Source organism: Albibacillus kandeliae (genome assembly GCF_003116585.1).
Taxonomy (GTDB): Bacteria; Pseudomonadota; Alphaproteobacteria; order Rhodobacterales; family Rhodobacteraceae; genus Albibacillus; species Albibacillus kandeliae.
Window position 1 is genome coordinate 169413 of record NZ_QEHM01000001.1, and the last position, 113688, is coordinate 283100.

The 113688-nt window shown below is 65.5% G+C and carries 99 protein-coding genes and 2 tRNA genes (2 of these 101 running past the window's edge); 43 read left to right on the plus strand and 58 right to left on the minus strand.

Annotated elements, in window-relative coordinates; translation table 11 throughout:
- Positions 1 to 607, plus strand: the 3' portion of a protein-coding gene (locus DDT93_RS00790; RefSeq protein WP_198654749.1) for a GntR family transcriptional regulator. The gene continues 146 nt to the left of window position 1, outside the view; the window shows 607 of its 753 coding nt (coding positions 147–753); the start codon falls outside the window, past its left edge; it ends in the stop codon at positions 605 to 607.
- 406 nt (positions 608 to 1013) lie between these two features.
- Positions 1014 to 1316: a GNAT family N-acetyltransferase gene (locus DDT93_RS00795; RefSeq protein ID WP_109463890.1), complete on the plus strand. Its 303-nt coding sequence runs from the start codon at positions 1014 to 1016 to the stop codon at positions 1314 to 1316.
- 55 nt (positions 1317 to 1371) lie between these two features.
- Here DDT93_RS00795 and DDT93_RS00800 read toward each other — a convergent pair whose 3' ends face one another.
- Together DDT93_RS00800 and DDT93_RS00805 are read right to left on the minus strand one after the other, a co-directional pair.
- Entirely contained in the window at positions 1372 to 2334 is a 963-nt protein-coding gene (locus tag DDT93_RS00800) for an alpha/beta fold hydrolase (protein ID WP_232825339.1), read from the minus strand.
- Positions 2335 to 2339: 5 nt separating this feature from the next.
- Positions 2340 to 3029 carry a hydrolase gene (locus DDT93_RS00805; protein ID WP_109463891.1) on the minus strand — a complete coding sequence of 230 codons (690 nt, stop codon included), beginning with the start codon at positions 3027 to 3029 and terminating at the stop codon, positions 2340 to 2342.
- Positions 3030 to 3350: 321 nt separating this feature from the next.
- On the opposite strand from DDT93_RS00805, the gene DDT93_RS00810 reads away from it, so the two are divergent.
- The 3 genes from DDT93_RS00810 (at position 3351) to DDT93_RS00820 (ending at position 6344) form a co-directional block, all read left to right on the plus strand.
- A complete protein-coding gene (locus tag DDT93_RS00810) occupies positions 3351 to 3596 on the plus strand; it encodes a XapX domain-containing protein (protein WP_109463892.1) in 246 nt (81 codons plus the stop codon).
- Positions 3596 to 5461, plus strand: a complete 1866-nt coding sequence (locus tag DDT93_RS00815) for an amidohydrolase (RefSeq protein WP_109463893.1) — start codon at positions 3596 to 3598, stop codon at positions 5459 to 5461. Before DDT93_RS00810 ends, DDT93_RS00815 begins: the two co-directional genes overlap by 1 nt.
- Positions 5462 to 5657: 196 nt before the next feature.
- Entirely contained in the window at positions 5658 to 6344 is a 687-nt protein-coding gene (locus tag DDT93_RS00820) for a helix-turn-helix transcriptional regulator (protein ID WP_157960055.1), read from the plus strand.
- A 2-nt stretch (positions 6345 to 6346) separates the two neighbouring features.
- On the opposite strand, the gene DDT93_RS00825 is transcribed toward DDT93_RS00820, so the two are convergent.
- Positions 6347 to 7294 carry a pirin family protein gene (locus DDT93_RS00825; protein ID WP_109463895.1) on the minus strand — a complete coding sequence of 316 codons (948 nt, stop codon included), beginning with the start codon at positions 7292 to 7294 and terminating at the stop codon, positions 6347 to 6349.
- A gap of 4 nt (positions 7295 to 7298) precedes the next feature.
- On the minus strand, positions 7299 to 8885 hold the full coding sequence (locus DDT93_RS00830) for an MFS transporter (RefSeq protein ID WP_109463896.1): 1587 nt from the start codon (positions 8883 to 8885) through the stop codon (positions 7299 to 7301).
- Between the two features lie 239 nt (positions 8886 to 9124).
- Between DDT93_RS00830 and DDT93_RS00835 the strand changes: the two genes are divergently transcribed.
- A complete protein-coding gene (locus tag DDT93_RS00835) occupies positions 9125 to 10042 on the plus strand; it encodes a LysR family transcriptional regulator (protein ID WP_109463897.1) in 918 nt (305 codons plus the stop codon).
- 41 nt (positions 10043 to 10083) lie between these two features.
- Here DDT93_RS00835 and DDT93_RS00840 read toward each other — a convergent pair whose 3' ends face one another.
- From DDT93_RS00840 to DDT93_RS00875, 8 genes are all read right to left on the minus strand, one after another.
- Positions 10084 to 11841: an AMP-binding protein gene (locus DDT93_RS00840; protein WP_109463898.1), complete on the minus strand. Its 1758-nt coding sequence runs from the start codon at positions 11839 to 11841 to the stop codon at positions 10084 to 10086.
- Positions 11842 to 11862: 21 nt separating this feature from the next.
- Positions 11863 to 14283, minus strand: a complete 2421-nt coding sequence (locus DDT93_RS00845; protein WP_109463899.1) for an amidase — start codon at positions 14281 to 14283, stop codon at positions 11863 to 11865.
- Position 14284: 1 nt separating this feature from the next.
- Positions 14285 to 15001 (minus strand): ABC transporter ATP-binding protein, encoded by a 717-nt coding sequence (locus DDT93_RS00850; RefSeq protein WP_109463900.1) that lies wholly within the window; start codon positions 14999 to 15001, stop codon positions 14285 to 14287.
- Complete coding sequence (locus tag DDT93_RS00855) at positions 14994 to 16031, minus strand: branched-chain amino acid ABC transporter permease (RefSeq protein ID WP_109463901.1); 1038 nt, start codon at positions 16029 to 16031, stop codon at positions 14994 to 14996. Before DDT93_RS00855 ends, DDT93_RS00850 begins: the two co-directional genes overlap by 8 nt.
- Positions 16031 to 16897 carry an ABC transporter permease subunit gene (locus DDT93_RS00860; RefSeq protein WP_109463902.1) on the minus strand — a complete coding sequence of 289 codons (867 nt, stop codon included), beginning with the start codon at positions 16895 to 16897 and terminating at the stop codon, positions 16031 to 16033. The genes DDT93_RS00855 and DDT93_RS00860 overlap by 1 nt, the downstream gene beginning before the upstream one ends.
- A 105-nt stretch (positions 16898 to 17002) precedes the next feature.
- Positions 17003 to 18226, minus strand: coding sequence for an urea ABC transporter substrate-binding protein (locus tag DDT93_RS00865; RefSeq protein ID WP_109463903.1), 1224 nt, complete (start codon positions 18224 to 18226; stop codon positions 17003 to 17005).
- 65 nt (positions 18227 to 18291) lie between these two features.
- Complete coding sequence (locus DDT93_RS00870; protein WP_232825374.1) at positions 18292 to 19920, minus strand: flotillin family protein; 1629 nt, start codon at positions 19918 to 19920, stop codon at positions 18292 to 18294.
- 144 nt (positions 19921 to 20064) lie between these two features.
- Complete coding sequence (locus tag DDT93_RS00875; RefSeq protein WP_109463905.1) at positions 20065 to 21186, minus strand: substrate-binding domain-containing protein; 1122 nt, start codon at positions 21184 to 21186, stop codon at positions 20065 to 20067.
- 123 nt (positions 21187 to 21309) lie between these two features.
- Here DDT93_RS00875 and DDT93_RS00880 point away from each other — a divergent pair, with 123 nt between their 5' ends.
- On the plus strand, positions 21310 to 21711 hold the full coding sequence (locus DDT93_RS00880; RefSeq protein ID WP_232825340.1) for a MarR family winged helix-turn-helix transcriptional regulator: 402 nt from the start codon (positions 21310 to 21312) through the stop codon (positions 21709 to 21711).
- Positions 21712 to 21823: 112 nt separating this feature from the next.
- Here DDT93_RS00880 and dctP read toward each other — a convergent pair whose 3' ends face one another.
- Positions 21824 to 22855, minus strand: a complete 1032-nt coding sequence (dctP, locus tag DDT93_RS00885) for a TRAP transporter substrate-binding protein DctP (protein WP_109463907.1) — start codon at positions 22853 to 22855, stop codon at positions 21824 to 21826.
- A 265-nt stretch (positions 22856 to 23120) separates the two neighbouring features.
- On the opposite strand from dctP, the gene DDT93_RS00890 reads away from it, so the two are divergent.
- The 5 genes from DDT93_RS00890 (at position 23121) to DDT93_RS00910 (ending at position 28084) form a co-directional block, all read left to right on the plus strand.
- Complete coding sequence (locus DDT93_RS00890; protein WP_109463908.1) at positions 23121 to 23837, plus strand: response regulator; 717 nt, start codon at positions 23121 to 23123, stop codon at positions 23835 to 23837.
- Positions 23834 to 25243: a sensor histidine kinase gene (locus DDT93_RS00895; RefSeq protein WP_109463909.1), complete on the plus strand. Its 1410-nt coding sequence runs from the start codon at positions 23834 to 23836 to the stop codon at positions 25241 to 25243. Before DDT93_RS00890 ends, DDT93_RS00895 begins: the two co-directional genes overlap by 4 nt.
- A gap of 356 nt (positions 25244 to 25599) precedes the next feature.
- Positions 25600 to 26475, plus strand: a complete 876-nt coding sequence (locus tag DDT93_RS00900) for a fumarylacetoacetate hydrolase family protein (protein WP_109463910.1) — start codon at positions 25600 to 25602, stop codon at positions 26473 to 26475.
- Between the two features lie 24 nt (positions 26476 to 26499).
- Positions 26500 to 27459 (plus strand): VOC family protein, encoded by a 960-nt coding sequence (locus DDT93_RS00905; RefSeq protein WP_109463911.1) that lies wholly within the window; start codon positions 26500 to 26502, stop codon positions 27457 to 27459.
- Positions 27460 to 27646: 187 nt separating this feature from the next.
- Complete coding sequence (locus DDT93_RS00910; RefSeq protein WP_109463912.1) at positions 27647 to 28084, plus strand: VOC family protein; 438 nt, start codon at positions 27647 to 27649, stop codon at positions 28082 to 28084.
- A 41-nt stretch (positions 28085 to 28125) separates the two neighbouring features.
- On the opposite strand, the gene DDT93_RS00915 is transcribed toward DDT93_RS00910, so the two are convergent.
- On the minus strand, positions 28126 to 29823 hold the full coding sequence (locus DDT93_RS00915; RefSeq protein ID WP_109464724.1) for an FAD-dependent oxidoreductase: 1698 nt from the start codon (positions 29821 to 29823) through the stop codon (positions 28126 to 28128).
- A 90-nt stretch (positions 29824 to 29913) separates the two neighbouring features.
- A complete protein-coding gene (locus DDT93_RS00920) occupies positions 29914 to 30816 on the minus strand; it encodes a LysR substrate-binding domain-containing protein (protein WP_109463913.1) in 903 nt (300 codons plus the stop codon).
- 258 nt (positions 30817 to 31074) lie between these two features.
- Between DDT93_RS00920 and DDT93_RS00925 the strand changes: the two genes are divergently transcribed.
- The 4 genes from DDT93_RS00925 to DDT93_RS00940 all read left to right on the plus strand — a co-directional run bounded on the left by DDT93_RS00925 (position 31075) and on the right by DDT93_RS00940 (position 35192).
- Positions 31075 to 32091 carry a TRAP transporter substrate-binding protein gene (locus DDT93_RS00925; RefSeq protein ID WP_157960056.1) on the plus strand — a complete coding sequence of 339 codons (1017 nt, stop codon included), beginning with the start codon at positions 31075 to 31077 and terminating at the stop codon, positions 32089 to 32091.
- Between the two features lie 47 nt (positions 32092 to 32138).
- On the plus strand, positions 32139 to 32663 hold the full coding sequence (locus DDT93_RS00930; RefSeq protein WP_109463915.1) for a TRAP transporter small permease: 525 nt from the start codon (positions 32139 to 32141) through the stop codon (positions 32661 to 32663).
- Complete coding sequence (locus tag DDT93_RS00935) at positions 32660 to 33940, plus strand: TRAP transporter large permease (RefSeq protein ID WP_109463916.1); 1281 nt, start codon at positions 32660 to 32662, stop codon at positions 33938 to 33940. Before DDT93_RS00930 ends, DDT93_RS00935 begins: the two co-directional genes overlap by 4 nt.
- A gap of 61 nt (positions 33941 to 34001) precedes the next feature.
- Entirely contained in the window at positions 34002 to 35192 is a 1191-nt protein-coding gene (locus DDT93_RS00940; RefSeq protein WP_109463917.1) for a cytochrome P450, read from the plus strand.
- 8 nt (positions 35193 to 35200) lie between these two features.
- Here DDT93_RS00940 and purU read toward each other — a convergent pair whose 3' ends face one another.
- The 12 genes from purU to DDT93_RS01005 form a co-directional block, all read right to left on the minus strand.
- Positions 35201 to 36049: a formyltetrahydrofolate deformylase gene (purU, locus tag DDT93_RS00945; protein ID WP_109463918.1), complete on the minus strand. Its 849-nt coding sequence runs from the start codon at positions 36047 to 36049 to the stop codon at positions 35201 to 35203.
- A gap of 2 nt (positions 36050 to 36051) precedes the next feature.
- A complete protein-coding gene (locus tag DDT93_RS00950; RefSeq protein WP_232825341.1) occupies positions 36052 to 36960 on the minus strand; it encodes a methylenetetrahydrofolate reductase in 909 nt (302 codons plus the stop codon).
- Between the two features lie 32 nt (positions 36961 to 36992).
- The gene (locus DDT93_RS00955) at positions 36993 to 37988 is read right to left on the minus strand and encodes an amidohydrolase family protein (protein ID WP_109463919.1); all 996 of its coding nucleotides are present in this window, start codon (positions 37986 to 37988) and stop codon (positions 36993 to 36995) included.
- A complete protein-coding gene (locus DDT93_RS00960) occupies positions 37985 to 39940 on the minus strand; it encodes a TRAP transporter permease (protein ID WP_109463920.1) in 1956 nt (651 codons plus the stop codon). The genes DDT93_RS00955 and DDT93_RS00960 overlap by 4 nt, the downstream gene beginning before the upstream one ends.
- A 106-nt stretch (positions 39941 to 40046) precedes the next feature.
- Positions 40047 to 41009 carry a TAXI family TRAP transporter solute-binding subunit gene (locus tag DDT93_RS00965; protein ID WP_109463921.1) on the minus strand — a complete coding sequence of 321 codons (963 nt, stop codon included), beginning with the start codon at positions 41007 to 41009 and terminating at the stop codon, positions 40047 to 40049.
- 81 nt (positions 41010 to 41090) lie between these two features.
- Entirely contained in the window at positions 41091 to 42503 is a 1413-nt protein-coding gene (locus tag DDT93_RS00970; protein ID WP_198654750.1) for an aminomethyltransferase family protein, read from the minus strand.
- 156 nt (positions 42504 to 42659) lie between these two features.
- A complete protein-coding gene (locus DDT93_RS00975) occupies positions 42660 to 43571 on the minus strand; it encodes a LysR substrate-binding domain-containing protein (RefSeq protein ID WP_109463923.1) in 912 nt (303 codons plus the stop codon).
- A 637-nt stretch (positions 43572 to 44208) separates the two neighbouring features.
- Positions 44209 to 44748 carry a cytochrome b gene (locus tag DDT93_RS00985; protein ID WP_109463925.1) on the minus strand — a complete coding sequence of 180 codons (540 nt, stop codon included), beginning with the start codon at positions 44746 to 44748 and terminating at the stop codon, positions 44209 to 44211.
- A gap of 3 nt (positions 44749 to 44751) precedes the next feature.
- Positions 44752 to 45351, minus strand: coding sequence for a YceI family protein (locus tag DDT93_RS00990; protein ID WP_109463926.1), 600 nt, complete (start codon positions 45349 to 45351; stop codon positions 44752 to 44754).
- An 80-nt stretch (positions 45352 to 45431) separates the two neighbouring features.
- Complete coding sequence (locus DDT93_RS00995; protein WP_109463927.1) at positions 45432 to 46199, minus strand: anti-sigma factor family protein; 768 nt, start codon at positions 46197 to 46199, stop codon at positions 45432 to 45434.
- The gene (locus DDT93_RS01000) at positions 46196 to 46708 is read right to left on the minus strand and encodes a sigma-70 family RNA polymerase sigma factor (RefSeq protein ID WP_109463928.1); all 513 of its coding nucleotides are present in this window, start codon (positions 46706 to 46708) and stop codon (positions 46196 to 46198) included. Before DDT93_RS01000 ends, DDT93_RS00995 begins: the two co-directional genes overlap by 4 nt.
- Before the next feature lie 12 nt (positions 46709 to 46720).
- Positions 46721 to 47113: a COG4315 family predicted lipoprotein gene (locus tag DDT93_RS01005; protein ID WP_109463929.1), complete on the minus strand. Its 393-nt coding sequence runs from the start codon at positions 47111 to 47113 to the stop codon at positions 46721 to 46723.
- 280 nt (positions 47114 to 47393) lie between these two features.
- Between DDT93_RS01005 and DDT93_RS01010 the strand changes: the two genes are divergently transcribed.
- Positions 47394 to 49679: an arginine/lysine/ornithine decarboxylase gene (locus DDT93_RS01010; RefSeq protein WP_109463930.1), complete on the plus strand. Its 2286-nt coding sequence runs from the start codon at positions 47394 to 47396 to the stop codon at positions 49677 to 49679.
- 143 nt (positions 49680 to 49822) lie between these two features.
- Here DDT93_RS01010 and DDT93_RS01015 read toward each other — a convergent pair whose 3' ends face one another.
- From DDT93_RS01015 to DDT93_RS26345, 3 genes are all read right to left on the minus strand, one after another.
- The gene (locus tag DDT93_RS01015; RefSeq protein WP_157960057.1) at positions 49823 to 50572 is read right to left on the minus strand and encodes a hypothetical protein; all 750 of its coding nucleotides are present in this window, start codon (positions 50570 to 50572) and stop codon (positions 49823 to 49825) included.
- 2 nt (positions 50573 to 50574) lie between these two features.
- Positions 50575 to 52251 (minus strand): hypothetical protein, encoded by a 1677-nt coding sequence (locus DDT93_RS01020; protein ID WP_109463932.1) that lies wholly within the window; start codon positions 52249 to 52251, stop codon positions 50575 to 50577.
- Positions 52252 to 53050: 799 nt separating this feature from the next.
- Positions 53051 to 53647 carry a hypothetical protein gene (locus DDT93_RS26345; RefSeq protein WP_157960058.1) on the minus strand — a complete coding sequence of 199 codons (597 nt, stop codon included), beginning with the start codon at positions 53645 to 53647 and terminating at the stop codon, positions 53051 to 53053.
- A gap of 158 nt (positions 53648 to 53805) precedes the next feature.
- On the opposite strand from DDT93_RS26345, the gene DDT93_RS26850 reads away from it, so the two are divergent.
- Positions 53806 to 54243, plus strand: coding sequence for a tyrosine-type recombinase/integrase (locus DDT93_RS26850; protein WP_269800941.1), 438 nt, complete (start codon positions 53806 to 53808; stop codon positions 54241 to 54243).
- A gap of 76 nt (positions 54244 to 54319) precedes the next feature.
- Here the strand turns inward: DDT93_RS26850 and DDT93_RS01030 are convergent.
- Positions 54320 to 54393, minus strand: a tRNA-Cys gene (locus DDT93_RS01030).
- 140 nt (positions 54394 to 54533) lie between these two features.
- Between DDT93_RS01030 and DDT93_RS01035 the strand changes: the two genes are divergently transcribed.
- The 3 genes from DDT93_RS01035 (at position 54534) to DDT93_RS01045 (ending at position 57951) form a co-directional block, all read left to right on the plus strand.
- On the plus strand, positions 54534 to 55187 hold the full coding sequence (locus DDT93_RS01035; RefSeq protein ID WP_109463934.1) for a protein-L-isoaspartate O-methyltransferase family protein: 654 nt from the start codon (positions 54534 to 54536) through the stop codon (positions 55185 to 55187).
- 112 nt (positions 55188 to 55299) lie between these two features.
- On the plus strand, positions 55300 to 56700 hold the full coding sequence (locus DDT93_RS01040; RefSeq protein ID WP_232825343.1) for a TolC family outer membrane protein: 1401 nt from the start codon (positions 55300 to 55302) through the stop codon (positions 56698 to 56700).
- Positions 56701 to 56772: 72 nt separating this feature from the next.
- Positions 56773 to 57951: a hypothetical protein gene (locus DDT93_RS01045; protein ID WP_109463936.1), complete on the plus strand. Its 1179-nt coding sequence runs from the start codon at positions 56773 to 56775 to the stop codon at positions 57949 to 57951.
- A 32-nt stretch (positions 57952 to 57983) separates the two neighbouring features.
- Here the strand turns inward: DDT93_RS01045 and DDT93_RS01050 are convergent, their stop codons facing one another.
- Both DDT93_RS01050 and DDT93_RS01055 read right to left on the minus strand, forming a co-directional pair.
- Positions 57984 to 59444 carry a cobyric acid synthase gene (locus DDT93_RS01050; protein ID WP_109463937.1) on the minus strand — a complete coding sequence of 487 codons (1461 nt, stop codon included), beginning with the start codon at positions 59442 to 59444 and terminating at the stop codon, positions 57984 to 57986.
- A gap of 183 nt (positions 59445 to 59627) precedes the next feature.
- Complete coding sequence (locus DDT93_RS01055; protein WP_109463938.1) at positions 59628 to 59948, minus strand: DUF6280 family protein; 321 nt, start codon at positions 59946 to 59948, stop codon at positions 59628 to 59630.
- 219 nt (positions 59949 to 60167) lie between these two features.
- Here DDT93_RS01055 and efp point away from each other — a divergent pair, with 219 nt between their 5' ends.
- Complete coding sequence (efp, locus tag DDT93_RS01060) at positions 60168 to 60731, plus strand: elongation factor P (RefSeq protein ID WP_109463939.1); 564 nt, start codon at positions 60168 to 60170, stop codon at positions 60729 to 60731.
- Between the two features lie 76 nt (positions 60732 to 60807).
- Here efp and DDT93_RS01065 read toward each other — a convergent pair whose 3' ends face one another.
- The gene (locus DDT93_RS01065; RefSeq protein WP_232825344.1) at positions 60808 to 61395 is read right to left on the minus strand and encodes a hypothetical protein; all 588 of its coding nucleotides are present in this window, start codon (positions 61393 to 61395) and stop codon (positions 60808 to 60810) included.
- A gap of 245 nt (positions 61396 to 61640) precedes the next feature.
- Between DDT93_RS01065 and DDT93_RS01070 the strand changes: the two genes are divergently transcribed.
- Complete coding sequence (locus DDT93_RS01070; protein ID WP_109463940.1) at positions 61641 to 62003, plus strand: hypothetical protein; 363 nt, start codon at positions 61641 to 61643, stop codon at positions 62001 to 62003.
- Positions 62004 to 62009: 6 nt separating this feature from the next.
- On the opposite strand, the gene ygfZ is transcribed toward DDT93_RS01070, so the two are convergent.
- Positions 62010 to 62744 carry a CAF17-like 4Fe-4S cluster assembly/insertion protein YgfZ gene (gene ygfZ, locus DDT93_RS01075; RefSeq protein ID WP_109463941.1) on the minus strand — a complete coding sequence of 245 codons (735 nt, stop codon included), beginning with the start codon at positions 62742 to 62744 and terminating at the stop codon, positions 62010 to 62012.
- A 69-nt stretch (positions 62745 to 62813) separates the two neighbouring features.
- Here ygfZ and DDT93_RS01080 point away from each other — a divergent pair, with 69 nt between their 5' ends.
- A complete protein-coding gene (locus DDT93_RS01080; protein WP_109463942.1) occupies positions 62814 to 63494 on the plus strand; it encodes a TIGR04283 family arsenosugar biosynthesis glycosyltransferase in 681 nt (226 codons plus the stop codon).
- 6 nt (positions 63495 to 63500) lie between these two features.
- Here the strand turns inward: DDT93_RS01080 and DDT93_RS01085 are convergent, their stop codons facing one another.
- Positions 63501 to 65390: an ABC transporter ATP-binding protein gene (locus DDT93_RS01085; protein WP_109463943.1), complete on the minus strand. Its 1890-nt coding sequence runs from the start codon at positions 65388 to 65390 to the stop codon at positions 63501 to 63503.
- Positions 65391 to 65553: 163 nt separating this feature from the next.
- Between DDT93_RS01085 and DDT93_RS01090 the strand changes: the two genes are divergently transcribed.
- Positions 65554 to 66762: a pyridoxal-phosphate-dependent aminotransferase family protein gene (locus DDT93_RS01090; RefSeq protein ID WP_109463944.1), complete on the plus strand. Its 1209-nt coding sequence runs from the start codon at positions 65554 to 65556 to the stop codon at positions 66760 to 66762.
- 6 nt (positions 66763 to 66768) lie between these two features.
- Here DDT93_RS01090 and DDT93_RS01095 read toward each other — a convergent pair whose 3' ends face one another.
- The 3 genes from DDT93_RS01095 to DDT93_RS01105 form a co-directional block, all read right to left on the minus strand.
- Positions 66769 to 66951 (minus strand): histidinol phosphate aminotransferase, encoded by a 183-nt coding sequence (locus DDT93_RS01095; protein ID WP_109463945.1) that lies wholly within the window; start codon positions 66949 to 66951, stop codon positions 66769 to 66771.
- Positions 66952 to 67020: 69 nt separating this feature from the next.
- Complete coding sequence (locus tag DDT93_RS01100) at positions 67021 to 68127, minus strand: pyridoxal phosphate-dependent aminotransferase (RefSeq protein WP_109463946.1); 1107 nt, start codon at positions 68125 to 68127, stop codon at positions 67021 to 67023.
- 64 nt (positions 68128 to 68191) lie between these two features.
- Positions 68192 to 68590 carry a YbaN family protein gene (locus DDT93_RS01105; RefSeq protein ID WP_109463947.1) on the minus strand — a complete coding sequence of 133 codons (399 nt, stop codon included), beginning with the start codon at positions 68588 to 68590 and terminating at the stop codon, positions 68192 to 68194.
- A gap of 131 nt (positions 68591 to 68721) precedes the next feature.
- Between DDT93_RS01105 and DDT93_RS01110 the strand changes: the two genes are divergently transcribed.
- The gene (locus DDT93_RS01110) at positions 68722 to 69504 is read left to right on the plus strand and encodes a crotonase/enoyl-CoA hydratase family protein (protein ID WP_109463948.1); all 783 of its coding nucleotides are present in this window, start codon (positions 68722 to 68724) and stop codon (positions 69502 to 69504) included.
- Positions 69505 to 69594: 90 nt separating this feature from the next.
- Positions 69595 to 70671 carry an NAD(P)H-dependent flavin oxidoreductase gene (locus DDT93_RS01115; protein ID WP_109463949.1) on the plus strand — a complete coding sequence of 359 codons (1077 nt, stop codon included), beginning with the start codon at positions 69595 to 69597 and terminating at the stop codon, positions 70669 to 70671.
- Positions 70672 to 70800: 129 nt separating this feature from the next.
- On the opposite strand, the gene DDT93_RS01120 is transcribed toward DDT93_RS01115, so the two are convergent.
- Together DDT93_RS01120 and DDT93_RS01125 are read right to left on the minus strand one after the other, a co-directional pair.
- Positions 70801 to 71133: a DnaJ family domain-containing protein gene (locus tag DDT93_RS01120; RefSeq protein ID WP_109463950.1), complete on the minus strand. Its 333-nt coding sequence runs from the start codon at positions 71131 to 71133 to the stop codon at positions 70801 to 70803.
- Between the two features lie 138 nt (positions 71134 to 71271).
- Positions 71272 to 74457 (minus strand): valine--tRNA ligase, encoded by a 3186-nt coding sequence (locus tag DDT93_RS01125; RefSeq protein ID WP_109463951.1) that lies wholly within the window; start codon positions 74455 to 74457, stop codon positions 71272 to 71274.
- 137 nt (positions 74458 to 74594) lie between these two features.
- Between DDT93_RS01125 and DDT93_RS01130 the strand changes: the two genes are divergently transcribed.
- Entirely contained in the window at positions 74595 to 75563 is a 969-nt protein-coding gene (locus DDT93_RS01130; protein WP_109463952.1) for a zinc transporter ZntB, read from the plus strand.
- Between the two features lie 174 nt (positions 75564 to 75737).
- Here the strand turns inward: DDT93_RS01130 and DDT93_RS01135 are convergent, their stop codons facing one another.
- Positions 75738 to 76358, minus strand: coding sequence for an HD domain-containing protein (locus tag DDT93_RS01135; protein ID WP_109463953.1), 621 nt, complete (start codon positions 76356 to 76358; stop codon positions 75738 to 75740).
- Positions 76359 to 76521: 163 nt separating this feature from the next.
- Between DDT93_RS01135 and DDT93_RS01140 the strand changes: the two genes are divergently transcribed.
- From DDT93_RS01140 to DDT93_RS01150, 3 genes are all read left to right on the plus strand, one after another.
- Positions 76522 to 78819 (plus strand): xanthine dehydrogenase family protein molybdopterin-binding subunit, encoded by a 2298-nt coding sequence (locus tag DDT93_RS01140; RefSeq protein WP_109463954.1) that lies wholly within the window; start codon positions 76522 to 76524, stop codon positions 78817 to 78819.
- Positions 78797 to 79879: a DUF2235 domain-containing protein gene (locus DDT93_RS01145; RefSeq protein ID WP_109463955.1), complete on the plus strand. Its 1083-nt coding sequence runs from the start codon at positions 78797 to 78799 to the stop codon at positions 79877 to 79879. Before DDT93_RS01140 ends, DDT93_RS01145 begins: the two co-directional genes overlap by 23 nt.
- Positions 79880 to 79969: 90 nt before the next feature.
- The gene (locus DDT93_RS01150) at positions 79970 to 80707 is read left to right on the plus strand and encodes an SDR family oxidoreductase (protein ID WP_109463956.1); all 738 of its coding nucleotides are present in this window, start codon (positions 79970 to 79972) and stop codon (positions 80705 to 80707) included.
- A gap of 2 nt (positions 80708 to 80709) precedes the next feature.
- Here the strand turns inward: DDT93_RS01150 and DDT93_RS01155 are convergent, their stop codons facing one another.
- Together DDT93_RS01155 and metF are read right to left on the minus strand one after the other, a co-directional pair.
- The gene (locus DDT93_RS01155) at positions 80710 to 81189 is read right to left on the minus strand and encodes a PaaI family thioesterase (protein ID WP_109463957.1); all 480 of its coding nucleotides are present in this window, start codon (positions 81187 to 81189) and stop codon (positions 80710 to 80712) included.
- 57 nt (positions 81190 to 81246) lie between these two features.
- Positions 81247 to 82113, minus strand: coding sequence for a methylenetetrahydrofolate reductase [NAD(P)H] (gene metF / locus DDT93_RS01160; RefSeq protein ID WP_109463958.1), 867 nt, complete (start codon positions 82111 to 82113; stop codon positions 81247 to 81249).
- A 93-nt stretch (positions 82114 to 82206) separates the two neighbouring features.
- On the opposite strand from metF, the gene DDT93_RS01165 reads away from it, so the two are divergent.
- Positions 82207 to 83112, plus strand: a complete 906-nt coding sequence (locus DDT93_RS01165) for a LysR family transcriptional regulator (RefSeq protein ID WP_109464727.1) — start codon at positions 82207 to 82209, stop codon at positions 83110 to 83112.
- A 13-nt stretch (positions 83113 to 83125) separates the two neighbouring features.
- Entirely contained in the window at positions 83126 to 84094 is a 969-nt protein-coding gene (locus DDT93_RS01170; protein ID WP_109463959.1) for a ketopantoate reductase family protein, read from the plus strand.
- A gap of 18 nt (positions 84095 to 84112) precedes the next feature.
- Here the strand turns inward: DDT93_RS01170 and DDT93_RS01175 are convergent, their stop codons facing one another.
- Positions 84113 to 85153: an NADP-dependent oxidoreductase gene (locus tag DDT93_RS01175; RefSeq protein WP_109463960.1), complete on the minus strand. Its 1041-nt coding sequence runs from the start codon at positions 85151 to 85153 to the stop codon at positions 84113 to 84115.
- A 148-nt stretch (positions 85154 to 85301) separates the two neighbouring features.
- Between DDT93_RS01175 and DDT93_RS01180 the strand changes: the two genes are divergently transcribed.
- Positions 85302 to 86087: an inositol monophosphatase family protein gene (locus DDT93_RS01180; protein ID WP_109463961.1), complete on the plus strand. Its 786-nt coding sequence runs from the start codon at positions 85302 to 85304 to the stop codon at positions 86085 to 86087.
- Here the strand turns inward: DDT93_RS01180 and DDT93_RS01185 are convergent, their stop codons facing one another.
- The 3 genes from DDT93_RS01185 to putA all read right to left on the minus strand — a co-directional run bounded on the left by DDT93_RS01185 (position 86088) and on the right by putA (position 90769).
- Positions 86088 to 86468, minus strand: coding sequence for a GFA family protein (locus tag DDT93_RS01185; RefSeq protein WP_109463962.1), 381 nt, complete (start codon positions 86466 to 86468; stop codon positions 86088 to 86090).
- The gene (locus DDT93_RS01190; protein WP_109464728.1) at positions 86465 to 87208 is read right to left on the minus strand and encodes a rhomboid family intramembrane serine protease; all 744 of its coding nucleotides are present in this window, start codon (positions 87206 to 87208) and stop codon (positions 86465 to 86467) included. The genes DDT93_RS01185 and DDT93_RS01190 overlap by 4 nt, the downstream gene beginning before the upstream one ends.
- A gap of 153 nt (positions 87209 to 87361) precedes the next feature.
- Entirely contained in the window at positions 87362 to 90769 is a 3408-nt protein-coding gene (putA, locus tag DDT93_RS01195) for a bifunctional proline dehydrogenase/L-glutamate gamma-semialdehyde dehydrogenase PutA (RefSeq protein ID WP_109463963.1), read from the minus strand.
- A gap of 109 nt (positions 90770 to 90878) precedes the next feature.
- Here putA and DDT93_RS01200 point away from each other — a divergent pair, with 109 nt between their 5' ends.
- The 6 genes from DDT93_RS01200 to DDT93_RS01225 all read left to right on the plus strand — a co-directional run bounded on the left by DDT93_RS01200 (position 90879) and on the right by DDT93_RS01225 (position 95639).
- Complete coding sequence (locus DDT93_RS01200; protein WP_109463964.1) at positions 90879 to 91367, plus strand: Lrp/AsnC family transcriptional regulator; 489 nt, start codon at positions 90879 to 90881, stop codon at positions 91365 to 91367.
- 131 nt (positions 91368 to 91498) lie between these two features.
- Entirely contained in the window at positions 91499 to 91957 is a 459-nt protein-coding gene (locus tag DDT93_RS01205; protein ID WP_332872676.1) for a tetratricopeptide repeat protein, read from the plus strand.
- Positions 91958 to 92026: 69 nt separating this feature from the next.
- A tRNA-Leu gene (locus DDT93_RS01210) sits at positions 92027 to 92112 on the plus strand.
- 342 nt (positions 92113 to 92454) lie between these two features.
- The gene (locus DDT93_RS01215; RefSeq protein WP_157960059.1) at positions 92455 to 93543 is read left to right on the plus strand and encodes a catalase; all 1089 of its coding nucleotides are present in this window, start codon (positions 92455 to 92457) and stop codon (positions 93541 to 93543) included.
- Positions 93544 to 93546: 3 nt separating this feature from the next.
- Positions 93547 to 94263: a hypothetical protein gene (locus DDT93_RS01220; RefSeq protein ID WP_109463966.1), complete on the plus strand. Its 717-nt coding sequence runs from the start codon at positions 93547 to 93549 to the stop codon at positions 94261 to 94263.
- Complete coding sequence (locus DDT93_RS01225; protein ID WP_109463967.1) at positions 94263 to 95639, plus strand: Dyp-type peroxidase; 1377 nt, start codon at positions 94263 to 94265, stop codon at positions 95637 to 95639. The genes DDT93_RS01220 and DDT93_RS01225 overlap by 1 nt, the downstream gene beginning before the upstream one ends.
- Here DDT93_RS01225 and DDT93_RS01230 read toward each other — a convergent pair.
- From DDT93_RS01230 to DDT93_RS01270, 9 genes are all read right to left on the minus strand, one after another.
- On the minus strand, positions 95636 to 98827 hold the full coding sequence (locus DDT93_RS01230; protein WP_109463968.1) for an ATP-binding protein: 3192 nt from the start codon (positions 98825 to 98827) through the stop codon (positions 95636 to 95638). The genes DDT93_RS01225 and DDT93_RS01230 overlap by 4 nt on opposite strands.
- 117 nt (positions 98828 to 98944) lie before the next feature.
- Positions 98945 to 99919 (minus strand): SMP-30/gluconolactonase/LRE family protein, encoded by a 975-nt coding sequence (locus DDT93_RS01235; RefSeq protein ID WP_109463969.1) that lies wholly within the window; start codon positions 99917 to 99919, stop codon positions 98945 to 98947.
- Between the two features lie 656 nt (positions 99920 to 100575).
- Positions 100576 to 101712, minus strand: coding sequence for a M20/M25/M40 family metallo-hydrolase (locus DDT93_RS01240; protein WP_109463970.1), 1137 nt, complete (start codon positions 101710 to 101712; stop codon positions 100576 to 100578).
- The gene (locus DDT93_RS01245; RefSeq protein ID WP_109463971.1) at positions 101709 to 102869 is read right to left on the minus strand and encodes a M20 aminoacylase family protein; all 1161 of its coding nucleotides are present in this window, start codon (positions 102867 to 102869) and stop codon (positions 101709 to 101711) included. The genes DDT93_RS01240 and DDT93_RS01245 overlap by 4 nt, the downstream gene beginning before the upstream one ends.
- Positions 102856 to 104403, minus strand: coding sequence for a M81 family metallopeptidase (locus tag DDT93_RS01250; protein WP_109463972.1), 1548 nt, complete (start codon positions 104401 to 104403; stop codon positions 102856 to 102858). Before DDT93_RS01250 ends, DDT93_RS01245 begins: the two co-directional genes overlap by 14 nt.
- A 78-nt stretch (positions 104404 to 104481) precedes the next feature.
- On the minus strand, positions 104482 to 106104 hold the full coding sequence (locus tag DDT93_RS01255) for an ABC transporter ATP-binding protein (RefSeq protein ID WP_109463973.1): 1623 nt from the start codon (positions 106102 to 106104) through the stop codon (positions 104482 to 104484).
- 2 nt (positions 106105 to 106106) lie between these two features.
- Positions 106107 to 106976 carry an ABC transporter permease gene (locus DDT93_RS01260; RefSeq protein WP_109463974.1) on the minus strand — a complete coding sequence of 290 codons (870 nt, stop codon included), beginning with the start codon at positions 106974 to 106976 and terminating at the stop codon, positions 106107 to 106109.
- Positions 106976 to 107917 carry an ABC transporter permease gene (locus DDT93_RS01265; RefSeq protein WP_109463975.1) on the minus strand — a complete coding sequence of 314 codons (942 nt, stop codon included), beginning with the start codon at positions 107915 to 107917 and terminating at the stop codon, positions 106976 to 106978. The genes DDT93_RS01260 and DDT93_RS01265 overlap by 1 nt, the downstream gene beginning before the upstream one ends.
- Before the next feature lie 103 nt (positions 107918 to 108020).
- Positions 108021 to 109607: an ABC transporter substrate-binding protein gene (locus DDT93_RS01270; RefSeq protein ID WP_109463976.1), complete on the minus strand. Its 1587-nt coding sequence runs from the start codon at positions 109605 to 109607 to the stop codon at positions 108021 to 108023.
- Between the two features lie 350 nt (positions 109608 to 109957).
- Here DDT93_RS01270 and DDT93_RS01275 point away from each other — a divergent pair, with 350 nt between their 5' ends.
- Positions 109958 to 111265 (plus strand): ArgE/DapE family deacylase, encoded by a 1308-nt coding sequence (locus DDT93_RS01275; protein WP_109463977.1) that lies wholly within the window; start codon positions 109958 to 109960, stop codon positions 111263 to 111265.
- Here DDT93_RS01275 and DDT93_RS01280 read toward each other — a convergent pair.
- Positions 111262 to 112086: an IclR family transcriptional regulator gene (locus tag DDT93_RS01280; protein ID WP_109463978.1), complete on the minus strand. Its 825-nt coding sequence runs from the start codon at positions 112084 to 112086 to the stop codon at positions 111262 to 111264. The genes DDT93_RS01275 and DDT93_RS01280 overlap by 4 nt on opposite strands.
- A gap of 381 nt (positions 112087 to 112467) precedes the next feature.
- Between DDT93_RS01280 and DDT93_RS01285 the strand changes: the two genes are divergently transcribed.
- Together DDT93_RS01285 and pxpB are read left to right on the plus strand one after the other, a co-directional pair.
- Complete coding sequence (locus DDT93_RS01285) at positions 112468 to 113391, plus strand: NAD(P)-dependent oxidoreductase (protein ID WP_157960060.1); 924 nt, start codon at positions 112468 to 112470, stop codon at positions 113389 to 113391.
- Positions 113388 to 113688, plus strand: partial view of a 5-oxoprolinase subunit PxpB gene (gene pxpB / locus DDT93_RS01290; RefSeq protein ID WP_109463980.1) — the beginning only. Its footprint extends 419 nt past the window's final position; only the first 301 of its 720 coding nucleotides appear in the window; its start codon is at positions 113388 to 113390; the stop codon falls past the right edge of the window. The genes DDT93_RS01285 and pxpB overlap by 4 nt, the downstream gene beginning before the upstream one ends.

The window sequence follows — 113688 nt, forward strand, 5'->3', positions numbered from 1 at the left end:
CGATGTCAGCAGGGGGCCGATCCGGGACGCGCTGCGTATCCTGACGGCGCGCGGTCTGGCCGAGTTGTTTCCGCGGCGCGGGGCCGTTGTCGCTGCCTTCGACAAGAACGTGCTTGCCGATTGCTTCAACATCCACGCGACGCTCTCCGGGCTCAACGCCCGCTATGCCGCGCTGATGTGGACGCCACCCGATCTGGCCGAGTTCCGCCGCCGGGTCGAGGTCTTGAAGGTGCTGACGCGCGACGAGACCTGCAAGCCCCTCCGCTTTGCGCTTGAATCGGGGCGGATCGGGACCGCGCTCAACCGGTGTTCGAACAGCCCCATCCTGCAGCGCACGATGAAGCAGAGTGCCAATGACATCGTCTGGTCGCTGCTCTGGCGCGAATTCCACGTCGATTTTCACACCGACCTCCGGCGCCGGGAGAACACCGAGATCTGGGAGGTCGTCCTCTCGCATGTCGAGCAGCGCGATGCGCACAAGGCGGACCTCGCGATGCAGGAACTCATCTGCCAGTGCCGCGATGCCGCGCTGGAGACCATGAACCTTGCCGATGAGGGCGAAATCGACCCGCGCCGCCTGTGGCATCCGCCGGTGGAGCTCTACTGACCCACGGCAATTGCCCGGCCCGGCGATGCTCTCCGGGCGCGAGGGGAGCTATGGCTCCACAATCCGCAGTCGGGGGCCTGGTTTTGCTGGCGTTTCTCCAACGGCGGGCGGAACCGACAGCCGGACGCCAGAGAGGCTGGCTCGGACGCAATGCCCCCCCTGCTGGGTCGAACGTTCAAGACCTGCCGGGGCGTGAACCCCAGATTGAACATTGCGGAGACCCCGGGGCACCCGGGGACAGGGAGGACGTTTCGCGACGCTGACGGAGCATTGGAGCCGGGCATCCGGCCCGACGACCCTTGCGGGTCGTCATCCTTCAGCGGGCGCAGCCGTCCGGCAATATTGGCCGGTGACCGGCGCGGGCCACCGCGCCTGTTCCATCGGTCCTGCGTTTGAAAGGCGAGACATGACCGAAGGCACACTGACCATCTCCTATCAGGACAGCGAAACGAAGGGGCGCTACGTCGCCCTGATTCCGGGAGTGGAAGGGGAAGGGGAATTGACCGTGTCAAAGGTCTCGGATGTGCTGATCATCGCGGATCACACCCATGTCCCTGCATCAATGCGCGGAAGGGGCGTGGCCATTGCGCTTGCCGAACGTCTGGTTGCCGATGCGCGCGAGCAGGGGCAGAGGATCGTGCCGCTGTGCCCCTTTGTCCGGTCGCAGGCCCTGCGCCACCCGGACTGGGCTGACGTGATCCAGACCTGACTCCCGAGCGGGCGGAACAGGCGGCGCGCCCGTGGACGCGCCGCCGAGGGAGCTATCAGCTTTCGACGAAGGCCAGCAGGTCGGCGTTCAGTACGTCGGCATTGACCGTGAGCATCCCATGCGAGAAGCCGGGGTAGGTCTTGAGCGTGCCGTTCTTTAGGAGCTTGATCGACTTGTGCGCCGAGTCCGCGATCGGAACGATCTGGTCGTCCTCGCCATGCAGCACGAGGGTCGGGACACTGATCGCCTTCAGGTCGTCCGTCTGATCGGTCTCGGAGAAGGCCTTGATGCCGTCGTAATGCGCCTTGGCGCTGCCCATCATGCCCTGACGCCACCAGTTCTGTATGACGCCCTCGTGGACCGTAGCGCCTTCGCGGTTGAAGCCATAGAAGGACCCGGCGGGCACGTCGCGGAAGAACTGGGCACGGTTGGCGGCAAGCGCGGCGCGGAAGCCGTCGAACACTTCCAGGGGCAGGCCCTCGGGGTTGGCCACGGTCTGAACCATCAGAGGCGGCACAGCCGAGACCAGCACGGCCTTGGCCACGCGGCCTGCCGGTTCGCCGTGCTTGGCGACGTAGCGGGCAACTTCGCCGCCGCCGGTCGAGTGACCGATGTGAACGGCGTTCTTCAGGTCGAGCGCTTCGGCGACGGCAAAGGCGTCGGCGGCGTAGTGGTCCATGTCGTGCCCCTCGGACACCTGAGCCGAGCGGCCGTGGCCACGCCGGTCATGGGCGATGACACGGTAGCCCTTGGAGAGGAAGAACAGCATCTGCGCATCCCAGTCGTCGGAGCTGAGCGGCCAACCGTGGTGGAAGACGATGGGCTGGGCATCCTTCGGGCCCCAGTCCTTGTAGAAGATGTCGACGCCGTCGGAGGTGGTGACGTAACCCATGGTGATGTCCTTCGTGAGGTCTGTGGCCTGTGCGTAGGCCGGGGAGGTGAGGGAAGAGAGGATGGCGAGGCTCGCCGCGCCGATCATGAGGTCGCGGCGGGTGGGGCCAGTGGATCGGGCGGCCATCACGATCAGGCCGGGACGGGGGCGAGGGTCTCGCCGCTGTGCGCGCTGCGCGAGTCGGCCTTGTGGACCATGGTGTAGGCGTAATCGACGCCCATGCCGTAGGCGCCCGAGTGCTCGCGCACGATCTCCATGACCGCGTCGTAGGTGTCGCGCTTGGCCCAGTCGCGCTGCCATTCGAGCATGACCTGTTGCCAGGTCACCGGCACCACGCCGACCTGCACCATGCGCATCATGGCCATGTCGTGCGCTTCCTTGCTGGTGCCGCCCGAGGCATCGGCGACCATGTAGATTTCATAGTCGGTGTCCGCCAATGCGGAGAGGGCGAAGGAGAGGTTGCAGACCTCGGTCCAGAGACCCGAGACGACGATTTTCTTGCGACCTTCCGAGGCGGCCGCGGCGAGGGCGTCGCGCACCTTCTGGTCGTCCCACGAATTCATCGAGGTGCGTTCCAGCAGCGGGTGGTTCGGGAACACGTCGAGCAGTTCGGGGTAGGTCTTGCCCGAGAAGCTCTCGGTCTCGACGGTGGTGATCGTGGTCGGAATACCGAAGACCTTTGCCGCCTTGGCGAGGGCGACGGTGTTGTTCTTCAGCACCTGGCGATCAATCGACTGTACGCCAAAGGCCATCTGGGGCTGGTGGTCGATAAAGATCATCTGGCTGTTCGTCGGGGTGAGAAGGTCGAGTTTGCCGGTCATGTCCGTGGTCCTCTGTCGGGGAATTGTTGGTGTCTGTAGGGGGACTATGCGGGTGTTTCAGTGCTTCGATAATTGGAATAATGTCGATTTCACCATTCCTGGAATCGCAATGGTTGGGGCGGTGTGCGCCTTGGCGTACGCGGTCATGATGAGTTGAGGCGCAATCACAGTATTGAAGGATCGACCGGTTTCAGGCTTTGCTGCAAACGACCGAAGGTGAGGTTTTGCCTGCCCAACCGGGACGAATGTTCAATAACGCTCGCGCCGCCGCAGGCATGAAGAGTGTGACGTTTCCCGTTCGCCGATTCCTGGAGATATCTCATGAAGATTTACCTCGTATCGCTCGGCGCAGGCCTTCTGGTTGGCGTGATCTACAGCCTGATGCACGTGCGCTCTCCCGCGCCGCCGGTGGTGGCACTGGTCGGGTTGCTGGGCATCCTGATCGGTGAGCAGGCGGTGCCGATCTACCGCTGGCTGACCGGCCGTCACATGATCAGCCAGTCCGCGCTTCACCTCTTCGGAGAAATGCCGAGCGCCCACGGCACCAAGGACAAGGAACCCTCCTGATGCATCCCGACCTGATCCTGCACAACGCCGCCATCACGACGCTCGACCCGATGGCACCTCTTGTGCAGGCGGTCGCGATACAGGACGGTCGCATCGCCGCGACGGGCTCGGATGACGAGGTTCTGGCGCTGGCGGGGCCGGGAACGCGGCTGGTCGGGCTCGGCAAGCGCAGCGTGCTGCCCGGGCTGATCGACAACCATACGCATGTCGTGCGGGGCGGCTTGAACTACAACATGGAACTGCGCTGGGACGGCGTGCGCTCGCTCTCGGACGCGATGAACATGCTGCGCCGGCAGGTCGAGATCACTCCGCCGCCGCAGTGGGTCCGCGTGGTTGGCGGCTTTACGGAGGCACAGTTCGATGAGAAGCGGCTGCCGACGCTGGACGAGATCAACACCATTGCGCCCGATACGCCGGTTTTCCTGCTGCATCTCTACGACCGTGCCTTGCTGAATGGCGCCGCGCTGAGGGCCGTCGGGTATGACAAGAACACGCCGAATCCGCCGGGCGGCGAGATCCAGAGGGACGCCAAGGGCAATCCCACGGGGCTGCTGCTGGCCAAGCCCAACGCCGGGATTCTGTATGCGACGCTGGCCAAGGGGCCGAAGCTGCCGTTCGATTACCAGCTGAATTCGACCCGCCATTTCATGCGCGAGCTGAACCGCCTGGGCGTGACAGGCGTGATCGACGCGGGCGGCGGGATGCAGAACTATCCCGAGGACTACGAGATCATCCAGAAGCTGGCCGACGACGATCTTCTGACCGTCCGGCTGGCCTACAACCTCTTCACGCAGAAGCCGAAGGAAGAGAAGGAGGATTTCCTCAAGTGGACCAAGTCGGTGACCTACCGGCAGGGCACCGACTACTTCCGGCACAACGGTGCGGGCGAGATGCTGGTGTTCTCCGCCGCCGACTTCGAGGATTTCCGCGAGCCGCGCCCCGACCCTGACCCCGGCATGGAGGGCGAACTGGAGGATGTGGTGCGCATCCTCGCCGAGAACCGCTGGCCGTGGCGGATGCACGCCACCTATGACGAGACAATCTCCCGCGCGCTCGACGTGTTCGAGAAGGTGAACAGGGACATTCCGCTGGAAGGGATCAACTGGTTCTTCGACCATGCGGAAACCATCTCGGAACGGTCAATCGACCGGGTCGCCGCTCTCGGTGGCGGCGTCGCGGTTCAGCACCGCATGGCCTACCAAGGCGAGTTCTTTGTCGAGCGCTACGGATCGCGGGCGGCCGAGGCGACGCCACCGGTCGCGCGGATGCTGGAGATGGGGGTGAAGACCTCGGCAGGGACCGACGCCACGCGGGTCGCCTCCTACAACCCCTGGGTCGGGCTCTCGTGGCTGGTCTCGGGCCGGACGGTCGGCGGACTGCGCGTCACGCCGGAGCGCAACTGCCTCGACCGCGAGACGGCGCTCCGCATGTGGACCGAAAAGGTCGCCTGGTTCTCGGGCGACGAGGGCCATCGCGGCAGGGTGGCCCCGGGCTACTTTGCGGATCTGGTCATGCCGGATCGGGATTACTTCGGTTGCCCGGAGGCCGAGATTCCCGACATCACCAGCGACATGACCATGGTCGGCGGCCGGGTGGTCTTTGCCAAGGGCGACTACGCCGACCTTGACGAGACCAATGTTCCGCCGGCGATGCCGGATTGGTCACCGGTGCGGCAGTTTGGCGGTTATGCGGGCTGGGGCGCGGAAAACATGGCCGTATCGCGCCATGTCGCCCAAAGCTGCGGTTGCGCCAATTCCTGCGGTGTTCATGGTCACGATCACGCAGGGGCCTGGGGCGCAAGTCTCCCGGTCAGCGACCTGAAGAGTTTCTGGGGCGCGCTAGGGTGCGCCTGCTGGGCCGTTTGAGAAAGGCGCGCCAATGTCCGACCAGGCGATTGCAGATATCCAGAGTGAATTGAAGCGATCGCGGGACAACCTCGGTTGCTCTCTGAACGCGCTGAGGAACAATCACAGCGCCCGGGCCGGTGATCTGACGCTCCTGCGGAAGACGGCGGAGGGCCGGGTCTTCTCCCAGATTTCCACCCCGGCGCAGGAGCGGGGGATGATCCTTGGCATGTCGTTGCAGGCGGGCCACCGGCGGCAGAGCCGCGAAGGCAGCCGCCGGCACGACCGTATCTTTGACCGACATTCCATCTACATCCGCGAGTTCGACGTCGACTATGCCGCGACCGCCGAGGGGGCCTTCGATTTCCTGCTGATCGAACTTCCGCTCAGGACCAGCCTGCGCCTTTCCCCGACGCGCGACGCGACGGATGCCGCGCTCGGGCAGATGGTGGAGGGCATGCTTGGCTGGCTGGCGCAGCCAGAGCTGTTCGACCCGCTGGAGGCGGACGAGTTCGGGGCGCGCCTGATGCTGCACCTCGGCACCACCCACGGAGTGACCCGGCGGTCGCGCAAGCCGACACGCCTGTCTCCCGCACAGGTCGCAAAGGCCAAGGAGATGCTGATGTCGGTGGAGTTTGAAAGCCTCCGCCTCGATGACGTGGCGCAGGCACTGGATCTGCCGCGCAACAGCTTCTTCCGCAATTTCCGGGAAACGACGGGCATGTCGCCCTACCAGTGGTTGCTGGCCGAACGTATCGAGCAGGGGCGGTTGCTGCTGCGGCTCACCGAGCTGCCGCTGGTCGATATCGCGCTGGCCTGCGGTTTCGCGGACCAGAGCCATTTCACGCGCATGTTCAAGCGCGCCCAGGGCCTGAGCCCCGGGCGCTGGCGCCGGGCCGCCTGAGGTCAGATGTTGTCGGGCAGCGGGATGAACTCGTCGGTGTCACCCGGCGGCAGGTGGAACCGGCCGTGGGTGAAGTCGCCCTGGCGCCAGGCATCCTTGGCCGCCTGAATCCGCTCGGGCGACGAGGCCACGAAGTTCCACGAGATGTAGCGCGGGCCGTTCATCGTCTCACCGCCCAACACCATCAGCCGTGCGCCCTGCGCGCCTGCGGTCACGCTGATGTGGTCGCCGGGCCGGAAGACCATCATGCGACCCTCGGGAAAGGTCTCGCCCGCGACCGTGATTTCGCCGCTGGTCACGTAGATGCCGCGGTCTTCCTGATTTTCGGGCAGGGGCAGCTTGGCGCCGGGGGCGAGCACCACATCGGCATAAAAGGTCTCGGTAAAGGTCTTGACCGGCGAGCTCTCGCCCCAGGCCGAGCCGAGGATCAGGCGGACCTGCTTGCCGCCTTCGTCGAGGAAGGGCAGCGCCTCCTTGCCGTGGTGTTCGAACGAGGCGCCGCGGTCCTCGGCGTCCTCGGGCAGGGCCACCCAGGTCTGGATGCCGAACAGGGCGCCGGGCTTGGTGCGCATCTCGTCGCTGGTGCGCTCGGAATGGGTGACGCCGCCCCCGGCAATCATCCAGTTCACCTCGCCCGGGTAGACCATTTGGTCGGCGCCGGTACTGTCGCGGTGGTGGAATTCGCCCTTGTAGAGGTAGGTCACGGTGGCGAGGCCGATGTGCGGGTGCGGGCGGACGTCGATGCCGCCCCCGGTCAGGAACTCGGCGGGGCCCATCTGGTCGAAGAAGATGAAGGGGCCGACCATCTGCCGCTTGGGCGCGGGAAGGGCACGGCGGACTTCGAAACCACCAAGGTCGCGGGCGCGCGGGATGATCAGCGTCTCGATGGCGTCGAGGCTGTCGGGCAGCGCGTCGGGGCAGTCGGGGGATTGGGTGGGGTTCCAGCTCATGGTGTCAGCCTTTCCTTGGGGTGATCAGGTGATGGATTTCGGGGGAAGATGTCAGCAGCGCGCGGATGCGGGCCTGCATCTCGGCTTCGGCACGGCTGACCCGGTCGTGGTGGCGCAGGTGATTGAGCCAGGACGCCTCGTGCCAGCTTTCGATCAGCCGGCCCGGCACCGAGGCGTCCTCGCGCAGGACCCAGCCATAGCCGCCGTGGGCGCGACGGCTGCGGCGCTGCTCTTTCATCAGCCCGAGGAACTCGGCGCGGGCGGGGGCGGGCACGTCGTAGGCGATCCAGATGGTCGTGGGGCCGTCGTTGTCGTCAGGCAGGGGGATGTCGGCCTCGGGCCAGTGGTGCGCGGGGCTCTGGTCGGCTCCGAGGCCGGAGAGCCGGGCGCGGGCGGTCAGCGGGATGGCGAGGACGAGGCCGATCGCGGCGACGAGCTGCGAGGTGCCGATCGAGCTGTGGGCCGCGACGGTGCCCCAGGCAAGGCTGCCAAGAGCCATCGCGCCGGAGAACACCGTCAGGAAGATGGCGAGGCCGCGGGCGCGCACCCAGTCGGGCAGGACGGACTGCGCGGCAACGTTCAGGCTCGACAGGACCGCGATCCATGCGGCGCCCGCCATCAACCCGGCGAGGAGGCCGGTGGCCGGGGTGGGCAGCAGGGCAAGCAGCCCGAGCGAGATGGCCATTCCGACAGTGCCCAGCCGGACGGTCCGGTCGGGCCCGAGCTTGCCCCGGAGGCCGGGCAGTACGAGGGCGCCGCCCACGGCACCGATCCCGACAGAGGCGAGCAGGGCACCGTACAGACCCGCGCCGCCCGAGAGGGTTTCGCGGGCGAAGAGCGGAAGCATCGACCAGAAGGCGCTGGCGAAGAGGAAGAAGCCGGTGGCGCGCAGGAGGACCAGCCGCAATCCCTTGGTGAAGACGGCGTAGCGCACACCTGCGATCATGGCGCCAAGAACGTGTTCGGCGGGAAGAGTTCGCTCGGGTTCGGCTGGCGGTTTCCACCAGATCAGGGCCGCGATGACCACGAGGGTCGAAAGCGCGTTGAGGGCAAAGGGCCAGACCAGCCCGAAGGCGGCGATCAGCATGCCCGCGACGGCAGGGCCCATGGCGCGGCTGATGTTGATCCCCATCGAATTGAGCGCCACGGCCGCCGTCAGATCCTCGCGCGGGACGAGCTTGGGGACGATGGCCTGCCAAGCGGGCGCGATGAAGGCCGCGCCGGAGCCGAGCAGGAAAGTGAAGATCAGCAGGAGAACCGGTGTCATGGCATCGACCTGCACGAGAACCGCGAGGATCATCGCGGTTATCGCGAGCAGCAGATTGACGATGAGCAGCAGCCTGCGCCTGTCGACGATGTCGGCCACGGCCCCTGCGAGCACCGCGAAGAGGAACACCGGCAGTGTCGTGGCTGCCTGGACCGCCGCAACGATCTGGGGCGAGGGGGCGAGGCTGGTCATCAGCCAGCCGGCGCCCACATCGTTCATCCATGTGCCGATGTTCGACACCACGGTCGCTCCCCAGAGGACAAGGTACGCCTTTTGCCGGAAAGGGCTCCAGGGGCTGCCGGAGTCGGTGGTCGTTGCGGTCATCGTCGTCGGTCCCTGGATGGTCGGTCGACAGGTCTCTTGGGGTCTGCAGCCGACGTTGACTTGGTAGCCGCGGTGCTTGGATGCGGCAGGGTGTTCGCCGTCAGAATGATCCCTTGAATTGTTTTGGTGAATATATGTAATTTATCATTCACCATTGCCTAAATCGTATGTAATCTTGCGAGATGATCTCTCGCCCCTTGCGGGCAGTATAGAACGTTCGGGACAGGAGAGCGGTCACGATGGGTGAAATCGAGGAGCTGCGGGTCTTCCTTGCCGTGGCACGCGAGCAGAGTTTCGTCGGCGCCGCCCGCGCACTGGGATTGCCTCCGCCCTCGGTGACCCGCTCCATCGCCGCGCTGGAGGATCGACTTGGGCTCCAGCTCTTCATCCGCACGACGCGCCGGGTCTCGCTCACCCCCGCAGGTGCCGATTATGCCGCCGAGATCGACCCGCTGCTGCAGGGCATCGGGCAGGCGACGGAGAACCTGCGTGACCGCCACGGTGACACCGCCGGTCTGATCCGCCTCAATGCCCCGATCGCCTTTGGCGCGGAGGCGCTGCCGGAGATCATCGCGCAGTTCCGGGCGCTGCATCCGCAGGTGACCTTCTCGGTCGTCCTGAACGACAGTTTCGTGGCCAGCGTCGATGACAGCTTCGATCTCGCCATCCGCATTTCGCAGGCGCCGCGCGAGGTGCTGAGCATCTGGCGCAAGATCTGCAGGGTCGACCGGGTCATCGCGGCATCACCGGCCTACCTCGAAGAACGTGGCGTGCCGGTACATCCCTCGGACCTGCAACACCACGTCTGCGTGGGACATGACGCGCAGGGGCGTGGAGAGGTGTGGGAGCTGCAGTCGGGCAAGGAGAGCCACCGCCTGCGGGTGGGGGAGGTTCTGTCGGTCAACAGTGCGGGGCTGATGGCGGGGCTGGCGCGCGCGGGTCAGGGGTTGGTGCTGCTGCCCCGCTTCATGATTGAGGCGGACCTGGCCAGCGGGGCGCTGGTGCAGGTGCTGCCCGGGTGGACGCCCCCACAGCTATGGCTGACGCTCTACTACCCGCCGCTGGACCGTCTGCCCGCGCGGCTGGATCTGTTCTCGGAGCACGTGGTGAAGAGCGTCACCGCGACGCGCGGTTTCTCGGTCTCGGAAGAGGGCTGAGGGGCGCGGGGCGGCAGGCGCAGGCTCCTCTGGCGGCGGCTTTAACCTATCAGGCCAAGTTCCTCGATCATCCGCTCGCGCATGACGAACTTCTGCACCTTGCCCGTGATCGTCATGGGCATGTCCTCGACGACACGGATATGGCGCGGGATCTTGTAGTGCGCGATCTGGCCCTCGCAACTAGCGCGCAGCTCCTCTGCGCTGAGCGCCTCGCCGGGGCGCGCGGTGGCCCAGGCGCAGACTTCTTCGCCGAACTTCTCGTCCGGGATGCCAAAGACCTGCACATCACTGACCTTCGGATGGCGGAGCAGGAACTCCTCTATCTCGCGCGGATAGATGTTTTCGCCGCCCCGGATGATCATGTCCTTCACCCGTCCGACGATGGCGCAGTAGCCTTCGGCGTCGAACATGGCGAGATCGCCGGTGTGCATCCATCCGTCGGTGCTGGCCTCGGCGGTCCGGGCAGGGTCGTCCCAATAGCCCTTCATCACCGAGTAGCCGCGCGTGCAGAGTTCGCCGCGTTCGCCCACCGGGACGATGCCGCCATCGGGGCCGACGAGCTTGATCTCGAGGTGAGGGTGTACCCGGCCCACGGTTTCACAGCGCTTGTCCGTCGGGTCGGCGACGAAGCTCTGGAAGGACACGGGCGAAGTTTCGGTCATGCCGTAGCAGATGGTGACCTCGGGCATGTTCATGTCGCGGTTCACGCGGCGCATGATCTCGACGGGGCAGGGTGCCCCCGCCATGATGCCGGTGCGCATGTTGCTCAGGTCGCGGGGCCGGGTTTCCAGCGCTTCGAGCATGGCGGTGAACATGGTCGGGACGCCATAGACCGCGGTGCAGCGCTCGCGTTCAAGCGCATCGAGCGTGGCGGCGGCGTCAAAGCCCTCGCCCGGAAAGACCATCGCGGCGCCCTTGCTGATCGCACCCAGCACGCCCATCACCATGCCGAAGCAATGATAGAGCGGTACGGGAATGGCCAGCTTGTCAGTCTCGGCCAGGTGAATCCGGTCGGTCACGAAGCGGGCGTTGTTGACGATGTTGTAGTGCGAAAGCGTCGCGCCCTTGGGGCTGCCCGTGGTGCCCGAGGTGAACTGTATGTTGATCGCGTCGTCGGGATTGAGCGTTGCGTCGATGGCCGGCAGGCGCAGGATCTGCGCGGGTCCGCCAAGCTGGCGGAGTTGCTCGAACGAGAACACGCCAGCCGCGGGCTCTTCGCCCATCACCACGACACTGCGCAGGTGCGGCAGCTTGGCGGCGTTCAACTGGCCGGGCTTGCACCGGTCCAGCTCGGGCGCGAGCTGGCGGATCATGCCGAGGTAGTCCGAGCTCTTGAAGGCACGCGCGCTGATCAGCGCCTTGCAGCCCACCTTGTTCAGGGCGTACTCCAGTTCGGCCAGACGATAGGCGGGGTTGATGTTGACCAGCACCGCGCCGATCCGCGCCGTGGCGAACTGGGTCAGCACCCATTCCAGCCGATTTGGCGACCAGATGCCGACGCGGTCCCCCTTGACCAGTCCCAGCGCCAGAAGGCCCGAAGCGAGTTCGTCGACCGCGCGGTCGAGATCGTAATAGCTCAGTCGCGCGTTCTGCTCGGGAAAGACCATCGCCTCGCGCGGGCCAAAGCGCGACACCGTCTCGCGCACCAGCTGCGGAATGGTGATATAGGCCAGCGCGGGGGCCGAGGGGCCGCGCACATAAGACATTCCGCCTTCGGGCGCGAGATTGACGGGAACAGCCTCCGTCGTCGCGTCCCAGCCGGAAATCCGGCTTGAAAGGCTCTCACTCAGGATCGACATCTTCGCCTCCCTTGGACTGGTTTACATGGCGCGCCAGTCGCCGCTCTGTTCGAACGCGTGCGCTGCCTGATAGATCTTCAACTCGCCGTAATGCGCCCCGACCAGCATCATCCCGATGGGAAGCCCTTCGCTCAGCCCGCAGGGCACGCTCATGGCCGGATGCCCCGCGCTGTTGAATGGCGCTGTATTGCCGATCATCTCGAAGGCGCGCTGGACATAGAGCGAGATCGAGCAGTCGGCAGGCGGGATTTCCTGCGATTTCATCGGCACGGTGGGCATCAGCAGCATGTCATACTGCTTCAGCGCTTCGCCGTATTTCGCCACGACCTTGCGCATGATGTTCTGGGCCTTGCCGTAGAACCGGCCGCGGTACTGGGTCTGGAAATACTCGCCGACGAACATCGAGACCTTGAGCGAATGCGACAGTTCGTCGGCGCGGCCGTGCCATTGCGCCATGTGGTCCATCATCGAGGGCAGGAACAGGCCGCGATAGTTCGACCCGGCGGAATGGCCCCACATCATGTGGTCCTGCAGTCCTTCCAGCGTGATCGCGGTCCAGCAGTCAATTGCCAGGTGATGCTCGGGGATCGAGACCTCCTCGACCCGCGCGCCGAGGTCGCGGAAACGCTCGGCCGCAGCCAGCACCTTCTGGTCCACGTCGGCCTCGCTCTCGGGGCGGTGGAAGCCCTCCTTGAGGATGCCGATGCGCAATCCCTGCGCGCCGCGCCCAAGCGCTTCGGTATAGCGGTAGACCCTTGGCTTGTACTGGCGCGGGTCCAGCCCGTCTTCGCCGGCCAGGACTTCCAGCAGCAGCGCGTTGTCGGCCACGGTGTTGGTGACAGGGCCCACGTGGTCGATGGTCTGCTCCACCGGCATCACGCCGGTATAGGGTACTAGGCCGTGGGTCGGCTTCATCCCGTAGACGCCGCAGTTGGACGAGGGGATGCGGATCGAGCCGCCCTGATCGCCTGCGATGGCCATGTCGGCGTCACCCGTGGCCACCAGAACGGCTGAGCCGCTGGAGGAGCCGCCGGCCATGTAGCCGTATTTCCACGGGTTGTGCACCGGCCCTTTGGCGCCGGTGTGAGAGCCGCCGGAGAGGCAGAAGTTCTCGCAATGCGATTTGCCCACGATGGTGGCGCCGGCGTCCAGCATCCGGGTGACGATGGTGGCGTCGATCTCGGGGGTGAACCCTTCCATGATCGAGGAGCCGTTCATCATCGGCACCCCGGCGAGGCAGACCGTATCCTTCAGCACGATGCGCTTGCCGCGCAGCGGACCGTCGGGCGCGCCGCGCACCTCGGCCTTCACGTACCAGGCGTTGAGCGGGTTCTCGGAATAGTCGGGAAAGTGCCCGGGCGAGCGGGGATAGCGCACCGAAGGCAGGTAGTCGGGCATCGCGTCGAGCCGGTCGTAGGACTGGAAGTTGGGCTCCATCAGCGACAGGAACTCGGCCAGGTCCTCGTCCGAGAGGTTCATCCCGAACCGCTGCGCCATTGTGCGCATCTGCGAAAGCGAGGGGCGTTTGATCGTCATGTTGTTCACCTGCGAAGTCGGGGCGTGGCTGAAGCCGGCGGCCGGTTCGGGGCGGGCCGCGAGATTGAAGTCTGAGGGGGCGGCCTGCGATGTGACCGGGCGCGCACCGGAAGGCCGTGCTGCTGCCGGGGCGGCGCCGGGGCGCGGGGCCGGAGTGGCGTTGCCACGGGTAGAGCGGGCAGCGCCAAAGCCAAGGAACTGGTCCACCTTGGACTGGTTGGAAAGGTCCTCGCGGCTCAGCGCGCCGGTGATCCGGCCCCGTTCCAGCACGAGGACACGGTCCGACAGATCGGAAATGAAATCGAAGTTCTGCTCGACCAGCAGCACCGACAGCCCGCGCGATTTGCGCAAAGCGAGGAGCGTTTCGGCCATTTCCTCGATGATCGAGGGCTGGATTCCCTCCGTCGGCTCGTCGAGCAACAGAAGCTCGGGGTCTCCCATCAGGCAACGCGCCAGCGCGAGCAACTGCTGCTCGCCGCCCGAGAGCGCCCCGCCATCGCGATCCAACAGCGGGCGCAGGCGGGGGAAGTCGACGAGGACGCTTTCCATCACGTCGTGTTCGGAGGCGCCGGAATAGTCGTGCCAAGCAAAGCGCAGGTTGTCGCGCACCGACAGCTGCGGGAAGATCCCGCGCCCCTGCGGCACGTGTCCCAGCCCAAGCCCGGCACGTTCGTAGGGGGCCATGCGCGTGATGTCCGCGGAGTGGAACCGCACGGTCCCCGCCGTGGCGGGCAGGAACCCCATCAGGGTCTTGAGCAGGGTGGTTTTGCCCATGCCGTTGTGGCCAAGGATGCCCACCACTTCGCCCTCGGAGACGGAGATATCTATTCCGTGCAGGATCGGCACCTTGCCGTACCCTCCCGAAAGCCCCTTCACCTCGAGCGTGATTGCCCTGTCTTCCACCATGTCAGGCCTTCTTTCCCAGATAGACGTTGCGGACCTGCGGATCGGCCATGACGCGATCCACGTGGTCTTCCATCAACACGGCGCCCTGGTGGAACACCGTCACCACCTCGGCGATGGAGCGGATGAACTGCATATCGTGTTCGACGATCACGATGGCGGCGGTCTTGTTCAGTTCGTGGATGATGCCGGTCATTCGCTCGACGTCTTCCGCGCTCATGCCCGCCGCCGGTTCATCGAGCAGCACCAGCCAGGGGTCGCCCACCGCGACGAGACCCAGTTCGACCCGCTGCCGCTCGCCGTGGGCCAGCTGGCCGAGGGCGTTGCGGGCAATCGGGCCAAGCGCCAGCCGCTCGATCATCTCGGCGGTCTTGCGGTTGGCCTCCTCGGGTGGGTGGAACCGCCGGGCGGCCAGCCAGATGTTTTCGTGGACAGTGAGGTTGTCCATCACCGAGGGGGTCTGCATCTTGATGCCGACCCCCAGCGAGGCGATCTGGTGCGGCATCCAGTGGGTGGTGTCGTGACCCCGCATGTACACCTGTCCCTCGGTCGGCGTCTGCAGGCCGGTGACACACTTGAAGAAGGTCGACTTGCCCGCGCCATTGGGGCCGATCAGGCAGCGCAGCTCGCGCGCGCGCAGCCTGAAGTTCACGTTGTCGGCAGCGGTCACGCCGCCGAACCGCATGGTCAGCGCGCGGGTTTCCAGAACGATCTCAGCCATGGAGGCGCTCCCGGTTGCGCGACCGCCGCGCCTGGTGGATGCGGCCGAGCGGGCGGCGTCCGAAACTGATGCGCCAGAGCGAGACAAGGGCAGGGACGATGCCGCGCGGCAGGAACAGGACGAAGAGCACGAGGATCAGGCCGAGGATCAGGGTATTGTCGATCAGGTGCTGCTGGCCGAGCAGGAACTTGACATAGGCCAGCCCTGCGGCGCCGAGGATCGGTCCGAGCCGGGTGCCGAGACCTCCGACGATGCACCAGATGATGATCTCGGCGGACTGGCCCAGCGAGAAGAGGTTGGGGGTGACGATTTCGCCCCAGTTGGCAAAGAGCGCGCCTGCAAGCCCCGCGATGGCCGCGCCGGTCGAGAAGAGCACGGTCTTGCGGGCGCGGACGTCGTAGCCCATCAGCGACATGCGGGTCTCGTTCTCGCGGATGCCGACGGCGATGCGCCCGAAGCTCGATCTGAGCAGCGCCGAGACCAGCAGGAAGACGATGGCCAGCGCCACGGCGCAGACATAGAAGTAGGCGTCGCCCCAGATATAGGCGCCGGGGTCGCCGGGCACGTTCAGCGTCTGAAAACCGGGGATGCCGTTGAACCCGCCCATCCGCGCGTTGCCGATCACGTACTGCGGTCCGGCGGTGGAGTTCATGAACTTGAAGAGGATCAGCGTGACCACCAGCGTGATGACGCCAAGGTACACGTCCGTGAGGCGCCCGTAGAACATCATTGCCCCGAGCAGCGCGGCAAAGATCGCGGGCACCAGCACGGCCAGGATCATCGGAAGGGTGCTTTCTCCGATGTTGATGGCGGCGATGGCATAGGTATAGGCCCCGAGCCCGAAGAAGGCGGCCTGCCCGAAGCAGAGAATGCCGCCGAACCCCCAGATCAGCCCGAGACTAAGCCCCAGCATGCCGTAGATTACCAGCACGGTGAGGGTGTAGGTGCCGATCAGCAGCGGCATGATCCAAAGGAGGATGGCGGTGACGATGACGGTTGCGATCACGTCGCGCGAGAGGCTGCCCTGCATCACAGCTTACCCTTGAAGAAGCGCCCGGTGATGCCCTGCGGCAGCAGACGCAGCAAGATCACGGCGGCGATCAGCAGGGCGACCTCTCCGATCACGGGCGAAATGGCGAAGGTGAAGACCTGGCTGACCACGCCGAAGACCCCGGCGCTGGAGAGCAGCCCGGCGACGAGCGAGGGGCCGCCGGCGATCACGGTGATGAAGGCCTTGGCGATATAGGCCCCGCCAGAGGTCGGCACGAGACCGACCAGCGGCGCGAGCACGGCGCCCGCGAGACCCGAGAGCGCGGAGCCGCAGAAGAAGGTCGCCATGTAGATGCGGTCAGGCGAGTACCCGAGCGTTGCGGCCATGTCGGCGCGCTGCATGGCGCCACGGGCGATCAGCCCGGCGCGTGTGGTCTTGAGCACGGCGAGGATGCCGATCAGCAGCAGGACGGCCACCACGATGATGAAGAAGTTGTAGCCGTTGATCTGGTAACCCCCGACGGCGAACCCGGGGATCGGTGTGGAGATGCCGGTGGTGGTGTTGCCGAAGATCATGGTCGTCAGGCCGATGAAGAACAGGCTCAGCCCCCAAGTGGCGAGCATCGTGTCGACCAGACGGCCATAGAGATGCCGGATCACCAGGCGCTCGACCACGAGACCGATCAGGCCGACGATCAGCGGGGCGATGATCAGCATGGCGACAAAGACGTTAACGCCAAGTCCGACGGCGGTAATCGTGGCATAGCCGCCCATCATCATGAATTCGCCATGCGCCAGGTTGATCACCTTCATCATGCCGAAAACCACCGCCAGGCCCGCTCCGATCAGGATCAGCGAGGCGACGGCGTAGAGCATCTCCACCAGTATGACGAATGAAAGGTCCATCTGTTCTTTCGATCTTCTCACGCGTGCAGGAGCCCGGCCCCCGGAGGCTCCGGGGGAGGGAAGGGTGGGGCGGCGCAGGGCCACCCCACAAAAGACGCGGTTGCGTCAGATCTGGATTTCGTACTGGGTGTTGTCGTCCGGGTTGGTTTCCAGATCACAGACCGCCTGCGTGTCGATCGGCGGGCGCTGCTGCAGCGTCTCGATCACATCCATCTTCTGATCCTTGAACTTCATCAGGTGGACGTCGACGGTTGAGTGATGGGTCTTGGGGTCGACAGTGTAGGTGCCGGCAGGGCCATCGACGGCGATCCCCGTCTCCAGCGCCTTGACCACCGCGTCGTGCTCCACCGACCCGGCCATTTCCACGCCCTTGGCCCAGGTATGCACTCCGTAATAGGTCGATACCGCCAGCTCGTGCAGCGCCGAGGGATCGCCATAGGCCGCGCTCCAGCGTTCCTTGAAGGCGTTGTTGGCAGGTGTGTCGAGATCCTGGCTGTAGGAGTAGGCGACCATGATGCCGTCTCCCTCTTCCGGGGTCAGGACCTTGTGTTCATTGCCGACGCCGAGCGTGGTCGAGGCCAGCGGGATCTTGTCCTTCATGCCCGAGGCGGCCCATTGCCGGAAGAAGCTCAGGTGTGCCCCGCCGACGAGTGGTGCGAGGATCAGGTCGGGTGCGGCGGTCTGGATCTTGGCGATGGTCGCGCCAAAGTCGGCCACGTCGAGCGGGAAGAAGTCGGTCTCGACCACTTCGCCACCGGCATCCTGCACGAACTTCTGGATCCAGCGCGCGGTGATCTGGCCGTAGTTGTAGTCGGCCGCCAGCGTGTAGACCTTCTTGCCACCCGCTTCCTTCATCGCCCAGGGCACCAGCACCTCGGCCTGCTGTGCCGGGGTCACCCCGTTGCAGAAGATGTTGCGGTCACAGACCCCGCCTTCATACTGGACGTTGTAGAAGTAGAGCGTATTGGTCTTGCGCATGGTCTGGCGGATCGCCTCGCGCGAGGCCGAGAGGATGCCGCCGTGCACCACGTCGACCTTGTCCTGCCGGGTGAGCTGCTGGGCATACTGCGAGTAGAGCGCCATGTCGGACTGGGTGTCATAGGCCTTGACCTCGAGCTGACGGCCAAGGACGCCGCCTGCACCGTTGATCTCGTTGACCGCGAGGCGCAGCGCCATGTCCATCGGTTTGCCGTAGGCATCGAAGATGCCCGAGGTGTCGAGGATCGACCCGACCTTGATGGTGTCGGCGGCGAGAACCGCCCTGGGCAGCATGGCCGTTCCTGCCATTGCCGCGGTGGTGCCAAGGAATTTCCGTCTGTTAAGTGTCATTGCACTTACCTCCGTGTTGTCAGTTTTTCATTGCATGCGCGGGTGTTGGTCCCCGCGTCACCGGGTCATCTGTCGTTGTCGCGGTCGAGGTCGCGCGGGGCAGGGCGCTCGCCCGAGGGCTTGCCCTTGATGCGGTTGGCGTAGTCCGCGGTGCGGCCCGCGAGGTTGGCGTCGAAGTCGAGACCGATTTCCTCGCCCATCTGCTTCATCGCGGGCAGGCGCACCGCCATGCCGAGGATCTGGTCCATCGCCGCGCCAAAGGCGCCGTCGACACCGCCCTCTCCGGATCCTCCGGCACCGCCGCCGATCCCGCCGATCTGGTTGATCCGGATCGAGTCGATCTTTTCGACCGGCTTCATCATCTGGGTCATGATCTCGGGCATCCGGTCGAGCTTGCGCTCTTCCAGCCGCATCCGGATCACCGCGTCGGAGAGCGTGTTCTCGGCCGAATTGAGCGCGGTGCGGCCTGCGGCCTCGGCTTCCATACGGGCACGCTCGGCTTCGGCCTGCTTGGCGGCGGCCGTCGCTTCGGCCTGGGCGCGGGCGAGCAGGGTGTCGACCTCGCGCTTGACGCGGGCGTCTTCGAGTTCGCTGTCTTTCTGCTGTTTCAGGCGCGCGATCTCGCGCTCGCGTTCGGCCTGGGCGCGTTCCTTCTGGGCCTGCACGTGCTCGGCGGCGAGCAGGACCTTGGCGCGCGCCTCTTCCTCGGCGGCCTTGGCCTCGGTCTCTTCGGCGCGCTTGCGGGCCAGCTGGATGCCGTTGGCGATCTTGGTTTCTTCGAGCGAGAGGATCGCGGCCATCTCGGTCTTGCGCAGCGCCTCGTCGTTCTCGACCTGGCTCGACTTCACCCGCGCGTCATTCTCGATGCGCGCGGTCTCCGCAGTCAGGCGGGCCTCGTCGCGGGCGAGTTCCTCGCGCGATTTCGCCTCGGCTTCCAACTTGACGAGGTATTCCTGCTGCGCGATGTCGGCCTCGCGCTCGGCGCGCTTGATCTCGAGGGCGCGCTGGTGCTGGGCCAGCTGGCTCTCGCGGACCGCGATATCGGCCTCGGTCTCGACCTTCACGCGGGCCTTGCGCTGGTCGGCAACAAGTTCTGCCAGCCGGCGCATCCCCTGCGCGTTGAAGGCGTTGTTCTCGTTCCACTGGCTCAGGTCGCTCTGGTCGACATGGATGAGCGAGGCGGAAACCAGCGTCAGGCCCAGCCGCTGCGCCTGCAGTTCGACGGCGGTGGCCACGTCGAAGGCAAACCCGGCACGGTCGAGGTGGATTTCTTCGAGCGACCTCGCGGCGGCGGCGTTCTGGATGGCGTTGACCAGCGTGCCAGACATCACGTCCTCGAGGCTGTCCGCGCCCTGTGCGATGCGGTAGCCGAGGGCCTGCGCGGCAGTGGCGATGCCCTGCTCGGTGGGGGCCACGCGCAGCTCGCAGTCAAAGCTCAGGTCGGCGCGCATCTGGTCGCGGGTCAGCACCGCGTTGCGCCCGGTGCGCGCGGTCTGGAAACTGAGCGCCCCCATCGACACGCGCTGGACCTTGTGAAGGATCGGCAGGGCGAGACATCCGCCGTCGATCACCACGCGGCGCCCGCCGAGGCCGGTGCGCACGAGGGCGCTGTCGAGTGTTGCCTTGGCGTAGTAACGCTGAAGGAACCAGATGCCGACAAGCAAGATGAGCGCGGCAAGCACCAGAAGGGCCATCCAGAGCACTGTGTCTCTCCCTGTTATGGAGTTATCCCGGCCTCTGAACGGGCACGGGTTATCATTGCCATGACGGTGGGAGATTTTATTTTCCGTTTCAAGTAAAAAGTTGAATTGGAAAATTTATACTATCAAGATATTGATTTAGAACGATGTTATGACTTCGAACTTTAACCCATCAGCGCGTGCTAGGTAGATGGGGGCGCGTCCGGGGCGCTGGATTCCGTTCCTTTTTCGCCCGCTGCGGTGAATCACCGGCAGGGCGTTCGTCAGGCTGCCGGTGCGCCAGGTCTCGGGGTAGCTGGCCAGCAGACCGGCGAGGAAATGGACGCCCTCGTAGGTGGACTGACCGAGGGCATTCAGCACCGGCGCCTGATCTCCGTGCAGCCCGTAGTAGGTTTCCTTGAAGGCGGCATTCGCCTCGGTTGGCAGGGTGCCGAAGTAGGCCGAGGCCACGAACAGCCGCTTGGCATTGCGGGCACCGCTGGCCAGCAGGGCGTTCTCGTCGATGGCGCAGGAGAGGCGCACCACGCGGGAGTGCAGCCCGGCGGCGCCGAAGGCCCGGTTGAAGGCCACCGCATCCTGCCCGACCAGTGAAATCAGGATCGCCTCGGCCCCCGAGTTTCCGATCTCCTCCACGTGGCGCGCCATGTTGCTCAACCCGAAGGGCAGGTACCTCTCGTAGGCCAGATCGACCGACATCGCCTTGAGCTTGGACTTTGCATAGAGGTGCGACATGCGCGGCCAGACGTAGTCGTTGCCGATCAGCGCCCAACTCTTCGGGCGGTACTCGCTCTGGATCAGTTCGATTGGCGGGCCGAGCTGCTCGTCGGGCGTCTCGCCGATGGCATAGAGGCCAGCGGTGGTTTCGCCCCCCTCATAGAGTGGGGTGTAGATGTAGGGGATGCGCTGGCGGACCACCTTGCTGAGCCGCTGCCGGATCGCGCTGATGTGCATCCCGACGATGGCGTCGATGGAGCCGGTCTCGATCAGGTCGTTCACCGTCTCCTCGATCGGCAGCGAGGATTCCTGCGCCGAGTCGATCATGATGAGCTGGACCTTGCGCCCGTTCACCCCGTTGGCCCGGTTCAGCTCTTCCACGGCCGCCTGGGCGCTGGAGATGCAGGAGGGCGCCCAGATGCCAGCGGCGCCGCAGAGCGGGATCAGTAGGGCGATGCGATAGGTGCTCCGCGCTGCGGCCAAGGGGCCGTCACGCAATTCGTCCAGTTCAGTCGGGACGAACGGCTCGGATGCAAACCTGTTCATGTCAGCCACGCCCTTTCCGCGGGGATCGGGAATTGACACATTGCATTTGAGTTTATTTTCCAAGTCAACTAAATTCTGAGCAGCCAAGGATCGACAGGCGCGATGGATCACTCGGAGAGCCCAATGAATAACCTTGTTTCCTATGCTCTTGCCGCGGCGCACCGGCGAGTCAGTGCCTCGCTCAATGCGCGCCTGCGCAAGCACGGCATCCAGATCGAGGCATGGCGCCTGCTGGAGGCGCTGGACTCAGGGCAGCGTTTCACCATGGGCGAGCTGGCGGATATCGTGCTGATGAACCCGCCGACCCTGACCAAGCTGGTCGACCGGATGGTGTCCGACGGTCTGGTTCACCGGCAGGTCGCCCAGAACGACCATCGCAAGATCAACGTGTTGCCGACCCCGCTGGGGCGGAAGCGGATGATGCAGATCCGTGAGGAGATCGAGGAAGAGGACGCAACCATCCTTCGCCAGCTTGGCGAGAGCGACTCGCAGAAGCTGATCAGCCTGTTGCAAGGGATCAGCTGAGCGGCCGGGGGCGCTTTTCGTTCAGGCGCAGTGGCATGGCATTGGGACTTGCTGTTCCGGGATCAGCGCGAGGGGTGCCCGCGCTGAACTTGTTTGATCTCCGGGATCCGTTCTATTGCGCGCTGTCGCGCATGATGACCCGCATCCGGTCGAGGACGGAGAGCATCGGAAGGCCGGTCTCGGCTTCCTGTTCCCGGGCCCAGTCGTTCTGCACCTCCTCGTACTTGGTCGCCGTGGCGAAGGCTTCGATCTCGGCGGGCTCAAGCGTGCGCACCGTCGCGCCCTGCGCCGTCAGCTCCTGCACTTCGGCCTCGAGGCTTCTGTCCATGACCTCGCCCAGCTGGCGATAGGAATACTCGGCTGCGCGCGCGATGGCCTGCTGATCTTCGTGGGGCAGTGCAGCCCATACCGACTTGTTCATCACGACGGGATAGAGGTGCCCCAGCCAGAGGTTTCGCGAGAGCAGGACGTTCGGTGCGTGGTCGTACACCTTCAGGTCGTTTCCGCTGTCCACGTTGACCATGAGGCCGTCAAGCGTGCCGTCGCGAAGCGCATCATAGACCTCCTGACCCCAATGCATCCTCACCGGGGTCGCGCCTGCGTTCTCGAGGAAATCGAGGTGCCAGAAGCTGGCGGAACGCCACGCGCCGCCAGCCACCCCGGGCAGCGAGCTCATCGGCTCGGTGCTGAAAAAGGCGACCGGATAACCGGTGCCAAGGAAGACCGGAACGAGGTTGTTCCGGTCGAGTTCTTCCGAAAACTCGGGAATTTCGCGGTAGACGCGCCGGAACAGTTCGACCTGTTCGTCCCCGGCGGGACCCACAAGGAAGCTCTTGAAGAGCTGATGCAACGGAAGCTCCTTGGCGGTGTACTCCGGCACTGTCGTCGCCAAGTCCGTTGCCGACCCGTCGGCCACCGCGCCCAACGCATCATAGGCGGCGGCAACCTCTCCGTTCCACTGTGCCTCGACCCTCAGCCGGCCCCGCGACTCCCGCTTGATGGCGGGAAAGAAGACCTCGGACAGGAACTTCGTGCGCATGCCGTCCAGCGGCTGGTGGTCCGAGTAGCGAAGAACGGTTTCCGCCGAGGCGGCGGGCGCGAGGAACAGGGCGGCTAGCAGGGCTGCGGTATATCTGAGGGTCATGGGTGGGGTACCTTCTCTTTGGTTTGCTTTCGCAAGGGCGCGCCAGGTCCGATTGCGGCAGAGGTGCCGCAAGGGGCGCGTCCCCGGATGCAGCAGGGTCTAGCCGCCAGATGTCGCAGGGGTTTGCCGCGAACTGGGGAAACTGTATCAAAGTGTAACACGGGGGCGGTGCAGGGGCGGCCCGGGCTTACCAATCATTACAATGTTGAGTGATGTCTCGCGGCGGCGGATGGTCTAGGTTGGGCCGAGCCAGCGAAAGTGCGTCATGCAAGACCAGTTCCACATTGCCGTCGTGGATGATCACGGGGAGATCCGCGACCTCGTCGGGGCCTATCTGTCCCGGCATGGCTATCGGACGAGCCTGGCCGGCGGGGCGGCCGAGCTGCGCGCCCTGATTGAGCGGGATGCGCCGGACCTGATCGTGCTCGACATCATGATGCCGGGCGAGAGCGGTCTGGACCTCTGCCGCGAGATCAGGGGCAATAGCGATCTGCCGATCATCTTCCTGACCGCGGTGGGAGACGAGACCGACCGCATCGTCGGGCTGGAACTGGGCGCGGACGACTACCTTGTCAAACCCTTCAATCCCCGCGAGCTGCTGGCCCGGATCCGGGCGGTTTTGCGTCGTACGGCGGGCGGGGCGGAGAGCAGCAGGCGCGCACCGGCCCGGCTGGCCTTTCACCGCTGGACACTGGATCTGGGCCGTCGCGAGCTGGAACGGGACGACGGGCTGAGCGTGGCGCTGAGCACGGCGGAATTTCGGCTTCTAAGGGTCTTTCTCGACCATCCCCGGCAGGTGCTGACGCGCGACCAGTTGCTGGACCTGACGGTAGGCCGGACGGCGGGGCCGTTCGACCGAAGCATCGACAACCAGGTGAGCCGTCTGCGGCGCAAGATCGAGGCGGAGCCGAAATCGCCCGAGATCATCCAGACCTACTGGGGCGGTGGATACTGCCTCGCGGCGGATGTCGGCTCCTCATGACCCGATGGTGGCGGAGGAGCATGGTCGGGCAGGTCGTGATCCTGCTGCTGACCGTCCTGATCGTCGGCCAGGGTGTCGGCTTTCTGTTGTCCTGGTCTGGTCGCAAGGAGGCGCTGCGCGTGGCGGCGCAAAGCGAGTTCATCAGCCGCACCGCCTCGCTGGTGCAGGTCGTTGACGGGATGGCCCCGGACCTGCGACGCGACGTGCTGCTGGCGAGCGCCACGTCGCATACGCGCTACTGGGTTACCCCGGACGATCCGCGCGGGCTGGGCCGGACCTGGTACGTGGACGCACGGGAATACCTGCTGGAGCCGCTCTCGGGGATCATCAATGCCGATCCGGCGACAGATGGGGCGCTCGACGAAGACGCGCAGCGCCGCATCGTGGAGAGCAAGACGTTCGTCGGCTGGTCCGATCTTGACTCGCCGCTTTGGACCAATCCCACCGGGGCCAGCGTTCTGCCCTTCGAGGGGCAGATCGGGCTGGGCCTCGCCGTTCCGCTGGCCGACGGGACATGGCTAAACGCCATTTTCTACAAGCGTTATCAAGCCGATATGGAGCTGCTGCGATCACTGCTGCCGACTCTTGTTACCGCTGTCCTGCTCTGTGTCGTCGGGGCGCTCTCGGCGCGTTGGATCGCCAACCCGCTCAGGCTCCTGACCGAGGCAGCCGGGGCGGTCGGGCGGGGGGAGCCGAAGGAGGTGCATCTGGAGCGCGGGCCGAGGGATATCCTCGAACTGCAGGACGCGTTCAACCGGATGCAAGAGCGGTTGCACCGTTTCGTTGAGGACCGCACGTTGATGCTGGCGGCGCTGGGGCATGACCTCCGAACGCCGATGACGGCGCTGCGGCTGCGGGCAGAGATGCTGGAGGACCCCGCGCTGCGCGAACCCATCATCGCGACGCTGGACGAGATGACCCGCATGGCCGAAACGACGCTGTCCTTCGCGAAGAACGAGGCCACGGCAGAACAGACACGCCTTGTGGACCTCGGCGCTCTAGTTGAGAGCCTTTGCGACGATCTGGCCATGCTCGGGCATGACGTTACCTGCAGCGATACGGGCACCATTACCCTGCGCTGTCGCCCGGACGCCCTGCGACGGGCGGTGCGGAACCTGTTGGAGAACGCCCTGCGCTACGCGGGTCACGCGCGCGTGACGGTGAGGGAAAGCGACCGGCAGGTGGAGATCGTGGTCGAGGACAGCGGGCCGGGTATCCCCGCCGACCAGCTCGCGCGCGTGTTCGAGCCATTTTACCGGGTGGAGCAGTCGCGGAGCGCGGCGACCGGCGGGGTCGGCCTTGGCCTTGCCATCGTGCGGGCGGTCGCGCGGCAGCATGGGGGCGAGGTCACCTTGCGCCCGAATGCGCCCGGCCTCAGCGCCTGCATCGTACTGCCCCGCGATTAGGCGACACCTCTCCGTTCCGTCAGTACGTCCGATCGCATGGCGGCCTGCGGCCCGCCCGTCGCCTTGCCCGAAGCCGTGTCGCGGAGGCGTTTGGCGACAGAACGCATAGATAGCAAATGCCTATCGCTCAGACACTTTTGCAATCTACTCCTATCGCTCTTTTCCAACCAAGGTGCCCTTCAGGGTGGCGCATTGCGCGGCGGTGGCCCCGGTCTGCCAGTCGCTCACGCGGGGCGGAGGAGCAGCAGGCGGCGCCTGCCGGGTAGGCCGCACCGGGCCGGGCATTGACCGGTGTTCGAGGCTGTTCCGCGCGGTACGAGAGCTGAGATCATGCATGAAAAAGAGAGGAGAACGCGATGAAATTTATGGCCTTTTCAAAGGATGGCAGCAAGGGGCTGGCGGTGGAGCAGGACGGCGTCTATCGCGGCCTGACCGAGGCTGACCCGTCCTATCCGGGTGATCTGCTGAGCCTGATCCAGTCCGATGGCCTTGCCGCTGCGGCCAAGACGCTCGCGAACGGCGCCCCCGTGGACATGGCGTCTGTCACCGTGCTGCCGCCGGTCGAAACCCCGGAAAAGATCGTCTGCGTCGGCCTCAACTACCACGATCACTCGGCCGAGAGCGGTTACGAGCAGCCGAGTTTTCCGACCCTGTTCAGCCGATTCAATTCGTCGCTGATCGGCCATGGTGCCCCGATGGTGCGGCCCGCCGTGTCAGCCGAACTCGACTACGAGGGCGAGCTGGTCGCGATCATCGGTCGCGAGGCACGCAACGTGTCCGAGGCGGACGCGCTGGACTATGTCGCTGGCTATTCGATCTTCAATGATGGCTCTATCCGCGACTACCAGTTCAAGGCGCCGCAGTGGACGCCCGGCAAGAATTTCGACGACAGCGGCGCCTTCGGTCCCGTGTTCGTGACCGCCGATGCGCTGCCGAAGGGCTGCGTCGGGCTGGAGCTGACCACCCGGCTGAACGGCAAGGTCGTCCAGAACGCGATGATCGACGACATGGTGTTCTCGGTCGCGCAGATCGTTTCGGTCTGTTCCAGCTTCATGACCCTCAAGGCGGGCGACGTGATCGTCACCGGCACCCCGGCGGGCGTCGGGGCAGGGCGCACGCCCAAGCTGTGGATGAAGGACGGCGACGTCTGCGAGGTGGAGATCTCGGGCATCGGCATCCTCTCGAACCCGATCCGCGACGAGGTCGTCTCGCGCGTGGCCGAAACGGCCTGACGCGCAACAAGGGGAGGAGGAAACATGACAGCCATTACCGGGAAACTGGGCGTGACCAAGCGTCCGGGAGAGCTGGGCATCCACTCGATGGATACCTTTCACATGGTGGTGCCCGATCTTGCGGTCGCACAGGACTTCTACACGGCCTTCGGGCTGGACGTGCGCGAGGAGGGCGACGGGCTGGGGCTCTATACCTACGGCTCGCCGCATCGCTGGGCGTCGCTTGGCGAGGGGGCGCGGAAGAAGCTAAGCAACCTCTCGTTCGGCGTGTTCGAAGAGGATTTCGAAGCCATTCGCAAGCGTATCGAGGCGGAGGGCGTCAAACTCCTGGACGCGCCACGCGGCTTTGACAGCAACGGCATCTGGTTCATGGACCCCTTCGGCGTCCTGATCGAGGTGAAGGTGGCGGAGAAATCCTCACCCGCCAGCAAGTGCGCCTTCGAGGTCAAGTCGTGCCCGGGGGGCCAGATGGGATCCATGCAGCGCTCGAAAGCGCCACAGGTGCGTCCCACGCGGCTGGCCCACGTGCTGATCTTCACGCCGGACGTGGTGGGCAGCATCCGCTTCTACAGCCGGGTCCTCGGGCTGCGCCTGTCGGACCAGTCGGGCGAGGGCATATGCTTCATGCACGGCATCCATGGCTCGGACCATCACCTGCTCGCCTTTGCCAAGTCCTCCGCGCCCGGCCTGCATCATTGCAGCTGGGACGTGGGCGGCATCAACGAGATCGGCATGGGGGCGGCGCAGATGGCCGGAAAGGGGTTCACCAAGGGCTGGGGCCTCGGGCGGCACGTGCTCGGGTCGAACTACTTCCACTACGTCAAGGACCCATGGGGCAGCTATTCGGAATACTCCGCGGACATCGACTATATCCCGGTCGATCATGACTGGGACGCGGGGGACTATCCGCCGGAGGACTCGATCTACCTCTGGGGGCCGGAGCTGCCCAAGGACTTCGTGGTGAACTACGAGGCTGCCGACTGAGATAGCCTGAACGTCCGGGGCGGGTTGGCCAGAACCCGAAACCGGACCAAAGGGTTGCACGCTGCCGCCATCGGTTCGCCCGGTGGCGGTGGTTTTTTGCCGTCATGGGGGTGGGCTTCATTGGGACTGTTGTCTTGTTCGACGGTAACGCGGCGCTAGGATGGCGGAAAACGCAGGCTGCCCATACATGAAACTTGCCCATATCAGCATTACGGCCCGCGACGCCGACAGGCTCTCGACCTTCTACCGGTGCGTCCTGGGGTGTGAGGTGAGGCGACCGCCAAGGGTCCTGTCCGGGCCAGCGGTATCGCGCGGCAACGGGTTGCCGGGCTGCGAGATCTATTCGATCTGGCTGACGCTGCCCGGCACGGACACGCCTTTTCTCGAACTGCTGCAATACAAAGGCGACCGAGGGCGAGACCTGCCGGAGGTGGACGCGCCGGGATATGGCCACCTGTCCTTCGTTACGGATAGCATCGAAGACACGATCCGGGCGGTGCTCGAGTACGGCGGCGCCATGGTCGGCGAGGTCACCAATTTCGGCAGCGCCGAGCGACCGTACCTGATTGTCTATGTGCGCGACTGCGAAGGCAACGTGCTGGAACTGGAACAGGCCCCGACCTGACAGTCCGGGCCTAATTTCATGTCTTTCGCCTGTAGGGGCCTTCAGGCAACCGCTTCGGCGGCAACCTCAAGAGCGGCACTGGCTCCTGTCACGCGGTCGAGCAGCCCTGAAGTCATCTCCGCCGTCAGCTCGTTGCCGCGCCAGGCGACTACCTGGTCCGGCCGGATCAGGGCATAGGACGCCTGGTAAAGGTCTGCCGCGACGGCGTTACCGGTCAGATCGAGGTGCGTCACGGGCAGTCCGCGACGTTCGGCCTCCTGCAACACCAGCTCCGCGCCGGTCGTCTCGGTGCCGAGGCTCAGCACCGTCCATTCGAAGCCGAAGGCGTCGAACAGGGACGTGCCATCCTCCAGCCAAAAATGCGGCGCGCGTCCTCCGGGCTTGGCGCTCGGGGCGTAGACCGAGGGCGCGTCGGGGGGCATGAGCGAACTCTCGTCGCAGATGACAGGCGAGCCGTCGTATCGCGCGCCGAGCGTGAAGCCCGGAATGGTGAACTCGTTGCGCGCGTGCTCGGCGAGATAGGCACCTGCGCGTTTGCGGGCCAATTCCCCGGCGGCGCTGTCGTCCTCGATGGCGGGCGAGGGCGCGTAAAGGCCCACGGAGTCGGCAAACCCAAGGGCGAAGCGAGTGTTGCGCAGGGCGACGGGCCGGCGCTCGGCCTCGTAGCTTTCCAGCAGTTCCGGCGCGGCTTGCCCCCGGAGCACGGCGGCCAGCTTCCAACCGGCGTTCACCGCGTCCTCGATGGCGGTATTATAGCCCATCCCGCCGGTAGGGGTGAACACGTGGACCGCGTCGCCGCCGATCAGGACGCGACCGGACTGGAAACTGTCGGCGACCAGCGCGCGGCCTGCGACCCACTGTGCCGTGCCGACCACGTGGCAGGGCATGTCCCTGCCAAGCGCCTCGCGGACCAGCCGGGCGGCGTCGTCATGGGTCATCTCGTCGCCATTCTCACCCGCGCGCAGCTGGGTGCCGAAGGCGAACCGCTGCTTGCCGTCGACGGCGGCGAGAATGCCGCGCCGGCGGCTGTTGAAACACCAGTACATCCACGCGCGGTCATGCGGGATCTCGTCATAGAAGGTCGGCAGGTCGACATAGACCGAGAGCATGCGGCCGCCCATGAAATCGCGGGTGGCGGCATCGCCGCCGTTGTAGCGGATGCCAAGCTGGCGGCGCACCATGCCCTGCGTTCCGTCTGCGCCGAACAGGTAGCGGGAGCGGATCAGCCGGGTCTCGCCGGTGGTCGTATGGGTCAGCGTTGTTTCGATGCCCTCGGGCGTCTCGGTAAAGGAAACGGCCAGGCAGTTGAATTCGACCGAGATCGAGTCGAGGTCCTGCGCCTTGCGCAGCAGCGTCTGCTCGATCAAGCTCTGGGGGATGCGATGGGGAAGTTCGGCGGCGTTCCAGATATGGGCGTTCTCGCGCACGAAGGTGTCGGCCTGTCCCGAGGGCGGCATCCGGTGCCGGCCAAGCTCGTACCCCGCGTAGGTTGTGAAATAAGCAACGTCGGTGGGATAATCCGACGGCAGCCCAAGCTGGCGAATTTCGTGGGCAAAGCCAAGGCGCCGGTAGTGTTCCATCGTCCGTGCCTGCGTCGCGTTGGCCTGCGGCGCGGTGGCGACGGTCGCCTCGCGGTCGGCCACGATGGCACGGATGCCGCGCTGGCCCAGTTCGTTCGCCAGCATGAGGCCGCAGGGCCCCGCACCGATCACAAGAACCTCGGTTTCAATCTGCTGCATCGTCATCCTCCCTGTCTTCAGCGGGAAGTATGAGGACGCGGCAGTGCCAACGTCAGATTGCAATATTGTTCCTGTGATATCGGAAAGCTATCACAGCGCCTGCATCTGCAGGCTGGAACGCTGCACGAGGTGAGCGAAGTATTCGCCGGCCGGAGTCAGGCCGAGTCCGGCCCGGTGCACCATCATGATGGGCGGGGCGCGGAAGTCCTCGTCGAGGTCGATTTCCTCGAGCCAAGGCTTGAGAAGGGGGGAATTGACCCATTGCACCGGCATCATGGCCAGCATGTCGGTGTTCAGCATCAGGGTCAGGATCGAGAGGGCGGACTGGGCTTGCCCGCCAAGTCTCGGGTTGGGCAGACCGCGCTTGCGAAAGACCGCGTGCAACTCGTCTTCGGCCTCGCGGGTGATGCTGGTGGTGAGCCAGAGCGCATCGCTGAGATCCGCCAGCGAGGTCGCCTTGACCAACGGGTGCCCCTTGCGCGCGACCACGACGCGCTTGTTCTCGAACAGGGGAGTGTACTGCAGGTCGCCGGACTGGGTGCCGTCGGGCACCGGTCCCACGAAGAGGTCGATCATGCCCTGCCGCAGGTCCTTGTCCAACGTGGGCAGGAAGCCTTCGATGATGCGCAGGCGTACGCGGGGATAGCGTTTGTTGAACGGGGGCAGCACCGATCCGGCGATGCCGAGATGCGCCACCACGGAGAGGCCGATGACAAGCGAGCCCTCGGCGTCCTGCTGTTGTTGCTGAACGGATTCCTGGGCGCGGCGGATTTCCTCGAGGATGGCGCGCGCGCGGGTCAGGAACTCTTCTCCGATGGGCGTGAGACGGACGCCCCGCGCCTCGCGCACGAAGAGCTGGGTTCCGAGCGAATGCTCCAGTTCCTGAATGCTGCGGGTAATGGCGGGCTGCGCCAGCGACAGGGTCCGGGCCGCGCCGCGCAGGCTGCCGACCTCGGCCACGGCGACGAAGTCGCGCAACTGGTTGAACTTCATGGGCGGGCCAGCGCGTGCCGCCGGGCAGGCAGGTCAATGGATGGCATGATGGGTCTCCTCCCGAACATCTCGCTCAGGATGGGTGAGGAACACGGTGATCGCAATATGCTATCGGACAGAATTTATTGGCATCTAACCCGAGGCAGTCGCGCGGGTAATGTCCCCGATCAGGGAGAAACACCCGCAGGTCCGGCGCTTGTTCGTGACAGCGGGGCGATGCCCGGGAGAGCCCGGGCACGCATTCAAAGGGAGGACACCATGAAACTCGGACTCGCGTTCGCAGCCAGCGCGCTCGTCGCCTCGACAGCCGCATTTGTTCCCGTCGCCGGATTTGCGGCGGACTACGTCATGAAGATTTCGTCACCGGCGCCGCTGACCGAGGTCGATCCGCTGTCGGCATGGATGACGGCCTTCGAGGCCGGGGTCGAGGAAGCTTCTGGCGGGCGCATCGACGTGCAGCTTTACCCGTCTTCTCAGTTGGGGCCGATCCCGGCGACGGTGGAAGGCGTGGTGATGGGCACCATCGAGATGGCCATGCCCGCCATCGGTTTCCTCACCGGGATCGACCCACGGTTCCAGGTGCTCGACGCGGTAGGGCTCTTCGATGACGAGCACCACGCGCTGAAGACCCTGACCGACCCGAAGGTGCGGACGCTCCTGTCCGAATTCGGGGCGGACGCCGGGGTCGAACCGCTGTTCGTGCTGACCAGCGGACAGGCCAATATCGTATCGCGCAAGAAGATCGCGACGCCGGCGGACCTGCAGGGCCTCAAGATGCGGACTGGCGGGGCGACCTCGCTGGTGAACGAGCCGCTCGAGGCCTTCGGGGTCTCGCCCGTGGCGCTGCCGCTGGGAGACGTGCTGCCCGGTATCCAGACCGGCACCATCGACGCGGCCACCATCAACATGCCGGTCTCGGTCGGGTTCAAGTTCGCCGACGTCGCCAGCGAGTCGGTCTACGTGCCCGGCAAGTTCGGGATCATCGGCGGCATCGTGTCCAAGCAGTTCCTCGCGACGGTCGGCCCCGAGCTCGAGGCGGTGATCCGCGAACAGGCAGTCAAGGCAAACGATGCCTACGAGGCCAAGCTCGACAGCGGCCCCAAGGCGCTGGAGGGCGCGTGGGTCAAGATGGGCGGCACCCTGAACGAGATGAGCGCGGCCGATACCGAGTCCTTCCGGGGCGGGATGGTCAAGGTGGTCGAGGAGGTCGTGGCGAAGGATGCCCAGATGCAGGCTGACTACGACGTCCTGAAGGCCGCAGCGGGCGAGCACTGAGAACGGAGCAGGCGGGCGCAGGCCCGCCGATAAGGGGAGGGGTGCAGATGTGTGGCAAGGTCGACCGTTTCGCACAGGGCGTGCTGGTGCTTCTGGGGCTGATGCTGCTGGCGATGGTGGCGCTGAGCGTCTGGAACGTGGTCTCGCGCTACGTGTTCAGCACGTCGCTGCTGTGGGCTGACGAAATCGCAGTGTTCGGCATGATTGTCATGGGATGGCTGGGGGCCATCGTGGTGGCGTGGCGCCGGATGGACATCCGGATGAGCGTGGTCTCCGACCTGCTGCCCGAGGGGGCGCAGCGCTGGGTGATGGTGGCGCAGCAACTGACCACCGTCATCCTCTGCGGCTGGGTCGCCTGGCTCTCTTGGGGCTATGTCGCGCGGCTTCTCAAGTTCGGCATGACGAGCGACGGGGCCCGCATCCCGATCTGGACGGTCCATATCTGCATCACGGTCAGCCTCGCCTTCATGAGCCTCATTGCGCTGGTACGTCTGGTGCAGACCCTGCGGGCCTTCCGGCTCTCCCCCCGTAGACACGGCGCGCGTGGCGCCAAACCGGAGGTCGTGAAATGATCTTTGCCCTCGGTGCCCTGCCGCTCGGCCTGCTGGTCTTCGGCTTTCCGATCTTCATCGTCCTTCTGCTGGCCTCGACCGTGGCGCTGGGCGGTTTCATGTCCATGCCGATGACGGCGATCCATCAGAACCTGTTCGGATCGCTCAACGTGAACGGCCTGCTGGCGGTGCCCTTCTTCATTCTTGCGGGCGAGCTGATGTCGCGCGGCACGGTGTCGTTCCGGCTGGTCCAGTTCGTCCGCTCGCTGGTGGGTGGCCTTCCCGGGGCGCTGGGCGTGACGACCGTTGGCACGGCCACGGTGTTTGGCGCCATCTCGGGCTCCAGCGCGGCAGCAGTTGCCTCGGTCGGCAAGGTGATGCACCCGGCGATGACGGAGGACCGCTATCCCGCCACCTTCTCGGCGGGCATGGTGACCTCGGTCAGCGCGATCGGCATCATCATCCCGCCCTCGATCCCGATGATCGTCTATGGCGCCTCGTCCGAAACCTCGATCCCGCGCCTTTATGCCGCTGGTGTTCTGCCCGGCCTGCTGCTGGCGCTCGCCCTTGCGGTCTACATCATGGCACGCGCAGGCATGGACGGGTTCGGCAGCCGCCAACGGCCCGACCTCGCCACCATCCTCAGCGCTACGGGGCGGGCCGTCTGGGCGCTCGGGGCGCCGGTGATCGTGCTGGGCGGCATCTATGGCGGGGTCTTTTCGCCCACCGAGGCGGCGGCGGTGGCCTGCGCCTATTCCATCCTCGTGACCCGCTTCGTCTTTGCCGAACTGAGCTGGGCCGACATTCTCGACTGCGCGGTGCAGACCGTGCTCTTTACCTCGCAGATCCTCGTGATCGTCGCGGCGGCAGGGCTCTTTGCCTGGCTGCTGACGGTGAACCAGGTGCCGCAGACCATCGTGGCCTGGATCTCGGGCATGGAGATCAGCGCCTGGCAGTTCCTGATCGTGATCAACCTGCTGCTGCTGGTCTGGGGCTGTTTCATGGACCCGCTCTCGGCGATCCTGCTGCTGACGCCGGTGCTGGTTCCGGTCGTGGATGCGCTGGACATCGACAAGGTGCACTTCGGGATCATCATGACGCTGAACCTTGCCATCGGCCTGTTCACGCCGCCCTTCGGCATCAACATCTTCGTGGCGCAGTCGGTGCTGGGGATGAAGACGACCGACATCTATCGCGGGGTCTTTCCCTTCTTCGCGGTGTTCCTGCTGGTGCTGGTCCTCGTGACCTTCGTGCCGGCGGTGGCGCTGACCAGCATGGACCTGTTCATGTTCGACTAGGCCGTGCCTCTGGGCGGAACGCAGGAAAGACCACGACAAACACCGGGGAGGAGGACCCGCAATGACAACCGACACGCTGCTGGCGACGCCGACATACGAGCAGGACTTCTGGTCTGACGAGGTGGTTCTGAACCCCTATCCGACCTACCGGACGCTACGCGACCTCGGCCCCGCTGTCTGGCTCTCGCGGCATGAGGCCTGGGCCATCACCCGCCACGCCGAGGTGCGGGCCGCGCTGGCCAACCCGGAGGTCTTCTCCTCCGCGCGCGGCTGCATGATGAACGATCCGATGAATACCGCCTTTGTCGGCAACATCCTCTGCACCGACGATCCCGAGCACCAGCAGATGCGCAAGACCTTTGCCCGGCCTTTGATGCCCGCTGCAGTCGGCGTGCTGAAGGCGCGCATGGAAGAGCTGGCGTCGGAGCAGGTTGACCGGCTGATGGAGCAGGAGAGCTTTGATGCGGTGGTGGACATCGGGCACCACCTGCCGATCAACGTGGTGAGCGAGCTCGTGGGCCTGCCGGAGGACGGGCGGCGCCACATGCTCGACTGGGCCGCCGGGTCCTTCGACGCCTTCGGCCCGCTCAGCAGCCCGCGCACCATCACCGGGCTGGAAGTTGCGCAGGAGGCGGCGCGCTATACCCGCGGGATCGACCCGGCGCGGCTGGCGCCCAAGAGCTGGGGCACCGCGCTGTTTCAGGCGGCAGAGCGGGGCGATATCGCCGAGGCGCAGGCGCGTTCGATGATGATGGGCTACGTCGCGCCTGCGCTCGATACCACCATCAACGCGACCTCCTCGGCGATCTGGCTCTTTGCCCGCAACCCCGACCAATGGGCCCGGCTGCGGGCGGATCGTGACCTGATGCCCGGCGCGATCAACGAGGTGATCCGGATGGAATCCCCGATCCGCGCCTTCTCGCGCTATGTGACGCGCGACCACGAGGTAGGGGGTGTGGTTCTGAGGCAGGGCGCCCGGGCGCTGATGCTCTATGCCTGCGCCAACCGGGACGAGCGGAACTATCCCGACCCCGACCGATTTGACATCACCCGGCGCGCGCGGGATCACATCGGGTTCGGCTATGGCACCCATACCTGCGCCGGGATGCACCTGGCCAAGCTGGAGATGACCGTGATCCTGAACGCCCTGGCCGACCGGGTGGCCGCCTTCGAGATCGTCGAGGAGGAGCGCCGCCCGCACAACACCCTGCGCGGGCTGCACCGCCTGATCGTGCGGGCGACGCCGGACTGACGCAGCGCTCAATGCCGGAACACCACGGTCCGGGAGCCGTTCATCAGCACCCGGTCCTCCAGGTGGTTCGAGACGGCGCGCGCCAGCACCCGACGCTCGATGTCGCGGCCCTTGCGGATCAGGTCCTCCGGCGTGTCGGCGTGGTGGATGCGCTCCACGTCCTGCGAGATGATCGGCCCCTCGTCGAGGTCGCCGGTCACATAGTGGGCGGTGGCACCGATCATCTTCACGCCACGCGCATGGGCCTGATGGTAGGGTTTCGCGCCCTTGAAGCCGGGCAGAAAGCTGTGGTGGATGTTGATGCAGCGCCCCGACAGGTAAGCCGAGAAGTCGTCCGACAGGATCTGCATGTAGCGCGCCAGCACGATCAGTTCGGCCCTGGTTTCCTCGATGAGCGACTTGATCCCGGCCTCCTGCACGGCCTTGGTGTCGCGGGTGACGGGCAGGTGGTGGAACGGGGCGCCCATGTCCTCCGGCAGACCGGCAGCCTCGCGGCTATGGTTCGAGGCGATGGCGACCACCTCCATGTTCAGCTCGCCGATGCGGGCGCGATAGAGCAGGTCGGCGAGACAGTGATCGAACTTCGAAACGAGGATCAGCACGCGCCGCCGCTCGCGCGCGGGGCGGAGGGTCCAGGTCATGCCGAAACGGGTGGCGGTCGCTGCGAGCTCCGGGCGGAGTGCTTCGACGTCGCCGTCACAGTCGAACTCGACCCGCATGAAGAACTTGCCCGAGGTTGCGTCGTCGAACTGCTGGGCGTCTGTGATGTTGCACGCCTGAGCGGCAAGCGTTCCGGCGACGGCGGCAACGATGCCGATCCCGCTGGGACAGGCGAGGGTCAGGACATGGCGGGTCATTTCTACAATCCTTTCAGGTGGGGGCGCTGGTGGTGGGCGAGCCAGTCGGCGCTGGCAGAGATGCCGCCAAGCGGAAACAGATGGGCCTGCGCGAGGTTGGGCAGGTCCGCTGCCGCCTCGGCGAGCGACTGGGCGAGCTCGGTGGGCGCGTAGGGCAGCAGCAGCTGGCCCACGTCCATCGCACGTTTGCGCAGGACCGAGAGCGAGGGGCCGACGCCGCAGGCAACCGCGTACTTGATCAGCGTCTGGAGGCGGGCAGGCCCGGCGAGGCCGACATGGATCGGCAGGGTGACACCTGCCGCAGAAAGTCGCCGCGCCCAGCCGATGACCGGCGCGGCGTCAAAGACGAACTGGGTGACGATGGCCATCTCCGCATCGCTGCGGTCGGCCAGAGCCTGCTTCCAAGCAAGCGCCTTCATCGCCTCGCGCTCGCCACCGTCGGTATCGATGTCCCGGTTGCCCTCCGGGTGCCCCGCCACGTGCAGGCGGCGGAACCCGAAGCGGTCGAACAGGCCGGTGCCGAGCAGGTCCATCGAACTCTCGAACGGCCCGAGCGGCGTGGTCAGACCACCGGCGAGCACCAGTGCCTGCGTGACGCCCGCCTCCTCGGCGTAGACGCGGACCCAACATTCGAAGGTCGCGCGGTCGGGGATCATCCGTGCCGGGATGTGGGGCATCGGTTCGTACCCCGCGTCCCGCAGACGGCGTGCGGTGGCGACCATCTCGCCGATGGCGGTGCCGTCGATATGGGCGATGTAAACGCGGGTGCCTCGCGGGAAGAGGTCGTCGACCTCCGGCAGCTTTGCGAGGGTCCGGGGCATCACCTCGGCCGAGCAGCCCTCGAGGAATGTCGAAAGGGTGCAGGAAGCCGCCCGGCGGGGCGCCGGTTTTCGTCTCATGAAGTTCAGCATGGGTCTGGTCCTGGCCTGTTCGGGCCGTCCGTTTAGGTGAAGGTCATGCCAAGCAGGCGCTCGGCGTTGCCCTGCATGACCGCGTGGCGCTGGCTGTCACTGAGGGGATAGCGTGCCAGTGCCTCGATCGAGGCGTCGATCGGGCCGAAGGGGGCGTCGGAGGCAAAGACGATCTGCTCGGCCCCGAAGAAGTCGAACCCGGAGGGAAAGCCGGAGGTGCCGCCGAACATGGCCGTGTCGGCATGCAGCATCCGGAAATACTCCAGATGAGGCCGCTTGAGCGTGGCGATCATGCCCGAATAGTCCTCGTCCGCCGTGCGCGAGCCGAGGTAGGCCATGCCGGGGCCGACGCGCCCGTCGAAGAAAGGGATCATGCCGCCAAGGTGGTGGGTGATCAGCTTGAGGCGGGGATGGCGGTCGAGCAGCCCCGAGAGGATCAGCCGCGATACCGCGACCGAGGTCTCGTAGGGCCAGCCGAAACACCACCACATCTCGAAGCGGGATTTCGCCTCGCCCGCGTAATCGGTCATTGCGGCGGTGCGGGCAGGGTGCAGCCAGATCGGCAGGTCATGCCGCGCCATGGCGGCAAAGACGGGCTCGAACTCGGGCAGGTCCAGCGGACGGCCCGCGACGTTGGTATAGATCTGGATGCCCCGCGCGCCGAGGTCATTCACGGCCCGGTCGATCTCGGCCACCGCGCTCTCGACGTCGTTGAGGGCAATGGTGGCGACGAAGGCCGGGAAACGGTCCGGATGGGCGCGGCAAATCTCGGCCATCTCGTCGTTGGCGAGCCGGGCGAGGCGGGCGGCGACCTCCGGTGTTGCCACCTCTTCCAGCACTGGGTGCGGCAGGGCGATGATCTGGCGATAGTCGCCGTGGCGGTCCATTTCTCGGAACCGGGCGTCGAGGTCGCTGACCTCCGGCACCTGGTTCATCCGGGCCGTCAGGCTTCCAAGGCCCGCCGAGGAGGCGACGAGATCCGCAAGGTACCGCTTGGGGAACAGGTGGGTGTAGATGTCGATGATCATGTGCGGAGTTCTTTCTGCGCAAGCGTTTCGGCCGTATGGACCCGCCGCTGCGTGAGGTCGAAGGCCAACAGTGCGCCGCCGACGGCGAGGCCGACGAGGTTGAGGAGGTGGCTGCCGCCGAAGAGGTTGACCGGGATCAGCAGGCAGGCCCCGGCGATCACGAAGCCGATGCGCTGGGCCGCCCCGATGCGCCGCACCGAGTAGCCGGTGAACCCGGCGGCGATCAGCCAGACTGCAGCGAGGGCGGTCGCGACGTCGATCACGGTTTCCACCGGCCCACCGCGTAGCAGCATCGAGTCCGAGAAGATGAAGAGAAAGGGGATCACGAAGGCCGACCAGCCGAAACGCACGGCGGCGAACCCTGTCTGCATCGCGCGCGACCCGCTGATCGAGGCGGCGGCAAAGGCGCCGATGGCGACCGGCGGGGTGATCATCGACAGCATCCCGTAGTAGAAGATGAAGAGATGCGCAGCGAGCGGGTCGATCCCGATCTGGATCAGCGCCGGGGCGACGAGGGTGGCCAGCAGGATGTAGACGCCAACGGTGGGCATCCCCATGCCGAGCACGATGCTGACCCCTCCGGTCAGCAGCAGCAGGCCGATGACGCTGCCCCCGGCCAGGGCGACCAGCGAGAGGGCGAGGGAGAAGCTGAGCCCGGTGATGTTGAGCACGCCGATCACGATCCCGGCCAGCGGGGCGATCATGAAGATGTCGAGCACGCCGAGCCCGGTGGTGCGGAAGACGTCGATCAGGCTGCGGCGGTTGAGGCGCTGGCCGCGATAGCCGAGGACCATGCCGCTGACGAGGACGGCGACAAGTGCGTAGAGGGCGGCGAGGTCCAGCGAGAAGTTCAGCCAGAAGATCCCGGCGATCAGGATGGCAAAGGGGATGGGGATGAACCAGCCCGCCTTCAGCACGTCGAGGGTGCGGGGAATGTCGCTCTCGGGCACCCGCTGGATGCCGTGGCGCGCGGCTTCGAGGTCAATCTGGATGAAGAGGGCGGCAAAGTAGATGACGGCGGGGATCAGCGCGGCGACGGCGATGGTGGCGTAGGGCACCTGCAGGAACTCGGCCATCAGGAAGGCCGCGACACCCATTACCGGCGGCATCAGTTGGCCCCCGGTCGAGGCGACGGCCTCGACAGCGGCGGCGACGTGGGGGCGATAACCCGCGCGTTTCATCATCGGGATGGTAACAACGCCGGTCGAGACCACGTTGGCGACGACGCTGCCCGAAATGGTGCCGAAGAGGGCCGAGGCGATGATCGCGATCTTGGCTTGCCCGCCACGGTAGCGGCCCATGAGCGCCATGGCGATATCGGTGAAGAAGCCCGAACCGCCCGAGAGGAACAGGCCCTGCCCGAAGAGGACGAAGGCGACCACCACCGTCACGACGATCATGGTGGGGGTGCCGAGGATCGCGCTGGTGTTCCAGGTCAGGTAGTAGGCGAGGCTGTTGACCGAGACCTTGCGGCCCATGAGGTCGCCCGGCAGCAGGTAGGCGGTGAGGCCCAGCAGCAGGAAGGCGGCGGCAACAAGCATGATCGGCAGCCCGGCCGTGCGCCGTGCGCCCTCCAGCAGCAGCGGCACCAGGATGAAACCCGCGACGAGGCTTGCGGGGGTCTTGAGGGCGGCGGTGGAGAACTCGGGGAAGCGCAGGGCGACGAAGAGGCAAGTGGCAAGCCCGAGGGCGGCGAAGACCATGTCGTACCACGGGATCGGCCCGTTGCGCTCGCGGCCTGCGCTTGCGGGGGTGTGAAGGAACACCAGCGCAGTGGCGAGGCCCAGCATCACCGCGCCGAACTGCTCGGGGTAGATGAGGACGCCCACGCGGCGCAGCAGGTCGAAGGCCCAGATGATGGTGCCGAGGGGCAGGGAGATGGCGAGGCAGGAGATCAGCGCGGAGAGAACCGCGGGCCTGCGATAGACGGGGGAGCTGTCGGGCGTTTCCATGGGTATGGGTCTCCGCGCACAAGTGTCGGGGGAACCGGCCGCCGCTATGGGGCGGTATGCGGTAGCTTGGTCTGGCCCGCGTGGCGCGGGCCAGTGCCGGTGGTCGTCAGCCCTGGGGCGCGGTCATGCCGAGGGACTGGTAGGCCGAGATCGCGCCCGGATGGTAGGACACGCCCGGGATCTCGGGGGCCATGTGGGCCGGATCGAACCGCGCCATCGCCTTGTAGGTCTCTGCCAGCATGTCCTTGTTGTCATGCACCGCCGTGGTGATCTTGGCGATGGTCTCGTCCGGGACGCTGTCGGCGCAGAACATGATGATGTCGAAGGTGATGACATTCGTGGGCGCGACGATCTGCGGTGCGCGCTCGCTCGGTTCGACCTGCGAGAAGTAGGCGCCCGGCAGGCTGTCGTTCAGAAGTGCGCGGTTGGCCTCGGTGTCCTCGGTCTGCAGTGCCTTCAGCCCGCCGACAGAGCTGTCGACTTCTAGCACCTTGGCGGTGCCAATGGAAAAGGCGAAGGTGTCGTTGCGCCCGGTCGAGAAGTCCTCTGCCGCCTGCACGATGCTTTGCGCCGGGATCGAGGTCACGTCGTCACGGGTGAGGCCGCCGAGTTTCAGGAAGGTCTCGTAGACCGCCCCGATGGCCAGTTGGGCATTCAGCTCGCTTGGTACGCGCTTGCCCCTGAGGTCTGCGACCGAGTTGATGTCGGAATCCTTGCGCACGTACATGGCCAGCTGCGAGGGCAGGACCGCTGCGACCATGCGCAGGCCGGGGTGGGCGCCATCCTTGGCGTAATAGGTCGAGCCGTTGACGTAGTAGGCAAGGTCATAGGCGATGTTGATGCCACACTCCGCCTCGCCACCCGCGACCGCCGGCATGGGCGAGCCACCAGCGGGCACCACGACCATGCGCAGGTCGGTGGTTTCGGTCACTGCCTTGGCGATGGCGGTGCCGACCGAATGCGCCAGCCCGCCGGGGTTGGTGGTCGACAAGGTCAGTACCTGGGCCTGTGCCGCGGTTGCGCCAAGCGCCAATGTGGCGGCCAAGGCGGCTTTGGTTATCCTTTTCATTTGGGTCTCCTCCCTGAGTCAAAATTAGGATGTCTGCGGGTATGACGCGACCGCTATTTCCGGCCGCGTCCACGGGGCAGATCAGGCCGCGGTGCGGCCGATCCCCGATTTCTTCATCTGCTGGACCGCGATGGCATAGGGCGCCGGGGCCACTGTCGCGCGGACCTCGATCTGGCGGTGCCGTTCCACCTGCGGCTTCGCGGTGCCGCCGTCAGGTTCGCCCCAGACGATGGTGACCTGTGTTCCCGGTTCCGCATGGCTCTCATCGACCACGGCGATGGAAAGTTGCTCGGCCTCGTTGCCGCTGTAGCCGCAGAAGCCGGACATGCCGATCCTGCGGCCCGCGCCGTCAAGGACCACGTCGGCCTGCGGGAAGCCATAGGAGGCCACTGGCATCTCGAGGTACTTGCAGGGGGTGCCGGGCTGGTAGAGCGAGGTCTGGATCGCGGCGACATCTGCCTTGTTCCAGACCAGCGTCACCTTGTGCCGCTTAGGCGCCTTCTCCATCGCTTCAAGAGCCGCACGCCCGACGAAGTCATGGTCAAAGCGGATCAGCCGCCCGAGGCCCATGTCGTAGGGGGTGAGGTAATAGTCCTCGATGGAGGTACCGACGTAACTGCCGCTCAGCTGGGCCTGTCCGGCCCAGGAGGTTGCGGGCAGCCATTCGCGGAACCCGCGGAGGTCCGGCGAGGTGTAGACCGCGGAGACCGGGTAGGCGAGCCAGCCGCCCTCGCTCGGGGTGCTGAAGTAGGCGAGCCTGCCCGCCTGTTTCAGACCGTGGGCGCGGCCCGCCTCCAGCAGCGCGGCGCGTACTTTGGCGCCATCGGCGTAGGGGCCGGAGAGTTCCACTCCCTTGTGACCTGCCATCCCGTGGCGCAGCGCCATGACTTCGCAGCCCGCGATGCGAACCTTTGCGGTGTTGAAGAACTTGATGTCCGGCGCGGTCCCCTCGACCACAGATTGAAAGATCGTCTCGGCGTTCGGCCCGTCCATGCCGAAGCGGAAGAAGGTGCGCCCCTCGGAATTGGCCGAGGTCTGGTAGTCGCGGGTGACCGTCACGTCGTATCCGCCGGTGACCGCGTTGTAGTGGACCCAGTCCTGGAGGTGCATTCCCGACACGAGTTCGAAGCTGTCTTCGGCGAGGTACTGCAGGACGGATTCGCCGATGACCTGGCCCTGCGGGTTGCAGGCGATGTACTGCTTGGCCTTGCCGGGACCGAAGTTCGAGAACCCGTTGATCCCGAGTTTCATCAGGAGCTTCAGCGCATCCGGCCCCTTGAGGAAGAGCTCCGGCATGTGGTGCGACTGGTCGAACAGAACCGCCGTCTCGCGCCATGCCCGCTGCTCGTCGCGCCAGTTGGTGAACTCGGCGGGCACCGGCGAGGGGCCGGGGCGGTTGCGGCTGTGCGGGGCCTGCGTCTCGTTGCGGAAATAGCTCACCAGATCCGGCTGCGCGTCGATCAGGTCCTGCAAGGATGCGGTACTGTCCAGCATCATCGGTCTCTCTCCCTTCTGTCGGCCCCGACGCTGATCTGTCGCGTGGCGGGCCGTTCTCCTCAGTCTGTGCCGATCCTGCAGGACGGGCGCTTGACCGAATAGATGGCATTAAGGAAAGGGTGATACGGTTTGGTTATCGTGCCGAGGGCGATCTCAGGTCTGGTCGGCGTCGAAGTTCAACGCCGCGCGCTTGATCATGTCGGCAAAGTACTCGGCAAGGGGCGTCAGCGGCATGTCCATGCGCCGGACAAGGCAGATCCGCGTGCCCTGCATGGTCTCCTCCAGGTCGAGCACGTCGAACAGCGAGCGGTCGATCGGAGCGCTGAGCATGGTGCGCGGCAGGATCGTCAGCAGGTCGCTGTTGGCGACCGCGACCAGCGTGGTGGTGGCCGAGGTCGTGTTCATCACCACGTTCGGTGTGATCAGGCCCTGCGACAGGAAGGGCTGCGCGATATAGGCCTCGTTCGAGCGTTCCGAGAGGGTGGGGCGGACCCACTCCGCGTCGGTCAGTTCCGAGAGCTTCCGGCACTTGGCCAGCGGGTGACCCCGCCGCGCGATCACCACCCAGCGGTGATCGAAGAGCTTTTCGACGAGGTAGCGGGATTCGTGCGCGACATCGCGAAACGGCCCGACGCAGAAGTCGATCTGGCCCGAGAGGATCTGGGCCTCGACCGCGTGAAAGAAGGCTTCGGTGATCTTGAGGTTCGCCTGCGGATACCGCGCGCGAAAGCTGCGCACGGCGCGCGGCATCAGGGCAAAGGAGGACACGCCGGACATGGCGACCGAGACCTCGCCGGTCATCTGGCCGTTCATCTGGTCGATTTCCTCGCGGGCGCGGCGCAGTTCCGACTGCACGGCGACCGCACGCCTGACAAAGGCGTCTCCCATCGCGGTCAGCCGTACCCCCTGCTGATGCCGTTCGAATAGGGGCACGCCGAGCTCGTGCTCGACCTCCCGGATGCTGCGCGTGATCGAGGGCTGGGCGATGCCGAGATGCCGGGCGGCGGCCCGGAGACTGCCGAACTCGGCGGCAGCGATGACGTCTCTCAGGTGTGTCAGCTTCATTGGGAGGGGGACGCTTCTATGGAGGGTTCGATACACGGGAGATCGGTCGGCTTTGTCACCTGGCCGGCGGCAAGCTGTCCGCTCCGCCAGTAGCGCGGCGCATTGTCCGCGCTGGTCCTGCCCGCGAAAAGTCTCATGCCTCGCTCCCTCAAGGTCGGGACAACTTGGAAGGAGCAGCGCCCAAGGTCAACGCCAGTCCCGTCGTCTCACGTGTGCCTGGCGGGGGGGAGTGAGCGCTCTTGGGTGGCATCGACCGCCAAGGACCAACAGAACTGGCCGACATTGGTGAGGCGCTCAGTCGAGTACGCCCGGTTCTGGTGCATCACCGAAATGTATACATCTGCCGTGCAGTAAACCCGGCTGGTCCGGCTGTCCCACGCCTTGAGCCTCCTCATCGAAACCGGTCTGCCGGTTGGTCTGATCGGAGCAAACTCCGGCTTTGCCTCGGCAGCCATGCTGTCGCGGACGCGTCATGTGCACCTCGGCATCCCCTTGATGGAAACGCGGCGCAGGTCGAAGAACTCCGTGGGGCACGTAAATGCTCAGGGTTCTGGAGGCTGTTGGCCCAAGCTCGGGTCGCGGACTGCTGGCGTGCTGCTGTCGGCCCGCGCGGCACATGCGCACGCGCAGGGTGCCCTTACCCTCGCCACATCCGGCGCAACGCGCTGCCCGGACCGGTGCCATGTCGCAGCGCCCCGACGATATGCAGGAGCAGGAGCAGCATCAGCATTTTGGTCAGCACGCCGTGTGCGGCAAAACCCAGGTCGGAAAGGCTCTCGGATGGCGGAGCGATGGGCGGCACGGTCCAGTGATCGAAGTAGAGCGTGTCGATGCCGGTCGCAGAACTTGCCGCCCAGCCGGTAAGGGGGATCGCCAGCAGCAGCAGGTAGAGCGACCAGTGCACCGTTCTGGCGAGGTACAGCTCCCACGGATGCTGCATCGCGCGCAAGACCGGAGGCGGCGAGTAGCGGTGCCAGGCGAGGCGGACAAGGACGAGGACGAGAATTGTCAGCCCGATGGATTTGTGCAGCCCGAAGAGCCAGAAGTTCGACAGGTCCGGCGTCATCCGGTCGATCCAGGTGCCGAGCCCGAGCATTCCGAGGATCGCCAGCGCGATCCCCCAGTGCAGGACGCGGCTGAGAAGCCCGTAGCCTTCGGCGGTGTTTGCGAAACGCATGTCCTAGTCCACCCGCACGATCCACGCGGTGATGTCGAGTTGCACCTCGTCACCGACCGCATCGGGCCACCCTGTCGCGCCGAAGGCACTGCGCTGGATTGCGCCGGTCAGACGGATGATCAGGTGGTCCAGATCGCCCGGATCGGATCCGACGGGGCGCGCGAAGACCGCGTAGAGCGAGACCGGCTGAGTCACGCCGCGCAGGGTCAGCGCGCCATCAATCACCGCGCCATTGCCACTGCGGCGAACCCGCGTGCTGCGAAAACCGATGGTGGGATGGCGGCGGGCGTCGAGCACTTTTGGTCCCTTCATCGCCTGTGCCGCGAAGGGAAAGCTCGCCACAGCGCTGCGCACGTCGAGCGTGACACTCACGTTGCTGCGCGCTACGTCGCGAAAATCAAGCTCCAGATCGGCCGCCGAAACCGGGAAGTTCCCGGTGATCTTGCTGTTGCCGAAATCGGTCGAGAATCCGACCTGCGAGCCCGAGCCGTCGAGCAGGTAGTGCGTCGCTGCGGACGCGGGCGCGACACTTAGGAGGGCCAGTACGAGTGCCAGCAGCGCGGCGCGCATCCTGCCATCTGGCGGGCGTCGGAGCGGTGTCATGTCGGTCCTCCTCGGACATCGCGGGAGGTTGCGCTCCCGTTCGGATAGATTGCTGGGCGTGAATGCCCCGCGGTGCTGGCTCAGGTGCCGGTGATCTGCGCGTAGGCGTCGCGTGAAATGTCGTGCAGCCGGTCTCGGGTCAGGTCCCCGATGACCGCGCAGCCAAGGTTGTCATCGTACCACCAGTAACCGCGCACTGCGTCTCGCTGGGCGAACTGGAAGGCGGATTCCTCGCGTCCGGGCCCCGGCGCGACGTAGAGCACGAGTCGCCGCTGGTCGGCGTCGCTGTACATCAGCAACACGGCGGGCCCACTCGCGTCTGGCAATACCCGTCCGCCCATCAGGCTGAAGCCGTGCCTGCTGAGATCAGGCAGGACGATCCGTTCGCCAAGCCGGTTCGACAGCCAGTTGGTCAGGTGTGGTTCCTCGGAGGCGGCAACCTCGACAGGGTGCCTGCGCTCGACGGTATAGGTCGCGTAGGCGCGAAAGGCGGCACTGGCCAGCGCCTGATCGGGATCTGCGCCGCCGGTCAGCCGGCTCCCCACCGCGCCACCTGTTGCACCGATCGCCAGCAGCGCCACCACCGCCGCGATCCGGGCCCAGATCGTCGAGGTGCGCTCGCCACGGCGTTCGGCCCGCGCGATAACTTCGCGATGTCTTTCCGGCACCCGCTCGCGCGCCACTGGTTCGTAAAGGGCGCGCAGGGCCGCATCCTGTCGATCCCACTCGGCGAGGCTCTCGCGCAGCGCCGGATCCTCGGCTGTCATCGTGACCAGCCGCGCCCGGTCCGCTTCGTCGCCGTGGCGGAGGCGCAGGATACCTTCGTCTGAGCGGTCGGAAGTTGTCACGTCTGCGATCCTTCGGTTCGGGGCGACCGGTGCTCGGGCCGGCCGGTCATTCCACGCAGCGCCGCCCTGGCCCGCGCGATCCGCGAGGCGACGGTGCCTTCGGGGACCGCGAGGATCCGGGCCGCCTCGGTGAGGGTCATTCCTTCGACGGCAACAAGCAGTAGGGCGGCGCGCTGATCGTCGGGCAGGCGCGCCATCGCCGCGTGGACCTCGCGCAGTGCCATCTGCGCGTCCTGCGGTGCGGGCTGCCCTGGGTCGGGAACGGCTTCGAACGGCACCAGTTGCGCCCGGCCACGGGCACTCCGGAGGCCATCGCGGAACCGGTTGAGCAGGATACGGAACAGCCAGCTTCGGACGTCGCCCTCGCCACGCCAGAACTGGCGCCGTGCCACGGCCCGTTCGAGACAGTCCTGAACGAGGTCTTCCGCGCGGTCACTGTCACGCACCAGCGCATGGGCATAGCGCCGGAGGGCAGGGATGGCGGTCTCGATCTCGTCCAGGAGCGTCATTCGCGCCCTGCTTCAATTGGGCTTGGCAGCATGCCACACGCCGTTCACGCCGTCTCCGGTCACGTCACCCGGGGCCGTGTCCTTGATCCAAAGATAGAGCGGCTGGCCGTCATACGTCCACTGGATCTGCCCGTCGGACCGTTCGACCGTTGCGAACTCGCCCTCGGCCACCGCGCCATCCGGCGCCAGCAGCGGCGGCCAGTTCTCGGCGCACTTGTCGTAGCAGGCGGACTTCCCGCCCTCGTCCTTGTCGAAGGTGTAGAGGGTCATCCCCTTGGCATCGGTCAGCACCATGCCCACCGACGTCTCGTGCTCCATGATGCCGGTCTCGGCCATCGCTCCGCCCGCACTCAACGCCGCGAAAATGCCGAGGCAGATCGCTGTCCGTATCTGTCTTGAACCCATGTCTTGTTCTCCCTGCCGACCAGCTGCGCCGGTCTTTGCCGGGCCGTCCACAGCGGACGACCTTTAGGAAAGACGTTGGCGCGCGAGAGTTTGTCCCGACTTTCTGAGCCTCTCACGCGACTGTGATGTGGAGGGTCAAGTGAGCCCGGGTTCCGATTGCCGATGGCGATTGCCTGCTTGCCGGGTGCCTCGGCCACCCGTCGCGCTATATTGACCTTGACGTCGTTGCTCGGGGCTTCGAGAACGAGCGCACAGCGAGAGTTGCATCAGGGATAGACCGATGAAGTTTCACTTTCCAATCGTCATCATCGACGAGGATTTCCGGTCCGAGAATACCTCCGGCCTTGGCATTAGGGCACTGGCCGAAGCTATTGAAAAGGAAGGCTTCGAGGTGCTGGGCGCGACCAGTTATGGCGACCTGTCGCAATTCGCGCAGCAGCAGAGCCGCGCCTCGGCCTTTGTCCTCTCCATCGACGACGAGGAGTTCACCCCGGGCCCGGACCTCGATCCGGCGGTGCTGAACCTGCGCAACTTCATCGAGGAGGTCCGGTCCAAGAACGAGGACGTGCCGATCTATGTCTACGGCGAGACCAAAACATCGCGGCATCTGCCGAACAACGTCCTGCGCGAGTTGCACGGCTTCATCCACGCTTTCGAGGATACGCCCGAATTCGTCGCCCGCCACATCATCCGCGAGGCCAAGAACTACCTCGAATACATCCAGCCGCCCTTCTTCAAGGCGCTTCTCGATTATGCCGAAGACGGTTCCTACTCGTGGCATTGCCCCGGGCACTCGGGCGGCGTCGCCTTTCTGAAGTCGCCCATCGGGCAGATGTATCACCAGTTCTACGGCGAGAACATGCTGCGCGCGGACGTCTGCAACTCGGTCGAGGAACTCGGCCAGCTGCTGGATCACGACGGGGCCATCGGAGAATCGGAGAAGAACGCGGCGCGGATCTTCAACGCGGATCACTGCTACTTCGTCACCAACGGCACCTCGACCTCCAACAAGATGGTCTGGCATCACAACGTGGCCGCCGGTGACGTGGTGCTGGTCGACCGCAACTGCCACAAGTCGATCCTGCATGCGATCATCATGATCGGCGCGATCCCGATCTTCCTCAAGCCGACCCGCAACCACTGGGGCATCATCGGCCCCATCCAGCGATCGGAGTTCGAGCGCGAGTCGATCAAGGAGAAGATCCGCGCACATCCGCTGCTTGAAGGGGTCGATCCGGAGACGGTCAAGCCGCGCATCCTGTCCCTGACGCAATCGACCTACGACGGCGTTCTCTACAACACCGAAGTGGTGAAGGAACTGCTCGACGGCTACGTCGACACGTTGCATTTCGACGAGGCGTGGCTGCCGCACGCGGCCTTCCACCCCTTCTACGGCACCTATCATGCCATGGGTCGCAAACGGGGCCGGACCAAGCATTCGGTGACCTACGCGACGCAATCGGTGCACAAGCTGCTGGCCGGTATCAGCCAGGCCAGCCACATCCTCGTTCAGGACAGCGAAGAGACCAAGCTCGACCGGCACCTGTTCAACGAATCCTACCTGATGCACACCTCAACCAGCCCGCAGTACTCGATCATCGCAAGCTGCGATGTGGCGGCGGCCATGATGGAGCCCCCGGGCGGCACGGCGCTGGTCGAGGAGAGCCTCATGGAGGCGCTCGATTTCCGCCGCGCCATGCGGCAGGTCGACGAGGAATACGGCAACGACTGGTGGTTCAAGGTCTGGGGTCCGGATGACCTCGCCGAGGAAGGCGTCGGCCGCGCCAAGGACTGGGAGCTGAAGAAGACCGACAGCGAGGCCGTGGAAAGCTCGGGCGAAGACGCGTGGCACGGCTTTGGCGACATGGCGCGCGGCTTCAACATGCTCGACCCGATCAAGGCCACGATCATCACGCCGGGCCTGAACATCGACGGGCGGTTCGAGGAGAGCGGGATCCCGGCCTCCATCGTTTCGAAGTACCTCGCCGAGCACGGCGTCGTGGTAGAAAAGACCGGGCTCTACAGCTTCTTCATCATGTTCACCATCGGCATCACCAAGGGCCGCTGGAACACGCTTCTCGCCGCGCTCCAGCAGTGCAAGGACGATTACGACCGCAACCAGCCGCTGTGGCGCGTGATGCCGGAGTTCTGCGCCAAGCAGCCCCGGTACGAGCGCATGGGGCTGCGTGATCTGTCGCAGCACGTCCACCAGCTCTATGCCAAGTACGACGTGGCGCGGCTCTCGACCGAGATCTATCTCGGCGATCACCATCCGGCGATGTCGCCGACCGAGGCGTTTTCTCACATCGCGCGGCGCAAGACCCAGCGGGTGCCGATCGACGAGCTTGAGGGGCGCGTGACCACGAGCCTCGTGACGCCTTACCCGCCGGGCATTCCGCTGCTGATCCCGGGCGAGGTTTTCAGCAAGGAGATCGTGGATTACCTCCGGTTCAACCGTGAATTCTCGCGCGAGTGTCCGGGCTTCGAGACCGACATTCACGGTCTGGTGCAGGAGCCGGGGGAGAACGGCGAGGTCATGTACTTCGCTGACTGCGTCGCAGAGTAGGGCGACACAGCCGCGGCCGACATGCGAGTTGGTCGCGGCAATGGAAGGGCGCTAATCCGTCAGAGCATTGCCGCGCGGGGTAGCTTGTTGCTGTGTTCTTCGGACAGGTGAGGGCTTCCCTGGCCCTCAGCTTCCCGTTGCACTCAAAGCGACCTGAAGCCGTGCGGAACTGCAGAAACAGCGCTGGGCGTATTCGAGTTTGCGCTGGGACCCGTCGGATTGGGCGGTGGCCTGTCGGCAATCGAGGCGAGAGTGCCGGGCGGCAGCATGTTGAAGTGCACAAGGACCAGTTGCACCCTTTCGGATCCGTCAATGTCGGTCGCCTGCGGTAGCAGCGAGTCGGCAGGGCGAAAGAGCACGGCCCCGTCCGTCTCGGACAGTTCGAGCGTGGCGTCGGGCACCGAGATGTCGTCGGCGAAAATGACCAGCGGAACGCTGGCCTGAGCGGAGCCCTGGTCGGTGACGATCTCCATTGCGGCCTCGAGCGTGCTCTCGGGGCTGGTGCTCGAATAGTCCTGTGGCAGGATCAGCCGCACCCCGCGCAGGTCATAGCTGTCCGTCGCTGCATCGTAGGACAGCATGAATGTGCCGCCCGAGAAGCTGCCGACCGGGTTGCCCTCGGCATCGAGCGCAAGGGTGCCATCGGGCAGGCCGGGGAGGGTGAAGTCGAGCGAGAGCGGTACCTCGTCGGGATCCGTCACCACCGCGTCGACGTAGTCTGCCAGCAGCACCTCCAGCGCCGCGTCGGTTTCGTAGGCGACAACGGCGCCATCGACGTCGATATCCGGCTCCGGCGTGACCTGCAGGCCTTGCGCGATGGTGACATGCCCCTCGGGCGTCGTCACGCGGATCAGGTTCAGGATGCCGCCCGAGTAGTCGCCCGGCATCGTCACGGTCAGCGCCTCGGCCTCGGCAACGGTGCCGCGCCAGAGACCACCTCGATCATGCGGAGAGAGCGTCCCCCGTTGACCGTCGCTCCCTCGGGAAGCCCCGCCATGACGATCTCGACCACCGCCGCAAAGCGTGGATCGGAGGGATCGGCGGTTTCCGAACCGTCGGCGTCGGTGATGGCGATGACGATGCCAAGGTCCGCAGTTACCCCGGCGGTGGAATTCGCCGCGCCGCCATCCTCGGCCACCGTCACCAGACGGGGCGCGGCAAGGTCGATGTCGGGCGAAAAGCCGATGTCGACCACCCGCGTCGCGATGGCGGTGCCGTCGGTCGCCGTGTCGACCGTGGGAGAGGAATCTTCGTCGGTCTGGACGCGGAGGGTGAGGGTCAGGGGCAGGGCGGTTCCGCTGGACAGGTCGCTGCGGTTCGCGGTCGAGAAATCGGCGGGAAGGGTCAGGGAAAGGGCATCGTAGGCCGCCGGAATGTCGCCAACCTCTGCCGCCCGCATGATGATGGTAAGGGTCATGGCCCCGGTCGCCGCATCGGTGGCAAGCGTTGCCTCGACGCCTGCGGGCAGGATCAGGCCGAGCTGGGCAAGGGTGATGCCCGCTGGCAGCCCCTCGACCGTCAGGCTGAGGCTTTCCATGCTCTCCGAACCGTCGAGGTCGGTCACCGTGGGCAGGAGCAGGTCCGCGGGCACCACGCGCGTCGGCGCATCGGTCTCGTCGGGCACCGTGTCGGGCAGGCTGTCGTCGATGTCGACATCGCCCTCGGCACGAATGGCAAAGGGGTAGCGGCGGGTCGCGGTGTCCTCGTAGACCGTCGCGACCGTGATGGTCAGGCCCAGCGGTCCGGGCTCGGTGTCGTTGCGGCTCTGGGTCGAGAAGTCGGTCGGGAATACCAGCGTCAGGTCCCGAAACTCGGCATAGGTCCCGCTGAAGTTGAGGGTGAGGCTGCCGTCTCCTGCGCCGGTCAACGCGCCCGCACTGACGAGGATACCGGAGGGCAGGCCGGTCATCTCGATCTCGATGGTCTCGACGAATTCCGAGGCCCGCAGCGGGCCGACCCCGACCGAGATCATTGTCGAGGGTTTGAACTCGATCCGCGCGTCCGTCTCGACCCGCAGCGGCAGGCCGGTCAACCGAATGTCGATCCATCCCGGCGGCACCCCGCCATCGGCCCCGAAGTAGGGCTCCCGGTCGCGTTCGGGCCAAGCGTATTCGGTGGGCGGGAGAAGCGGGTTCAGCGGCAGGCCGACCAGCGGATCGCCCGGCAACACCCGCACCTGATCTCCGGAGCCCGGTGCACTGCTTCCGGGATTCAGGATGAAATTCACCGGGATCCTGTCGATATCGGCGAGGGTCGACCATTCTCCCTCCGGCTCGGCGGTCTCCAGCAGACGCGCAACAGGGATCGGCGCGCCGTCCCAGACCAGAAGGAACCCGCCCGCCGTGGCGTCCTCGATCATGAGGACGGTGCCATCCGGCTGCAGGAACAGGAGGTCGCCGTCCAGCAGGAAGGGGCGTTCGATGCTGCTGCCCGGGGGCAAGATCAGCGCGGCGAGGTCGGCCGGCTCGAACCGGCGGACCGGAACCCCCGCATCCCCAAGCGCCGCCCGCAACGCCTCGCGGCTGGTGGAGCCCGGAAAACTCGTTTGAAGAGGGGTGTTGTCACTTGCCATCGTGCAGACTCCTTCCCGGGTCACGCTAGATTGCGTTTCGGCTCGTGTCATCCTTTGTGTTGTGTGAGGGGAGTGCGGCTCGCCCTTTGATTGAGTGATGTCAGGGCTTGGCCCGGCCTGGGGCGACCGGCACTTGGCTGGCAGATGGGGGAGAGAAGGACAATTTACTGGCGGTGACCGTCAGATGGACAGCGCCATTGCCCGTCGCACCTTGGCCTTGCAGTCCTTCGATAAACCGTTCCTACGCTAAGAGATCGCCAGTTTACGGTGCTATCCCGAGACGCCAATGTCGCAGGAGCGACCCAACGCGCTCAATTTGAGTTGAGAGGCAAAGTAGGCACGCGAGCCCTGTTGGTGCTGCAACAGATTAAGACGTTGACACTGCGATCTAGCACAACGCAGGCACCGCAGAACCGAGAAAGCACACACGAAACGTTAGGAAACTGGCTTAGACTATCGCGAATAGTGTTCGCGCGCCTTCTCCGCATCATCTTTCTCCTCGTATGGAGAATAGGCTAACCTCAAAACGCGGATTCCTCAGGGGAGCAGGTCACCCAAATCCTCCTTAAATCACAACCTCAAATCTGTGCCATTTGTGTTGACGGCGGACAACTCAGCATGCGCGCTTTGAGCTCCCACTTACTAACTAAGATCTTAAACACTTTCCGGAACAACATTCGCGCACACTTATTGATCTCGATTTCCATTTGGCTTCCATACCTCCACTCCGGTCATACCTCAAGAACCGGCGTTCTCGGCAAAATAACTTGGAAGATTCCTGCTGGAATTCAATGAAGTCTCAATAGTTGCAGTCCTCAAGCCGTCTAAAGTACTCTCTCGCAAGATCGAACTGGAGCAACTTCGCCCTGACTGTGTCCGAGACGACGAAGATGCGGGACTGTTTATCTCTGCCGAGAGACATCCCCATTAGGCAGTTGGGGCAAGAAACCAGGCTTTCCCACTTAAAGAAAGTCTTCAGCGGAGCGAACCATTCAACCGATGACTTGTCCAAGTCTACACAGTCTACTGAAACCAAAGGTCTTACGAAAAAGTAACGGCCAGTAAGCTCCCCATCCAAGCACGCAACAGTTACGGGAAACAACTGGTACTCAGCGACGCCTAGAACTGACTTCAGTAGTTTCGCAACTTCAAATGAAACTATCGGAGTGTTTGGAACGCCACGTAAGAAGTGATGGCCAGCGGTGTATTCGCTTGTATACTCGGAGGCCAAAACTATGGCCTTTCTTTCGAGATCAAAGCGCGTTTCAACCCTAGAGATTTCCCCTGAAGGAAGAGTAGAACCTCGAAAGTCATATATGACCGAAACTCCACGCTCTTCTGCCCAAGGGAACCAAGCCCACGGGAACTGATCACTTGCTTTCGCTGCTGTCTTCATAGCTACTCTCCCGAAGTGTCGACATCGTCAGTATCAGTGTCGACGCCATCTCCCACACTGTCCGATACCGCACCAAGTGGTGGCTCTCGTCTACTAGCATTGTTCAGCACGGTCGCTTCAGTCTCGAGTTTTGCCTTAGCCTGCGTCCAGCCTACCTGATCAAGCTATCGCCCGCTCATGTAGAGGAAACCCCGCGTGGAAGTCGCCTTCGGGTTAGGACGAACAAGCGCAAACGTTTGGCCCATATTCCAATAACTCCGGCGCTGGCCGAAGTGATCGACAATATGCCCGTTGGACGATTGTTAATCCTCACAAATGCGAGCGGCAATTGGCTGACGCCTCACCGCGCTTCTGAAGCGGTCCGCCAGTGGCGGGACAAGGCTCGGCTATCTGATGAGTTTCGTTTGTACGACGCTCGCGGCACAGCCGCGACGCGACTTCTTAACGCCGGACTGGAGCTCGCGCATATGGCCAAACACATGGGATGGTCGGTTCTTTATGCGGCTAACGTAATTAAGCATTATGCCCGAGTCTCGGCTGATGAAACTGACGCAGTTCTCGTCAAACTGGCTCAGGCGCGACGGGGGGTAGCATGAACATAGTTATCTAAACGGCCCTGTAAACGACGGGGCGCGCGTACTACCGAAGGCTTCGCAAGTTGTTGATATTAAATGGAGGCGAGTACCGGAATCGAACCGGTCTACACGGATTTGCAATCCGCTGCGTAACCTCTCCGCCAACTCGCCGCCTGAGGTGTGGGATGCCGATTATCTGATCTGTCGCCGCGTCGCAAGCCTTCGCGTTAGGGAAATCGCACTCGGGGCGTTGCCGGGGGGGCAGGGATGTGGCACAACCGCGCGCAAAGGCAGACCAAGTGAGTGCTAACATGACAGATTTTGCCACTCGACGCCGGATGATGGTCGACACCCAGGTGCGCCCTTCGGATGTGACGAAGTTCCCGATAATCGAAGCCATGCTGGCGGTCCCGCGCGAAAACTTCGTGCCGGACGCCCGACGCGATACCGCCTATTCGGACGACAACGTGCCGCTGGCACCGCATCGTGTGCTTTTTGAGCCGCGCACGCTGGCCAAAATCCTCGACCTGCTCGATGTGAAGGGCGACGAGCTCGTAATGCATGTAGGCTGTGGCTACGGCTATTCCTCGGCGGTCGTCGCGCGCATGGCGCAGGCGGTCGTTGCGCTTGAAGAGGACGAGGCAATGGCGGCAGAGGCGCAGACCCTGCTGTCGGACGTCGGCGCGGACAATGTCATCCTGCACGAAGGGTCTCTGGCCCAGGGGGCGGCAGAACACGGGCCTTATGATGTCATTCTCGTCGAAGGCGGGGTCGAAGACCTCCCGGCGGCGCTCGAGGAACAGCTGAAGGACGGCGGGCGCATCGCGTGCCTGTTCGTCGAAGGCGCGCTGGGGGCGGTCCGGATCGGTTACAAGTCCGGCGGGGCCGTGTCCTGGCGTTTCGGATTCAATGCCGGGGCTCCGGTTCTTCCGGGCTTCGAGCGCAAGGCGGTTTTCGCCCTCTGACACGCAGGGCGCATATCGGAACCGGGCTCGGCTCGGATGGACTATCAGGCAAGCCGGACAGTAAGGATCGGCAACCGGAGGCAAGGCAATGCTGAGAGCAGGTTCTCGTGAAATGTTGAAACGTGCGGTGTCCGCCGTCGCGGTTGCCGCGATGGTGGGGCTCGGGGCAGGGGCTGCGCAGGCGGACAACCTGGCCGATGCCATGGTGGGCGCCTACAAGACCAGCGGTCTTCTGGACCAGAACCGCGCCCTGTTGCGGGCGGCGGATGAAGACGTGGCCATCGCCGTGTCGGGGCTGCGCCCCGTCGTCGATTTCATCCTTCAGGCCGAGCGCGATCTGACCCGGACCGGGAACAACAGCATCCGCAACGGTACTATTGGAACCTCGACCGCCACGGCGGCCGTCACCATGGATTGGCTGCTCTATAACAACGGTGCGACCAAGCTCTCCGTCGAGGCGGCGAAGGAAACCGTTCTGGCGACCCGCCAGCAGCTCGTGCAGGTGGAACAGCAGGTGCTTCTGCGTGCCGCCGCGGCCTATTTCGGCTGGCTGCTCCAGCAGGACAACGTGAACCTGCGCCTGAACAACCTCAAGCTTCTGCAGGAAGAACTGCGCGCCGCGCAGGACCGGTTCGACGTGGGCGAAGTCACCCGCACCGACGTCGCGCTGGCCGAGTCGCAGGTGGCTGCGGCCCGCAGCAGCCTCGCCGCGGCAAGCGGTGCGCTGGTGAGTGCGCAGGCCGAGTACCAGTCGGCGGTCGGCAATCTGCCGTCGAGCCTTGCTGGCCGTCCCAACCTTCCGGCCGCGCCGCGCTCGATCGACGACGCCGAGGCGGTTGCCCTGCGCAACCATCCCTCCTTGCTCGCCGCGCAGCACCAGGTGAAAGCCGCCGAACTGACCGTGCAGCAAGTCCGGGCCTCGCAGGGCTTTGCCCTCTCGACCGGCCTCACGCTCAGCCGCACGGACGCGCTGAACACCAGTGCCTATAGCGATGATGCCACGCTCGACCTGACGCTCAGCAAGCGCCTCTATCAGGGCGGGGGCATGAACGCCCAGCTGCGCAAGACCATGGCCTCGCGTGATTCGACCCGGGGCAACCTGCTGACGGTCCAGCGGGACGTGATCCAGAACGTGAACGACGCCTTCGTGTCGCTGCAATCCGCCCAGGCCAGCCTGGCGGCCAGCGAAGAGCAGGTGCGCGCCGCGCAGGTCGCCTTCGACGGTATTCGCGAGGAAGCCACGCTCGGCGCCCGGACCACGCTTGACGTGCTCTCGGCCGAGCAGGAACTGCTCGACGCCCATACCGCCGTGATCTCGGCCCGGACCGATCAGGAAATCGCGGCCTACAGCCTGCTGTCGTCGCAGGGTCTGCTGACCGCCGAACGCCTGAAACTGGGCGTCGAGATCTACGACCCGGCGCTTTACTACAACATGGCCAAGACCGCGCCGGCACAGATCAGCAAGCAGTCGAAGGATCTCGACCGTGTGCTGAAAGCGCTCGGCAAGAACTGACATTTATCGCTATCGGTTGAGCGGTTTTCGGATTCCGGTTACAATTCGTGCCGAGGCAAGAGTGGTAAGAAGATGTCTGATCCCGTGACGAACGTGCAGATCGAGGATGTGCTGTCCTCGATCAGGCGGCTGGTGACCGAGGAAGGCCGGGGGCCGTCCGGTCGCAAGCCGATCCGGCTCGGCAAGGAGCCGGAGGCGGATGCCGCGCGGCAGGTTTCCAAGGATCAGCCCGCTGCACAGCCGGAACCGGCCAAGTCCTCCGGGCGTCTTGTGCTGACGCCGGCGTTGCGTGTCAGCGAGCCGGAGGCGGTGCCCGAGGCTCCGATGCAGATCGGCGCCAAGTTCGAGGACCTGCCTTCGCGCGGCTTGGAACGCGCGCTGGAGTTCCGCCACCTCAAGAGATCGACCGAATCGAAGGAGCCTGCCCCGGCGACGGAAGGCTCCGATGTTCCGTTCCGCTCCGAGCGGGCCGCCGCTGGCGACGCCACCGAGGCACCCTGGCACGATCCGCGGGCGACGCTGCATGGCGCGGCGCGGCAGTTCAGCGCCGGTTATGATGGCGATTTCGATGCACCGCAGGCGGGCAGGGGTTCTGCCAAACCAACCGAGACCCCTGCATCGCCCTTTGCGCCCGACGAGTTCATACTTGCCAAGAGGCCGATGGTTCCCGAGGCAGCAACCAAGTCGGATGCGGCCCTGACCGAAAAGATCAAGGCGCTGGAGGCGGCCATCGCGCAGCGCAAGGACCAGTGGGAACCGGACGGAACGCTGGGAGACGAATACGCGGCACGCCCGTCCGCCTCTATGCCGTGGACCGAGCCGCAGGCAAAACCAGCCGTGACCGAGCCCGCCACCACCGAGAAGGCCGTCACCGAGAAGTCTGACACCGCGGACAAGAGCGGACAGGTCCGGCTTACGCCCGACGCCATCGAAGCCGAGGCGCGTGGGTCTGCCGAGGAGACGCTGAAGCTGCCCGAGGTGCCGCTGGCGGCGCAGGTCGAGGATGACCAGCCCGAGGAAGAACTCGACGTCGACATCGTGGCCGAGGCCATCGAGGAGGCCGCGGTCGAGGAAGTCGCTTCGCTGGCTGGCGATGACAGCTATATGGACGAGGAATCGCTGCGCGCGCTGGTGGCCGAGATCGTCCGGGAAGAGCTTCAGGGAGCACTGGGCGAGCGTATCACGCGCAACGTGCGCAAGCTGGTCCGCCGCGAAATTCACCGGGCGCTGACCTCTCGCGACCTCGGTTGACGGGGCAGGGGCGAGACCGCCCCACCCAACCGTCAGGCCGTGGTGAAGGGCTCTCTCGCGAGTGCCAGCAGACCGTCCATATCCATGTAGGTTTCAAGGTGATCCGCCAGCGCCTCGAGCGTTGACTCGACCTGTTCCTCAAAGCGCGTCTCGGCGCGGTGACCGAGACGTTCGAGATAGCTGCGCCGGAACGCATCCGATCCGAACAGGCCATGCATGTAGCAGCCGAGCACGCGGCCATCGGCCGAGGCGGCGCCTTCGGTCCTGCCTTCGACGGACAGCCACGCACGGTCGCAGTCCGCCCCTTGCGTCTGGCCCATGTGGATCTCGTAGCCGGATACCGGCTCGCCGCCGGGCAGGGCAGTGCCGTCGCGCAGAACCACCGTCTTGCGGCCCCCCATGACGGTGTGCACGTCCAGAAGGCCGAGCCCTTCGGCCTCTCCGGGCTTTCCATCGACGCCATCCGGGTCCGAGATGGTTTTGCCCAGCATCTGGTAGCCACCGCAGAGGCCGATCACGTGCCCGCCCCTCCGGACATGGCCAAGGATGTCGATGTCCCACCCCTGCGCGCGTAGGTACGCGAGGTCGCCCAGGGTGGTCTTGCTGCCCGGGATCAGGACGAGGTCGGCATCCGCCGGGAGCGGCTTGCCTCCCGGAACGATCTCGACACTCACGGCGGGTTCGGCGGCCAGCGGGTCGAGGTCGTCGAAGTTCGCCATGCGGGGCAGTTGGGGCACCACGACCTTGCAGGCCCCGCCCGGACGCGAGGCGATGTCGAGCATATCCTCGGCAGGCAGGCGCCACGCCTCGCCGAACCAGGGGATCACCCCGAGGCAGGGCCAGCCGGTCCGCTCGGCAATCGCGTCGCGCCCCGCATCAAAGAGGCTCCGGTCACCCCGGAAGCGGTTGACCGCAAAGGCCGCGATCTGGGCGGTGTCCTCCGGATCCAGCACGGTGTGCGTTCCGACCAGTTGGGCAATCACGCCGCCCCGGTCGATGTCGCCGACCAGCACGACGGGGACGTTGGCCGCGCGAGCAAAGCCCATGTTGGCAATGTCGCCATGCCGCAGGTTGATCTCGGCGGGGCTGCCGGCCCCCTCGATCAGGACAAGGTCGGCCCGTTCGCCAAGGCGCCGGAAGCTTTCGAGAACGCGCGGCATGAGCGCGGTCTTGTCGCGCTGATAGGCCTTCGCCTCGGCGTGGCCCAGCCGCTGGCCCTGCACGATGACCTGCGCGCCGGTGTCGGTCTCGGGCTTCAGCAGCACGGGGTTCATGTCGGTATGGGGCGCCAGCCCGGCCGCACGGGCCTGCAGCGCCTGCGCACGCCCGATCTCGCCGCCGTCCTCGGTGACCGCCGCGTTGTTCGACATGTTCTGCGGCTTGAACGGCGCGACCCGGATGCCGCGTCGCCTGCAGGCGCGGGCAAGCCCCGCGACGAGGAGCGACTTGCCGACATTGCTGCCGGTGCCCTGGATCATGATGGCGCGCGTCATTCAGCGATTCCCGTTTTCGCAGCAGGTTGAGCGGATTTCGCCCGGAACGGAAAGGCCGAACTGCCCATTGGGTTTCACCTGTGCAGGGATCGCCTGCTCGGGTCAGGGCTGCTCCGTGACGTCAGGTCACGAAAAAAGCGCGCCCTGAGAGACGCGCTTTTTCGCTGGAAACCAATGTTGGTATCAGGCGGCTTCTGCCTGTTCGGCTGCATGGCGGCGTTCGCTTTCTTCACGCGAAAGAGCCACCGAGGTGCGCACACCACGACCGACGAATTCCATCAGGCCGGACACAACCCGTTCGTTGGGGTCGATCCCCGCGCAGGACAGCACTTCGCGACCATCGCGCGAGCGAGCCCAACGGGCAATCTGTTCCGGACCGTTGCCATACTTCTTGTCATCAGCGATGGCATCATCCAGCGCGGCCAGTACAACAGCCGCAAAAAGTTTACGAGCACGATTGCCTTGTTCATTGTTAAAGGCAGTGCCGTCAACGAAATCTTGCATCTCGTCTTCCTTGTTTTTATTGCTCTTGTCTATTTCGGCGCGGAGCCCCTTATGACGGATCAGATCCGATTCGGGTACCCATCTTTTGCATAGCTACCATGCGCCAGGTACATGTCTCTGATGCGGGCCATAGCGATATCTCGTTGTCTTGCCAGGGCCAACCTCGCGATATATAGGTCCGCGAGATTCAACATCAACCTTGTGCGAAGGTTTTGTCACATGGCCAAGATCAACGGTAACGAAATCCGCCCCGGCAACGTTCTGGAGCACAACGACAGCCTGTGGGCTGCCGTTAAGGTGGATCACGTCAAACCGGGCAAGGGCGGCGCCTTTGCCCAGGTGGAACTGCGCAACCTGCGCAACGGTTCCAAGCTCAACGAACGCTTCCGCAGCGCCGACAAGGTCGAGCGCGTCCGCCTCGAACAGAAGGACATGCAGTTTCTCTACGAGACCGACGGCATGCTGACCTTCATGGACACCGAGACCTACGACCAGGTCGAGCTGCCCGCCGAGATCCTCGGCGAACGCCGCCCGTTCCTGCAGGACGGCATGACCATCCTCGTCGAATTCCACGAGGAAGAAGCGCTGAACGCGACCCTGCCGCAGAAAGTCACCTGCAAGATCGTCGAGACCGAGCCGGTGGTGAAGGGGCAGACTGCTGCCAACTCGTTCAAGCCCGCCGTGCTGGACAACGGCGTGCGCGTCATGGTGCCGCCCTTCGTCGGTCAGGACGAAGACATCATCGTGAACACCGAGACAATGGAATACTCCGAACGGGCCTGATCCCGATCCGGTTTCCCGAATTGCGAAGCGCCCGGCAGAACCGGGCGCTTTTTCGTTTCTGGCTCGGGGCTCCGGCTCAGGCCGAGCGGAGCAGGGTCTTGTTGGACCCGATGGCGTCGGCGATGCGGGCATAGTGCAGGCTCTTGCCGCCTTCGTCGTCGGGGCTGCGCAGCAGCATGGTCTGGGTGCGGTCGAGGATCGCGGCCGCTTGCTCGTTCACCGAGGCGATGGAGCCCGCGCTGACCGGGGTCAGTGGGCGCGTGGTGGCCTGCGGCAGGCTGCCGCCGGCCGATGCGCTGGCGCGGGGCTTGCCGCTGTCGCGGTTGCTGCGGGCCAGTTGCTCCATCTCGCGCGAGGCATTGTCGAGCATCTGCTTGACCTCGGCATAGTCGCTGTCCTCGGGGATGTCAGAGGCCATCTTGCCCAGCCGCTCGGCAAGACAGTCGACCTGGTAGGACTTGTCGAGCGCGCCACAGAAGCCGCGGGCCGCGCCGAGGGTGTTCACCAGCAGGTCCGTGAACTTGGTCGAGCCAAAGTCGCCCGCGGGCATGACGAGGGTCACGACAGCCCCGACCGGGGCCTGCGCCTGCAACGGAGCCGACAGAGGGAAGGCCAGCGCCCCGGCAGAGAGGGTGGCAATGGAGAGTTGGAAAAGCGGTTTCATGGTAGTGGACTCCGATCAAATACCGTTTCGATAGAACCACATTCGTCAGCAAACCGCAAAGGGTCTCGGCAGTGGAGCAGACAGACATTTCGTGGCTCCGTGCCGGTGCGCTGCCTGGTGAACCGACAGCTCCGGGTGGGCGCGACCCGAGGGCGCGGGGCCGCGGCGCTGCCGCACTGGTTTCGAAATAGCAATCATGCTATGTGATTCATTGTTGGGGTACTGAAATATCAAGGTTTGAAATAATGACTTTTCTCAAGACACTGGCTGTCGTTGCAACCGCGCTTGCACTTCCCGCGGCCGCATCCGCTCAGGTTGTCGAGCAGGCGACTGCAGAAGCACGCGCGCGCATTGCCTGCGGCGCCGGCACGCTGGTTTCGGCCGAGTATATCGGCGGCGGAATGCTCCGCGTGACCTGTTCGCAATCGTCCCAGACGCAGACTCAGGCCGCGACGGCCCAGTCGGTCCTGGCTGGCACCGGCCTGAATGGTCCGGTGGCCGTGGGTGCGATTGTCGCAATCACTGTTATTGCCATCGCAGCAGGCTCCGATGATGACGACACCGTCACTTCGAGCACCAGCGAAACCTACGGCGAAGGCGAACGCTGAGACATCTCAGGGCAGGCGGACGGTTGCGTCTCCTGCCTGCATGTCCCCGGTGGCCCTGTCAAAACGCAGGTAGGCGATTGCCCTGTTCCCGGATTGGGTGAACAGGGTGCCCGCCTCCTTGCCGTCTGCCGAAATCGTGCTGCCAATGGGCGCGCCGCCGTCGACCTCGACCAGCCGCAGGCCCTTGCGCAGTTCGGTCTTGTGCTTCATCCGCGCGGTGACCTCCTGCCCGACGTAGCAGCCCTTCCGGAAATCGACGCCGTTCAGCGTTTCGAACCCGGCTTCAAGGACGTAGGTGTCGGGGGTGAGTTCCACCCCGGTCTCGGGGATGCAGTGCGCGACCCGGATCGCTTCCCAGTCGCTGCCGTCGTCCGCTTCCGGTTCGGGACGGTAGGCGCGCCAGCCAAGGGCCGGATGGCGCGGGTCGGGCAGGGCGTCGTCGGGCGCCGGGCCGGTGCCCCGGTGCAGGTTCAGCCCGGCCTCCTCGATGGTGACCTTCGAGCGCAGCTTGTACATGGTGAGGCGCCGCACGAGGTCGTCGGCCAGCCCGCTGGCGACGTCGAGCAGGATGTCGTCGCCGTCGCGCTTGAGCAGGAAGTCGGCAAGGTACTTGCCCTGCGGAGTCAGAAGGGCGGCATAGACCAGACCCTGTTGCAGCTTGCCGATGTCGTTGGTGACGAGGTTCTGCAGGAAATGGTCTGCATCCGGGCCCGATATCCGGAAGATGCGGCGCGTGGTCATGTACCGGCTCCTTGCGTATTTCCGCCCGTCATATAGGAATAGGGGCGGCGAACAAAAGGGGAAGCCGGCGTGACCGCCCACATAAGCGTAATCATCCCGACTTTGAATTCCGAGAAGAACCTGCCGACCTGCCTACCGTCCCTGATGGAGGGGCTTACGGCAGGTCTGATCCGCGAGTTGATCGTGACCGACGGCGGATCGAGCGACGCGACCTGCAAGATCGCGGACGATGTCGGTGCCGTGGTCCTGACCGGTCCCGCATCCCGGGGCGGTCAGCTGCGGCGGGGCGCCGAGGTGGCCAAGGGCAAGTGGCTGCTGGTCCTTCACAGCGATACGCACCTCGAACGCGGCTGGGCGCAGGCGGTTTCGGACCACCTCGAGGCGGACGGCGGGCCCGCCTACTTCCGGCTCAGGTTCCGTGCCAAGGGGATGATGCCTGCATGGGTGGCGGGCTGGGCCAACCTCCGCTCGATGCTGTTCGGGCTGCCTTACGGGGATCAGGGGCTGCTGGTGCCGGTAGAAGACTACCGGCGGGCTGGCGGCTACCCGGATCAGCCGCTGATGGAAGACGTGGCGCTGGTGCGTGCGCTCGACCGCAAGCCGGTTGCGCTGGACGCTCACGCGGTCACCAGTGCGGACCGCTATGCGCGCAACGGCTGGCTGCGCCGGGGCATGCGCAATATCTGGACCTTCGGGCGCTATATGGCTGGTGCCGACCCCGAGCGGCTGGCGCAAGCCTACCGGCGCTGAGGCAACCTAGCCGAAGATGCGGCGGCCGATGCGGCCAAAGATGGTGCGCGGGCGGTCGTGATCCAGCGGCATACGGGCCCGCAGGGCCTCGGCGCCGATCGGGTCGATGACCGTCTTTCCTTCCTGAAACTGGAGCCGGTAGAGATCGGCGTAGGTGCCGCCACGGGCGAGAAGCTCGTCGTGGGTGCCTTCGTCAACAACGCGGCCCCGGTCCATCACCACGATCTTGTCGGCGTTGCGGATGGTCGAGAGGCGGTGCGCGATGACCAGAGTGGTACGGCCACCGGCAAGCTTGTCGAGGGCGGCCTGAACGACCTTCTCCGACTGCGCGTCCAACGCGCTGGTGGCCTCGTCAAGCAGCAGCACAGGCGTGTCGCGGAGCAGGGCGCGCGCGATGACCACACGCTGCCGCTGGCCGCCGGACAGGGCAGAGCCACGCGGCCCCACCTGTGTTTCCAGCCCGTTGGTCAGCTTGGGCAGGAAGTCCGAGACATGGGCCGCGTCGAGGACCTTCTTCAGGTCTTCGTCGCTGACATCGGTGCGGCCCAGCAGGATGTTCTCGCGCAGGGTCTCGTCGAACAGCAGCGCTTCCTGATTCACCACGGAATAGAGACCGCGCAGGTCGGGAACGGCGAGCTTGCGCACGTCGGCGCCGCCGATGCGGACCGTCCCGGCCTGCGGGTCGACCAGTCGCGTGAGCAGGTTGAACACGGTGGACTTGCCAGCGCCCGAGGCGCCGACGAGCGCGGTGGTCTTGCCAGCCTCAGCCACGAGGTTCAGATCGCGCAGGACCGGCGCGTCGCCATAGCTGAGCGAGACGTTTTCGAGCCGGACTTCGGGCAGGCCCTTGGGGGCGGGCACGGGGTCGGTCGGCGGCTGCACGAGGATCGGGGCGTCCATCAGCTCCTTGAGGCGTTCCAGAGCGGCGGCAGCGCTCTGCCAGATGCCGCTGACCGCAGCGATCCGGCGCATCGGGTCGAAGGCGAGGCCGATGGCGGTGAAGAAGCTCATGAACTCGCCGACGGTCTTTTCGCCGTCGATGATCTCGGACCCGCCGTAGAGCAGGACGCCCATGAAGCCGATCCCGGCCATGATGTCGATCATCGCGGTGATGAAGGCGGTGCCGAGGGACGAGCGGACCTCGGCGCGCACGAAGGTCTGGGTATGTGCGGCGAAACGGTCGGCCTGGTATTCCTCGAGGCTGTTGAGCTTGATCGGGACGATGCCGTGAAAGACCTCGTCCAGCCGGGTGGCGAGGGCCGCGCCGAGGTCGCGCGCCTGCGATGCCTTCTTGCGGACGTAGCGCTGAGCCACGCCGATGGGCAGCATCAGCAGCGGCAGGCCGACGAGCATGACGAGGGTCCAGACCCAGTCGATATTCACTGCGACGCCGATCAGGAAGATCAGCGAAATCGCATCGCGCCCTGCGCCGGTGATGATGGCGCGCCAGATGTTGTTGACCGAGGCGACGTCGGTCTGCACGCGCTGAATCAGGAAGCCCGGCGGGTGGGTCTGGTGAAACGAGGTATCCTGCCGCATCAGTCGCTTGAGAAGGTCGAGCCGGAGCTTTGCCGCGGTTTCCTGCGAAATCCGGGTCAGCAGGACCTTCTGCACCATGCCCGAGAGGCCCCGGACGCAGAAGATCCCCAGGAACACGAGGCTGACCCAGCCGAGGGCCGTGGTGTTGCCCGCCACGAAGACGAGGTCGAACATCGGCTTCATCATGTAGCTGACGGCGCCGACCATGCTGCCTTCGATCAGCATGAAGATGATCGCGATGCCCAGCAGTCCGAGGTGCGGCTTGAGGTAGTCGCCCCAGAGCCAGCCCATCAGCTCGACCGCGGATTTGGGTGCACCGTTCGAGGTCGGGGGCTTCTTGAGATCGGGGGAGGTCATGGGCCTGCTTTCGGGACGAGGGGCCAAAAGAGTATGCGGTTTCGCCATTTAGGCTCCTGCGCGGGGCTGTGCAAGTTCGGGCCGGGCGCTGTCTGCGGTTCACCGCATTGACGCCGGTCGGCACCCGGGTAGTGTAGCCGCGAGTTCAGACACGGATCCTACCATGACCAAAGAATTAACGTTGGCGCAAGGGCGCACGTACCTCGCGATTCCCGGACCCTCGGTGATCCCGGACGCGGTGCTGTCCGCGATGCACCAGGCCGCGCCGAATATCTACGAGGGTGATCTCGTGGACATGACCTTTGGCATGATGCCGGATCTCAAGCGTGTGGCGCGTACCAATCAGCACGCGGCGTTCTACATCGCCAACGGTCACGGCGCCTGGGAAGCGGCGCTGTCCAACGTCATTGCCCCGGGCGAGCGCATCCTCGTTCCCGCCACCGGGCGCTTTGCCCACGGCTGGGCCGACATGGCGGCAGGGCTGGGCGCGGCGGCCGAGATCATCGACTTCGGCCGGGCCGGTCCGTTCGATCCGGCGCGTGTGCACGAGGCACTGGTGGCCGACAAGGCGCATGGCATCAAGGCCGTGCTGGCTACCCACGTGGATACCTCGACCTCGGTGCGCAACGACATCGCCGCGCTGCGCCGGGCGATGGACGAGTCCGGGCACCCGGCGCTGCTGATGGTCGACTGCATCGCGTCGCTCGGCTGTGACGTGTTCGAGATGGATGCATGGGGCGTCGACGTCATGGTCGCGGCCTGCCAGAAGGGCCTGATGGTGCCGCCGGGGATGAGCTTTGTGTTCTTCTCCGACAAGGCGGCGGAGGTGCGGGACCGCATGCCGCGCGTCAGCCGTTACTGGGACTGGAAGCCGCGCTCGAATCCGCAGGAATTCTACCAGTTCTCGGGCGGCACCGCGCCGACCCATCACCTGCTTGGCCTGCGCGCCGCGCTGGACCTGATCCACGCCGAGGGGCTGGAACATGTCTGGGCCCGGCACGAACGGCTGGCGCAGGCCATCTGGGCCGCCTGCGAGGCATGGAGCCAGGAAGGGCCGCTCGCGCTTAACATCAAGGACCGGTCGCTGCGCAGCCATGCGGTGACGGCCCTGCGCATCGGGGCGCCGCACGGCACCGCGCTGCGGGAGTGGGTCACGAAAAACGTTGGTCTGACTCTGGGGATCGGGCTCGGCATGGCCGAACGCGACGATCCGGCATGGCACGGGTTCTTCCGCATCGGCCACATGGGGCACGTGAACGGCCAGATGATTCTCGGCCTGCTCGGCAGCATCGAGGCCGGTCTGACCGCGCTGGATATCCCGCACGGCAAGGGCGGCCTCGAGGCCGCCGCCAAGGTGATCTCGGGCGTCTGACCCGGGTCAGACTCCGCGACGAAGGGCGAGGCGGTCAATCATGTGATTGATCGCCAGCGCCAGCAGGATGACGGGCAACAGACCGTAGGCAATCCAGATCGCGAAGAAGATCCAGAGCAGGTTGATCCCGGCCATGACCAGCGCGGGGTTGGTGAAGTTCGGGGCATCGGCGAACGGATGATCGTGCATGAGAGGGCCTTCCGGAGGAGGATAGCCCTAACTTAGCGCCAATGCGTCAACGTCCAGCTAAACCTGAATTCAGGCGCGCGCTTTTTCAAGTGCGCGGGGCAAAGCGTCTGCAAAAGCGGCAAGATCGGCCGGGGTGCCGCAACTGACGCGGATGCAGCGGTTCTGCGGTGCCGAGAAGGGCATGCGGACGAAGACCCCCTGTGCCACCAACCCGTCCAGCACGGCCTTGGCAAAGGCGCCGTCCCGGCCGCAGTCGATGGCGACGAAGTTGGTGGCCGAGGGCAGGGCGGTCAGGCCGTTCTCCTGCGCGATGGCAGCGATGCGGTCGCGCGAGGTCGCGATCTCGGACAGCACATGGGCAAGCCATTCGTCGTCCCGCAGCGCGGCGAGCGCGCCGGCCTGTGCGGCCCGGTTCATGCCGAAGTGATTGCGGACCTTGTCGAACGCTTGGATCAGTTCGGGCGCCGCAAGCGCATAGCCGACCCGGGCGCCGGCCATGCCGTAGGCCTTGGAAAAGGTGCGCATCCGGATCACCCGCGGGTCGTTCGCGTCGATCTCCAGCGCCGTGCCCTCGGGGGCCGCCTCGACATAGGCCTCGTCCACCAGCATCAGGCAGCCCTCGGGCAGGGTGTCGAGGGCCGCGCGCACCGTCTCGCCGTTGTGCCAGCTGCCCATCGGGTTGTCGGGGTTCGCGAAGTAGATCAGCTTGGCGTCCACCTCGGCCGCCTTGGCGATCAGGCTGGCGGGGTCCTCGCGGTCGTCGACATAGGGCACCTTGTGCAGTGTGCCGCCGTAGCCTGCGACGTGGTAGTTGAAGGTCGGGTAGGCGCCTTCGGTGGTCACCACCGCATCGCCGGGTGCGATCAGCAGGCGGACGAGATAGCCCAGCAGCCCGTCGATGCCTTCGCCGACCATGACGTTTTCGAGCGCAACGCCGTGACGGTCGGCCAGCGCCTTGCGCAGGTCATAGCTCTGGGCGTCGCCGTACTTCCAGATTTCGCGGGCCTCGGCTTCCATCGCGGCAATCGCACGGGGCGAGGGGCCAAAGACGTTCTCGTTGGCGCCGATGCGGGCGCGGAACGGTTTGCCGGCCTCGCGCTCCTGCGTTTCGGGCCCGACGAAGGGCACGGTCGAGGGAAGGGCGGCGGCGAGCGGGGTATAGCGCGGGTATGTCATGGTGTGCGAGATATGCCCGAGCCGCGCCCTCTGGGCAAGCGGTGAGCGTGTCGCGGGCGCGGCATCAGCAGTCGGGGCGAGTCAGGACATAGGCCGCGCCAAGGCCCATCAGCACAGCCTGCGGGATCAGCACCTTGGCGGGCAGGCCGATCAGCCAGCAGATCAGCAACGATCCCGCCATCATCGTGCAGGCCATGTACTTGACCCCGCGCGGGATCGCGCCGGTGGCCTCCCAGTCGAGTATCATCGGGCCGAAGATGCGGTGGGTGACCAGCCAGCGGCGCAGCCTTGGCGAGCCCTTGCTGAAGCAGAAGGCGGCGACGATGACGAAGGGTGTGGTCGGCAGCACCGGCAGGAAGATCCCGATGATCCCCAGAGCAAGGACCAGAATCCCGGCGGTGGTCCACAGCACGCCAAGCCGCGAGCGGCGGGGCAGGGTGCTGTCATCCTGTGTGTCGGTCATGTCGGGCCTTTCCTTGCTGAGGCAAGACATAGGAGCTTATCGCGAACTGCCAAACCCTGCCGCCACGTATCTCTGGCGCAAGGGGCGCAATCGGGGCAGGGTGACGCCGGAACAGCCGAAGGGAGGCCGCGATGGCGAGGGTATCTGTCACCTATGAAGATCACATTGCACGGGTCACGCTGACCCGGGGCGACAAGATGAACGCGCTCGACGACGCGATGGTCGATGCCATCCTCGAAGCCGGTGCAGAGGTTGCGGCCTCGGACGCGCGGGTCGTGGTGCTCTCGGGCGAGGGCAAGAGCTTTTGCGCGGGCCTCGATCTCGCGAGCTTTGCCAAGATGGGGCAGGTCGACCCCGAAAGCTGGCTGATGGAGCGCAGCCACGACGATGCCAACCGGATGCAGGAAGTCGCGATGATCTGGCGGCGCGTCCCGGTCCCGGTGATCGCCGCCCTGCAGGGCGCGGTCTACGGCGGTGGCCTGCAACTCGCGCTTGGCGCCGATATCCGCATTGCGCATCCCGACACCAAGATGGCGGTGATGGAGATGAAATGGGGCCTCGTGCCCGACATGGGCGGCATGGCCCTGCTGCCGCGCCTGATGCGCTCGGACGTGCTGCGCCAGCTGACCTACACCGCCGCACCGGTCGGGGCGGAACAGGCCGAGCGCTGGGGGCTGGTGACCTCGGTCGACACTGACCCGCTGGCCGCCGCGCTGACGCTGGCTGCGGATATCGCGGGGCGCAGCCCCTCGGCCATGCGGGCGGCAAAGCGCCTGATCGACGTGGCCGAGCGGGCAGGCCGCGAGGACGTGCTGCTGAGCGAGTCGCGCGAGCAGGTGGCGCTGATCGGCAAGCCGGACCAGATGGAAGTGATCGCCGCCCAGATGCAGGGGCGTAAACCCGCGTTCAAATAAAGGGTGCTCCCGCCCCGGCGCATGGCCGGGGCGCGGGGCCTTGACGCTCGGCGCTGGCTGTCGAGGATGGCGGGCAAGGAGGATTTGCCCATGTCCGAGCTTTCAGACCGTATCGACAGCTTCTGCAGGAGCGAGGGGATCGACGTGCCGATCCTCATGGCCCCGATGGCCGGCGCCTGCCCGGTGCCTCTGGCCGCGGCGGTGGCCCGCGCGGGCGGCATGGGAGCCTGTGGCGCGCTGACCCTCTCGCCCGACGCCATCGGCGACTGGGCCCGCGACCTGCGGAGCGCGACCAATGGCGCGTTCCAGATGAACCTGTGGATCCCCGACCCGGACCCGGTGCGCGATGCCGCGCAGGAGGCCGAGGTCCGCGCGTTCCTGAGCCAGTTCGGGCCCGAGGTCCCGGCGGAGGATGCCGAGGCGCCGCTGGGTGATTTCGACGCGCAGTGCGAGGCGATCCTCGCGGCGGGCCCGGCGGTGATATCCTCGATCATGGGGGTCTACCCCGATGCCTTCGTCCGCGAAATGAAAGCGCGCGGCATTCGCTGGTACGCCACCGCGACGACCGTGTCCGAGGCGCTGGAGGCCGAGGCCGCCGGGGCCGACGTGATCGTCGCGCAGGGCATGGAAGCGGGCGGTCATCGGGGCGCCTTCGAAGCCGACAAGGCCGCGCAACGCATGGTGGGCACCTTCTCTCTGGTCCCGGCGGTGGTGGACGCGGTGCGGCTGCCGGTGGTCGCGACCGGCGGGATCGCCGATGCGCGCGGGATCGCCGCCGCTTTCATGCTCGGGGCCTCGGCGGTACAGATCGGCACCGGCCTTCTGCGCACGCCAGAGGCGGCGCTGCCCTCCGTCTGGGCCGATGGTCTCGGCGCGGCCAGACCGGAGGGGACGGTGGCCACGCGCGCCTTCTCCGGCCGGTTGGGGCGAAGCCTCGCGACCACCTATGCGCTGGCGGCCGAGGCCGAGGATGCCCCGACTGCCGCGCCCTATCCGGTCCAGCGCAACCTGACCGCGCGAATGCGGGGCGAGGCCGGGCGGAGCGGGGACCTGAACGGGATGCAGGCCTGGGCGGGGCAGTCTGCCGGTCTCTCCTCGGCTGAACGGGCGCAGCAACTGGTAAGCCGCCTCTGGACCGAGGCGCGCGGGCTTCTGGGGCTTGGCTAAGCCCGGCGGCGACGCGTGCGGTGGGCGCGGATTTGAGTATTTGTGAAGAAAAGATGAGGGGGCGTGGCCGCGCCTCTCGTCGGGTGCGCGTGACGGAGAGGAATTGCCGGAACGTCCGGTAGACGGACCTTAGCGCAGGAAGGCGCGGCGGGCGTCGCGGGCCATGTTGTAGCGCATTTCGAGGTCGGCGATCCGCGCCATGGCCTTCTTCTTTTCCTCGGGATCGGTCATCTCGCGCCAGGCGGCTCGGGCCTCGTCCAACTGCTGCTTGAGCGGAAACTCGGGTGGGGTGACGCCGGCCTGGGCCATGATGCGCATGCCGGTCGCGATGGCCGGGTCGACCAGCGCCTCTGACGACCGGTCGGGCAACGGTTTGCCTTCACCTTCTAGGCCCGAGAGCTTGCCCTCGGCATTGGCCTTGAGCAGCTGGCGTTCGATCAGTTTCTGAAAGGCGCGGATCATCTGCGGTCTCCGTGGCTCTGGCTGGAAACTAGCATAAGCCGGGGAGCGAAGCACCGGTGGGTTCGGCAAGGCCGCGTTGCACCTGCCGAAAGGCGAAACGCCCGCCGAAGGGGCGGGCATTCCGGGAGCGTCTCAGGGTCAGCCCAACTCGGACAGTCGGGCGAGCGCCTCTTTCAGCTTGCTCTCTTCGTCCTCGCGGGCGGCAAGGTTGGCGCGGGTTTCCTCGACCACCTCTTCGGGCGCCGAGGCCGCGAAGTTCGGGTTGTTGAGGCGGCCACGCAGGCCCCCGAGCTCCTTGGCCAGCTTGCCGAGAGTCTTCTCCAGCCGCGCCTTTTCCTCGCCGATGTCGATCACGTCGGCCAGCGGCAGGCCAAAGGTCGCGCCCTCGGCGGGGATGGTGATGGTCCCCTTGGGGAACTCTGCCGCCGGGGTGAGGCTCTCGACCCGCGCAAGGCGCTTGATCAGCGTCTCGTTGCGGTCCCAGGCGCCCTGGCCCGCAGCGTCGATGTCGCGCACCACCATGGGGATGTGCAGACCGGCGGGCACGTGCATCTGCGCCCGGGCGGAGCGGATCGACTCGATGAGCGCGATAACCCAGTTCATCTCCTGGTCCGCCGCCGCGTCCACCAGCTCGGGGCCGTAGGTCGGCCAGTCGGTGACCATCAGCATGCCCTGACGGCTGCCCGAGGTCTGCCACAGCTCCTCTGTGATGAAGGGCATGATCGGCTGCAGCAGGATCAGGCACTGGTCCAGAACCCATTTCATCACTGCGCGGGTTTCCTCGCGGGCCGGGTTCTCGTCCAGCAGCAGCGGTTTGGAGAATTCCACGTACCAGTCGCAGACCTTGCCCCAGACGAAGCGGTAGAGCGCGTTCGCGGCATCGTCGAAGCGGAACAGGTTCAGCGCCTCGTCGACCTCGGCACGGACCTTGGCGGTCTCGCCGATGATCCACGTGTTCAGGGTCTGGGTGGCCGGGGGCACGCCGTCATAGTCTGCCTCGAACACGCCGTTCATCTCGGCGAACCGCATGGCGTTCCAGATCTTGGTGCCGAAGTTGCGGTAGCCCTTGATGCGCTCCATGTCGAGCTTGAGCACGCCGCCCAGCGAGGCCATCGCCGCGTTGGTGAAGCGCAGCGCGTCGGCGCCGTATTCGTCGATGATCTCCAGCGGGTCGACCACGTTGCCGAGCGACTTGGACATCTTCTTGCCCTTGGCGTCGCGCACGAGGCCGTGCAGGTAGACGGTGTGGAACGGAATTTGATCCACCACGGCCAGCTGCATCATCATCATCCGGGCGACCCAGAAGAACAGGATGTCCTGCCCGGTGACCAGTACCGAGGTCGGGAAGTAGCGTTCCAGTTCCGGCGTCTTCTCGGGCCAGCCGAGCGTGCCGATCGGCCAGAGGCCCGAGGAGAACCATGTATCGAGCACATCGGGATCGCGCCAGATCGGGTAGACCAGCTTGGTCGGGTCCTGCGTGACGTTGTACTGTGCAAGGCTCTCGGCCAGAGCCTCGATGGCCGCGTGCTTGTCCGCCACTTCGACGATGCGCGAGTGGTTGATCGGGGTGGGGGTGTCGTCCAGCTCGTGCAGGAAGGCCTTGGTGACCGCCTCGAGCGAGGCACCGCAATGGGCGACTTCGCCGGCATGGAGCATCCCGCCATCGTTCAGCAGGCGGCCCAGTTCGACGGCGTCGAGGTCGCCATCGCCCTCGTCGTCATGGAACCGGTGGGTGCCGAGGTCCAGCCCGTACCAGACCGGGATCTGGTGGCCCCACCAGAGCTGGCGCGAGATGCACCAGGGCTCGATGTTTTCCAGCCAGTGGTAATAGACGCGCTCGCCGCTCTCGGGGAGGATCCTGACCGTGCCGTCCTTGACCGCGTCGAGCGCCGGGCCGACGATCTTGGCGGTGTCGACGAACCACTGGTCGGTCAGCATCGGCTCGATGACCACCTTGGAGCGGTCGCCGAAGGGCTGCATGATCGGCTTGTTCTCGACGAGGGGAACGAGGACGACCTCGTCGTCGCCCCGGGCTTCACCCTCGCCCCGGGCTTGCCCCGGGGCCTCGTCACCGAGAGTTCCCGGCGCGGAGGCCGGGGCGGGTGCAGAGGCGGGCGTGGGCACCATGACAGCCAGCCCCTCGGCAGTGATCTGCGCGACCACCTGCTTGCGGGCTTCGAAGCGGTCGAGGCCGCGGATCTCGTCGGGGACGAGGTTCAGCGTGTCGACTTCGGCCTCGGTGAATTCTGCGCCGTTCGCGATCTCCTGCGCGCGGGCGGCGCAAGTGGCGTAGTCGGCGCCATCGGCGCGCATCTGCGCGCGGGTGTCCATCAGGCGGTACATCGGGATGTCGTTGCGGCTGGCGACGCCGTAGTCGTTGAAGTCATGCGCGCCGGTGATCTTCACGGCGCCCGAGCCGAAGGTCGGGTCCGGGTATTCGTCGGTGATGATCGGGATCAGGCGGCGGTGCTCTTTGGGGCCGACCGGGATCTCGCAGAGTTTCCCGACAATTGGCGCATAGCGCTCATCCGACGGATGAACCGCGACCGCGCCGTCGCCCAGCATGGTTTCGGGGCGCGTGGTGGCGATCGAGATGTAGTCGCGCGTCTCGCGAAGGGTGACGTTTCCGTCCCCGTCTTTCTCGATGTACTCGTAGGTCTCGCCCCCGGCCAGCGGGTACTTGAAGTGCCACATGTGGCCGGCAACCTCGAGGTTCTCGACCTCAAGGTCCGAGATCGCGGTCTCGAAGTGCGGGTCCCAGTTGACCAGCCGCTTGCCGCGATAGATCAGGCCCTTTTCGTACATGTCGACGAAGACCTTGATGACGGCGTCGTGGAAGTTGCCGTCCTCACCCTTGGGAGCCTGCGGGGCGCCCGACATGGTGAAGGCCTCGCGCGACCAGTCGCAGGAGGCGCCGATGCGTTTCAGCTGGCCGATGATGGTGCCGCGCGACTTGACCTTCTGCTGCCAGACCCGCTCGAGGAACTTGTCGCGGCCCATCTCGGCGCGCGAGGGTTCCTGGTTGGCTGCCATCTCGCGCTCGGTCACCATCTGCGTCGCGATGCCCGCGTGGTCGGTGCCGGGCTGCCAGAGCACGTCGAAGCCCTGCATCCGCTTCCAGCGGATAAGGATGTCCTGCAGCGTGTTGTTGAAAGCGTGGCCCATGTGCAGCGAGCCGGTCACGTTCGGCGGCGGGATCATGATGGAGAAGCTGCTGGCTCCGGGCTTGGCATTTGCCCCCGCCGTAAAGCAACCCGCTTCTTCCCAGGCCTTGTAGAGGCGGCTTTCGGCTTCAGCCGCATCGAATGTCTTTTCCATCGCCATCGTCACGATCCCTTTTCGGTCCGCGCTTCATCTAGCGAATGCGGGGCGCGAGGGAAAGGCCGAGTGCGCGTCAATTCGGCGTGGAAAAACCCCATGCAGTGCTCCAAGTTGCACGGAAGGTTGACGAGGAGAGACGCATGGCGGTGATGTTTGCATTCCGTTGCGACGGCGAAGGCGACGCGAAACCCATCGACGTGTCCGGGCGCAAGGCCGAGGACCTGGTGCAGGAGAAGGGCTTTGTCTGGATCCATCTCAACCGGCCGGAGCAGGCCGAGATGGACTGGCTGAAGGACTGCGGGCTGGATTTCGTGGTGCGCGAGGCGCTGGACGCGCCCGAGACGCGGCCGCGCTGCAGTGTCCACGAGGAGGGCCTGCTGATCAACCTGCGCGGCGTCAACCTTGCCGAAGGGGCAGAGCCCGAAGACATGGTTTCGCTGCGGATCTGGGCCTCGGGCGGGTTGGTGGTGTCGCTGCAGCGGCGCAACCTGCTGGCCGTGTCCGACGTGCACGAAGCGTTTGCGCGCAGCATTGCCCCGCGCGACGCGGGCGAGTTGGTGTCGCGTCTGGCGCTCAGGCTGGCGGATCGGGCGGAACCGATCGTGGCCGAACTGAACGAACAGATCGACGACCTCGAGGACGCGTTCGAGGCGACGGGCGAACCGCCCGCGCGGTCCGAACTGGCAGACGTGCGGCGGGTGTCGATCATGCTGCGGCGCTACATGTACCCGCAGAAGGACGCGCTGAGCACCTTCGCCATCGAGGACATGCCGTGGATTTCCGCCCATGCGCGCGAGCGGCTGCGCGAGGCGACCGAGCGGGTAACGCGGCTGACCGAGGCGCTGGATGCCATCCGCGACCGCGCCGAAGTGGTGCACGATCAGATCATGGACCTGCGGGCCGAGGCGACCAACCGGCAGATGCTGGTACTCTCGGTGGTGACCGCGATCTTCCTCCCGCTCAGCCTGCTGACCGGGCTGCTGGGGATCAACGTGGGCGGCATTCCGGGCGCGGCCGACGGCAATGCCTTCTGGGTGGTCTGCGGGCTGCTGGTGGTGCTGGCGATCCTGCAGTACTGGGTATTCCGCCGGATCGGACTGCTGAAGTAGCCAGGTGCGGTAATCTTTCCTTAATTCGCACAGGTTAGAACGGAGGAGCGTGCACCGGCGTTTCTCCGGTGCCGCCGCAGGCCTCACGATCCCGGCCGGCTCCGGCTTGTTTCCCCCTGCCTTGACCGGGGCCGGTCCGGATCGTGAATCCCTGCGGGGCGTGGGCCGGGTGCGTTACCCGGCGCGGACCGCTGCGGTTTCGGGGTTCTGCAGCGCCACACGTTCGCCCGGGCGAATGACCGCCGGGTCATAGGCAGGGCGGGCGAATACCTCCTGCACCATGGGGGCAAAGAACGTCAGGGGCAGGGTGTCGTAGTTGGGATCGAAACTCGACTGGTCCCAGCGCTCGCAGAATTCGGCGCAGTCGTCGAAGTACGGCTGTCCGGCATGGCGGTCGCGCTTGTGCTGGTCGCCGCCGACAAGGTGGCCGTAGTACAGCATCTGGAAGTCCGCGTGGGTCGCGACGCACCAGGCGCATTGTTCACGTACGAAGGGCCGGATGATCGCTGCCGCGTATTCGTCGTGGTTGTAGGGCGCGTAAATGTCGCCGATGTCGTGGAGCAGGGCAGAGACGACCCAGTCGGTATCGGCCCCGTCTCGCCAGGCACGTGTCGCGGATTGGAGCGAATGCCCGAGTCGCGTGATCTGGTAGCCCGAGAGGCTCTCGTCGAGGTCCGTCATCGCGCGCAGCAGGCGGTCGGCGGTGCCTCGGGCATATTCGACCTCGTGCTCGTTGAGAAATGCGTAATCTTCGGCGGTGCCGTCCTTCATGGCGGTGAAGCTGACGCGATCCATCGTCTCTGCCTTTCGTCACAGGGGAGCTTTCAGGAAGAATGGGCAACAAACAGACAGCGTCAATCCCCGCTCGCGCGTGGCGCGCCGTAACCGGCCGCATGCTCTGGACATTGCCCGTTCCACGGCTACTGTCCGGGCCAACGGAAACGCGAAGGACCCTCCCATGGAAAAATTCGGCAAAAGCCAGCCCGTTACCCGCTTCGAGGATATCCGCCTGCTGACGGGGCACGGCCGCTATGTCGACGATATCGCCCCGGAAGGCGCGCTATACGCCTATGTCTTCCGCAGCCCGGTCGCCCATGCGACCATCATCGGGCTGGACGTGGACGCGGCGCGGGAGTCCGACGGGGTGCACCTTGTGCTGACCGTGGAGGACCTCGAAGCCGCCGGGATGGATATCTCGATGTCCGGCGTGGTGATCAAGAACCGCGATGGCAGCCGCGCGGCAGATCCGCTGCGCCCGATGCTGGCCAAGGGCAAGGTGTTCCACGTGGGCGAACCGGTCGCCGTTGTCATCGCCGAGACGCTGATCCAGGCCCGGGACGCCGCCGAACTGATCGAATTCGATTACGACGAACTGCCGGTCAAGCTGGACCTCGCCCCCGGCGGCGAGACGATCCATCCGGAGGCGCCCGACAACGTCGCCTATGACTTCGGCCTGGGTGACGAGGCAGCCACCGAGGCGGCCTTTGCCGCGGCGGCAAACGTGGTCTCGCTCGAGGTTGGCGACAACCGGGTCATCGTGAACCCGATGGAGCCGCGCGGCTGCTTTGCCGAGTGGGACGGCAGCCGGCTGCACCTGGCCTTTGGCGGGCAGGGCGTCTGGGGCATGAAAAGCGCGCTGGCCAAGGCCATGGGCCTCGATGACTCCGCGGTGCGGATCACCAACCCCGACGTGGGTGGCGGTTTCGGCATGAAGGCCGCGCCCTATCCCGAGTATTTCGCCGTGGCACAGGCCGCGCGCGCGCTGAACCGCCCGGTGCGCTGGATGTCTGACCGGACCGAGGCCATGCTGAGCGATCACGCCGGGCGCGACCTCGTTTCCCTGGCCGAACTGGCCTTCGACGAGAACAACAAGATCACCGCCTACCGGGTCGTGACGCATTCGAATATGGGCGCCTTCAACTCCAACTTCGGGCAGGCGATCCAGTCGAACCTCTTCGCGCGGGTGCTGACCGGGACCTATGATATCCCGACGGCCTGGCTGAACGTGAAGGGCTATTACACCAACACCACGCAGGTGGATGCCTACCGTGGCGCGGGCCGCCCCGAGGCGATCTACGTGCTGGAACGGGTGATGGACCGGGCCGCGCGCGAACTTGGCGTAGACCCGCTGGACCTGCACCGCATCAACTTCATTCCGCCGGCGAACTTCCCCTACACTACGGTTTCGGGCGAAAACTACGACGTGGGCGAATTCACCCGCGTGATGATGCGCGGCGTGGAAGAGGCAGACTGGGCCGGGTTCGAGGCGCGCCAGGCGGCAGATGCCGCCAAGGGGCTGCTGCGGGGGCGGGGGCTTTCCTTCTACATCGAGAGTATCCTCGGCGACCCCTCCGAAGGGGCCAAGGTGGTGTTCAACGAGGACGGCACCGCCAGCATCTATGTCGGCACCCAGAGCAACGGGCAGGGGCACGAGACGGTCTATGCCCAGTTCCTGTCGGATCAGTCCGGGATCCCGGTCGAGAAGATCAGTGTCGTGCAGGGCGACTCCGACCTGATCGCGCAGGGCGGCGGCACCGGCGGGTCGCGCTCGGTCACCACGCAGAGCAATGCGACGCTGGCTGCGGTCAGCACCATGGTCGAGGCCTTCACCCCCTATCTCGCCGAGAAGATGGGCGTGGAGGAGTCCGCGGTTAGCTTCGATGACGAGACGTTCAGCGCACCGGGCTCGAACCTGCGGCCCACGATGCTGGAAGCGGCGGAGATGGCGCGCGCCGACGGGCGGAGCGATCTACTGAGTCACGAGGCGCGCGCGACGCTGCCGGGCCGCTCGTATCCCAACGGCGCTCACTTCTGCGAGATCGTGATCGACCCGGACACCGGGCTGGTGACAGTCGAGAAGTACACTGTCGTCGATGACTTCGGAAACCTTATCAACCCCTTGCTGGCCGAAGGTCAGGTTCATGGCGGGGTGGTTCAGGGGATCGGCCAGGCGCTGGTGGAACACACTGTTTACGATGACGAGGGGCAGTTGCTGACCGCCACCTTCATGGATTACGGTATGCCTAGGGCGTCGGATGTGCCGATGATCTCGTTCACCCCAGAGCCCGTTCCCTCCACTGCCAACCCGATGGGCATGAAAGGCTGTGGCGAGGCCGGGACGGTGGGCGCGTTGGCCGCCATTTCGAATGCCGTACAGGATGCGCTCTGGGACAAGGGTGTGCGCCAGGTGGACATGCCCTTTACCGCGTCACGAGTTTGGGACTTGTTGAAGGATGAACCTATCGCGGCTGAGTAGACGGCTCTTCGGCTGGATCGCGCGCCCGCTCCGGCAGGAGCACTCGCCAAGGGCACGGCTGCGCGGTCCGCGGACGATCGTCATTGTCCTCGACGGGACCATGTCGACCCTCGAAGCCGGCTACGAGACGCATGCCGGCGTGACCTACAGGCTATGCTCGGAAATGGGCTCTGCCGTGTCGGTCTACTATGAGGCTGGGGTGCAGTGGCAAAGCTGGCGCGGCACCCTCGACGTGCTCATGGGGCGCGGCATCAATCGTCAGATCCGCCGCGCCTACGGCTATCTCGCCTCGCACTACCACCCGGGCGACCGCATTTACCTCATGGGCTACTCGCGCGGCGCCTATGCCGTGCGTTCGCTTGCCGGGGTGATCGACCAGGTCGGCCTGGTCAAGGCGGAGCACGCGAATGTCCGCAACATCCGCACGGCCTATCGCCACTACCAGATGGGCGGGAACAGCGACTCCGAACAGGCCTTCGTGCGGCGCTATTGCCATGATGTGGTGCCGATCGAGATGGTCGGCGTCTGGGACACGGTCAAGGCGCTGGGGCTGCGGCTGCCCTATTTCTGGAAGGCAGCGGAGCAGGCGCATTCCTTTCACAACCATCAGCTTGGGCGCTCCATTCGCAACGGGTTTCATGCGCTGGCGCTGAACGAGACGCGCGAAGTGTTCGAGCCGGTGATGTGGGAATGCCCAGACGTGTTCCCGGGCCGGGTCGAGCAGGTCTGGTTCCGCGGGGCGCATGGTGATGTCGGGGGGCAACTGGGCGGGTTCGAGGCGGCGCGGCCCCTCGCGAACATCTCGCTTGTCTGGATGCTGGACCGCGCGGCGGAGTGCGGCCTGCCGTTGCCGGATGGCTGGCGCAATCGTTTCTACACCGACAAGGACGCGCCCTCGGTGGGGACCTGGCGGTCATGGGGCAAGATCTTCCTTTTGCGCAAGGCGCGGATCGTCGGGCGCGACGCCACCGAGCGCCTGCACGAAACCGTGCGGCCGCAGGACTATCCGGTGCCGCACGGCCTCGGGTTTCTGCACCACGGCGCGAGCCAGCCGGGCTGAGCGCTTCGATTACCGATCAGGGCATTGCCGCTGTTGCCGCCGGGGCCGGGGGCATCCTATCCTCCGCCGACGGCAGCAGGGAGGAAGAGGATGTCGACATTGCAGGGACAACGCGCATGGATCACCGGCGCGGGGAGCGGCATCGGCGCCGGATCGGCGCGGGCACTGGCGGAAGCGGGGGCCGAAGTCATCCTCTCGGGGCGCCGCCGCGATCCGCTGGAGCAGGTGGCGGACGAGGTCCGGGCCGCTGGCGGTCGTGCGACGGTCGAACCGCTCGATACCGCTGACGGCGACGCGGTGGCGGATGCCGCAGGGCGGATCGGCCGGGTGGACATCCTCGTGGCAAGCGCGGGCCTGAACGTGCCGGAACGTGCGCTGGGCACCCTGAGCCGGGCAGGCTGGGACAAGGTCGTCGACGTCAATCTCAACGGGGTTTTCTACCCGGTCCACGCGGTGCTGCCCGGGATGCGGGCACAGGGCGGGGGCAGCCTGATCCTGATCTCCAGCTGGGCGGGCCGCTATGCCACCCGCCTTACGGGCGCGGCCTACAACGCCACCAAGCGCGCGGTGCTGGCGCTCAGCGAATCGGTGAACGAGGAAGAGGGCGGCCACGGCATCCGCTCGACCGTGATCATGCCCGGCGAAGTGGCAACCGACATTCTCAAGACCCGCCCGGTGCCGCCCTCGGAGGAACAGATGGCTCGGATGCTCCAGATCGAGGATCTTGCGCGCACCGTGCGCTTCGTGGCCGAGACCCCGGCCCACGTCTGTCTGAACGAGATCCTGGTCTCGCCCACGTGGAACCGGTTCTATCGCGGGTTCGACTAGGCTTAGGCGATCTTCATGACGATGCAGGTCGTGGACCCGGTGGCATAGAGCCGCCCGTCCTCGACCCCGCGAATCTCGCCGTGGGCGACGCCGGTCGAGCGACCGACATGGTCGGTCTGTCCGATGCAGTCCACGGTGCTGCCCAGAGGGATGGGGCGGAGGATGTTAATCTTGTATTCGAGCGTGGTGTAGACCGAGCCGCGCGGGATGCTTGTCATCACCGCGCAGGCCATCGCGCTGTCGAGCAGTGTGCCGTACCAGCCGCCGTGCACCGTACCCAGCGGGTTGGTCACGTTGAACTCGGGGGTGCCGCGAAAGACCACCCGCTGTTCTTCGACCTCGTGCAGGTGAAAGCCCATGGTCGCGCCGATGGGTGGCCCGGGCAGGCGGCCTTCCACGATGCCTTGCATGAATTCGAGGCCCGACAGGCCCAGCACTTCGGCCTGGGACAGCAGGTCATCCGGACTCTTGGCAATGTTCATGGCGCACCTCCCTCTATGCGGCCGGAGCCTAGCAAGAGGTGCGCGATGGACAAGCCATTACGCGACGTTCTGCAGCGAGACCTTGGGCGTGACGCCCAGGGCGTGACAGACGTCGCGGGTCAGTTCCGGGCGGTTCATCGTGTAGAAGTGGAGCGAGTCCACGCCTTCGTCGATCAGGTCGCTGCACAGCTCGGTGCAGACGGCGGTTGCCAGCAGGTCCTGCCGGTTGTCGCGGATCGCGGTCTCGAAGGCGTCTTCCAGCCATTGCGGAATGACGGTGCCGCAGTTGCGGGCAAAGCGCGACGCGCCTTTCCAGTTCTCGATCGGCAGGATGCCGGGGACGATCTTCTTGTCGATCCCGGCCTTGGCACAGGCATCGCGGAACCGCAGGAAGGTTTCGGCCTCGAAGAAGAACTGGGTCAGGGCTTCGTCAGCGCCGGCGTCAAGCTTGGCCTTCAGCCAGTCGATATCGGCCTGGGCGTTTGCAGCCTCGGGGTGCTTGTCGGGGTAGGCGCCGACGCGGATGGTGAACTTGCCCTTCGCGGCCAGCGCCTCGATCAGTTCGACCGAGTTGGCAAAGCCGCCCGGGTGCTGCTGGAACGCGCCCGACCCTTTCGGCGGGTCGCCCCGCAGGGCCACGATTTCACTGACGCCCGCCTCGGCAAAGCCGTCGGCGATGGCGAGGGTCTCGTCCCGGGTCGCGTTGACGCAGGTCAGGTGCGCCGCGACGTTGAGGCCGGACGACTTGTGCAAGGTGGCAACCGCCTCGCGGGTCAGGTCACGGGTGGTGCCGCCGGCCCCGTAAGTTACCGAGACGAAACGCGGATCCAGCGGCGCGAGGGTCTGGACCGTATCCCACAGCCGGAACGACGCCTCGAGCGTTTGAGGCGGGAAGAACTCGAAAGAAACTTTAGGCGCGGACATGGACTCAACCCTTCTGATTTGACCTCTTGTTGCATGTCGGCGTTTGTGAGACAAACTCATATTACTCAACAACAACATGAGTTGAACCGCATGATGCATCTTGAGTTTCGTCATCTCAGGACGATCAAGGCCATCCACGAAGCTGGAGGGCTGGCCCGCGCGGCCGATCAGCTGAACATCACGCAGAGCGCTTTGAGCCATCAGATCAAGGGCTTGGAAGAGCAGGCGGGGGTGGAGCTCTTTGTGCGCCGGTCCAAGCCGATGACGCTGTCGGCCGCGGGGATGCGCCTGCTGCGGCTCGCCGACCAGATCCTGCCGCAGGTCGAGGCGACGCTGGCCGAGTTCGACAATCTGCGCGATGGCAAGACCGGACGCCTGCACATCGCCATCGAATGCCACGCCTGTTTCGAATGGCTGTTCCCGGTACTCGAGGGCTTCCGCAAGGAATGGCCCGACGTGGATGTCGATATCCGCCCCGGCCTTGCCTTTGACGCGTTGCCCGCGCTGATGAAGGAAGAGGTCGACCTCGTGGTGTCCTCCGATCCCGAGGACCTGCCCGGCGTCGAGTTCATTGAACTCTTCGACTATGCCCCGGTCTTCGTGGCCTCGGCCCAGCATCCGCTGGCGTCGAAGGCCTATGTCGAGGCGACGGATTTCCGGGGGGAGACCCTGATCACCTATCCGGTGGAGCGTTCGCGGCTCGACGTGTTCAGCCAGCTTCTGATCCCGGCCAAGGTCGAGCCCGGATCGGTGCGGCAGGTCGAACTGACGGCGGTCATACTGCTTCTGGTTGCGTCCAACCGGGGCGTTGCCGTTTTGCCGGACTGGGTCGTGCGGGAGGTCAAGTATTCCTCCGATTACGTGACCCGTCCGTTGACGGCAGCCGGTATCACGCGCAGGCTCTACGCGGCGGTGCGCAGCGAGGACCGGGAAAAGCCCTTCATGCGCAAGCTCATCGACCTTGCGCGCGTCGAAGCGCGCAAACTGCAAACAGCCTGAGGAGTATCAAGGCATGAGGGTCATCGTGCATGGCGTCGGCGCCATCGGTGGAACCATTGCGGCCGAACTGGCCCGCGCCGGGCAGGAGGTGGTCGGCATCGCGCGCGGCCGCCAGCTGGAGGTGATCCGGGACAAGGGGCTGACGGTCCGCACGCCGGAGCTCACCTATACCCAGGCATTCGATTGCGTCGGTGATCCCGCCGAAATCGCGTTCCGCCCGGACGATGCCATCCTGCTGACCGTCAAGGGGCAGGACACCGAGGCGGCTCTTGGACAGCTTCGTGCTGCGGGCGTGACCGATCAGCCGATCTTCTGCGCCCAGAACGGGGTGGAGAACGAGCGCCGCGTGCTGCGCCGCTTTCCGAACGTGCACGGGGTGACGGTGATGCTGCCGGCCGACTACGTGGTGCCGGGCGAGGTTGCCGTCTTCGCCGGACCCAAGTTCGGCCTGTTCGAGATCGGCCGCTTTCCCGGCGGCGTCGATGCTGCCGACGAAGCGCTGGTCGAGGCGCTGGGGCACTGCAACTTCGCGCCCTTCCTCTCCGAGGACGTCATGCGCCCGAAGTACGGCAAGCTGCTGATGAACCTCAGGAACATCTCCGGCGCCGCGCTGGGCGAGGGGGCGGCGGCCAAGGCTGTCGGCGCGCTGCTGATAGCCGAGGGCGAGGCGGTGCTGCGCGCTGCGGGCATCGACTGGCAGGATGTCGGGGCGTCCGATCCGCGCCGCAAGGATCTGATGCAGATGCGCGATATCCCCGGTGTCGACCGCGTCGGCAGCTCAACGGCGCAGAGCCTCGCGCGCAATGTCGGCTCGATCGAGACCGACTTCCTGAACGGCGAGATCGTGGTGCTGGGCCGTCTGCACGGCGTGGCGACCCCGGCGAACGATTACATGATGGCGCTCGCCGCGCGGATGCTGCGCGAGGGGCTGGCCCCCGGCAGCATCGACGGCGACGAGGTCAAGGCGGCGCTGGGTCTCTGACCCGGCGCGCACCGTTGGTCAGGCAACCTTGACGATCTGCTTGCCCATGTTGCCGCCTTTCAACATCGACATGAAGGCCGCAGGGGCGTTCTCCAGCCCCTCGGCCACGTCCTCGACATAGGCGATCTCGCCGCTGGCGACCTTCGGGCCGACCTCGGCGAGGAAGTCGCCCATGCGGTCGAAGTGGTTCGAGATGATGAAGCCGTTGACCGACAGGAACCGCACGAGGATGGTCCGCCAGAGGTTCGGACCGGTGATGTCCGCGTCTGCCGCGCCGGCGCCGAGGCCGCCCGCGTTGTACCAGCTGATCATGCCGCAGATCGGGATACGGCCAAAGTTGTTCATCAGCGGCATCACCGCCGCCAGAACCTTGCCGCCCACGTTCTCGAAGTAGATGTCGATGCCGTCCGGGCACTCGGCCTTCAGCGCCGCCTTCAGGTCCTTCGCCGTGGCATAGGCGCGGTGATCGAGGCAGGCGTCGAACCCGAAGGTCTCGACCGCCATCTTGCACTTGTCCGCACCCCCGGCAACGCCGACCACGCGCAGCCCGCGCGACTTGGCGATCTGGCCCACCATCGAGCCCACCGGGCCGGTCGCGGCGGCCACCACCAGTGTTTCCCCCGCCTTCGGCTTGCCAAGCTCGGTAAGGCCGTACCAGCCCGTCAGCCCCGGCATCCCCAGAACGCCCAGCGACGTGGTGATCGAGCCGTGCGCCGGGTTGACCTTGCGCAACTGATTGGCGGGCAGGCAGCCGTGCGACGCCCAGCCGAACATGCCAAAGGCGAAATCACCCGGCTTGAACCGGTCGCTCTTGGACGCGATGACCTCGCCCACAGCGCCGCCCTCCATGGTGCCGCCCACGGGAACCGGCTTGGCATAGGAGTCGGCATCGTCCATGCGGCCGCGCATGTAGGGATCAAGCGACATGTAATGCACCTTGACCAGCACCTCGCCATCGGCCGGTTCCGGCATGGGCCGCGCCTCGTAACGGAAATTCTCCGCCGTCGGCGCGCCATCGGGGCGGCTGGCGAGTGCAACGTGGTGCATTTGTTCGGTCATTCTGTGGCTCCTCCTTTGTGCTTGGCGGGACGGTGACCTCTGGTCCCGCACTTGGCAAGGGGGCTATGCCCGCAACGCGGCGTCGTGCCACTTGGCAAGAGGCGACGGTCAGCGTATACGCCCGCCCTGATCCAAGAGGAATGAAGCGATGATAGGCAGCGCCAATCTCAACATCATGATCAAGGCTGCCCGCAAGGCGGGCCGGTCGCTGGTCAAGGATTTCCGCGAGGTGGAAAACCTCCAGGTGTCGATGAAGGGCGCGGGCGACTTCGTGAGCCGGGCCGACATCGCCGCCGAGAACATCCTGAAGGAAGAGCTGATGGGGGCGCGGCCGACCTACGGCTGGCTGGGCGAGGAAGGCGGCGGCGCCGAGGGCGAGGATCCGACCCGGCGCTGGATCGTGGACCCGCTGGATGGCACAACCAACTTCCTGCACGGTCTGCCGCACTGGGCCATCTCGATCGCGCTGGAGCACAAGGGCCAGATCGTGGCCGGTGTGGTCTATGACGCTGCCAAGGACGAGATGTTCTTTGCCGAGAAGGGTGCGGGCGCATGGATGAACGATACCCGCCTGCGGGTGTCGAGCCGTCACCGCATGATCGAGAGCATCTTTGCAACCGGCGTGCCCTTCGGTGGCCGCGCCGATCTTCCGCTTACCCTCCAGGACCTTGCGCGCCTGATGCCGGCCTGTGCCGGTGTGCGCCGCTGGGGCGCCGCAGCGCTCGACCTCGCCTATGTGGCGGCCGGCCGCTACGAAGGCTTCTGGGAACGCCGCCTGAACGCCTGGGACGTGGCGGCGGGCGTGATCATCGTCAAGGAAGCAGGCGGCTTTGTTCAGGGGATCGACCCCGAGGGCAACGTCGTCGAGGACGGCGACGTGATCGCGGCAAACGAAGCGATCTTCGAACAGTTCGCCAAGGTGATCCGCGGCTGATCAGCCCCTTCTGTCGGAGGGGTGGTTCACCCCGTCGTTCCACGGAATCGGATCGAAATCGCGGGGGTTCGCCCCCTCGATACAGCCAAGGTTGATCCCGGTTTCATCGGGGTCCGACCTGCGCTGATGGTGGGTATAGATCCCGCAGGTCTTGCAGAAATAGTGTTTTGCCGTGCCGGTGCCCCAGCTGTAGAGCGTGAGGTTCTCGGCCCCCTGCACGATGGTCACCGTGTCGGTGCGCGCGCTGACGTTCGCGGCCTGCCGCCGTCGGCAGAAGGAACAGTCGCAGCGGGCCGGGGCCGTAAGCCCCCGGGGCAGATCGGCGGTCAGGACAACAGCCCCGCAGTGACAGGACGCGCGAACGGTAACGGGAGCGGTCATCGCCGCGGCACCCGCGGGATGTTCGACCGCACCGCGCCATAGTCCGCCTGAGGATGCGGCGGGTGGCCATCGGTCCGGCTCCAGTAGCGGGTTCCGCCACGTTTCAGGAATAGGGGCAGGGTCAGCACCATGCCAAGGACGAAGCCGCCTATGTGCGCCCAGTAGGCAACCCCCCCCGAGTCTGCGGTGGAGCCGACGCCACCCAGCAGCTGAAGCCCGAACCAGAGCCCGAGCATGATAAAGGCGGGGAGCGAGAAGATGCGGAAAAAGATGATGAAGATGACCAGCACGTCGACCCGCGCGCGCGGAAAGAGCAGCAGGTACCCACCAAGGACGCCCGCGATGGCACCGGAGGCCCCGACCGTCGGAACCATCGACTGGGGGGCCGAGGCTACGTGGATCAGCCCGGCCCCGATCCCGCAGGCGAGGTAGAACAGCAGAAAACCGACATGCCCCATCTCGTCTTCGAGATTATCGCCGAAGATCCAGAGAAACAGCATGTTGCCCGCGATATGCATGAAGCCCGCGTGCAGGAACATCGAGCTGATCAGCGTGTCGTAGCCCTCGCCGTAGGTGATGCTGGCGGGGATCACCGCGTAGTCGGCAAGGATCTCGCGCACCGCCTGATCGTCGCCCAGGAGGCCAATGTAGCTGATGAATATGAGGACATTCGCCACGATCAGGGCATAGGTCACATAGGGCGTACGCCCCGAGGGGTTATGATCGCGTATCGGAAACATGGGCGCAGAGTTCGCCCAAAGCGCGCCCGGGTCAAGCGGGAAGGCGTCGTGCAATCACCAAAGGGGCATGACTGGCGGTTGGTTCGGAACTCGGCAGGAAGTGCAGCCCCGGGGACCGCCAGTCCCCGGGGTCGTCTCGTGTAGCAGGGACCGCTAGGAGAGGCCGCCCAGCAGCGCCGCGTTGCCGCCCGCCGCCGTGGTGTCGACGCAGACATGCCGCTCGCCCTGAACCCGCGCCACATCCGGCATCTCGCGGATCAGCGGCAGGATCGGACCGCTGCGCCGGGCCAGAGCCTGTTCGTAGGCGCGCGCGCGCGCGTCGTCTCCCCACCAGATCACCCCGGCCAGAGCCTTGATCTCGTCCAGGCGCGCGGGGGGCAGGGCGCCGTCGGGGCAGATCGCCTGACCGCCAAGCGCCCTGACCGCATCGGCCTGCTCACGCTGGGCAGAGCGGCCCGGCCCGAGGCAGAGCAGCGGCGGGCGCGGTACCAGCGTCAGCCGGTTGGATTCACCGGTCGGCCCGGGCAGGGTGGTGCCCTGCGGTGCCTGCGGCGTTCCAGCGGCGGCCGGAATCTGCGCGGCCTCGGCGGTCCAATCCTCGTCGCTCTGGCGCAGGTCGGGCGCGCAGAAGCGGTTGAGGTAGTTCGGCCCACCCGCCTTGGGGCCGGTGCCCGAGAGCCCTTCGCCGCCAAAGGGTTGCGAGCCGACGATGGCGCCGATCTGGTTGCGGTTCACGTAGATGTTGCCGCAGTGAATCGCCTCGGTCACATGCTGCACCCGATCGTCGATCCGGGTGTGCAGGCCGAAGGTCAGCCCATATCCGGTCGCGTTGATCTCGCCGATGACCTTGTCGAGCTCCCCGGCACGGAAGCGCGCGACGTGCAGCACCGGGCCGAAGATCTCGCGCTCCAGCTGCCCGATGCCGCCAAGCGAGATCATCGTCGGCGCGACGAAGGTGCCGCCCTGTGGGGCCTGCAACTCTTTCAGGACGCGCCCCTCGTGACGGGCGATGTCGATATGCGACCGGATTCCGCCCTGCGCCTCGGCATCGATCACGGGGCCGCAATCGGTGCGGTGCAGCCACGGGTCGCCAAGGTTCAGCGCGTCCATCGCGCCGGAAAGCATCCGCAGCAGGTCGTCGGCGATGTCCTCCTGCACGTAGAGGCAGCGCAGGGCCGAACACCGCTGGCCCGCCGACTGGAAGGCGGATTCGACGATGGCCTGAACCGCCTGTTCGGGCAGGGCGGTCGAATCCACGATCATCGCGTTCAGCCCGCCGGTCTCGGCGATCAACGGCGCGCCGGGGGCGAGGTGGTCGGCCATCGCGCTGCGGATTTTCAGCGCCGTCTCCGTCGAGCCCGTGAAGGCCACGCCATTCACGCGCGCATCCGACGTCAGCGCGGCGCCGACCCGCCCGTCACCGGGCAGCAGTTGCAGGACCTCGCGCGGTACACCCGCCTCGTGCATCAGACTGACTGCCAGATGAGCGATCAGCGGGGTCTGCTCGGCTGGCTTGGCCAGAACGGCATTGCCGGTGGCAAGGGCCGCCGCGACCTGCCCGCTGAAGATGGCGAGCGGGAAGTTCCAGGGGCTGATGCAGGTAAAGGTCCCGGCGGGCGCCTTGCCGGGGATATGGGCCGCGTAATAGCGCAGGAAGTCCACGGCCTCGCGCAGTTCGGCCACGGCATCGGGGATCGACTTGCCGGCCTCGCGGACGAGAAGGGCGAAGATCTCGCCGAAATTGGCCTCGTAGAGGTCGGCGGCGCGGTTCAGCGCGGCGGCCCTCTCGCTGGCTGGCACGGCCCAGGGCCGCGCGGCGCTCAGGGCGCTTGCCACATCGGCTGCGCTGGCAAAGGCGACCGTGCCGGGCGTGTCGGCTGCATCTGCGGGGTTCTGCACGGCCACCGCCTCTTCCGGCGCGGCGGAGCCAGCCAGCAAGGGCGCCGCGCTCCATGTATGGGTGCGGAAGGGCGCGCGGGCCTCCTCGATCCGCTCCAACGTCGGTACGTGCGTCAGGTCAAAGCCTGTCGAGTTGGGCCGTTCCGGCGCAAAAAGCTGCGCGCCGGTCGCCAGATGCGGGGCAGGGGCCTTGATGCTCTCGAAGGGGTCGGCTGCCACCTGTTCGGGCGGCACCGACTTGTCGACGATCTGGTTCACGAAGGAACTGTTGGCGCCGTTCTCCAGCAGGCGCCGCACGAGGTAGGCCAGAAGATCGCGGTGCGCGCCGACCGGCGCGTAGATGCGGCAGCGGTTGCGGTTCTTCTCCTTGACGATGTTGTGGAGCGCCTCGCCCATGCCGTGCAGGCGCTGGAACTCGAAGGGCAGATCGCCCGCCATGTGCAGGATGGCGCTGACCGTATGGGCGTTGTGGGTGGCGAACTGCGGGTAGATCCGGTCGGTCATGCCCAACAGCTTGCGCGCGTTCGCAATGTAGGAAATGTCGGTCGCCGCCTTGCGGGTGAAGACGGGGAAGGCATCCATCCCCATGACCTGCGCGCGCTTGATCTCGGTATCCCAGTAGGCGCCTTTCACCAGCCGGACCATCAGCTTGCGGTCATAGCGTTCCGCCATGCCATAGAGCGCGTCGATGGCCTCGCCGGTGCGGGGGCCATAGGCCTGTACCACCACGCCGAAACCGTCCCAGCCCGCCAGCGCGGGTTCGGCCAGAACCTCGTCGATGACCTCCAGCGACAGGGCGAGCCGGTCCGCTTCCTCGGCATCCACGTTCAGACCCATGTTGGCCGACTTCGCAAGCAGGGCGAGCGAGCGCAGACGCGGCACGAGGTCCTGCATGACCCGCTGCCGCTGCGCGCGTTCATAGCGCGGGTGGAGCGCGGAGAGCTTCACCGAGATCCCCGGATTCTCGCGGATATCCGTCGAGGTGCAGGCCTCGGCAATCGCCGTGATCGCGCGGGAATAGCTCAGGTGGTAGCGGGTAGCGTCCGCCTCCGTTCGCGCGGCCTCGCCCAGCATGTCGTAGGAGTAGGTATAGCCCTTGGCCTCCATGCCCGCGGCACGCTTCATCGCCGAGGAGATGGACTCTCCCAGCACGAACTGGCGGCCCATTTCCTTCATAGCGCGGCCAACGGCGGTGCGGATGACCGGCTCCCCGAGGCGCCGCACGGCGCCCCGCAGGGCCTTGAAGGGAGCCTGCCGCTCGTCGTCGAGCACACGGCCCGTCAGCATCAGTGCCCAGGTCGACGCATTGACGAGAGGCGAAGCGGAATGGCCAAGGTGCTTGCCCCAGTCCGACGGCGCGATCTTGTCCTCGATCAAGGCGTCGATGGTATCGGCGTCCGGCACCCGCAGCAGCGCTTCGGCGAGGCACATCAGCGCGATGCCCTCGTCGGTCGAGAGGCCGTACTCGGCAAGGAAGACCTCCATCAGCCCCGGCGAGGACAGGCTGCGGATATCCTTCACGAGGTTGGCACCGGCGGCGCAGATGCGCGCGCGGTCGTCGGTGGAGAGGGCGGCCTGCTCGACGAGACGGGCGATGGCCGCCTCCTCGTCCTGGTACTTGTGAAGGTCGAGGGAGGATGGGGCGATGGGGGTTTCGGTCATGTTCGGGGGCTCTCCGGCTCTTTGTCACGGTATACCGCGAAAATTGCGGGACAAATGCCGGTTCTTTCCTTAGTTGAAGGTGAATGGACTGAAAAATGGGGGGATTGCGATGCAATCGGACTGGGATGAGCTGGACAGGTTCGACCGGATGATTCTGGGCGTCCTGGCCAGCGAGGGGCGCATCAGCATCGCCGACCTGGCGCGCCGGATCGGCCTGTCGAAATCGCCCACGCAGGCGCGCCTCAGGCGGCTGGAGGCAGACGGGGTGATCCAGGGCTATCGCGCGCTGGTCGATCCGATCCGCCTGGGCCTCGACCATGTCGCCTTTGCCGAGGTGCGCCTGACGGACACCCGCGAGGCCGCGCTGGCCGCCTTCAACGCGGCAGTGGCAAAGATCGGCGAGATCGAGCAGGTGCACATGATCGCGGGAAACTTCGACTACCTGATGAAGATCCGCACCCGCAACATGGCCGAGTACCGCGCCGTGCTGGCCGAGAAGATCTCCACCTTGCCCTTTGTCGCCAGCACCTCGACCTATGTCGCCATGCAGGCGGTCAAGGAGGACGGTCCGCTCGGCCCGCTCGAAACTGTGACTTGACCGGCGCGCTGCGGCAGCCATCATTTCTGCCCATGCGGAGGATGTTGTCAGCGATACTCTGTCTTCTGGCCGGGCCCCTCTGGGCAGGATGCCCGGCAGCGCCGGATCATGCGTCCGAGATGGAGGCGCTGTTGGCCGAGGTTCAGGCCGCACCGGACGAGGGCGCCGCGCGGGTCGTGACCAACCGCATGTGGGAACTCTGGACCGACGCGCCCGACGAAATTGCGCAGGAAATGCTGAACCACGGCATGGCGCAGCGGGGCAGCTACGATTTCCTCGGCGCCATCGCGGTGCTGGACAGGCTGGTGGCCTACTGCCCGGACTACGCCGAGGGCTATAACCAGCGTGCCTTCGTGCAGTTCATCCGGCAGGATTACCCATCCGCACTGGTCGATCTCGACCGTGCGCTCGAACTCTCCCCCAACCACATCGCCGCCCGCGCCGGTCGCGCGCTGACCCTGCTGGGCCTCGGCCGGAAGGATGAGGCGCGCACCGACCTGAAGCAGGCGCTTGCCCTCAATCCGTGGCTGTCCGAGCGGAGCCTGCTGGCCGATGGTGGCCCTTTGGCACCGGAGGGCGAGGAACTCTGACCCGCCACGCTGCTCGGCGCTTGCCCGGTGCCGGTGCGGTTGCTATCAGCGACCTCGTGTCCAGAGCGTGCGGGCGTGATGGAATGGTAGACATATCGGACTTAAAATCCGAAGGGCTTTGTCCCGTGTGGGTTCGAGTCCCACCGCCCGTACCAACAAGGCGCTGCAAGCCATTGTAAAATGGTGATAAAGCGCCGCGTGCGCAGCCCTAAGCTCAGCGCCTCACCTGACCGGCAGGCACCGAGAGCATCCGCCCGTCTTCTTCTGATCGTCTCCGATCCCCCCTGACACGCCGCCAGCGCTTGGGCAGGCGGCCGTGTCTCCCTTGACCCGGCCCGAGCCGTCCGCATGGACGGTTATCCAGGACCTCGATCAACCAACTCCGCAACAGGATGTCGATGGCACCGGCCTGCCATCCTTGCATCAGGCTGGCGCCCATTCGCTTAACAGGGTCAGCAAAAAAACCATTTGGCAATCCGGAGGGTCCTGTGCCTACGATGCTGATCAATTCATTTGCTGTTCAAATCCATTCCGGTGCGCAGGGGAAACCGATGGAAAACAAGCACCTTGTTAAAGACATAGTTCATGCTCTTGATATCGACGGCGGCTCGACCGAAAGGCGCCCCGTCCATACGGTCGGGGTTGGCGCGACCGGGTTTTTCAAACCCTCCCCAATGGCCCAACGATTCTGCGTGGCCGAACATTTCCTGCCCAAGGCCGCGAAAAAGGGTGTGCGGGTCGACATCCGGTTTTCCAATGGAATGGGCGTCGTCGAGGAGCATGACGGCTGGTCGGATGTTCGCGGTATGGCCGTTCGCTTCTATCTCGAAAACGGGCAGTCCACCGATCTCGTCAGCATGACGTTGCCGGTTTTCTTTGCGCCCACGCCCGAGACCTTCCTCGATTTCGCCCTGAATGCGCGCCCCAAACCCTGTCAGCGCGCAACGCCCTGGCAGAAGATCAAGAGCTACCTGCAGCTCCAGCTTCCCTTGCCCGATCCCTATCCCGGTCAGACGGAGCGACCGAATGAGGGGGCCATCGCCTTTGCCAGCAAACATGTCTGGGCGCAGCCGGCCGTCATCGATGCCTCCTCGATCGGCGCGCCGGTCAGCTATGTGCGGGCGACCTATCACGCGGTGCATACGTTTATCGTGACGGGCAAGGATGGGCAAAGGCGCTGGGTCCGCTTCTCCTGGGCGCCGATCGCCGGGGTCCTGAACACCGACCCCAAGAAACCGCCCGAGGACAGGTATCTGAAGAAGGATCTCGAGAAACGGCTCTCGCACGGTCGCACCGAACGTTTCTCTCTCATGATGCAGATTGGCGAAGCAGGGGATGACTTCAACGATTCAACCCGACAATGGCCGCCGCATCGAACGCGGGTCATGATGGGGACACTGACGCTCAACAAGGTGCGGGAGGACCAGCAAGAGTACTTCGAGAAGCTGAGTTTCAACCCGTGGCACCTGACGGACGGGATCGACCCGTCGGACGATCCCGTCCTCAGAATTCGCAAGGACGTCTACGCGTTTTCCAGCAATCGGCGGCAAGGCACTCCCTGCCCATTTAGCGGCACGAAAGGGTAGGGCATGAGTGACGACAGCGGATGGCTCAACAGCTACATCAACAGCCTGCCCGAACGCGGCTGGTTCCAGTTTCTTTCAAAGTACGTGGTGGTGCCGTTCTGGGTCTGGCGCGAAGGACGGCCGAAGCTGCCGGGCGGTCCGCGCCCTTCGCCTCAGCCCAGCGACAACACGCAGCGCATGATGAACCTGCTGATGCCGCTCAAGGACACCTCTCCGATCGGCCGGGCCAAGGCCGTGATGGCGCTCGCGCAGAACGTGGACGAGATCTTTGCCGGGCTGGACAACGTGGGCACTGTCCACTCCGCGCGCTTCCTCCTGGTCGAGGATTACATCTGCATGATCTCGGTCTACGACGGGGATTTCAGCAACTACATCCGCGACTTCATTTCCACGATCGGCAGCGTCTTCGACGCGCTGATGCATGAGGTCGAAGGCGGCGACAAGCTTTACCCCAGCGAAGAGAACGTCGAGGCCTTCATCGACTGGGTGCGCGAACACGACCTGTTCCAGGCGCCTGACTATCCCTTCGACCTGTTCGGCCTGCAGGATGAGCAGGCGGGGCGGAAACCGAACGACCCGCCGCATGATCTGCAAACCTTGCCGCGCTCCCTGATCCTTCAGTTGCACGCAAATCGCAATATTTCCCTCGGGGGCGGCTATCGGGGTTATCCGGGATATTCCGCCGCCCAGATCCGCCGCAATCTCGGGGTGGGTTGGTGATGGCCGTCTTCGATGCCGAGAAGGTCCAGGGCAATATCCTGCGCGGCTACCCCCTGGACCGGGTGCGCCACATGATCCTCGAAGTGAGCGACCGACGCCGCGCGAGGGAGTTTCTGGCCGCGGCGGCGGATGGCACAGGGGAGGAGGTTCCTCGCATCACGCGGTCGGCCAACTGGAGCGAGAGACCAGAATTTTGTTTCAACATCGGTATCACCTTCGAAGGTCTGCGCACCCTCGGGCTTCCCAGTGATCAGCTGAAGACCTTCCCGACCGAATACACCGAGGGCATGACACGCCGCGCGCTCAAACTGGGAGATTTCGGCGAGAGCGCCCCCGAGCATTGGCCCGCGCCATTCGACAGGCCCGACCGCATCCACATCGTTGCGTCCGCCTATGCCAACGCGGACCATCATCTTGACGATATCGAGAAGAAGGTCGCCAAGGTCTTTACCGTTCTCGGAACACGGGACGGGCGCAACCTGCCGGACGGAAAGGTCTTTTTCGGCTACAGGGACGGGATTTCGCAGCCCCGACTGAGACATGTCTTCGATCCCGAACATGCCGGGGATCATCAGATCAAGGATCCGCTTGGAACGGTGTTGTTGGGCTACCAGACCCAACTGGAAGGCATCAAATTCACCATCCCGACGCCCGAGGACGTCTTTCGTGACAGTGCCTTCAACGCCTTCCGCGTGCTGCAACAGGATACCGAGGCCTTCGAGACCTATCTGACCGATGCGGCGCACTTTCTGGAGTCGCACCGCGACGTGGCAAGGCTCCTTCCCGAGGGGGCGGAGCAGAACATCGGAGGCGGCATGAGCAGGCACGACGCGCTTCGCGAGGTCGTGGCGGCCCAGATGTGCGGGCGCTGGCGAAACGGAACGCCCTACGAGGCATCCCCCAATTCCGATGTGCAGGATGGCATCTCGCTGACGAACTACGACTATTCGCTGTCCTCCCGCTGCCCCGCGGGATCGCATATGCGGCGCGCCAACCCTCGTGGCGGCCCCATCGTGCAGCGCGTGGCGAACTACACCCGACGAATGGTGCGTCGTGGCATGTCCTACGGGCCCGACCCTGAAACCGGGGAACACGGGCTGCTGGGTAACTTCATCGGTGCGAACTACGGGGCGCAGTTCGAGGCGGTGATGTGCGACTGGATCAATTTCGGCCTGCAGGATCCCGGGATCACCGGGACGAATGATCCCCTGCTCGGGGCGAACGTGCCCGAAACCAGCCGTTTCGACCTGACTTTGAAGGGGGGCGGACACATTCGCCTCTCCGGCTTTCCGCGTTTCGTCAAGACGCGGGGCGGGGCCTATACGCTGCTGCCCAGTCTGCCCGCGATCCGCTATCTGTCGCAGCTGACGGCTTAATCGGCCAGTTCCTGCAGCGCCATTTCGATCCGGCTGAGCATCGGCGATGCCCCAGTCGGCGCGATCAGTCTCTGTGCCGTTGCAAGGTGTTCGCGCGCCTGTGCCTTGCGCTTCTTCAGCTTGCAGAGCAGCCCGAGGATCATCTCGCCCCTCGCAAAGTAATGCCCGTCTTCATCGAATTGCGGGTTCTGCCGAACTTTCGCGATCAGCGACCTGATCCGCTTTTCGCCCGAGAGCATCACGCCCATCAGCGCCCGGAAGTTTCTGAACAGCAACTGTAGCGAGGCGCCGCCTTCGCCGGTGAGGATCTGAAGGTAGACCTCGCTCAGCAAGAGCCGGTTCCAATCAGCTGCGATTAGCGCGCCCTCGGTCTCACGGTTCCTGATGGTATTCTCGATCTGGCTCAGCCCCTCGCTGACGCGCCCCTCCATCGCCAGTCCCACGCCCACCATCGACTGCGGCACCCCGGCGAAGAGGGTGCAGCCATCGGCCTCGCGCATCCTGACGTAGTCCTGCGCCAAGGCGAGCGCCCCGGGCTTTTCGAGCGCGATCAGCGCCGCGACGCGCGAGGATTCGGCGATGGCAATCTCGAACTCCACCCGCGACAGGCGGCAGGCTTCGTCGGAGAACTCGAGCGCCTTTTGCTGGTCATCGGTGACCACGGCGACGAGGGCCTTCATTGCCGTGCCATAGCCAAGGGCGCGCGGATCGTTGGTCCGTTCGCCCAGCTCGACCATGCGTTCGGCGGTCTCCCGTGCTCTGACCACGCGGCCGCGTGTCAGCTCGTTCCAGCCAATCGTGGCGAGGTAGAAGTTCTGCAGGTAGGCGTCATTGAACTTGGCCAACGCGGTTTCGACTTCGGTCCTCTTGGCCTCGAATTCCGCATTCGAAAGGGCAGAACGATAGATCGACACCGACAACTCGTTGACCATCGCATAGGCGATGGATTTTGGATCACCCAGCCGCTTTGCCATCTCCGTCAGTTCCTGCTGCACCTCCTGTGCCTCGATGAAGCGGCTGTTACCGACGAGGCAGGAGACGTAATGATGCAAAAACAGGACATGATCGCCGTTGTCGCCAATTCTCAAGAGGACGGGTCGGACGCGCGGTGCCACGCTGATCATCGTCATGACATCGAGGGAGATGTTGAGGCAGAGCGCGTAGTTGCCAAGGAATTCGGCAAATGCCCCGTCACTGGCGCAGCCGGCTTCCCTCTCGTAGAGCGCCAGGGCCGCGTCAAAATAGTGATTGGCCTGATCGAGGGAGAACACGCCCAGGCTCTTCACCCCGGCGAGCGCGTTGTACTTGAAGGCCAGGTCGGCCCGGTCGGTCTGAGAGTAGTGATGCGCCAGTGTTTCGGCAGCTTCGGGCAGGTTGTTGGCATTGCGCAGTTCCAATGCCTTCGCAATGTCGAGGTGGAGCTTTGACCTGCTTTCCGCAAGCAGGCTCTGGTACACCGTGTCGCGCAGCAGCACGTGTTTGAACACGTAGTCGGACGTCGCGCCCTCGGGATAGATGATATCCAGCGCCTTCAATCGTTGCAGCGCTGCCCCGGTGTCGCCCAGATGGGGCGAGACCTGCGAGAGCAGCCCGGGATCGAACTGTCGCCCGATGGTCGCCGCCGCCTGCAACAACTCGCGGTCTTCCGGCTGGAGTTGGTCGATGCGCGCCGATAGCAGCCCCTGCATGCTGGCAGGCACGGCGTTCTCGCCCTGCTCGGCGTCGTACCATACCTTGCCGCCCCCGATTTTCAGCAGGCCCTGTTCTAGCAGGAAGCTCAGGAGTTCTTCGCAGAACAGGGGATTGCCACCGGCGCGCTCGGTCACCTGCCGGAGCATCTCGTCCGGCAGTGCGTCGATCTTGAGCCGGGCCCGTATCAAATCGTGAATGTCGTCGTCGGACAGTGGCCTGAGTTCGATGGTGCGTGTGCTTGGGTCATCGCGCCAGGGGGGCAGGTACTCCGGTCGCCGGTTCGTCAGGATCAGCAGGTTCTTCAGGTCGCCCGACCCGATCAGGCGCTGCAGCAGTTCCTGCGAAACGCCGTCGATCCAGTGGATGTCCTCGACCAGCAGAACCACCGGGCCGGCTGCACATTGCCCTGCAAGCAGTGCGACCAGCAGATCACGGGACCGCAGGCCGACAAGGACCCCGTCCAACCCGTCGAGCGTACCCTCCGGCGGCGCATGGCCCAGCAGGTTCATTAGCAGGCCGAGGTTTTCCGATTGGTTCAACCCGGTGCGCTCAAGACCTTCCCTGAGTTTTTGCTCGACTTGCTCAGCCTCTTCCCCACCCTCGATGCGGAAGGCCGCGCGGACGACCCCGACAAAAGGAAACAACGGCACGCGCTGACCAACAGCGGTGCAGTGGCCCGAGTAAACCCTCACGTTCTGCAGCGCCGCGCTGCGCAGGAATTCGAACACCAGTCGCGTCTTGCCGAGACCCGGCTCCGCGACGAGATCCGCCACGCGCAGCCCGTCCCGTGTCGAGGCTAGCGCCTCTGTCAGCGCGGCCAGCTCGGCCCCTCGACCGACATGCTGGCTCAACCCACGCCCGAGCGATGCGTCAAAACGGGTTGCGCCCTCGTGTACCGACAGCAGGCGCCAGAGCTTGTGAGGCTTTGCAATGCCCTTGATCTGATGCTCGCCGTCGAAACTCATGTCCACGAGCCACTGGACGAGGGCCCTGGTGTTGCCACAGATCAGACAACCGCCCTCGGGCGCCAGCGACTGGATCCGAGAGGCGAGGTTCACCGTGCTCCCAACGGCCGTCATCTGGGCGTCTTCGCCCTCGACCGCCGCCACCACGACCGAACCGGAGGAAATGCCGACCCGCATGATGACCCGCACCCCGAAGCGTGCGGTGATATCGTCTGCCGCATCCGCAAAGGCCCGGTGGATGGCAAGCGCCGTGGCACAGGCCCGCAGCGCTGAATCCTCCAGCGCCTCGGGAATGCCGAACACCGCCATGATGCTGTCACCGGCAAAACCGCGCACCGCGCCACCGTGCTTTTCCACGATGTCGCTCAGCATCGCGTAGATCATCCTCGTGAAATTGACCGAGGTTTCCTCGCCCAGCTTGCTCACGATGGCGGTGTATCCGACCATGTCGGTGAACAGCACCGACACCGGACGGCGTTCCGCCCGATGCTGTGCCGCAGCGCGTCCCCTTAATGCCGTGGAGTCACCCATGATGGTTCAATCCTATCACGACTGCCATTCCCGAGGCTACGTCTCGAAGGTGCGAGGCGAGAGGTGATCCGGGGTACTACTCCCGGATCTCGGGGGCAAATGCGGCTCTCGATCAGCTCATGATTTCTGCCAATCCTGGGCCTGGTCCTGTAGCTTGAGCCCGGGGCGCTCCCACCGTGTCTTGTAGATCGTGCCGGTACTAGACGCCGTGATCCAGACATCCTGCATGTCCGCGCCCCCGAAACATAGGTTGGTCGTGAACAGGTCGCTGACAGGGAGGTGGTCGATTGACTTGCCGTCCGGGCTGAAGATCGTGATGCCACCGTTGAAGATCGTGCCGACGCAGATGCGGCCGTCGGCTTCGACCTTGAGACTGTCGAGCCACTGGTAACCGGGCAAGGTCTGCACCACGTCTCCCGGCATCTTCGGCAGGGGGCCTTGCTCCAACTTGCCGGGCCCAAGGATCTTCATCGACCAGAGGCGCCCGAAAACAGTGTCCGAGACGTAGAGCGTATCGCCGTCGGGCGAGATGCCGATGCCGTTGGCAGTGGGAATCACCGTCGCGCGCTGCAGAGTCTTTCCGTCGATGGTCGCATAGTACACCGACCCCAGTTCGCTGGTCAGACCTTCCTGCTTTCCCGTATCGGTGAACCAGAACGCTCCATCCCGGTCAAAGACGATGTCGTCGGGCGCGATCAGGCGCTTGCCTTCGAATTCCGTGTAGAGAGTGGTGACCTCTCGGGTCTCCAGATCGACTCTTTGTATCGATCCTCCCTGATAATTCGGACGAGCGGGGTCGGGGATCGTTATCGTGTGCTCCGGGTCCTTCTTCGGGTCATTGTCCGGAGTGTTGAATGGAACGAAGGAATAGACGCCGCCATTGTTGCAGACATAGGCGGCCCCATCCGGACCGATGGCCACTCCGTTCGGCCCGCCCTCCAACTTCACTACATTATTGATCTGTCCGTCCGGAAGAAGACGCTTGAGATACTGCTCCTCGATATCGACGAAAAGAAGCGAACCATCCTTCATCGCGACGGGGCCTTCGGGGAATCCCAATCCGCTCGCGACCGGGTGCAAGTCTAACGGCATTTCAACGTTCCTCCTCACTCTGGTTTCGCAGACAGAATGGCGTGAAGGACGCAATTTTTGCAACCTTGACGATAAGGTCGGGTCCGGAATTCACACAGGATGCGTGCTTTGAGGGATTGGAGATTGCCAGTGATAGTTGTGCATTTGAGTGTGGCGTATTTTGTCGGACGAGCCGCCGTATTCAGTGCTGGCCGAGTAGCTCGAAAGTACAGAGTGCTGCGTCAGCTGGATTGGCGGAGCGGCGTTTCTATTTGGCGCTGAGCTGGTCGACTTTCTTTCTCTGCCAAGCGCCTTTCGAAACAGGAATTGCAGCCGGGCGGCCTGTAGAAACAGCGCAGAGGAGGTTCTCTTATCGTGCGTCCTCTGACCACAATTCAGCCAGGCGTGCCTATTCTGCGAAAGTGCATTCTCACGCCGCTGCCCAGAATGGCACGCCGCTTTAGCGTACAGTAACCGGGAAAACGTATCCTGAGCATGGGTCCGAGTTCAGTTTTTGAACCTCAGTCGACGAGAGCCTTCCGACCACCTCCATTCGAGTCCCGTTTCCCCCAACCGAGGGGAAACGGGCGCATCACGGGCCTAACCCGGTAAGGTGAGGGCAGGCGGGGCGTCACCGCCAGGTGACGAACGCCGCCCCACCCAGCCCGTCGGGCTGCTCAGGCCAGCGTCGTCAGCAGGCCCGCCATGATCTTCGTGCGGGGCAGGATGCCGTCGACGAGGATATGTTCCTCCAGCGTATGCAGCCCCGCGCCCTGCAGGCCCAGCGAGCAGAGGCTGGGGATGCCGAGCGCCCCGGTAAAGTTCGCGTCCGAGCCGCCGCCCTGGCTGCCGTGCGGCATTTCGAGGCCCAGTTCGGCCGAGAGGCCCTTGGCGATGTCGTAGAGCGCCATGGTGCCCGGCATTTCCGGCTCCCAGACGGGGCGGGTGACGCCGCGCTCGACGGTGAAGGTCACGCCGTTGCGCTCGCCCGTCATCGCCAGCATCTTCTCGACGCCCGCGTCTAGGTCTTCCTGCTTCTTCGCCATCGAAAGGCATTCCGCCGAGGCGAAGGAGGGGACGCAGTTGACCCACTTGCCGGACGAGATGTTGTTGCAGGAGAAGGTACAGTCCTCGCCCGTCATCTCCTCGATCTCGATGATCCGCTTCGCCAGTTCGCGCACGGCCGAGACACCGCCCTTGACGTTCGAGCCCGCGTGCGAGGGTTTGCCCTTGGCCGTGAGGTTGAAGCGCGCGATGGCGTAGCGCCCGGTGGTCACGCCGTTGTTGGGCGCGGCGGGCTCGGGGCAGAGCACGTACTTGGCACGCTTCGCCTCGGTCTCGATCAGCTTGCGCGTCGCGGGTGTGCCGATCTCCTCGTCGGGGGTGAACAGCGCGACGATGGGCAGGGGCGTCTCGATGCCCGCCTCCTGAATGCGCCGGATGGCCTCCAGCGTCATGTAGTTGCCGCTCTTCATGTCCTGAATGCCGGGGCCGTAAACCTTGTCGCCCTCGCGGCGGAAGGGGTTCACGGCCAGCGTCCCGATGGGATGTACGGTGTCGAAATGGCCGGTGATCATGATCCCCGGTTCGCCCATCTTCGGATGCGGAAACCGCGCGCGGACCGAACCGCCTAAGCCCATGGTGCCGGGGATCCTTTCGACGGTTGCGCCGAGTTCGGCGCATTTCATCGCCACGAGGTCCATCATCCGGTCGCATGCGGCAGCATCCCAGGTGGGGCTCTCGCACTCGATCCAGGGCTTCATCCCCTCGATCATTTCGTCGGCGTCGAAGGGGAGGTCTTTCCAGTCGGTCATGCGGCGACTCCGCGGGTCTTGATCAGGTTGGCATAGATGCTGGCGCCGACGGGCAGGATCGCGTCGTCGAGCACGAAACCGGGGTTGTGCAGGGGCACGTCGCCCGCATGACCCACGGTGCAATAGGCCCCCGGCACCACGCGCAGCATGTCGGCAAAGTCTTCCGAGCCCATGGCGAGGTTGGTCTTGAGGTTGGCCGACTCCTCGCCCACCACGCCACGCGCCACGGCGATCACTTCGTCCGACAGCGCATCGTCATTCACCAGCACGTCAAACACGTTGCGGATGTCGACGTCGATCTCGACGTTGTAGCCCTTGGCGACGCCCTCGCAGAGCGCGCGGATGCGCTCCGAGATCAGCTCGCCTACCTCGGTATCGAAGAAACGGATGGTGCCGCCCAGCGTCGCGGTCTCGGGGATCACATTGTAGGCCGTGCCGGAGTTCAGCTTGGTCACCGAAATCACCGCAGGTTTCGTCGGGTCGATGTTGCGCGACACGATAGACTGAATCTGCTGCACGAGGTTGGTGGCGATCACGATGGGGTCGCGGCTGCCGTGCGGGTTGGCGCCATGCGCGCCACGCCCGGTCACCTTGATGTCAAAGAAGTTCGAGCCGGCCATCGCCGGGCCCTTCTTGATCCCGACGACATCGGGCGCATCGAAGGGCGAATTGTGCATCCCGTAGATCTCGTCGCAGGGAAAGCGGTCGAACAGCCCGTCGGCCAGCATGGCGCGGGCGCCGCCGAGGCCCTCTTCGGCAGGCTGGAAGATGAAGACGGCGGTGCCGGGGAAATCCGGGTTCTCGGCGAGATAGCGCGCCGCACCCAGCAGCATGGTGGTGTGCCCGTCATGCCCGCAGGCATGCATCACGCCGGGGTTTTTCGAGGACCAGGGCAGGTTGGTCTCCTCGTGGATCGGCAGCGCGTCCATGTCGGCGCGCAGGCCGATGGTCTTGCCGGGCGTCGAGCCTTTCAGAACGCCCACCACGCCGGTCTTGCCGATGCCGGTGGTCACCTCGATGCCCCAGCTCTTCAGCAGCTCCGCGACGATACCCGAGGTACGGACTTCCTCGAACCCGAGTTCCGGGTGCTCGTGAAAGTCGCGGCGAATGGTGGTCAGGTCGTCGGCAAAGGCGGCGATCTCTTCAATGACCGGCATGTTCGGTCTCCTTCGTGGTTGTTTCTTCGTCGGGCGTGAACGCGGGGCCCAGTGCGCCCACTCTGATCCCAGGACGCAGGCGCCGCCAAGGAAGAAGTGCAGGATCCACCGCCATCGGGCCGGGCGCGGCGCAGACCATGAGGGTCGAGGCGATGGGTTCGAAATCGGCCCGGAAGTGGACCGAGCTCTTGACGATGACGATGGGCTCGTCCTCGGGGTCGATGCCGACCTGCCGGAACATCTCGCGGTCGGCCATCTGGGCCTTGGCCGAGACCAGCACGATGCGCAGGTCGCCAAGGCGCAGGCAGGCGGACGGACCCATGTTCAGCTGTCGCCCGCGATAGAAAGGTCCGAGCGCGAGGAAAGCGCCGTCGGAGAGCATCTCGACCACGAATTCTGCCTCGAAGGGCGCATCCCCCGCGACACCGGATTGCCCGCCGATCGGCATGGTCAGCGTCGCGCCTTCACCGGCGGCATGTGCCTTGCGGGCGGCCTCGGGGTCGTAGAGGTTGCCGATGGCGCCCTTCGCCCCGAGCGCATGCATCGCTCGGATCATGCCGGTCGTGTTGCTGTCGGCGCCAGCGCCCGGATTGTCCTGCGTGTCCGAGATCACCACGGGGCCGGTCCGACCCGGCGCGGTGGCCAGCCTCATCGCCTCGGCCACGCCGTCCTCGGGCGTCCAGACCTTGCCCCTGAACCTGGGCTCGGCGGCGATCACTGCCTCCATCAGGGCGTCGGCAGCCTCGTCGGCGCCGGGACCATAGGCAAAGACGGTCATGCCGCACTCCGGGAAGTCGGCGGCGGGGAAGCCCATGTTGAAGCTCATCTCGCGCACATCGCCCGCGAGGTCCTCCAGCAGAGCATAGAGGCCCTGCGCCGGCTCCGCATGGGTACACTGCCAGGCGATGGCAGTCATGAAGGGGGCCACCCGCATCGCCTTGTCGGGGCGCGAGCCGTCCAGCATCCTCTCCAGCGCCCGTGCGCCGCGCAGACCGGTTTCGGCCATGTCCACATGCGGATAGGTTCGGTAGCTTTCCAGCACATCCGCATGGTCGAACATCTGCCGGGTGACGTTGGCATGCAGGTCGAGGCAGACGACAACGGGGATTTCGGTGCCGACCGTCTCGCGCAGGCGCCGCAGCAGCTCACCCTCGCCATCGTCGTGATGCTCGGTCACCATCGCACCATGCAGGTCGAGGAAGATCCCGTCGAGCGGCAGTTCGGCGCTGATCCGTTCGATCAGTTCGGCAGCGATCCGTTCGAAGGCGTCCTCGGTCACGTGGGCCGAGGGCGAGGTGGCGCAGAACAGGGTAGGGCGCAGGTTCCATCCCACCGCCTCGCCGTGGCGGATCGCGCCAGAGATGGCGGCGTTGATGTTGCTGCAGCGGGCGATGATCTCCTCACCGCGCAGCATCCGGCCCGAACCATCTCCGCTGGCGAAATCGTCATAGGTTGCCTTGGACGGGCCGAAGGTATTGGTTTCATGCAGGAAGCCGCCAATGGCGATGCGCGGCGCGGCCTGAGAGGCTGACATGGTCACTCCATCCGTGTGGGTATCTGGGGCGGCCCGGTCGGGCCGCCGCCGTTCGGTAAGACGGTGGCACAGGTGCGATCAGGCCGCCACAGGGCGGAAGTTCGCGAAATCCCAGTCCCGTCCGGGCGCGGCCGACAGCAGCGCCTGCGTGTACTCGTGCTGCGGGTTGCCGAGGACATCGGCGGTTTCGCCGATCTCGACCACCTCGCCGCGCCGCATCACCGCGACCTCGTCGCAGATCTGCGCGGCGACGCGCAGGTCGTGGGTGATGAACAGGATCGCGATCCCGGTCCGTTCCTGGATCTCGGTCAGCAGCTCCAGCACCTGGCTCTGCACCGAGACGTCAAGCGCCGAGACAGCCTCGTCCGCGACCAGCAGTTCCGGCTCCATCGCCAGTGCCCTCGCGATGGCGATGCGCTGACGCTGGCCGCCCGAGAACATGTGAGGATAGCGCTTTGCCGCAGACGCGGGCAGGCCGACCAGTTCCAGCAACTCGCCCGCGCGGGCGCGGGCCGCCTTCGGCGGTGTGCCATAGTTCACCGGGCCCTCGATGATGCTCTCCTCGATGGTCAGGCGCGGGTTGAGCGAGCGGTAGGGGTCCTGAAAGACCATCTGGAGACGCTTGCGGAACGGGTGCAGGCCCTTGCGGGTCAGCCCGCTGATCTCCTGACCGCCAACCCGTATGCCGCCCGACGTCGGGTCGATCATCCGCATCACGCAGCGCGCGACCGTGCTTTTGCCTGAACCGCTCTCGCCGACGATGCCCAGCGTGCGCCCGGCGGTCAGGTTGAAACTGACCTCGCGCGCCGCGTGGGTGGTCTTGGCCTTCGAGAGGAAGCCGCCACGGCCGTAGACCTTGTTGAGTTCGGTCACCTGCAGGGCAAGCTTCTTGCGGATCACCGGGCGCGAGGCGCGTGGCACCAACGAGGGGACCGAGGACAGCAGGCGGCGTGTGTAGTCCTGACGTGGCGACGACAGGATCTGCTTGACCTCGCCGCTCTCGACCAGATCGCCCTGGTTCATCACGTAGACCCGGTCGGCGATCTCGGCGACCACGCCCATGTCGTGGGTGATGAACAGGACGGCGGTGCCGTGCTTCTCCTGCAACTCCTTGATCAGCTTCAGGATTTGCTTCTGCGTCGTCACGTCCAGTGCCGTCGTGGGCTCGTCCGCGATCAGCAGGCGGGGTTCCAGCACCAGCGCCATGGCGATCATGATCCGCTGCCGCTGCCCGCCGGAGAGCTGATGCGGATAGCTCCGCGCGATACGCTCGATGTCGGGAAGGCCGACCTGTTCGAGCATGTCCATCACCTTGGCATGGGTCTCGGCGTTCGACAGCTTGGTATGGGCCTGCAGCACCTCCTCGATCTGCTCGCCGACCTTGATGACCGGGTTCAGCGCCGTCATCGGTTCCTGAAAGATCATGGACATGCGGGTGGCTCGCCGGTCGCGCAGTTGCGAGGGGCTGAGATCCAGCAGGTTCTCGCCATCCAGCAGGATCCGGCCCTTGGTCACCTTGAGCGAACCCTTGGGCAGCAGGCCCATCGTGGCCAGCGAACTGACCGACTTGCCGGAACCGGACTCGCCCACGAGACACACGGTCTCCCCGGCGTTGATCTCGATGGTGATGCCGTGAATGACCTCCAGCTCGGCCTTGGAGTCCACGGCGACGTGCAGGTCTTCGACCATGAGTACGGGCATGATCAGTCCTCCCTCTTGCCCATGCGCGGGTCGAGCACGTCGCGTGCGGCATCGCCCAGCAGGTTGATCGACAGGATGCAGAGCGACAGCGCGAGGCCCGGCCACAGGATGAGCGAGGGCTTGAGCTGGAAGAACACGCGCGCCTCGGCCATGATGTTGCCCCAGGTCGGGGTCTCGGTGGATACCCCGGCGCCAAGGAACGACAGGATCGCCTCGGTCAGGATCGCAGAGGCGCAGACATAGGTCGCCTGCACCGTCAGCGGCGCGAAGGTGTTCGGCATCAGATGGCGCCACAGCACGCGCGGCATGGAGGTGCCGAGCGCGATGGCGGCCTCCACATAGGGCTCCTCCCGCGCGGTCAGCACAACGGACCGCACCAGCCGCACCACGCGTGGGATCTCGGGGATGGTGATGGCGGCCATCACGGTCCAGATGCTTGCCCCCACCAGCGAGACGATGGCGATGGCCAGCAGAACCGAGGGCATCGCCATGAGGCCATCCATGATCCGCATGATCACCGCGTCGGCAGTCCGGAAGAAGCCCGAAACCAGGCCCACGGCGAGGCCGATCACCACCGACAGGATGGTGACGCCGATGCCGATGACCAGCGACACGCGCGCGCCGTAGACCACGCGGCTGAACAGGTCGCGCCCGTAGTTGTCGGTGCCAAGCAGGTGGTCGGAAGAGGGTGGCTTGAGCCGCTCGATCGGGTTCTGCAGCAGCGGGTCGTGCGGCGCGACAAGGGGCGCGAAGATCGCGATCAGGATGATGATGAGCAGGACCACCGCTGCGATGATCGGGGCTATGCCGATCCGCGCGCTGATCTTGCGGGTCGAGAGCGGAAAGGCGCCTCGAAGGGTTTTCTCGGCCATCAGTAGCGGATCCTCGGGTCGAGCAGGGAATAGGATAGGTCGATCAGCAGGTTGACCAGCACGTAGATGCCGGACGTCAGCAGGATCAGAGCCTGGATCACGGGGTAGTCGCGGGCAAAGATGCTGTCGACCGTCAGGCGGCCGAGCCCGGGGATGTTGTAGACGCTCTCGGTCACCACGACGCCGGAGATCAGCAGCGCAAAGCCGGTACCGATCACCGTCATCACCGGCACCGCTGCATTGCGCAGGGCATGGCGGAACAGCACGCGGGTTTCGGTCAGGCCCTTGGCGCGGGCAGTGCGCACGTAGTCCTCGTTCAGCACGTCCAGCAGGCTGGCCCGGGTCATCCGGGCGATCAGCGCGATATAGATCGAGGCGAGCGTGAGGGCGGGCAGAACCGCGCGGCTCGCGAACCCGGCAAGGTCCTGCGAGGGCGCCTTGTAGCCCTGCACCGGCAGCCACCGGAGGTCGATGGCAAAGACCTTGATCAGCAGGTAACCGATGACGAAGACCGGGATGGAAAAGCCGAGAACCGAGAAGGTCATGACAAGGTGATCGACCCAGCTTCCCTGCTTCCATGCGGCGACCACGCCCATGGGCACAGCGACGATCACCGAGAGGGTGATGGTGATCAGGGCGATCCAGATGGTCGGCCACATACGGTCGGCGACGAGGTCGATCACCGGCGTGCTGGAGATCAGCGAGGTGCCGAAGTCGCCCTGAAGCAGGGCTCCGATCCAGCGCACGAACTGCACGAGGATGGGGTCGTTCAGACCCAGCGTCGCGCGGATGCGTTCCAGTTGTTCGGGGGTCGCCATGTCGCCAGCGAGGATCGCGGCGGGGTCGCCGGGCGTGAGCCGCAGCAACAGAAAGACGAAGACCGCCACGACCAGCATCACCGGGATGGCGGCGAGGACGCGACGGGCGAGGTAGATAGGCATTTCGGTTCCTTCCCTGGGGAGAGGCGCCCGACCGATGAGAAACGACCGGGCGGTCTTGTCCTTGGGTCGCGCGTCGCGGGTCCGCGCGACCGGCTGGCCGTGGTTACTCGGCCTTGTCGATGCCCCAGAAGACCGGGAAGGGCGCGGGCTCGATGCCGCTCAGCTTGGTGCTCCAGGCGGACGGGTTGAAGTACTGGCCGAGGTGGATGTAGGACACGTTGTCCATCGCGTGGGCCTGCAGCTTCTCAGCCACCGCCTTCTGCGAGTCCATGTCGGGCGCGGCCGCGAACTCGGCCAGCAGGGCCTCCATGTCGGGGTCGCTCGGCCAGCCGAACCAGGCCTTGTCGCCACGACCGTTCAGCATGATGTTCGCCAGCGGGTTCGACACCTCGGGCACGATCCAGTTGGTGAAGAACATGTTCCAGCCACCTTCGGACGGCTTGGCCTGGCTGGCACGGCGGGTCACCAGCGTCTGCCAGTCCATCGGCTGCATGTCGACTTCGAAGCCTGCAGCACGAAGGGCCTGCGCCGCGACGATGGGCTGCGCGGTCAGCGAACCGACGTCGGTCGGCTGCATCAGGACAACCGGGGTGCCGTCATAACCGGCTTCTTCCAGCAGCTTCTTGGCGCCTTCCGGATCACCGCCCGAGGTGAGCGTGTCGGACCCGTCGGTGAATTCGAAGGGCGTGTCGCAGCCGAAGATGGCGCCGCAGACCTTGAAGTAGTCGGGGTTGCCCATCATCGCCGTCAGCACGTCCTGCTGGCTGAGGGCCATCAACGCGGCCTGACGGATCTTCTTGTTGTCGAACGGCGGGTGGAGGAAGTTCATCCGCCCGATGGTCACCCCGCCCAGCGGCGAGAGCACCTTGGACTCGACGTTCTCCATGCCGTCGATCAGCGGCAGGAGGTCGACGGGCATCGCTTCCATGAAGTCGATCTCGTCATTGATCAGCGCGTTCAACGAGGTCTGCGCGTCGGGCATGGTCACCCATTCCACGCGGTCGACCAGCACTTCCTTGGCGCCGGAGAACCAGCTGCGCGGGCCGCTGGCCGGAACGTACTCCTCGTTCTTGACGTAGACGACCTTGACGCCGGGCTGGAATTCGTCGGCGACGAACTTGAAGGGGCCCGAGCCGATCATCTCGGTAATGGCCGTGTCGGCCGGAGTCGAGGCGATGCGCTCGGGCATCATGAATAGGGCGAGGCCGGAGGGCTTGGCCATGGCTTCGAGCGTGTAGGGGAAGGGCTCCTTCAGCTTCAGGACGAAGCTCTTGTCGCCGGTCGCCTCGAGGCTCTCCAGCCGGTCGTTGATCATCTGCCCGCCGCCGTCACGCACCATCCAGCGCTTGATCGATGCGATGCAGTCTGCCGGGGTCACCTCGCCGCCGTCGTGCCACTTGAGCCCGTCGCGGAGGGTGAAGGTATAGCTCAGACCGTCTTCCGAGACTTCGAAGCTCGCCATCTGCGGCTGCACGTTGAAATCGGCATCGAGCGCGACCAGCGTGTCGAAGATCATGAAGGCGTTGTCGCGAGTGATGTGGGCGGTGGTGATGACCGGGTCCATCACGCGCAGGCCCGAGTGCATCACCGCGGTGATGGTCTTCTCGGCCGAGGCCGGCATGGCTGCGGCCAGCGTCAGGGCTCCGGCCCCGATCAAGCCGGAACGGAGGTTTCTCCAGATGGATGTCATTCTCGATCCTTCCTGTTGCATCTTGTTTCGCGCTCCTCGAAGCCGCTCGGGCGTTCGGGGCACGCTGGAACTATCCGGCGGCCCCGACCGGGGCGCGAAACGAAAACTGACGCCAGACGGCGATTTCCAGAAAGCGGTCAAATCTTGTGCAGACCGGGGCGAGCCGTCTCCGGAACTTCGCGCAGAGGGTGAGTCCGGTCGCAGGGCACGGCGGAGTGTTGCCGCTTTCAGCCTGCGGCTTGACGCGACTGTCCGGCGGGGATCAATCTGCCGCGTGATCCCGCAGCGGCCGGTCACGGCACCGCGCCGTCTCGCGCGATCTGTTTCTTTCTGAATTACGGAATGCCCCAATGACTCTCCACCAGACCCTTGATCCCGATCTTCACGACACCCTCGCGAAAGCGGTGAAAGAGGGGTTCGATGCGCAGATCGCGCTGACCCAGGACCTCGTCCGGCGCCCCTCGCAGCGCGGCGACGAACACACCGTGCAGGACTTCATCTTTGGCGAACTGCGTTCGCGCGGCTACCAGATGGAGCGCTTTGCGATGGACCGTGCCGCGCTTGAACGCCACCCGGGGTCGGGCAAGTGGAGCCCGCAGCACTCGGAGGCGCCGATCGTCGTCGGGATCCACCGGCCGCGCAACGAAACCGGGCGTTCGCTGATCCTTCAGGGGCACGTCGACGTGGTTCCGACCGGGCCCGAGCACATGTGGAGCGATCCGCCCTATGCCGCCACCATCCGCGATGGCCGCATGTATGGCCGTGGCGCCAACGACATGAAATCCGGCGTCGCCTGCGCGATCTCGGCGCTGGACGCGCTGCGCCGGATCGGCTGGCAACCTGCCGCAACGCTCTATTTCCAGTCTGTCGTAGAAGAGGAAAGCACCGGTGACGGCGCGCTGATGACCCACCTGCGCGGCTACAAGGCCGACGCGGCGCTGGTGCCCGAGCCGACCGGCGAAGTGCTGGTCCGCGCCAACGTCGGCGTGATCTGGTTCCGCATCGAGTTCGAGGGCGTGCCGCGCCACGTGAGCGAGATGGGCGAGGGGGCCAACGCCATCGACGCGGCGATCCGCACCATCGCCTCGCTGCGCGAACTGGAAGCCGCCTGGAACGAGCGGCGCACCGAGAACCCGCTGTTCGCGGACCTGCCCAAGCCGATCAACCTGAACATCGGCAAGATCGAGGGCGGCGAATGGGCCTCGTCCGTGCCGGCCACGGCTGCAGTCGACTTCCGTATCTCGATCCTGCCAAGCTGGGACGTGGACGCCTGCGCCGCCGAGATCGAGGCGCATCTCAAGACGTTCGTGGCAAAGGATTCCTTCCTGTCCAACAACCCGCCACGTCTGGTCTGGAACGGCTTCATGGCGAACGGCTATGAACTGCCCAAAGGGTCCGAGGCCGAGGCGGTGCTGGGCCGCGCCCATGCGGCGGTGCATGGCACCCCGCTCGGAACGCATGTGACGCAGGCCTATCTCGACAGCCGCATCTATGCGCTCTTCGACGAGATCCCGTCGCTCTGCTACGGGCCGAAGGGGGCGCTGTCGCACGGCTTCGACGAGTATGTCGAGGTCGCCTCGCTGGAGCGCGTGACCCTCTCCATCGCCCTGTTCATCGCGGAATGGTGCGGTCTGGAGCCGGTGGAGCCCTCTGCCTAGCGCCGGTTCAGTGCGCTGACGGTCTGCACCAATGCGGGCCCCACGGCACGGCCGAATTCCTCGGCCGTCCAATCCGACAGCAGGGCGGTGACGTTGATCGCCGCCACGGGCCGCCCCTCGGCATTCACCACGGCCGCCCCGATCCCGATTTCCCCCGGCAAAAGCTGTTCTTCCGCAATGACATAGCCCTGACACGAGGCTTCGGCGGCCTTTTCCATGATCGCCTCCTCGTCGATCAGCGTGCGCGCCGTGTACTGCTTGCGGTCCGAGCGGCGGATGACGTCGCGGGCCTCGTCCTCGGGAAGACGCGACAGCACGGCCCAGCCTGCCGAGGTGCAGTAGATCGGCACCCCGAGCCCGACCAGCATGGCATGCAGCACCTCGCGCTTGGGCGGCAGGCGCGCCGCGTAGACAAGGCGCAGGTCGTCGATCAGCGACAGGTCCACGCGCTCGTTCACGTTGCGGCGGAGGTCCAGAAGCAGCGGCACCGCGGGCTGGATCAGCCGGTTCAGCCGCATGGCGTCGAAGATGTTGTCGTAGATGCGGATGCCGGGGACATAGCCGCTGTCGCGCGGATCGCGCTGGATGTAGCCGAGCTGGCGCAGGGTATGAACGATGCGCTGGGTCGTGCTCCGGTCCAGCCCGGCGGCGCGGGCGACCTCGCTCAGGCTCATGGGGTGTTCGGCGCCGTGAAAGGCCGAAAGCACCTGCATGGTGCGGGCGGCGGCGCGCACGAAGAGGGGGTCGTCCCGGCCGATCTCCTCGTCGCGGACCGGCGCCGAATCGCGCCAGCGCAACGAACGGGGGGTGATGTCGCTCATCGCTTGGGCGCTCCGGAACGGGAGGTTGCGCGATTCACCTGTGCCTTAATTTTACGCATGAAGTACTTTCGAATGGGGGTTTAAGAAATGCTGCTGCCCACGGAATGAGCGCATCGAAAATGGCGGGTCGATGTTTAACAGCTGATATTACTGTATCGCCAGTCGATACACAAGGTTGGCGGGCCAGTCGATTCGGGCCCTATGGGATGCCAGCGGTTCGCGCGCCCTGCGCTTCGGGCGAAAACGAGGGGAACTGGGGGCTCGCACCCGGCCGCCCAGCCCGTTATGACGAATCCCGAAGGGCTCTGGCCCAATATCGCAATTACGAAGAGGCAGGGGCAACATGGCCACCGGATCGGTACATTTGACAGGTGGGATCGCATGACCGAGGTCGTCGTTACCCAGCCGATAGATCACGCGGGGATCGACCTGTTGCGCGCCGCCGGGATCACGGTGCACCAGGCCACCAGCACGGCGCTGGACGAACTGGCCCCGCTCTTGGCGCGGGCCGATGGGGCCATCACGCGCAACTGGGGCTTTCCCGAGGCGGCGCTGGCGCTTGCACCGAACCTGCGGGTGATCAGCGTACACGGCACCGGAACCGACCGCATCGCAAGGGCCGCGGCCGAGGCGCGCGGCATCCGCATCTACCGGACACCGGGCACCAATGCCCAAAGCGTCGCGGAACACGCGCTGGGCATGACGATCGCTGCGGCGCGCTGCATTCCCGAGGCGGACGCGGCGACCCGCGCCGGAGACTTCGATTTCCGCGAACGGGTGCGCGGCATGGAGCTGGCGGGCAAGACTCTCGGGCTCTGGGGCTATGGTCGGATCGCGGCGAGCTTTGGCGCGATGGCGCGGGGCATCGGCATGCGTGTCGTCGTTCTCTCGTCGCATGCAACGCCAGAGGCGCTGGCCGAGGCCGGCATGGAGCGGGCGGCAGACCCCGCCGACCTGCTGGCGCAGGCAGATGTGCTCTCGCTGCACGGCATTCCGGACGGCAAGCCTCTGATCGGTGCGGACGAACTCGCCCAAATGCGGCCCGGCGCGGTTCTGGTGAACACCGCACGCGGCACGCTGGTGGACGAGGCCGCCCTGATCGCCGCACTGGAGGCGGGGCAGCTGCGGGCTGCCGCACTCGATGTCTTCTCGGAGGAACCGCTGCCCGCCGACAGCCCGCTGTGCAGCTGTCCGAACCTGCTGCTCACACCTCACATCGGGGGGAGTACGCAGGAGGCGCTGGTGCGGACCAGCCTCTCGGCGGCGCAATCGGTTCTCGATGGACTGGGGCTCGCCGCGGCATGACAGGGGCGCCGCGCATCCTGCCTTGCGGCGATTGCGCGATCAGCGTCGATTTCGGCAACGTGATCGACGTCGACGTCAATGACAGGGTGCGGCGGCTCGATGTGGCGCTGGCCGGGGCCGGGGTGCCGGGGCTGGTGGAAACGGTGCCGACCTACCGGGCGCTGATGGTGCATTTCAACCCGCTGACGACCGATTACGAGGCGTTGTGCCGGATCATCCTCGACCTCGCCGCCCAGACCGGTGGCGCAGGCGAGGCCCGACGGCGCTGGCGTGTGCCGGTAGTCTATGGCGGCGATT

Coding starts and splice junctions, on each gene's coding strand:
- DDT93_RS01065 (WP_232825344.1), bottom strand. CDS start 61,395: ATGAAACCGCTTTTCCAACTCTCCATTGCCACCCTCTCTGCCGGGGCG.
- DDT93_RS01155 (WP_109463957.1), bottom strand. CDS start 81,189: ATGAACATTGCCAAGAGTCCGGATGACCTGCTGTCCCAGGCCGAAGTG.
- DDT93_RS01235 (WP_109463969.1), bottom strand. CDS start 99,919: ATGCCGTTAGACTTGCACCCGGTCGCGAGCGGATTGGGATTCCCCGAA.
- DDT93_RS00890 (WP_109463908.1), top strand. CDS start 23,121: ATGCAAGACCAGTTCCACATTGCCGTCGTGGATGATCACGGGGAGATC.
- DDT93_RS00895 (WP_109463909.1), top strand. CDS start 23,834: ATGACCCGATGGTGGCGGAGGAGCATGGTCGGGCAGGTCGTGATCCTG.
- DDT93_RS01265 (WP_109463975.1), bottom strand. CDS start 107,917: ATGCCTATCTACCTCGCCCGTCGCGTCCTCGCCGCCATCCCGGTGATG.
- DDT93_RS00875 (WP_109463905.1), bottom strand. CDS start 21,186: ATGAACAGGTTTGCATCCGAGCCGTTCGTCCCGACTGAACTGGACGAA.
- DDT93_RS01240 (WP_109463970.1), bottom strand. CDS start 101,712: ATGACCGACTGGAAAGACCTCCCCTTCGACGCCGACGAAATGATCGAG.
- purU (WP_109463918.1), bottom strand. CDS start 36,049: ATGACCCGCCATGTCCTGACCCTCGCCTGTCCCAGCGGGATCGGCATC.
- DDT93_RS00805 (WP_109463891.1), bottom strand. CDS start 3,029: ATGACCGGCAAACTCGACCTTCTCACCCCGACGAACAGCCAGATGATC.
- DDT93_RS01050 (WP_109463937.1), bottom strand. CDS start 59,444: ATGACGCGCGCCATCATGATCCAGGGCACCGGCAGCAATGTCGGCAAG.
- DDT93_RS00935 (WP_109463916.1), top strand. CDS start 32,660: ATGATCTTTGCCCTCGGTGCCCTGCCGCTCGGCCTGCTGGTCTTCGGC.
- DDT93_RS01095 (WP_109463945.1), bottom strand. CDS start 66,951: ATGCACGATCATCCGTTCGCCGATGCCCCGAACTTCACCAACCCCGCG.
- DDT93_RS01200 (WP_109463964.1), top strand. CDS start 90,879: ATGCAATCGGACTGGGATGAGCTGGACAGGTTCGACCGGATGATTCTG.
- DDT93_RS01115 (WP_109463949.1), top strand. CDS start 69,595: ATGTCCGAGCTTTCAGACCGTATCGACAGCTTCTGCAGGAGCGAGGGG.
- putA (WP_109463963.1), bottom strand. CDS start 90,769: ATGACCGAAACCCCCATCGCCCCATCCTCCCTCGACCTTCACAAGTAC.
- DDT93_RS01020 (WP_109463932.1), bottom strand. CDS start 52,251: ATGGCAAGTGACAACACCCCTCTTCAAACGAGTTTTCCGGGCTCCACC.
- DDT93_RS01055 (WP_109463938.1), bottom strand. CDS start 59,948: ATGCAAGATTTCGTTGACGGCACTGCCTTTAACAATGAACAAGGCAAT.
- DDT93_RS01135 (WP_109463953.1), bottom strand. CDS start 76,358: ATGGATCGCGTCAGCTTCACCGCCATGAAGGACGGCACCGCCGAAGAT.
- DDT93_RS01180 (WP_109463961.1), top strand. CDS start 85,302: ATGATAGGCAGCGCCAATCTCAACATCATGATCAAGGCTGCCCGCAAG.
- DDT93_RS00835 (WP_109463897.1), top strand. CDS start 9,125: ATGGGTGAAATCGAGGAGCTGCGGGTCTTCCTTGCCGTGGCACGCGAG.
- DDT93_RS00915 (WP_109464724.1), bottom strand. CDS start 29,823: ATGCAGCAGATTGAAACCGAGGTTCTTGTGATCGGTGCGGGGCCCTGC.
- DDT93_RS00920 (WP_109463913.1), bottom strand. CDS start 30,816: ATGAAGTTCAACCAGTTGCGCGACTTCGTCGCCGTGGCCGAGGTCGGC.
- DDT93_RS00855 (WP_109463901.1), bottom strand. CDS start 16,031: ATGCAGGGCAGCCTCTCGCGCGACGTGATCGCAACCGTCATCGTCACC.
- DDT93_RS01215 (WP_157960059.1), top strand. CDS start 92,455: ATGCTGATCAATTCATTTGCTGTTCAAATCCATTCCGGTGCGCAGGGG.
- DDT93_RS01190 (WP_109464728.1), bottom strand. CDS start 87,208: ATGTTTCCGATACGCGATCATAACCCCTCGGGGCGTACGCCCTATGTG.
- DDT93_RS00955 (WP_109463919.1), bottom strand. CDS start 37,988: ATGATCATCGACATCTACACCCACCTGTTCCCCAAGCGGTACCTTGCG.
- DDT93_RS01145 (WP_109463955.1), top strand. CDS start 78,797: ATGAACCTATCGCGGCTGAGTAGACGGCTCTTCGGCTGGATCGCGCGC.
- ygfZ (WP_109463941.1), bottom strand. CDS start 62,744: ATGACCACGCGCCGCATCTTCCGGATATCGGGCCCGGATGCAGACCAT.
- DDT93_RS00840 (WP_109463898.1), bottom strand. CDS start 11,841: ATGTCGATCCTGAGTGAGAGCCTTTCAAGCCGGATTTCCGGCTGGGAC.
- DDT93_RS00975 (WP_109463923.1), bottom strand. CDS start 43,571: ATGAAGCTGACACACCTGAGAGACGTCATCGCTGCCGCCGAGTTCGGC.
- DDT93_RS00950 (WP_232825341.1), bottom strand. CDS start 36,960: ATGCTGAACTTCATGAGACGAAAACCGGCGCCCCGCCGGGCGGCTTCC.
- DDT93_RS01175 (WP_109463960.1), bottom strand. CDS start 85,153: ATGACCGAACAAATGCACCACGTTGCACTCGCCAGCCGCCCCGATGGC.
- DDT93_RS00850 (WP_109463900.1), bottom strand. CDS start 15,001: ATGGCTGAGATCGTTCTGGAAACCCGCGCGCTGACCATGCGGTTCGGC.
- DDT93_RS01225 (WP_109463967.1), top strand. CDS start 94,263: ATGGCCGTCTTCGATGCCGAGAAGGTCCAGGGCAATATCCTGCGCGGC.
- DDT93_RS00800 (WP_232825339.1), bottom strand. CDS start 2,334: ATGGCCGCCCGATCCACTGGCCCCACCCGCCGCGACCTCATGATCGGC.
- DDT93_RS01255 (WP_109463973.1), bottom strand. CDS start 106,104: ATGCCCGTACTCATGGTCGAAGACCTGCACGTCGCCGTGGACTCCAAG.
- DDT93_RS00815 (WP_109463893.1), top strand. CDS start 3,596: ATGCATCCCGACCTGATCCTGCACAACGCCGCCATCACGACGCTCGAC.
- DDT93_RS00870 (WP_232825374.1), bottom strand. CDS start 19,920: ATGGCCCTTCTGGTGCTTGCCGCGCTCATCTTGCTTGTCGGCATCTGG.
- dctP (WP_109463907.1), bottom strand. CDS start 22,855: ATGACCCTCAGATATACCGCAGCCCTGCTAGCCGCCCTGTTCCTCGCG.
- DDT93_RS01245 (WP_109463971.1), bottom strand. CDS start 102,869: ATGCCGGTCATTGAAGAGATCGCCGCCTTTGCCGACGACCTGACCACC.
- DDT93_RS01040 (WP_232825343.1), top strand. CDS start 55,300: ATGTTGAAACGTGCGGTGTCCGCCGTCGCGGTTGCCGCGATGGTGGGG.
- DDT93_RS01220 (WP_109463966.1), top strand. CDS start 93,547: ATGAGTGACGACAGCGGATGGCTCAACAGCTACATCAACAGCCTGCCC.
- DDT93_RS00810 (WP_109463892.1), top strand. CDS start 3,351: ATGAAGATTTACCTCGTATCGCTCGGCGCAGGCCTTCTGGTTGGCGTG.
- DDT93_RS01085 (WP_109463943.1), bottom strand. CDS start 65,390: ATGACCTCCCCCGATCTCAAGAAGCCCCCGACCTCGAACGGTGCACCC.
- DDT93_RS26345 (WP_157960058.1), bottom strand. CDS start 53,647: ATGAAGACAGCAGCGAAAGCAAGTGATCAGTTCCCGTGGGCTTGGTTC.
- DDT93_RS00795 (WP_109463890.1), top strand. CDS start 1,014: ATGACCGAAGGCACACTGACCATCTCCTATCAGGACAGCGAAACGAAG.
- DDT93_RS00825 (WP_109463895.1), bottom strand. CDS start 7,294: ATGAGCTGGAACCCCACCCAATCCCCCGACTGCCCCGACGCGCTGCCC.
- DDT93_RS01090 (WP_109463944.1), top strand. CDS start 65,554: ATGACCAAAGAATTAACGTTGGCGCAAGGGCGCACGTACCTCGCGATT.
- DDT93_RS00865 (WP_109463903.1), bottom strand. CDS start 18,226: ATGACACTTAACAGACGGAAATTCCTTGGCACCACCGCGGCAATGGCA.
- DDT93_RS00930 (WP_109463915.1), top strand. CDS start 32,139: ATGTGTGGCAAGGTCGACCGTTTCGCACAGGGCGTGCTGGTGCTTCTG.
- DDT93_RS00965 (WP_109463921.1), bottom strand. CDS start 41,009: ATGAAAAGGATAACCAAAGCCGCCTTGGCCGCCACATTGGCGCTTGGC.
- DDT93_RS00925 (WP_157960056.1), top strand. CDS start 31,075: ATGAAACTCGGACTCGCGTTCGCAGCCAGCGCGCTCGTCGCCTCGACA.
- DDT93_RS01125 (WP_109463951.1), bottom strand. CDS start 74,457: ATGGCGATGGAAAAGACATTCGATGCGGCTGAAGCCGAAAGCCGCCTC.
- DDT93_RS01035 (WP_109463934.1), top strand. CDS start 54,534: ATGACAGATTTTGCCACTCGACGCCGGATGATGGTCGACACCCAGGTG.
- DDT93_RS01130 (WP_109463952.1), top strand. CDS start 74,595: ATGGCGGTGATGTTTGCATTCCGTTGCGACGGCGAAGGCGACGCGAAA.
- DDT93_RS01045 (WP_109463936.1), top strand. CDS start 56,773: ATGTCTGATCCCGTGACGAACGTGCAGATCGAGGATGTGCTGTCCTCG.
- DDT93_RS01110 (WP_109463948.1), top strand. CDS start 68,722: ATGGCGAGGGTATCTGTCACCTATGAAGATCACATTGCACGGGTCACG.
- DDT93_RS01285 (WP_157960060.1), top strand. CDS start 112,468: ATGACCGAGGTCGTCGTTACCCAGCCGATAGATCACGCGGGGATCGAC.
- DDT93_RS01280 (WP_109463978.1), bottom strand. CDS start 112,086: ATGAGCGACATCACCCCCCGTTCGTTGCGCTGGCGCGATTCGGCGCCG.
- DDT93_RS00940 (WP_109463917.1), top strand. CDS start 34,002: ATGACAACCGACACGCTGCTGGCGACGCCGACATACGAGCAGGACTTC.
- DDT93_RS00910 (WP_109463912.1), top strand. CDS start 27,647: ATGAAACTTGCCCATATCAGCATTACGGCCCGCGACGCCGACAGGCTC.
- DDT93_RS01100 (WP_109463946.1), bottom strand. CDS start 68,127: ATGACATACCCGCGCTATACCCCGCTCGCCGCCGCCCTTCCCTCGACC.
- DDT93_RS00990 (WP_109463926.1), bottom strand. CDS start 45,351: ATGACACCGCTCCGACGCCCGCCAGATGGCAGGATGCGCGCCGCGCTG.
- DDT93_RS01120 (WP_109463950.1), bottom strand. CDS start 71,133: ATGATCCGCGCCTTTCAGAAACTGATCGAACGCCAGCTGCTCAAGGCC.
- DDT93_RS00830 (WP_109463896.1), bottom strand. CDS start 8,885: ATGACCGCAACGACCACCGACTCCGGCAGCCCCTGGAGCCCTTTCCGG.
- DDT93_RS00880 (WP_232825340.1), top strand. CDS start 21,310: ATGAATAACCTTGTTTCCTATGCTCTTGCCGCGGCGCACCGGCGAGTC.
- DDT93_RS00820 (WP_157960055.1), top strand. CDS start 5,658: ATGATCCTTGGCATGTCGTTGCAGGCGGGCCACCGGCGGCAGAGCCGC.
- DDT93_RS00960 (WP_109463920.1), bottom strand. CDS start 39,940: ATGGAAACGCCCGACAGCTCCCCCGTCTATCGCAGGCCCGCGGTTCTC.
- DDT93_RS01275 (WP_109463977.1), top strand. CDS start 109,958: ATGACTCTCCACCAGACCCTTGATCCCGATCTTCACGACACCCTCGCG.
- DDT93_RS01070 (WP_109463940.1), top strand. CDS start 61,641: ATGACTTTTCTCAAGACACTGGCTGTCGTTGCAACCGCGCTTGCACTT.
- DDT93_RS01010 (WP_109463930.1), top strand. CDS start 47,394: ATGAAGTTTCACTTTCCAATCGTCATCATCGACGAGGATTTCCGGTCC.
- DDT93_RS00970 (WP_198654750.1), bottom strand. CDS start 42,503: ATGCTGGACAGTACCGCATCCTTGCAGGACCTGATCGACGCGCAGCCG.
- efp (WP_109463939.1), top strand. CDS start 60,168: ATGGCCAAGATCAACGGTAACGAAATCCGCCCCGGCAACGTTCTGGAG.
- DDT93_RS00845 (WP_109463899.1), bottom strand. CDS start 14,283: ATGGTGGAAGACAGGGCAATCACGCTCGAGGTGAAGGGGCTTTCGGGA.
- DDT93_RS01250 (WP_109463972.1), bottom strand. CDS start 104,403: ATGTCAGCCTCTCAGGCCGCGCCGCGCATCGCCATTGGCGGCTTCCTG.
- DDT93_RS01140 (WP_109463954.1), top strand. CDS start 76,522: ATGGAAAAATTCGGCAAAAGCCAGCCCGTTACCCGCTTCGAGGATATC.
- DDT93_RS00860 (WP_109463902.1), bottom strand. CDS start 16,897: ATGGACCTTTCATTCGTCATACTGGTGGAGATGCTCTACGCCGTCGCC.
- DDT93_RS01170 (WP_109463959.1), top strand. CDS start 83,126: ATGAGGGTCATCGTGCATGGCGTCGGCGCCATCGGTGGAACCATTGCG.
- DDT93_RS01000 (WP_109463928.1), bottom strand. CDS start 46,708: ATGACGCTCCTGGACGAGATCGAGACCGCCATCCCTGCCCTCCGGCGC.
- DDT93_RS00905 (WP_109463911.1), top strand. CDS start 26,500: ATGACAGCCATTACCGGGAAACTGGGCGTGACCAAGCGTCCGGGAGAG.
- DDT93_RS01150 (WP_109463956.1), top strand. CDS start 79,970: ATGTCGACATTGCAGGGACAACGCGCATGGATCACCGGCGCGGGGAGC.
- DDT93_RS01185 (WP_109463962.1), bottom strand. CDS start 86,468: ATGACCGCTCCCGTTACCGTTCGCGCGTCCTGTCACTGCGGGGCTGTT.
- DDT93_RS01230 (WP_109463968.1), bottom strand. CDS start 98,827: ATGGGTGACTCCACGGCATTAAGGGGACGCGCTGCGGCACAGCATCGG.
- metF (WP_109463958.1), bottom strand. CDS start 82,113: ATGTCCGCGCCTAAAGTTTCTTTCGAGTTCTTCCCGCCTCAAACGCTC.
- DDT93_RS00985 (WP_109463925.1), bottom strand. CDS start 44,748: ATGCGTTTCGCAAACACCGCCGAAGGCTACGGGCTTCTCAGCCGCGTC.
- DDT93_RS00900 (WP_109463910.1), top strand. CDS start 25,600: ATGAAATTTATGGCCTTTTCAAAGGATGGCAGCAAGGGGCTGGCGGTG.
- DDT93_RS01105 (WP_109463947.1), bottom strand. CDS start 68,590: ATGACCGACACACAGGATGACAGCACCCTGCCCCGCCGCTCGCGGCTT.
- DDT93_RS01270 (WP_109463976.1), bottom strand. CDS start 109,607: ATGACATCCATCTGGAGAAACCTCCGTTCCGGCTTGATCGGGGCCGGA.
- DDT93_RS01005 (WP_109463929.1), bottom strand. CDS start 47,113: ATGGGTTCAAGACAGATACGGACAGCGATCTGCCTCGGCATTTTCGCG.
- DDT93_RS01165 (WP_109464727.1), top strand. CDS start 82,207: ATGCATCTTGAGTTTCGTCATCTCAGGACGATCAAGGCCATCCACGAA.
- DDT93_RS01260 (WP_109463974.1), bottom strand. CDS start 106,976: ATGGCCGAGAAAACCCTTCGAGGCGCCTTTCCGCTCTCGACCCGCAAG.